Below are 115,343 nucleotides of genomic sequence, written 5' to 3'. Positions count from 1 at the left end.
TTTCCCTCTTTCTCCTTTTTCCCTTCCTCCTATGCCCCCCTTTCCTCCCTTTTCTCCTTCACTGTAACCAGATCCTTCAAATCAACCTGCATGGGCAGGAGGCCGATTTTTACAACGGCTCGTTTACCGCGTATCTCGATCACTTCGCCAACCTGGTGATTGCGTTTCATTTTCACTTTGCTGCCAACAACAATTTCGCCGGCCACTTCATCAAATTTGGATTCGATTTTTTTCTGCAGTTTATTCACCACTTTGTTCTCGTCTTTTTTAAATAAGAGGGAGAACATTTCCTTCATCACTTTTTCTTTGTCGTCTGTTTTTTTCCATTCGATCAGGATCTGTTTGATTTTCCGATCCATATCTTTAAGGTAGGTTATCCGGTCTTCCGTTACTTTATTCTGATGCTTTAAGATTTCCACCTGCTGGAGATGTTTCTCCTTATTCATAACCTGTTCCATCTCTTTTTTCAGGCGTTCATTTTCACGTAATAATTTGTTGAGTTCTTTCTCTTTCTGTTCCACTTCACGCAAATCCTGTTCGGTACGGTTCAACAGTTTATCCAAACGGAAATGATCCTCATCCACCATGCTTCTTGCACGATCAATCAATCGTTTATCCAGCCCAATTCTCTGTGCAATGGAAAATGTGTAGGAGGATCCGGGTTTGCCTATAATCAACTTATATAAGGGAAGGAGATTTTGTTCGTCGAATGCCATCGCCGCATTAATAATTCCCGGCGTTTTATTGGCCATCACTTTAAGGTTGAGGTAATGTGTGGTAACAATACCCATGGCATGTTTTCTCGCCAGTTCTTCCATGATCACTTCCGCAAAAGCTCCCCCTAAGTTTGGATCAGATCCACTACCCAGTTCATCAATAAAAAACAATGTTTTTCCATTAGCCACCTCCATGAAATGTTTCATGTTTTTGAGGTGCGAACTATAGGTACTCAATTCGAACTCCAGACTCTGGGTATCACCGATATGAATCAGAAGTTGTTTGAAAATCCCAAATATGGAGGAGGGATGTACAGGAACCAGCAATCCCGCCTGAACCATCATCTGGTTTAATCCAACGGTTTTCATGGTCACCGTTTTTCCACCGGCATTCGGTCCGCTTATAACCAGTACCCGGTTCTTTTCATCCAGAGTAAGACTTACGGGAATAGTAGGTTTCTGCGTTCGTTTGTTGTAAATGAACAGAAGAGGATGATAGGCTTTTACCAGATGGATATGCGCTTTGTCCACCACTACCGGATATTCACCATTGTAGTCCTCGGCAAACCGGGCTTTGGACCGAATAAAATCATATTCTCCGCAGATCTCCAGATAGGTTTTTAATAATTCAGCATGGGTGGATAAATGGGCGGTAAGGGTACGAAGTATTCGGTAAACTTCCCTGCTTTCTTCATTTTCGAGTGAATACACTTCATTATTCAGTTCGATGGTTTCTTCCGGTTCAATAAAGGCTGTTTTTCGGGTATCACTCTCTCCATGCAAAATCCCCTTTATCAGACGTTTCTGTTCTGCAAAAATGGCTACCACCCGCCGGCCATTGAGGAAAGATTCTTCAATATCTGCCAGATATCCCTGCTTATTGAGTTTTTGAATTACCCGTTCGAACACCCTGCGCAGATCAGCTCTTTTTTTATACAGACTGATCCGGATCCGCCGCAGATCTTCCGATGCATGATCCAGCACGTTTCCATTCTCATCCAAAACTTCCTGGATGGAAGCCTGAATCGCTTTTTCATAATAACTGCCTTCAATTACCTTCACCAGTCCGGGATAAATTTCCCTTCTCTCCTTATCAAACCACCGGAAGATTCGCTCCATATTCTCCGCCAGTTTGCGGATTTCAACAAATTGCTCGCCTGATAAAACAGCGCCGGGAATACCTAAAAGTTTAAGCTCCTTCGCCAGATTTAGGACAAAATCGTTGGGAAAATAAAGGCTGTTCTGCAGCAGAGTCCTGAACTCATGCGTTTGCCTGAGTTCGGTTTCAATAAAACTTAGCCGGGTATGAATCCTGAGTTCTTTCGCCTTCAAACGGGCATATTCTGTTTTGCAATGCGCTTCTAAAAGGGTCTTGATTTTTTCAAACTCCAGTTGAACTACCGCCGATTCTGGAAACAATTTCATAGTCTGATCTTCCGGAGGCCCTTTCCGGCCTCAGCCGGGCAAAGTTAGGGGATTCTACTTTCACCCGACCGGTGCCACCCGACCGGTGCCACCGGTCGGGTGAAAGTGTTTAGGAAGAGTGAAGCGAAATTCGCTGCCTTCGCCCAGTTGGGAATGGATGGATAACCAGCCGCCATTGCGATGGAGATACTCCCGGCACAACATCAAACCGATGCCTGTACCCGCTTCATTATTGGTTCCCTGCGTCGTAAAAAAGGAATTTTCTTCCAGTTTCTCCAGGGTTTCGGGCGACATCCCCTTCCCATTATCTTTTACATATATTTCAATATGACTGTCAAGCTCACGTGATCCGATTTCCACCAATCCATTCTCCGGAGTGAATTTCAACGCATTGGATATCAAATTTCGCAGAACCATTTGCGTCATATCCTTATCTGCCCAAACCAGTTCTTCCTTTTTCAGTTCATTCCGTACTTCGATGGATTTACTACTGGCCTGCAAACGTACCAGTCCAACTACTTCCTGTGTCAACAATGCCATATTTAATTCTTCCGGATGGGTTGCAGCAGATTGCAACTGACTTTTCGCCCATTGCAATAAATTTTCCATCAGATTGGTGGTGAATTGCATTTCCTGATTGATATCCGGAATCATCATTTTCACTTCCTCTGCCGGCAGATCATATTGTTCAATATTGCGGAAAAGATTCTTTAATGCATACATCGGCGTCCGAAGGTCATGTGCAATTACCGAGAATAATTTATTCTTGAGTGTATTCAGATCACTTAGCTGGGCCGACTGCTGCTCCACCAGTTTCTTCTGCGCCTGTAATCGTTCATTGAATTGGATCAATTCAGCCTGATATCCGGTATTCTCTTTTTTGATCAGGTACAGCGCATAAAAAATAAAGAACAGCGCCAATAAATGATTTCCGATAAAGAAGGGATAATTCAGATTGGATAATTCCGTAGTATAGTCCCGCTTTAGGACATATACCACGATATAACAAAGCGCTGCGATGGCACCGCAAAAAATCGCCTGCCATAACTTCGGCAGAAAAAACACGGAAAGTACCCCGTATAATATGAAAAACAGCTCGATCCCCAAATCAAGATCAGCTGCATATACCATCGTACTCAGTACCGGGTAACAGGTAAAGTAAATCATCAGGGCTGTAATTGATTTTTGGTAAAAATTAAAAATCAACACAGCACCGCTAATAAATGCAGGGGAACAGGCAACTATCCAGGCAATCAGTGGAAGTTCATCATTATTCAGCAGGCCGGTTATAGGTAAAAAAATGCCGGTTAATAATCCCAACCAGTTGAGCCGGTTAAAGATGCGCATCTTGCGCACTTCTAAAGAATCTACCGGACTTTCTTCTACAACAACCCTTTCCTTTTGAATCCAGCCCGTTTTCAAAAACAACAAATTGATCATCGCACGGCGGTTTATTCGGTCTTTCAAAAGATCCCGAACTAATACAACGAAAATCAACCTCTTGTATTGCCCCCAACCACCCGTCGGGTGGAATGTCCGATTCACCCGGCGGGTGGCACCGGTCGGGTGAATTGTGGCGGGCCGCGCCCGCCGAACCAAGCGTATCAGCGCTTGCGAATGCGGGATTTGTTGAAGATATTCTGGTCCTTCATCACACCCTTGCGGAGTGCTTTCTGCTCCTCTTCGGGAAGATGAATCACCTCCTGGCAGGCTGAACTGCAGCAGCCATCGTATTTCTCTGCACAGGATTTGCATTGTATAAATAGCAGATGGCAGCCCTCATTAACACAGTTCGTATGATCATCAGCCGGCTCGCCGCATTGATGGCAACGAGCAATAATTTCTTCCGAAATCCGCTCCCCCAACCTGTTATCAAACACAAAATTCTTCCCCCTGAATTTATTCGGCAAGCCCTGCTCTTTGGCTTTATTGGCATACTGAATAATGCCTCCTTCCAGGTGAAAAACGTTCTTGAAGCCTTTATGTAACAGGTAGGCACTCGCTTTTTCACAACGAATCCCGCCCGTACAATACATGATGATATTCTTTTCCTTATCCGATTCCAACATTTCTACGGCCATCGGCAATTGTTCCCGAAATGTATCACTTGGTACTTCAATAGCCCGCTCAAAATGACCCACTTCATATTCATAATGATTGCGCATATCCACCACAATCGTTGCCGGGTCATCGGTAAGCGCATTAAAAGTTGCAGCATCCACATAACGGCCCTTATTCTGCATATCGAATGCCGGATCCTCAATGCCGTCTGCCACAATCTTCTCGCGCACTTTTATCTTCAGCACCCAGAAGGATTTTCCATCATCATCCACGGCAATATTCAGTCGAACACCATTTAACTGCTCAATACTGTACAAATAAACTCGAAAAGCATCAAAATTACCAGCTGGCACACTGATCTGTGCATTTATCCCTTCATGGGCAACATAAATCCGTCCAAATACTTTCAACGCATTCAGGTGCACATACAATTGATCCCTGAAAACCTGGGGATCCTCCATAAAAAAATATTGATAAAAGGAAATGGTGGTCCGGGGTTCGGTTTCCTCCATTAAACGACGCTTCAGCTCCTCCTGGGAGACTCTGTTGTGTAATACGGGCATTAAAATGAAATTTTAAGGACACTTGCCTTGTGAACAAAATTTCTGTAACGCCGCAAAGGTAAGAATTTCCCGAATCCGTCTTAATCATTTGACCCTATGGAAAAGCCCCGGATCGATAAACGGCCATATGTTCCGGAAAACCGGCCCTGATCAAAACGCATCACCAAATCCACCCGTAAAATTTTCAGAATATTTTCCAGACCAATTAGTACCTCTCCATAATGGCGATTTCCATCCAGCCAGAGCGCATTCACCCCTCCCACCAAAAACCAGTTCAATTGCCGGAAACCCGGAATTTTATTGGTCAGTAATCCATTCAGATGGTGCTCCACATGTCCCTCCATCCACAAACGGGAATTCGTACTGAACTTGTAATAAGGTAAGGCCTGAAAACTACTCATATATGGATTGGCAAACATCAACTGATTGCCATTAAAATGTTTGAAATCCGGCACCTGAACAGCATCTCTTTGCAAAAATCCACCTACCAATACGGAATATTGAAACTGCCCTCCAATTTTCAGATTCAGGTCATCCCGGATACCCGATTCCCATTTCAGATAATCCACATCCGATCCAAAAATCCCCTTCCAACCCTTTGTTATCCCCAATGACATGGAGGGGTATTTTGAACCCAGATTCAATTTTCGATCCGGAAACTCAACATATCGTAAACCCGGCTTCCATGTTATGCTGATATCTGTACTAAATGCCTGGTGGGCTTCCATTGGAACCGTCAATAAGGACCCCGGTAAATTTGGAGAAAACACCCGATCCTTATGATCTCTCCATTTATAATCAGTAGTATTATTCACCGACCATCGATCCTGGTACTGCAATCCGCCAGAAACAACAAATCCATTATTCAATTCTTTTCGATATTGCAGCTTTCCATACCAAGCCTCATACAATTTCATATAATTCAACTCTCTTACCAGGGTGGCAAAACTATTAACCAGCGGTCCAACTGGTGCTTCGTTGTTAAATTGAAAAACATATTTACCGCCACTGAAGCTTAAACTGGATGCATTGCGGGTTCCAAAATTATAGGTACCCTGCAATCTTGCATTCAAATGCCCGTTCGAAAAACCATATCGTATAGTAGGCTTAAGGCTGATACTTTTTCCTGCATTAAGGGAGTCCAGCCGTTTATTCCAAACGCCCGATACCGCCAGTGCCAATCCCTCCACTGTATTATAACTTACCGATTGCAACAGGGAGTTCACACTGATCGTTACCCGTTTTTTCTGTACACTGAAACTTTCACCGGTCAATAATAATGCTGTTATGGAAACCTTGTTCCGGATCCGGTCAAGCGAATCAAGATAACGGGGATCCTTTCGCGCCTGTTCCAGACTGTCTTTTCTGCGATAATCAATAATTTCTTCCGGCTGTAATGGCAGGGGCCGGATTGAATCCCAATAATCAATCGATTTTCGATTGGATCCCTCATTGTATTTCATTACAATATTGTTGAAAAACTTAGGTTCAAATCCGGGTTCCAGATTGAAATCAGAATAAACCGTTACAGAACTTCCAACAACATCAAAACCAAATCTTTTGATAGTGGGATAAAGCACCTGTTTACGAATCACCCACTGTTTATTTTCAAACGGTGCATATAATTGTTCCACCTGCAGTGTATCAAGAATCTCCATCTGAGATTCTTTCAACAGCTGCAATTGCAAACTGTGAATCCGCCAGTCATTTTCCGTAATCAATATAGTTCCCGAAAATACCGGCTCATATTTTCGTTTAGGGATAACCTTTATACGATTGATTTCAACCCCTTCTTCCCAAAAGCTGCCTTCATATTTATAGCGATAATAATGTAGTGCATTATTGGCAATTGGACTGATAAAACCCCGTTGGTTCAATCCCTGTACCACAATACTGTTCTGGTAAAAATTAATGATCCTCGGCAGGCTCAGCCCAAAAGAATTACTATTTCCACTAACCCTTGTAGACAACACTTCCAGCTTATCCAGCCCTGGCCCTTTTACCGAATAATTGGAGACCGTTTCCGACAAATACAGAATCTTCTTTTTACTGGTATCTCCATCCTCAAAATCAACTTTTTGGCCCAGAAATCTGGTCGGAAAGTCACGCAGTTGCAATTGCTCCTTTGTATACACCTTACATTGAAATCCGCTCAACTCTTCCAGGTGTTCTTTTCTTTTTTTAATGGCATTCCGTATAATTTCATAAGCGGGATCCTCCGCCCCCGGTTTAACCACTACTTCCTTTAGTGAAGCCTGTTGCAACTGTAATATAAAATCTGCCTGAACCCGACCAGTCCCTACCTCAACTTTCAGTTCCTGTTTTGTATAGCCAACATGTTGGGCTACCAGCGTATACATTCCTTCCGGTAAATTCAATTGATAATATCCATTCACTCCTGAAGTGGTACCCTGTTGGCCGTTTTTATTATAGACAGAGGCATAGGGCAATGGTTTCCCATTTTCATCCTTCACATATCCACTTACCATACCTGCATGAAGCAGACCCTGCTGCAACAGCAATAGAAAAACCAATAAAATTTTCTGCATATTTATACCATCTTCCTGGCTAGACTACCTGTTAATGCTGCTAATCCGGCAACCAATGCACCTATGCACCCGGTAACCAAAATTAACAGTACCGGATTTTCGATGTTCAGGATAAGCATAGAAATTTTGTTCGCCAGAATTCCTTCATTTGCTGCATTGATCAACCAGGCATGAACACTCCACAACAAAAATAAGGCTATAAACCCTGAAAGAAACGCTTTCCATCCTGCCTGATGAATGGCAATGGCAACAATGAACGAACCAATTGCTATGCTCCACCAGGGTAAATATAACCCGAGTACAAAACTTAACAGTGCTGTGAGTATCGTAGAAATGATAAATTTCATGTTAAAGTTGTTTTCTTACTAACCCTTACGGAATTCCATCGTCCACCTGATTTTTGGATCACTGGTTTCTCCACGCTTCATAAATAGTAAACGGTGATGCTTACCCGCAGCCCAGTCATTCACAAAATTATCATAGTATTTACTACCCGGATTACCGCTTTGTCCGCCTGGATAGATTCCATAGGCCTCAATCTCATCCGTCATATGAATCACCATCCGCCAGCTTTGTCCATGATCTGCTGTAGTCGCATTAATAACTCCCTTACCGCCACCAATCGGAAGGTTCGACCGGTTAAAGGGCTGTATAACTTTCAACAGATGATTCACACCTGTTGCTTTTACTTTTTCCCAGGCCAACCCGTTTTTAGCAGCCAGCTTATCCAATGAATCAGATACTAAATTGAGGGAGGAGGCAAGGATATCTTCCAGTTGCTCCTTCGTTTCAGTATTGATATTATCTGTGAAAGAATAAACCGAATCCCGCAGGAGGCTTTCCAACAGTGTAAATTCTGATGGCCAGGGCATGGGCAGATCGCTTTCTGCAAATTCATCATCCCAGATGGAATGCTGCAATTGCTGCCACCAGAAATCAAATACCGTTGCCCCTTCTGATCCCGGCTCATACCGCAAATTCCATTTCCTGAAAATCTCGAGGTATTTTCTGCCAGATTCAGTAAGGCTGGCGGGATTTGTTCTCAATAATAAAGGTCTTGCAAACTCGGCTTTAACAACATAATCGTTCATCTGCATTTCCATCATTTGCTCCGGACGAATACCCTGCATGGAGTCTAGCAGGCGATTGATCATATAGCCTCTGTAAATAGGAAACTCCGTACCAGTATAATAGGGATAGCTTCCATCCACCGCCAATTGATTGGCGCTGCTTACATAATTCCGCTCCGGATTTATCATACGCGGATTTTCCTCCACAGGAATCATCCCTCTCCACATATAGGAACTATCTGTTCCCCGCATAATAAAATCACCCTGCCGGCGCCATTTGGCCGGAAACACTCCCTGCTGGGTAAGGGCAATATCACCTGTTTTAGAAGCAAAAATGCAATTTTGACCCGGACAGGTCAGGTATTTAATCGCTTCCTGGTAATCTGCCAGGTTTTTAGCATGATTGAGTTCATAAAAAGCACGGCCATCATTGCTCGGATCATGCGCCTTCCATCGTACTGCCAGGTACCGGATGGTCTGGTCATCAATTTTGTACTTTTCATCATACATGACCGGACCAAATAAAGTATAGGAAACCGTATCAAGTAAATCAGGTTCGCCTTTTATTTTGATAATTTCCACCCGCTTCTCCGCAGGTTTCCATTCTCCATTGAACCAATAGGCCGCCTTATTTTCATCCTGAAATTTAATTTCATAATAATCCTTTACATCTCTTCCTGCATTGGTAAATCCAAAAGAAATATCCTCATTAAACCCTATTATTACATTGGGTGATCCAGGAAACGTAACACCGTAGGCACTGAATTCCGGTGTCGTTAACTGCATTTCAAACCAGAGCGATGGAAGGTTCAATCCAAGGTGCGGATCATTGCTTAGAATAGGCCTGCCGGAAGCAGTTTTTGCACCGGAAACAGCCCAGTTATTACTTCCGTTTTCCGGATTCGGCTCATTCTCCGGAATAACAGAAGCTATAGCTGAATCACCCTGAAAAGAAAAATAAAGTGAATCCACATCTGCCGGAGGATCCAGATTTAAAGCAGGTGCCAGCGGATAGGGCTGCTGCAATGTATTTGGAATAACCGGCTTCAGCGAATCTGCCAGAAAATAATACAACTGCTCAAAATCCATCTGAGAAAAATTGCTTCTGGCATTGGTGAATTCCAAATCCGATTCTGACCCTGCCAGATCATAACTCATATACTTGAGAAATAGTGCCGTTTTAAGAGTTGACCATTTCTCCGGAAAATAGCCCAGTAATTTATATTCAATCGGCAATTCTGAAATGGTAAGCTGATCAATATAGGCATTTACTCCTTTGGCATAGGCTTCATACTGCCCAAGTGATTCGGGCGACTTCTCCACCTCTTTAACAGACTGTTCAGCAGCATAAACCATTCCCAGCCTTCGCATACTACGGTCATAATTCAGGATTCTGCCATCCGGACCGGCACCTAGAATTTCGCTTATTCGTCCGGCTGCTGCATGCGTCTGAAACTCCATCTGCCAGAGGCGAAATTTTGCATGCAGAAATCCCTGAACAAAATATAGATCGGCTTCATTCTGTGCCACCACATGGGGTACCAGCCGATCATCCATATATACTGAAACCGGAGCCAATAGCTCAGGAAAAGAATAAGTCAGGTTAAAGGATTGCTCCACCGGTTCTGCATTCTGCCAGATTCCATGCTGGGGACTCAATAATTTCCCTAATGGGGCAGGCAGTACCTGCCTGCTATCCAGCGTATAAACAAGTCCGATAGTAGCCAGCGCTGCGGCGGCAAAACTCAGGTATCTCCTCATAGAGCGCAAGGTTAATATGCGCTAAAAATAATATTAATTTCTATTTAACAGTGTTTAAGCTAACCAAGTCTCGAATTTGTTGTCAAATACGTATGAAAAGCAGGACAATCATATCATCTTTAAAGGCTAAACATCTCCTGGGTTTTTTATTCATGTTATTACTCATGCTGATGCTCATTAAATAACCGGATAGCTTAAGCCAGTGCCATTCCCTATTTTTGCGGACAGCATACCTGCTGTCATCAAATTTTGCCCGGGATATGGAAGAAGAAATTTCATCAGAAGTCAAAAATATACTTGGACTGCAATTACCCACTGACCCCAGATGGGTGGATCTGGCAGCCATCTCGATTGGAGATATACTAACCGATCATGCCTATTGCGAACAAAAAGCTGCCACTACCTGCATTTCATTGATTCAACGGTACTCAGATAAATCCCTGCTCGTAAAAGAACTCGCTCCTATTGTTACCGAAGAATGGGGCCATTTTCGGCTGGTTCTGCAGGAATTGGAAAAAAGAGGAGAATCGCTCGGTAAGCAGCGCAAAGATGAATACGTCAACCACCTTATCAATTTCCAGCATAAGGGCGGACATGAAGATCAACGTTTTCTTGATCGCCTGCTAACCATGGCAATGATTGAAGCCCGCAGTTGCGAACGATTTAAACGGTTGAGCGAGGGTTTACAGGATGATTACCTCCGCAAATTCTACCGCCGCTTTATGGAAAGTGAAGCCGGTCATTACAAATTATTCATTGAACTGGCTGAACATTATATTGATAAAAATATTGTTCGGAAACGCTGGGCTGAATGGCTGGAAGCAGAAACAATCATAATGCAGCAATTAACGGTAAGGGGCGACCGAATTCATTAACATCATCCAATTATGCAGGTACCTGAACCAAACTTTTCTCCAAATTTGATAATGGAAGAATTGGAAGCGGCTATTGTCCAGGCTCCCATCAAACGATTGTTAAAGGCAACGCATGTAATTGCCAGCTTGCGTGAAAGAAAAAAGTACCTGGAATTGTTTCGGCCATTCCTGAACCAGAACTCAATACCTGGAAAACACTTCGCCGATTTGGGCAATTCACTGCGAACTACTGCCTGCACTGAAAACGTTGAAAGCAGAGAATGGGAAAAAATAGACCTGAATAAATCCGTTTATAATTCAATTCTTCATGCCCATCTTGAAAATGCGGCTGAGCTCCTCTCAGAAAAAGAAATAAAACTCCTGCGCTGTTCCGGTTTACTGCTTACCTACCTGCAGACAATCCATTTCACAACCGATTATCTGAATAAGGATATTTACTACAAAACGAAGGATACCGATCACAACCTGCACCGGGCATTTAATCAGTTGATTTTGTTGGAGAAAATGGAAGCTGTTCAGCCCTTGCCGCATGATTGGAAATAAGCCAGTTCTTCTGAAAAATCAAGGTAGGGATATGCCTGCTGCAAGTCGCTTGTTTTTTGTGCAAAACTCTGAATAAAATTTTTATGTGCCTGCGTTTGCGGTTGAAAAGCAGTATGCTTACGGGCAATCACAATGGGTTGAATTTTATCCATCAGCGCCTGTGCCTCGGGTTGTATATAATGCAACTTAAACTGATCCAGCACATAACTGGTTGCCTGATAATTGGGGTGTGCCAGATCTATATCATAAAACCGATAATCGCGCAGTACGTCAATCACCAGTTCATAAGCAGGAAAATAATGCAGCTTATTGAATTTGCCAACCAGGTGATGAACAGATTCCAGCAGCCTGGCCTTGCTCCTGTTGTTTTCAACAACACCATCTCTCAGATGCCGAACAGGACTAACGGTAAAGATTACCTGCAGCGAAGGATTGAATCGAAATAAACGGTGCAGGGTATTATCCAGGGCTGCAACCGTTTCATCAATCGTACACAAATGTTTGCGAAACCTGGGTGCTGGTACCCGATGGCAATTGGCAACGGTTATATCGCCCTCTGTTAACCTATAACAATAAGATGAACCAAGTGTAATGATCAGCCAGTTGGATCTTTTCAGAAAATCCGTTCCTTCCTGCCTCGATGCATTCATTCCCTCTAACACCTGCACCTTGTCCATCCCGGAAAAGCGTGAATGGTGTGTCCAGCTTTGCCAGAGTTCATTGTAATAGAATAGATCCTCTTCTTTATAGATCCTGCTTTCCATATAGCTGATCAGACTATTGCAAACGCTGATCGGATCGAATAAAATTCCATGAGGATTCTGAATCACACGATATTTCAGTTCCTTCAGTTTATTTCCAATATGTTCGGTAAAACAGGACCCGATCAGAAAAACCGGATCTTTATAACCAATTCCCGGTACCGGGCCCTTCAGCTGAATATCTGTCATCCATTTCATAGTACAACCGGAGAAAATACTTCTTTCGCCAGAAGTATTGATTTTTGCAAAGCGCCTTTATGAATACCTGTTTCAATTCCCATTGATTCCAGGTATTCAATAATAAATGCGGTGTCCATATTGCCCACCAGTGTATCGCCCGCCATAGGGCAGCCGCCAATACCTCTCAGGGCCCCGTCAAAGCGACGGCATCCGGCCTGAAAAGCTGCTTCCAGCTTTGCCCTTCGATTCTCTTCTTTTGCATGGAGATGTACTCCAATCTGAACGGTTGGTAATTCTTTAATCAGCTGACCCGTTAAACTGCTGATTTGTTCTGCTGTTGCCAATCCTACCGTATCTGCCAGAGAAATGATGGGCACACCAAGTGAAGCAATTTTTATTGCCCAGCCAATGACCAGGTCCTCCGACCAGGGGTCATCAAAAGGATTGCCAAATCCCATGGAAAGATAAATGACCAGTTCTTTCCCTTTCTGATGGCAGATAGCCTGAATTTCTTCCACCGTTTGAAAGGAATGTTTGATGGTGCTATTGGTATTTCGACGCTGAAAGGTTTCTGAAACAGAAAAAGGAAATCCAATGGAACGTATACTATCATAAGAAGCAGCATCCGTTGCTCCTCTTGTGTTGGCAACAATACCCAGCAATCCCGATTTGGTGGCACTCAGGTCCAGAGCTTCCAGCACCTCTTTAGTATCGGCCATTTGTGGAATGGCCTTCGGTGAAACAAAGCTGCCAAAATCAATTGTATGAAATCCCACATGCAACAATGCATTGATATAAGCCACTTTCTGGAAAGCCGGAATCAGTTGCGGCCATCCCTGCATGGCATCTCTCGGGCACTCGATTAATTGCAAGGTTTGATTGTTGGACATAGACAAGTATAGTACGCTAAATTCGCTTTTTTTAATCAATTCGGGCGGGTTCGCTGCCGCTGGGCTTCATACAGGATCATTCCGGTAGCAACCGATACATTGAGTGATTCAAATCCAGCCAGCATGGGTATGCGGAAAACACCATCGGCAATTTTCATTAAGGCCGGATAAATTCCCTTATCCTCGCTTCCCATGATAACAGCTACGGGTTGTTTGAAATCACAGTCGTACACCAAACCGGTGGCCGTCATCTCACTGGCATACACACCAATTCCATTCAAATGAAGGGTATCAACGGCCTTCATCAAACTGTTAACCCGGCATACAGCAATTTTTTCCAGGGCGCCGGCCGAAGTTTGGATGGCATCTTCATTTAATGCTCCTACTCCTTTATCTGGTATAATGATGGCCTGGACGCCACAACAAAGGGCAGTTCTCGCAATCGCACCTATATTCCGTATATCGGTAATACCATCCAGTATAAGCAACAAGGGTGTTTCCCCTTTTTCAACAATAAAGCTGATGGTATCCTGCAAATCCTGGTATTGAATTTTAGCGATTAATCCAACGCAGCCTTCATGATCAGTTATATTAAAGCCATTCAGCTTTTCAACCGGTACTTTATTGATGGGTACCTGTTGGGCGGCTGCCAGTTTTTTGATTTCATCCACTTCCGGACCGTGCAGTGTTTGCATCAGATAAATCCGCTCCAGTTGCTTGCCCTCTTTAAGGGCAGTCAGCAGTTTGGATTTTCCGATTACAAGGCTTGATTTTTTCGGCCGGTTTTGTGGCTGAGAACGAAATGATTTCATCATGCAAAGTTAATTAAAAAGCCACCCGAAGGTGGCTTGCTTATTATTTCAGACCAAAGGCTTTTTTGACTTTGGAAACATAATCCAGCTTTTCCCAGGTAAAAAGCTCCACTTTCTTCCTGATTACCTTACCATCGGGCGATTTGAATTCTTTCTCCACGATTTCCGACTTACGCCCCATATGGCCATATGCAGCAGTTTCACTATAAATAGGAGAACGTAATTTCAATCGCTGCTCAATGAAATAAGGGCGCATATCAAATATGCCTTCTACTTTTTTGGCAATTTCACCATCGGTCAAATCCACTTTTGCCGTGCCATAGGTATTGATATAAATCCCCATTGGCTGGGCAACTCCAATAGCATAAGAAACCTGCACCAGTACTTCTTCACAAAGTCCGGCTGCTACCAGGTTCTTGGCAATATGACGGGTGGCATAGGCCGCAGACCGGTCAACTTTGGAAGGATCTTTCCCACTGAACGCACCACCACCATGTGCTCCTTTTCCACCATAGGTATCCACGATGATTTTACGGCCTGTTAAACCGGTATCACCATGCGGACCGCCAATCACAAACTTACCGGTTGGATTGATATGGTACTTGATTTTATCATTGAAAAGTTTGGCGTACTTTTTATATTTTGATTTGATGCGGGGTATCAGAATCTCAATCATGTCTTTTTTGATCTTGGCCAGCATTTTGGCTTCCGAATCAAAATCATCGTGTTGGGTGGAGATTACAATTGCATCAATGCGAACAGGTTTGTTGTTATCATCGTATTCCAGCGTCACCTGGCTTTTCGCATCCGGACGCAGGTACTTAATTTGTTTATTCTCCCGGCGAAGCGCAGCCAGTTCCTGCAGTAGTTTATGCGCCAGATCCAATGCCAGGGGCATGTAATCTTCTGTTTCATTGGTGGCATAGCCAAACATCATTCCCTGATCACCTGCACCCTGTTCTTCTTTTTTCTTGCGATCCACCCCCTGATTAATATCCGGAGATTGTTCATGAATGGCAGAAAACACCCCACAGGAATTGGCTTCAAACATGTATTCGCTTCTGGTATAGCCGATTTTCCGGATCACCCCACGTGCAATCTCCTGAACATCCAGATAGGCTTTTGATTTCACCTCACCGGCTAATACAACCTGTCCGGTTGTTACCAGGGTTTCACAAGCCACTTTTGATTGTGGATCAAAAGCCAGGAAATTATCAATCAGGGCATCAGAAATCTGATCGGCCACTTTATCAGGATGTCCTTCAGATACACTTTCAGAAGTGAATAAATACGGCATGGAATTACTTATTTAAAAAATTCGGAGCAAATATAACCGTCAAACCATTACAACTTGGAATAAACAAGGTAAAGCCTCAACTTTTTGGTGGGATGAGCACCTCCACCTACCACCACCCTGCCTGCGGCAATCCTATTGCTGATTTGCAATTCTGTCTGATTGGTACTGGACGGGGAAAGGACAGGTCTGGTAGAATAAGGAGCATATACACGCAGTGCAAAAGATTTTTCTTTCCGGGTAACTATCCCCTGAACGTAAGAGGAAAGGTCAAATTCAATTCGGTTATTATTCAGGAATCCGCCAAAAGTTGCCGGATCATAGAATAAGGGTCTGTTATTCTGAAGGAAAACCCATGAGTTTGGTATGGTCAGATATCGGAAGTTTGCACTATCCACTGCATCCAGGAAGAGTAAACCCGGAGCCGGGTAAGTAGCTTCCTCATTTCCCTCCAGTGTTTCCATAATCAGTGCTGCTTTATAAATCACTCTGTTATTCAATTCCTGTAATCCGGGAATCTTCAGCAAACTGTAGGATCCGGGCGTACTTTGTAAATAAAGTTCCTGCTGATTCACTGCACCATTCATCAGGGCGGTTTCATAGGGAGTGCCGGAAATAGCACGATGGATTATATTGGCATTCCCTCTGTTAGCATAGGCTGTATCGGAAGAATTAAATACAAATGTTGTAATGGTTGTGTCCGCAACTGCATTTCTGGTTCTACGATAGTGGAAAGAAATTTTTGTACCCTCTGCATCTGCAATATTGAAATAGGCCAGCCCTTTTTTGATAGCAGAACCTCCGTCCGGCACAATGGCGAGTCCCCTGAATTTGGTTTCGAAAATGGAATCACTTTGGTATTTGTATGCCGCCGTATCGATATTAATCAACTTCATTCCAAATTCATTTGTCAAGGGAATACGAAGCTCATTTACCGTTCTGATAGTGTCCTTAACTCTTATATAGGTTAAACTGTCGTTTAGCGCAGTATAAGGCACATTCAGCTTTTCTCCTATTTGCTGTGCCAGCTGAAAAGGCGGATGACTAATCAGGTAACCTGTAGAGGTATCAGTAAAGGGAGCCGTCTGATCAATTTCATACACTTTAAAGGACTGGACGGAGTTAGTATCACCATACACCGAGCTGTAACGAAGGGAAAGGATAACAGAATCAAGCCCGATTATACTGTCCGGCGATGATCCGAATGGATAACCTTTAAAATTGGAAGGTTCAAGTTGCAGGTAGATTTCCGCTGTGGTTTTACCGAAAATGGGATCTTCCATCAGTCCGAATGCATGCAAAGATCCTGAAGCGATGCGGGTACTATCCGGCATTTCAAATGCAGTGGTAATCACTTCCAATGTAGTATCAAAAACATTGACATTATCTACCGCTGGTATCAATCCGCCACCCAATTGCGTTGTTCGGATTTTGGTACAGGACTCAATAAGAAGTACAGTAGCGATTACAAAGGAAAGGCTATACAGAAGTTTCTTCACAAACAAACCGGTTAATTAGTCTTTAATAGTTGGGAGGCCAACGCTTACTTGGCAAGGTCGGTATACAGTTGTAAATAGTCTGTTAAATCAGACTCCGCATTGTATGCCAGTATTTTTTTACCCTTGGCTTTCGCAAACTCTTCGGCCAGTTTCTTCTCCACTTTTTCAGCGCCAAAAGTTACCGCATCCGCATAAGTTGCTCCTCCTTTGAACAGCGCAGAATTGTTACCGTCCTTAAACGGCTCCATATCCTTCTCCTTGATATTGGCATGAATGGCAGCTTGTTTCAGGAACTCATCACCCATATTTTCTTTAAATGTATTCTGGCCGATGGTATAAACTACCTTACTGTGACTGAAAACCGGCTCTTTTTTGTAGGCCGTTTTCAGATAGAGCGGAATCAATCCACTCATCCAGCCGCTACAATGAATGATATCCGGAGGCCAACCAAATTTCTTAACGGTTTCTAAAGCCCCCTTACAAAAGAAAATGGTGCGAAGGCTATTGTCTTCAAACCATTCTTCCTTTTCATCATGAAAAACAAATTTCCGTTTGAACAGATCTTCATTATCGAGAAAATAAACCTGTAAGCGGGCATTTGGTAAAGAAGCAACTTTGATCTGAAGAGGAAAATCATCGTTATCAACTGATACATTGATCCCCGACAGCCGAACCACTTCGTGTAACCGATGACGACGTTCATTGATCGTGCCAAACCTCGGCATTATACAACGTACTTCGAAACCATTGTCGTTCGATTTGATCGCCAGTCTGTTCACAATCTCTGAAAATTCTGTCAGCTCCAGGTACGGCGACATTTCGTTAGCAATGAATAAAATTCTTTTCTTTGTTGACATTTGATCGGTTACTATTGGTGAAAACCTTCTGTTTTTTCGTTCAAATAGTGTGCAAAGGTAGTATTTTTCCGCCTAAAACCCGCAATACATGATCCTTTTTAAGCAGGCAGCCAGCCTTCAGCAATATCTTCAGTCCATCCGGCAGGAAGGCGGCAGCATTGGTTTTGTTCCTACAATGGGAGCTTTGCACAAGGGGCATCTATCTCTTTTGGAAACTGCCGGCAAAGAGAACTCCCATGTTATTTGCAGCATATTTGTGAATCCCACCCAATTCAATGATCCGGCTGATTTCGAAAAATATCCAATTACACTGGAAAAAGATATTGAATTGTTGGAACAGGAAGGAGTAGATCTCTTATTTTTACCGTCAGTTCTTGAAATTTACCCAAATGGTACCCGCAATTTACCAACCTATGATATCGGTTTTCTGGAAACCATTCTGGAGGGACAGTACCGGCCGGGGCATTTTCAGGGCGTTTGTCAGGTAATGCATCGTTTACTGGACATAGTTCAGGCGGAGAATCTTTATATGGGACAAAAAGACTATCAACAGTGTATGGTTGTAGGCCGCCTGCTCCAGCTAACCGGCATTAATACCCGTCTGCATACCTGTGCCACCCTTCGTGAACCGGATGGCCTGGCGATGAGCAGTCGAAATGCCCGTCTCTCTCTATCGCAGCGGCAAACCGCGTTTACCATTTCTGATGTATTGAAAAATATTCAGGCAACCATTCAACCCGGTCCACTTTCCAGTTTGCTGGAATCCTCCAAACAAAAACTGGAACTGGCTGGTTTTAAAGTGGATTATATAGCCCTGGCCAATGCCCGGACGCTGGAACTCAAAGAGAACTGGGATGGGATGGAACAGCTGGTAACACTGGCTGCAGCTTATCTGGGTGAAGTCCGGCTTATTGATAATATGTTAATCCAATCCGAGAAGTAAACAAAATTCCTACCTTGCGAGCCGTTTTCATTGTTTCAAACACACAAACATGGACATCGAGATACTCAAATCCAAAGTACACCGCCTTACCATCACAGAAGCCAATCTTCATTATGTAGGTAGCCTTACCCTCGATGAAGATCTGATGGATGCCGCCAATATGCTGGAGCATGAAAAAATTCAGGTGGTGAATGTAAACACTGGTTCCCGAATTGAAACCTATCTGATCAAAGGTAAACGCGGATCCGGTGTCTGCTGCCTGAATGGTCCGGCTGCCCGCCAGGGTGCCGTAGGGGATGTGGTTATCATCATATCTTATGCCCGCATGAATTTTGAAGAAGCCAAAAAATTCCAACCCTGGGTGATATTCCCGAAAGAAGGTAATTTGTTATAAAAATCGCCGTATGAAAAAGAAGATCAACAGCCTGTTGCAATACGCATTTTTCCTTGGGCTGGCGATCTTTTTGGTTTGGTGGAGCCTGAGTAAAATTTCCGACCAGCATTGGGAGGAAATGAAAACCGCCATGCGTGAAACCAATTACTGGTTGCTTATTCCGGTAGCAATTGCTTTACTCGTTAGTCACCTTAGCAGGGCTATCCGCTGGAAAATTTTGATGGAACCCCTGGGCTATAAACCCTCTCTTATCAATACCTATCTGGCTGTATTAATCGGCTATTTTGCAAACCAGGGGGTACCCCGGCTGGGTGAAGTACTCAAATGCACCATCCTTAGTCGGTATGAAAAAGTACCAGCCGATAAATTAATCGGTACCATCGTTGCCGAACGGGCCTTTGATCTGGTTTGCCTGTTGCTCGTGTTTGCCATTACCTTTTTCTCCCAACTTTCCACTATTGGTCAGTTTGCCGGGGAATTATTCAATAAACTGATCTATGGTGATGCAGAAGCTGGCGGAAATAATGGCTTATATATCGGACTCGGTATTGCCCTCTTTCTACTTCTGCTGCTGTGGTGGCTTACCCGTCGATTTGCAGAAAGTACAATCATAAAAAAAACCAAAGCTGTTTTGGGGGGAATCTGGCAGGGTATCAACAGCATCCGTCACCTGAAAAACAAAGGCTGGTTTTTATTTCATTCCTTCCTGATCTGGTTTCTTTACCTCGCCAGTATCCGGATCGGATTTTATGCCATGGAACCTACCAGTATGTATGGATGGCTCCCCTCTTTTTCTGTCTTATCTTTAGGTAGTGTGGGAATGATTGTTACGCCGGGAGGTATGGGTGCCTATCCGATTCTGGTCCAACAAACCATGTCGCTTTACGGCTTAAGTGAAGGAATCGGCAATGCCTTTGGTTATATTCTCTGGCTTGCCCAGTTTGTGCTTGTACTTGTAGCCGGTGCAGTTTCCCTGGTACTGCTGCCGGTGCTGAACCGAAAAAAACAAAATAAACCCTAAGTATATGCGAAACGCCAACATCATTCACCAGAAAATCTTTACCAGAGAAAATCTGGTGCGTCAGGTGCTTGTCTGGAAATTCCTGGGCAAACGTATTGTATTCACGAATGGTGTATTTGATCTTCTCCATAACGGGCATATTTATTCGCTTTCCCAGGCTGCGCAGGAAGGCGATATATTGATCGTTGGAATCAATGCAGACAGTTCTGTAAAGCGCCTGAATAAAGGGCCCGAGCGCCCTATCAACGACCAGCAGTCCAGAGCCATCCTCATGGCTTCCCTGATTATGGTGGATGCCGTGGTAATTTTCGAGGAAGATACCCCCTATGAACTCATCCTTTCCCTGATGCCGGATGTACTCGTCAAAGGCGGCGATTACCGCGTGGAACAGGTAGTAGGTCACCGCGAAATAATCGAAAACGGCGGACAGGTAATTATCAACCCGATAGTGGAAGGGTTTAGTACGACATCAATGGTGAAGAAGGTGAAAGGTGAATAGTCAATGGTGAATGGAGTGAATATGGTGAATGGAGTGAATAAGGTGAAGAGGGAGAAGAGGGTGAATTGTGAGAAGCCGGTCTTTTAATTTTTCGGTCTGACATAGTTTATTTTACACGCCCCACAGTTCAAAATACAGTCTGATAGTAACAAAAAAGACCGGCGAATCGCCGGTCTGAGACCCTTTAGTTTTTTGTGTAAACGCATTTTTTTCGATCGCTGTAAAAAGAAGTTAGTTTTTAGTGTGATCACAGGGAAACGGATTAAAAATACTGGCATCTCTCTGCAAAGAGCGCAACGAACTGATGGAGCACAAGACCCCAGTTATGGGGTGGCTGGCTCCATTTTCGTTGTGAGTTCATTATTGCCAGGTATACTGCTTTCTCAGCTGCCTGATCATCAGGGAATTGAAGTTTTGTTTTGGTATATTTCCTGATATTTCTATTTAGGTTTTCAATCGTATTGGTCGTATAAATCATCCTGCGGATCTCCATCGGGTAATCGAAGAAGTGCGTCAGACAGGCCCAGTTATTTCTCCAGGATTGTATAGCCAGCCGATATTTGCTGCCCCATTTCTGGTCTATCGTTTCTAATACATGCTCTGCCAGTGCTTTATTGGGTGCTGTGTACATTTCCTTAAGATCCTTACAAAAAGGCTTTCTGTCTTTATAAACCACATACTTGCAGCTATTACGGATCTGGTGGACGACACATAGTTGTGTTACTGTCTGAGGGAAGATACCGATAATGGCATCTGTAAACCCTTTAAGATTATCCGTGCAGGCAATAAGGATATCCTGAACACCCCTTGATTTGATATCTGTGAGTACATTGACCCAGAAAGATGCTGATTCATTCTCCGCTATCCACATACCCAGCACTTCCTTTAAACCATCCGGCTTTATTCCAACGATCAGGTACACACAGCGGTTGACATATCTTCCATTGGTCTTGATTTTCAGCACAATACCATCCATCCAAACTACCAGGTACAATGGTTCCAGGGCTCTGTTTTGCCATTCACGAACATGTTCCATCACTCTTGCTGTAACATGTGACACAGTTCCTTCAGAAATCTCTACCTTATAAGCAAGCTTTACCTGTTCGGAGATGTCTGCCGTACTCATCCCTCTACCGTACATGCTAATAATAGCTTCTTCCAGCTGATCGCTCATCCGTTGACCCTTAGGGATTAGCTTTGGTGAAAAAGCTGAGTTTCTGTCCCTGGGGATCTTCAATACCATATCGCCAAGGCTCTCCGTGTGAACTTTTTTAGAGGATGTTCCGTTGCGGCTATTACCGCTGTTGTTGCCTTCTTTGGAATATTTCTCATACCCAAGGTGTTCATCCAGTTCACCTTGCAACATTTGTTCAATACCTTCTTTGTACAAACTATTGAAGAAGGTCTGGAAAGCTTCCTTATTCTTGAACTGCTTAAAAAAGTTCTTTGGAAGGTCCAACGATTGGTTGTGGTTGTTTTCCATAAAAAAGCTGTATTTAAAAGTTACGAAATAAAAGCCCACTGACCCTATTCTAACTTCTAATTACAGCTCTTAAAATCTATTTACACAAAGTTCTAAACGCTACCGCCGGTCTTTTAATATCCTACTTCCGTTACCCAACTTTCACCTCTCACCTCTCTCCTCTCTCCTTTCACTTTTCACCTCTCATCATTCACCTATATTTCGTACCTCGTCCACTTCTCCCCGCTCTCATTACTTTTCACCACGTTCTCAATAAAAGCCATACCACGAATTCCTTCTTTCACAGAAGGAAATTCAACTACATCACTGTTGACTGTTGTGCCATCATTTAAAGCAGCAAGCGTAAGCGTGAAATTGCGGTAAATATTGGCGAATGCTTCCAGATAGCCTTCAGGGTGCCCACCAGGCGTGCGGCAATTATGACGGGCAATATCACTCAGATAACCTGATCCGGCCCTTAAGGTTTCCATTGGCTTATCATACCATTTCAATAAGAGGGAATTGGGCTCCTGCTGGTGCCATTCAATTCCACCAAGCTCTCCATAAATGCGGATAGAAAGATTATTCTCCTCTCCTGCCGCCACCTGGGTTGCCATCAATACGCCGGTAGCTCCGTTATTGAATTTCAGGAGAACCGCTCCATCATCATCCAGTGCCCGGTTTTCAACCACCACATTGAGGTTGGCACAGAGTTCCGACACTTCGAGTCCGCTAATATATTCTGCCAGGTTGAATGCATGGGTTCCGATATCGCCCATAACCCCGCTTTTTCCTGATTTTTTAGCATCTGTTCTCCAGGCCGCACCGGCATTGCCTTCTCTCTCTGATAATTTACTCAGCCAGCCCTGCCGGTATTCCACATATACTTTGCGAATGGCTCCAATTTTGCCGCTCTGAATCAGTTTGCGTGCTTCTTTTACCAATGGATACCCCGTATAAGTATGGGTAAGGCATAATACCAATCCGGTTTCTTTTACTTTTTTATCCAATGCAACCGCTTCTTCCAGAGAAAGTGTAATCGGCTTCTCAATTACCACATGGAATCCTTTATCCAGCGCCATCATTGCAGGAGCAAAATGAGCAAAGTTGGGGGTTACGATGGTTACAAAATCCATGCGTACATCTGCTGGCAATGCTGCTTCTTTTTCCAGCATCTCATCATAAGTGGTATAGGTGCGCTCCGGCGACAAAAACAGTGATTTTCCACTCTCAATGGCAATCTCTTTGTTAATACTGAGTGCTCCACATACCAATTCAATTTTTCCATCCATATTGGCAGCCAGGCGGTGTATGGCGCCGATAAAAGCATCGTTACCACCACCAATCATACCCATTCGTAATTTTCGGTTCATTGTTGCTTGTTTTAAGAAATTTGGATTCTAAAAATAGGGATTCTGCAATGAATTTTCCACAGCCTGTGGAAAATAGCCATGTATTAACCGGGTTACTATTCTTCTGGCACAGTATTAACGGTTGGATAAATAACTAAAAAATAAAACATGTCAACCAAAGTAACCTTTACCCTGAGCCCTGAAATTGTTGGAAATGCAACGGAAGCAGTGTTAGTTGGTGATTTTAATAATTGGAATCCCAATGAAGCGATCGGTCTTAAAGTACAAAAAGACGGAAGCCTGAAAGCGACTGTTGCCCTTGAACCCGGTCAAACTTACCAATACCGCTACCTGCTTAATGATGGACGCTGGGTGAATGATGGCAATGCAGACTATTATTCCTTTGATCCGGTTTTTCATGTAGACAATTGTGTAATCACGGTTCCTGTTAAAAAAACAGCAACTAAAAAAACAACTGATAAAGCAGCTGATGAAGCAGCTTCTTCTGAAACCACCACCACCGACGCACCTGCTTCCTCCAAGCCGGAAGATCTTACCAAAATTGAAGGCATCGGTAAAAAAATAGCTGAATTACTGCAAACTGCAGGAATTGCAGGCTTCCAGGATCTTTCTAAAGCCACACCCAAAAAACTGAAAACCATTCTGGATGCAGCTGGTTCAAAGTTCAAGGTACATGACCCGGCAACCTGGCCAAAACAGGCAAAATTGGCCGCTGCCGGAAAATGGGAAGAGCTTAAAAAATTGCAGAAAGAATTAAAAGGCGGAAAATAAATCGGGATGGATGTACTTACCGGTACATCCGCTCCACTTCCTGGACAATCAGTTCAATTTCCTTGTCCTCATCAGCCGGATCATAGGGTTGTTTCAAACTGGATCCAAAAAAAAAGGCTACGGTTTGCCAGAAGCGCGCAGATACTCCCCCGCGGTATTCTTTTACCAGATTATAACAGTTATTGCCTGTTTGGCGGTTGATCAGCTTCATCAAAATCCTGCCCTGATAAACAGATAATTTGGTCAAAGGTCCGGAGAACTCTTTTTTGAGTTCCTCCTCCCTTGATTCCAGATACCTGCGCCGTTCCTTTTTCGACATACCCTCCATTTTGGCATTGATATCGTTGATAATGATACCTGCTTTTCTAGCATAGGGATAGGTTACATACACTGCATTTCTAAGGCGGGTCCACTTGGCATATCGCTTGCGCATGGCTGGTGGCATGGGCGCTGTTACATATACGTATTGCAGCCAGCCCGAAGGCAGGGTGTCTCCTTCAATAACAAAAATCGGAACGATGATGGTGTCATTCGGTCCCCATTTCGGATTAAATGGAAGGGGGCCCGGTACAGGTGCAGGCGGACGGGGTTGCAGGGGACTTGGCTCGGTTGTCTGCCCATTGGCCATCAATCCCAATAACACCACTCCTGCTAAAAGGAGTACCTTAACCACCATATGGGGAGCTTTCATCATGCGCAACTAATATATCATTAATCCCACTAAGACACAAGTGTGACCCGTTAAGCTGTTACTGCTATCCTAAATTTTGTTTACTGCTTTTAAGCGGCCCTGTTTGCTGCGATAGACCATTGATACGCCAAAACCAACGGTCATAATGATAATACCCAACCATAAAAGGTTGATATGGGGAAATTCATACACTTTTAAGGCTACAAAGGGAACCATTCGGTTACTTTCCTTCACTTGCAATTCAATCTTCTGATTTTCCAGAACGCGACTGAAGGCGATGGCGATATTCTGAGCAAACACCGTATCCACCATAAAACGGGCTTCATTTCCTTTTACATAAAAGACCGGCTGTGCAGTGTAACGGGTTCCCTCTTTTGAAAAAACAGTGATATCTGCCATCAAAGCCGTATCAGTTGGTAAAAACTGATACTTTTTATTATTCGGATTGGGCACTACGGAGTTGAGCGTAAAAAAACCATTGGAATAATAAACGGTATCCTTCACATTTACCGTATATTTTTTGAATTGTGCGGTATCATCACGGTTATCCATATCTGCAGCATAGGTGATATAACTGAAGATATCCCGGTTCCAGTAATGCCTGGAATCCGGATTATTGGAAAACCCTTCCATGCCCTTGGTATTGCGGATCAGGTTGGGATACAGTGAGAAATTCTCCAGACTATCCTTCCGCATCATATCAATCCTGTAATAACTGATATTGCCATTCTTGTTGGTGCTGTCTGCATTAACAAAAGTGGCCATATATTTTCCCATATCGGTGGGAACTCCTTTAATAAGAGTCAGATTTTCCAATGGCTTCTCTTTGGAGCGCTCATCCCACTTCAGATTGATTCCGGTGGTATTGAAACTTAATACGGAGCGGTTGGAAGCAGAAATAAGAATCCCCACCAGACTAAGTGCAAATCCAACATGTGTTATAGAACCGCCCGCTGCCTTCAGTTTCCCATTTAGTCCAATCCATATAAAAGAAGCATTAGCTACCAGAGAATACACACTGGCAACAAAAGCCAGATAAAGTGCTATTTGAAATCCTATCCCTTTTTTGTCATAATCCAATCCGCTTACCAGAAAATAAACCACACAGATAAGCGCGGCAATCAAAGTAGGAATGGCAATTTTTTTAACCCATCCGCCTGCTGTTTTTTTATACTTCAGGTATTGCGCAATGGAGGTTAAAATAGCAATTACGATGGCAACAAAAATTTGAATCTTGTTATAGGAAAATTCAATATCCTCCGGTGCGGCCGTATTTTGTCCGGTTATTTTATTATAAATCGGATTGAACGAATTTTGCCAGGTGATTACAGCAGCACTTAAAAACAATACCAATGAACCGATAAACATCCAGAATTCACGGGAAGATGTTTCTTCTTCTTTCGCAATATGCGGAATCGATTTAAACCGGAGACCAAATAAGGCTAAGGATGGAATGGTAAAGATCAACAGGAATAATAATAACTGTGTATTCATTCCTAGATCCGTAAAAGAATGCACGGAACTATCTCCCAATACACCACTGCGGGTCAGAAATGTTGAAAATACAATCATGATGAACCCCAACAGATAAAACAGGTAAGTTGCTCTTAAGGAATGTCCGGTGGCATTAAATATCACCTGTGTATGCAAACCAGCAACCAGTATCAGCCAGGGAACCAGGGAGGCATTTTCTACCGGATCCCATGCCCAGTAACCACCAAAAGTTAGCGATTCATAGGCCCATGCAGCTCCCATCATGATGCCCAGTCCAAGGATACCTGCAGAAAATAGCGAATAAGGTAGCGATTCTCTTGTCCAGCCGGCAAAATCCTTCTTCCATAATCCTGCAATCGCATAGGCAAAGGGTATAAGAGTGGCTGCAAATCCCAAAAACAACACCGGGGGGTGAATCACCATCCAATAATTCTGGAGTAGTTGATTTAATCCCTGCCCATCCTGCATCTGCGGTAAACTCAGGTAATCTGGTCTTGAAAAGACCGGTGCATCGGCAAATTTCTCCCGCACCAGCAGAAAGGGATTACTACCAATCATGGTATCACCAAAATAGATGCCGAGAACCATGGTAGCCAGACAGATCTGCGCCAACGCAAGCACGGTCATTACCGGGGCCTCCCATTTAGTACGTTTGAAAATAAAATAAAGGCCGATTACCACATACCAGAAGGACCAAAGCAAAAAGCTCCCCTCCTGGCCCTCCCACAAAGCCGCCAGCAGGTATTCGGGGTTCATATCGCGGCTGCTATGGTTCCAGGCATAATAATATTCAAATTTGTGACTGGCAAGAATGTAGACCAATAGTCCAAACACGGTGAGTATGGAAATTGCATTCAATCCAAAAGAAATACGACCCAGCTTTTTCCAGCTTCTTTCATCTGCAGGGTCTGCTGCATTGGTGGCCTTAAAAAAGGCAATCATTGCTACCAGAGAAGATACCAGGGCCAGTAAAATAAAAAAATGGCCCAGTTGCCCAGGCAATAGATGTTCACCAATATACTTCATGAGAGAACCGCATTAATTAGAACTCAGGTTATTCTTATTTGCTTCCACATCGTCCTTGTATTTGGACGGACACTTCATTAACATTTCATCGCATTCAAAAGTTCCGGCTTTCATGCTTCCTTTTAATACAAGCCGCTCACTTTTCTCAAAATCGGTGGGCTTGGCATTATGATAAATTACCGGAGTTGAATGGCCCAGTGTATCAATTGCCACAAAGCGCATGTAATTGGGATTCTTAATCGGATCGTACTCCACCGGCTGATTTTTGTCCAGTTTGGCTATCAGGTGTACAAATTTCCCCTCCTTTTGACGGGCAGATGCTACCGTATCATAAGTGGTGAGGTCGCCCATAAAACTAATAAGGACAGCAATTGCTACTGCAATGAAAATCAGGATGATAATATGTGTCTTTTTCATACTCGCAAGTCTAACGCCGCAAAGTTAGTCCAATTTGGCATTGCCCAACCATTTCTTTACGGGATACAACTTATGGTTTTAATTTTGCATCTATGCTTGACTGCACTAACTTGCGGCCGTTTTAAACATTCATTATGGACCTTTCGCAACACGATGCCAATAGCCTTGGCAACCCCAATAATAATCTGTTCGGTTTACCGACAGATGAGCTGAATGCCCGACTGGTCATAGTGCCTGTTCCCTGGGAAGTGACTGTCAGCTATAGTGCCGGTACTGCCCGCGCTGCCGATAATATTTCAAAAGCCAGCCTGCAGGTAGACCTCTTTGATGCCGACTACCACGACTGCTGGAGACAGGGTTTTTTCATGCGCGATGTAGATAAAAAAATTTTGTTAAAAAGTGATTATCTCCGGAAAGAGGCTGAATTATACATCGATTATATCTCCAATGGTGATGAAGTGGAGAAAAATAACTTCATGTGTCGCTCCCTGCGCGAAATCAATGAAGGCAGCAATTTTTTGAATAACTGGGTTTTTGCTCAAACCAAAGAATTGCTGGAAAAAGGGAAACTGGTGGGAGTTTTAGGAGGCGATCACAGTACCCCATTTGGGTATATCAAAGCACTCAGCGAACGGTATCCAAAATTCGGCATCCTTCAGATAGATGCCCATTGTGATCTCCGCAAAGGATACGAAGGCTTCAATTATTCCCATGCCAGCATCATGTATAATGTGCTGGAAGAAATTCCTCAAATGAATCGGCTGGTGCAGGTGGGCGTGCGCGACTATTGTGATGAGGAAGTGGATTATATCCGCGAAAGCAAAGGAAAAATCAGTACGTTTTTTGACAAGGATATCAAACATCGTTTATACGAAGGCGATAGCTGGCGGAATATTGCAGATGATATTGTTGCCAGTTTACCGGATCATGTTTATATCAGTTTTGATATAGACGGACTGGATCCAAAAAACTGTCCGAATACAGGCACTCCGGTATTCGGAGGTTTCGAAGCAGAACAGATTTTCTATCTATTCAAAAAACTGGTGGAAAGTGGCCGAAAAATAATCGGTTTTGATCTGAATGAAGTGGGCGTTGGTGATAATAACTGGGATGCCAATGTAGGCGCCCGTGTCCTCTACAAACTTTGCAATATTCTTACTGCCGCAAACCTCTAAGTACTATATTCGCCGCAATGATTTACCAGTATGTTGTTACATTAAAAAATCAGCACCGGGCTACCATTGATCGATTCAGTATCCTGGTATGCAGTGTATCTTCCCTGCTGTTTTTGTACGGTTATCTAATGATCCCTGAACGACCCCTGATATTACTATTGGGTGGCCTTGTGGTAATCGGACTCACCGCCTGGAATCTCTACCAACTGATGAATAAAAAATGGCGGATCCGTTTTAATTATATTTTGATGATTACCGGGTTGGTTTGGGCCGCAATGCCCTTTTATCCCTGGCTGAGTATTATACTTCTGATTATGGGGCTTTTTGAACACCAGGCCAAAAAGGACCTGGAAATCGGATTTGCTGACACCGAAATTGTGTTCAATTCACTTCCCCGTAAAAGATACGACTGGTCGGAGTTCAGCAATATCATCCTGAAGGATAATCTGCTAACTATGGATTATACCAATAATCGCTTATTCCAACGCGAAACCATCGACGACGACGAGGATGATTGCGAAGAAGATGAATTCAACGAGTATTGCCGGAAGCAGCTCAAAGCAGAATAAATCCCCTGCATCTTTCTATCTTTGCCGGATGGCTACTACCCCTTTTCTCCTTTATTCAGATGGTAAAGGAACTATTTTTGAAGACGAAACTCTTTATGCCACCGGCCGAAGCGGCTGGGATGTTTACCCGATTCCCGACGAAGACTGGATCACGCTTCCTGACGGCGGTAATCTCTATGAATTACCCGGCAGAAGAGGTATTGGTATAGATGTTGAAACCGGTGAAATGCGGCTTTGTGAAAAAGGCTGGGCTGTGGCAGCTTTCATCCCACCGGCCCATACCGGTTTATTCCTGGCTGCCTATGAAACCTCTCCGGATGCTCCGACTCTTCCGCTTTTTTGTTATACAGCGGCCGGCTGGATAAACGATGAATTTGTTGTTCCGGCTGTCCGGATCGAAGCGGATATCAGGCAGGAATGCAAGGGCTATGACGATGTAATCATTCAATCCGGACTTTCCCAATTGGTGCAGGCTTATCCTCATAACCGGTTGGTTAAACACCTGGCCGATAATTGTTGCAATACCTATCATTGTCCGGCTGCCCGCAACTATTTCATGGGGCGATGGGAATGTCCGGTTCCAGCTTCTCCTGCCTGTAATGCCAATTGTGTTGGTTGCATTTCACTACAGCCCGATGAGGAAGCCATTGTTTCAACTCAGGATCGCCTTACTTTTCGGCCAAGTCCGGAAGAAATTGTGGAATACACGGTGCCGCACCTGGAATCCGCCCCCTACCCTATCATCAGTTTTGGACAGGGATGCGAAGGAGAACCCTTGTTGGTTTGGGATACGCTTCGTGACGCGATTCGCGAAATCCGCAAACACACGCCAAAAGGCAGCATCAATATAAATACCAACGGATCCAAACCGGATGCAGTGAAAGCCTTGTGCGAAGCAGGTTTGAACAGTATGCGGGTGTCCACCAACAGTGCCCGCAGTGAAATTTATATGCCTTATTACCGGCCGAATAATTATGTGTTTGAGGATATTTTGGAAAGCCTGAAAGTAATGCGCAGTTATGGCGGCTGGACCTCTATCAATTATTTTGTTTTCCCTGGTATGACGGATAGCATCGCTGAATATGAGGCCCTGCGAAAACTGATCCGCGAAACGGATCTCTGTATGATCCAGTGGAGAAATTTCAATATTGATCCCGATTGGTACCTCGGTAAAATTGGCGTAACGGATACCGGGGAATGCATGGGGGTGAAACAATTGATGGAATTGATCCGCGAAGAATTTCCGGCGCTGAAATTCGGTTATTATAATCCTCCGATCGAGCGAATGAAAGGAAAATACGAACTTGATTTCGCACACTAATGGAAGCAGAGTTACCCGGTAAACAGAAGGCATCCTCCAATTTGTGGAAAGGCATTTTATTGGCTGTAACAGCTACCCTCATCTGGAGTGGTAATTTTATAGTGGCCAGATCTGTTCATGCCAGTATTCCACCGGTGAGTCTGGCTTTTTACCGTTGGTTAACCGCCAGCCTGATTCTTCTTCCTTTTGTTTGGTCCATGCGCAAAGCATTGGTACAGGCATTGCGTGCCCGCCCTGGTTATTATCTGGCAATTGGCATTACCGGTGTCAGTCTTTTTAATACGCTGGTTTACGTGGCTGGAAAATATTCTCCGGCTATCAATCTGGCGCTGGTGGGAACTACCAGTTCTCCCATTATGGTTATAATTCTCGGAAGTATTTTTCTGAAAGAAAAAATTTCATTTTTACGTTTAGCCGGACTAATTACCTGCCTGATCGGAATTTTTTATTTATTATCAAAAGGCAGTTGGGAAAATCTGCTGGCACTGCGTTTTGGAAGAGGCGATGCATGGATCCTGGCCGGTGCCCTTGCTTTTGCCATTTACACCCTGCTGGTTCGAAAAAAAACGGATTCTTTGCCACCCGTTGTATTTTTATTTCTCGCCTTTTCGATTGGTACCAGCTGTCTGATTCCTTTCTGGTTTTGGGAAATAAGTGCACAGCCACCTGTACAATGGACAGTTTCACTTGCTGCCATCATTCTCTATCTTGGACTTGGAGCTTCTGTTATTGCCTTTCTATGCTGGAATGGGTCAATTAAGCGAATTGGGGCTGTCAGAACCTCGCTTTTTGGCAATCTGATTCCCCTATTCAGCAGCCTGGAAGCAGTTTGGTTACTCGGTGAAAAAATTACTTATATCCATCTGATCAGTGGTGGTTTGATCCTGATTGGATTAATACTGGCGAACCTTCGCCCAAAACTTTAACAGGCTGAGAGAATCTGCCTCAATAAAATCGCGTAAAATTGTATCGTACCTTTAGGGCACGAACCAAGATAGTATGGCAACAGAATTTGAAGTACAGAAAAATATTAAGGCAGGTGGATATACTGCACTCGTAGTCGTATTGATACTGGTGGTATTGTTTTTTATCCGCTGGACACTGCCTGTGCCTCCACCTCCACCATTGGATGAAGGTATTGAAGTGAATCTGGGAAATAGTGATGAAGGCCTGGGTGAAGACCAGCCCATGTCGCCGGAAAGTCCCGCTCCTTCTCAACCTGTAACTTATACACCACCGCGTGCTACAGCAGCAGCTGCAGACAATGCCCGTGATATAGAAACCGATGATACGGATGAAGAAGCTCCGGTAGTTAAAACGCCGGCCAAACCCAAGCCGAATGCTACCAAAATTCCTGAAAAAGACGAAGCCCCCAAAGCAGTAAAAACGCCGGCCAAACCAGTTGAAAATCCAGCTCCTACCCCTCCCAAACCCAAGGCAGTTTTTAAAGGAGTAACCGGAACCGGAAAAGGCGGCAATGAAGCCGATTCTTACCAAAAAGGCGGCAATCAGGGTATTGCCGGTGGTTCGGGTGATCAGGGCAAGCCGGGTGGCAATCCCAATTCTACCAATTATGAAGGCAACGGAGGAACAGGAAAATCCGGGGTCTCCATTTCCAGAGGATTATCCGGCAGGAAGATCATACAGCAACCCTCGTTTGAAGATGATTTTAATGAAAATGCCAAGGTAGCGGTGGACATCCGCATTGACCCCGCAGGAAAAGTGATTTCGGCTGTGTACCAGCCTAAGGGATCAACTACTTCCAACAGTAACCTGAAAGCCATCGCTGCCCGTAAAGCCATGCAATTAAAATTCAATAGTGGCAGCGAAGAACAGATGGGAACAATCGTCTTCAATTTCCGTCTTAAAAATTAAGATCCATGTTTCTTCTACGGCTTTGGAAGCACTAGCTTTGCATGGATGAATTACACGGAAACCATTGATTTTCTATATAGCAGATTGCCTGTTTTCAGTAAACAGGGTGCAGGTGCATTAAAAAAAGACCTGCATAATATCATAGCCCTCGAAAATGCAAACGGTAATCCACATACTAAATTTAAATCCATTCATATTGCCGGCACCAATGGAAAAGGCTCTACCAGCCATATGCTGGCCGCCATATTGCAAAAAGCCGGTTATAAAACAGGTTTATATACATCACCGCATCTGAAAGACTTTCGTGAACGGATCCGGATCAACGGGCAAATGATTCCGGAACAGCGGGTAATTGATCTCACCCACGATTATATTCCCCTTATGGATGCCATCGAGCCCTCCTTTTTTGAAATTACGGTAGCTATGGCTTTTCAATGGTTTGCGGAAGAACAGGTAGACATCGCAGTTATTGAAACCGGTTTGGGTGGCCGGCTGGATAGTACCAATATCATTCATCCTGAATTATCAGTCATTACCAATATCGGCTGGGATCATATGCAGATTCTTGGAAATGAGCTGCCAACTATTGCTACAGAAAAAGCAGGGATCATAAAACAGGGAGTGCCGGTTGTAATTGGTGAAACCCTGCCTGAAACCCGTCCGGTTTTTGAAGTTGCGGCAGCATCCTGCCAGGCGCCTGTTTTCTTTGCGGAAGAAGAACAGGAAATTGTTGACTGGGTACAGCAGGATAATCGGTTGATCGTTACTGTCAAACATAAACCCGCACAGGATGCCCATCAGTATGAACTTGATTTACCGGGTTACTACCAGCTTCATAATATACGCACCGTTCTACAGGCTGTGTCAGTGCTTCAGCAAGCTGGCTGGAAAATCTCAACAACACAAGTAAACAATGCATTATCACAGGTTAAACAGCTGACCGGTTTACATGGCCGCTGGGAGTTGATACATCAATCACCCGATATTGTGCTGGATGTTGCACATAATGAGGATGGCATCCGGGCAATCCTGAAACAGCTGGAGCTGGGCTCCTATCATCACCTGCATCTGATTATCGGAATGGTAAAAGACAAAGATATTTCATCGGTATTGTCACTGCTTCCGGTTCAGGCATCCTATTATTTTACACAGGCACAAATACCAAGAGCATTACCGGTTGAGGAATTAAAAAGTAAAGCTGCCGCAATTGGTTTAACTGGTGCGGCTTATCCTGAAGTAAATAGTGCTATTGCTGCTGCCAGAACTACTGCTGCAAAAAACGACCTCATCCTGGTATGCGGAAGTGTATTTGTGATTGCTGAAGTTAACCGTTAAAGGTCAGTTTGCCTGTCTTCAACAATGCAAAGAATAGGCAACTGATGTGCAATGCCTGCACGATTTCCTGTTTGGCAACTTTATTCAGAAATTCCTCCATAGTAAATTCCAGCACTTCAATTTCCTCGTTTTTATCGAGTTGCTGTTCCTGCACTTTTCGTCCGCCGGTTGCAAGAAAGAGTTCAGTATAATTATTCAACACACCCGGATTGGCAGCAACTCTGCCCACCCATTCCACCTGACTGAACTGGTAGCCGGTTTCCTCCAGTAATTCCCTGCGCATACCGGTTGCAAAATCTTCACCCGGATCAACAAAGCCGCCGGGAAATTCAAATATAACATCCCCCAGCGGATGCCGGTATTGCTTAACCAGTAGGATTCGATTATCCTCTGTTATTGACAATGCCGTAGCGGAGGTTGGCATTTCAACAACAAAATAAGGATCGATTATGGTGCCGTCTTCCCGCTCACAACGATCTCTTCTTGCAGTAAAATAGATATGATCACTTATATAGGTTGATTCCAGTGTTTTCCATTTCATGGAACAAAGAAACAGCAATTAAGGCAGCTTCCCAATTTGCAACCAATGCGTTGGACTTACCATCCCATCCGATCCCTTAACCGGGTGATATGTGCAACATGGTGCCTGCCATGCCAGCTATACATACCCAGCAAATGCCAGCAACTCATCACGGTTCCATGTTGTGGATGGATGACAGAGCAATTCATCAGGGTTGCTTGATCCAATCCTTGAATTACCTGAAACCAACGGCTGTGCAATGCATGTAATAAGGTTAGTGAAATATTAACCGGTAGGTTTTCTACATCAGGTAATTTTGCCCAGGCTTCTTCATCATAGGGTTTGATGGTTGGCTGATCTTCTGTTAAGGCAAGCTTGAATCGAATCACCGCATTCATATGACTGTCTGCAACATGGTGAACAACCTGGTGAGATGTCCATCCACCATCCCGGTAAGGTACCTGCAGCTGATCGTCATTCAGATTTAAAATGGCATTTTCCAATAGCTGCGGTAAATAGCGGATATCTGTTATCCATTCCTGAAATTGTTTTTCGGAATAAGGCAGCGGCTGGAATTGTCCTATTGGGTAGCGAAGATCCACCATGGAAGTATGAAGTTTGAAGTGGGAAGTTAGAAGTTGAAGGACTTATTTTCGGATAAAGAGCTGGGTATAATAAAAGCGGCCAGTGGCATCTTTTGAAACGCCAATGCCGGTTAAATTATAGGGGCCTTCGATATTTTTTCTGTGAGTCGGACTATTGATCCAGCGTTTAACCACCTCGGCTGCAGACATGGTTCCTACCGCAACATTTTCCGCTGAACCTACCAAACCTTCCAGGCGGGAGCTGATTCTTTTAACTCTTCCGCCATAGCCTCCATGCCCAAAAGCTACCTGTTTCCGGGCCATTGCCTGGCTGTGCAAACTGGCTTCAGTAGCTACTACTGCATTTACCCTTAGTGGTGCCAATCCCTTTTTTTTCCTGTAGTTATTTATTTCCAATAAGATGGATTGTTCCAGAGAGCCTGCACTAAGGTTGGTTGCTGAACTAACAGAACCGGTACGGGATTTACCAGATGGTCCGGTTTTACAGGAAATCTGAATCAACACAATAATAATCAATAACCAAAACCCTGATTTCATCATAGTTCACTGATTTAGCGTCAACACCATTACCATGACTAAAGTTATTGAAAATTTCATGCCATACTGGCTTCCAGCTCATCCATCATACCACTGCTTCCGGTGAAAAAGGGAGATCGTTCATGCAGTGTTTTGGGCTGAATATCCAGAATCCGCTGCTTTCCATCCGTTGCCCGTCCCCCTGCTACTTCCAGAATAAAGGCGAATGGGTTGCATTCATACATCAGGCGCAGTTTTCCTTCCGGCATACCGTTTGTTCCGGGATACATGAAAATTCCGCCTTTGATCAGATTGCGATGTACATCACTTACCATACTTCCAATGTATCGTTGCGTATAGGGCCCACCATTGGTTGCATTTTTCTGCTGGCAAAGGGTAATATATTTTCTTACACCTTCATCATATTGAAAATAGTTACCGTGATTAACCGAATAAATCTGACCATGAACCGGACATTTCATATCCGGGTGACTTAAGCAGAATTCACCAATGGAGGGATCCAGTGTAAAACCATTTACACCCCGTCGGGTAGCATATACCAGCATGGTACTGCTTCCATAAATGATATAACCCGCAGCTACCTGGTGAATTCCTTTTTGGATGAAATCTTCTTTAGTACAGGGTTTGCCCACTTCACTCACTCGTCTGAAAACGGAGAAAATAGTCCCTATGGAAACATTCACATCGATATTGCTGCTTCCATCCAGCGGATCGTATAATACTACGTATTTGGATTGATTGCTTACTTCATCATCAAATACCACAACATCATCCATTTCCTCGCTTCCTATTCCGGCACAACTGATACCATGCCGCAAAACACCCATCATCTGGTTATTGGCGAATACATCCAGTTTTTTCACTTCCTCACCCTGAACATTCACACTGCCGTAGTTCCCCAGAATATCTACCAGTCCGGCTTTGTTTACTTCCACATTGATACGTTTGGCAGCCAGTCCGATATCCCTTAAAAGGTTACTTAGCTGTCCGGTAGCTTTAGGAAAATTGCGTAATTGCTGAATCGTGAATTCATCCAGGGTCAGCACCTGGCGGTTTACAGTAATCATGTAGCAGTCGTTTTGAGTTCGACAAAAATAACCGGAAATGCCTGTCTTTTATAATTGTCGTGTCAGGAAAACACAACCGCCTATCTTTGGTGAAATTTCGATTTTTCATGCAGGTATTTAAATTTGGTGGTGCCAGTGTTAATAGTTTGGATCGTATCAAATCACTGGTTCCGATATTTAAGGAATATGCCGGTCAACCCTTACTGGTAGTGATTTCTGCCATGGGAAAAACAACCAATGCTCTGGAAAAAGTAGCAGAATGTTTTTATAGAAAAGAAAAAGACCAGGCGCTGCTCCTATTTGATCAGATCAAACAAAATCATCTTCAAACGGCTAAAACGCTGCTCGAAAAAGACTATTTAAGCTGCGAGGAACGACTGGCCAATTTTTTTACAGAAGTTGAATGGCTCTTACATGATCAACCGGTGCAATCCTATGATTATTATTATGACCAGATTGTTTGCATTGGTGAATTATTGTCCACTTCAATTGTAAGTGCATTTCTTAATGAATCGGGCATAAAAAATGAATGGCTGGATGTTCGTGATATAATCCGGACCGATGATAATTTCAGGGATGCAAATATTGATTGGGAATTCACTGCCAACCGCGTAACTCATCTGGTTAAACCTTTACTGGCAACTAATGGTATCGTAATTACGCAAGGTTTTATCGGATCAACCGATGAAAATGAAAGTACAACACTTGGCCGGGAAGGAAGCGATTATAGTGCTGCTGTTTTCGCCAACCTGCTGGATGCGGAAAAACAAACGATATGGAAAGATGTAGCAGGAGTAATGAATGCAGATCCAAAATTTTTTCCAAATGCTCAACTTATTTCAACCCTTAATTATACGGAAGTGATCGAGATGGCCTACTATGGTGCTCAGGTAATCCATCCCAAAACCATTAAGCCACTTCAAAACAAAAGTATCCCGCTACATGTAAAATGCTTTCTTGATATAAGTTTACCTGGAACCCTGATTCATAATCAGTCGGTGAAGGATTTACCACCCATTATTGTTTGGAAACAAAATCAGGTATTGCTGCAATTAAAGTCAAAAGACTTTTCTTTTGTTGGAGAAAAACCGATAGCCGATCTGTACCAGATTTTTGCACTGCATTCCATCCGCCCCAATATGACCCAGAATGGTGCCATCAGTTTCACTTGCGTACTTGATGAAAACCCCGAAAAGATGGACCAGCTTGCTTTTGAAGCTTCCCAGATATTTGAAGTTATAATTGAAAAAGGGCTATCCTTATTAACTATCCGGCATTACGTTCCGGAACTCCTGGATCAGCTCATCTCCGGTAATGAATGGATTCTAAAACAGGAAACAAGAGAGACAGTGCAAGCACTAATAAGAAGGTGAAAGGTGAGAGGTGAAAGGGGAGAGGAGAGAGGGGAAAGATGAGAGGTGAAGAAAGAGAATGCAATTATAACTAGCCCGAACCCAGAGCGAAGAAACACTTACCAAACACTTAAGAAATAACGAAGAAAAGACCGGCAAAAAAAACATTAGGACTAAAATACCAATAGGACTAGCAAGACTAAAATACCAACAGGAATAAAATACAAACAAGAATCAAAATAAAATACCGACCGCAGGAATAATATGATCCAACCGAATGGTGTTGCCATTCAGTTTCAATATTAAAGGTACTTCCTTTTACTATTTTCATCTCTCTCCTTTCACCTCTCCCTTCTCTCCTTTCACCTCTCCCTTCTCTCCTTTCACCTTTCACCTCTCACCTTTCACCTTCTTATCTTCCCACTTCCAACTTCTCAGCTCCCACTTTCTCTACCACGATTGTTTGTTTGAGCTTCATTGGTACAGATTTGCCTTCACGTACGGCAGGAAGCCAGTCAGGCATCAATTCAAGCGCATCCAGAAGATGCTCGTTCAGCAAATCATTTCCACCACGGATAATACGTGGATTCAATACTTTCCCTTTGGTTGTAACAATAAATTCAACCAAAATATACGCCGTGTGCTGATCATCATTCAGAAAAGCTCCCATTTTTTTATTCAGATCCCGCAAATAATGTTTGAACGCATCTGCACCTCCGGGAAACTCGGGTAATTTATGAACGGTTGTTGGAATTTCAGATTCATCGAAATCTGTCATCTTCCGTTTCTTTTTCACAACAGGAGCAGGTAAGGTTTTCTTTTCCGCATTTGGCAAGGCATTACGAACTTCCTGATCCAAAACATAACTGCCGCGATTATTGACCATAATCACCGGCAGTTTGCGATATTTTTCGAAATAATAAAACACTTCTTTCATGCTGTTTGCCAGATGGGCATAGTCAGCGAAATCACGCACATATTTCCCCAGGTAATCCGCACTTTTTTTGACATTAAACCGAACCGGATAAATATGCACCGGAATGAAATCCTGTCCGGATGACTTGGCATAAGTTGCCAATACATATAATTCTTCTATTTGTGAATCTGTAATGGGAATACAGCCTGTTGTTACACAACTGCCGTGAATATAGATATCTCCACCGGGTTGAATAGCATCACTCAAATACCGATCCGATGCATTGGGATAATTCAAACCCAGTGAAAGATGGTAGACACTACGCGGATTAAATTCATTGATATAATAAAATCCTTCCGGAACCTGGTAATCTCCTTCCATGCGTTTGGGCCCCAATGTTCCTGCCATTGCACAAACCTTGTAAGTTTTGAAAAGTTGAAAGGCTTCGTTCTTTTCGTTTTTGACCCAAACTTCCAACTGACTATCGTACTTGAAGGAACGGAGGTAGATATACTTAGCCGGCCAGCTCAACCCTCTTTCGTTGAATTGTCGACGGAGACTGTCTTCTTTTTTTCGAAGGATATCATTTAGCCGGGGAAAATTCCGCTGGTACTCTGCAAAACTGGTTGGGTAGGCCGTTTGCGAATAACCAACAAAAACCCAACTAAGTATAAATAGGGTGATGCTGATTTTTTTCATAGTCTGACAGAACTGCACTAAAATAGTACAAAGTATTGATAAGAAAGCCCTAAAATACCCGGAAACGCAGTTCCCGGGCTGTTTATTATAAATTACCACGTTTTTCCTGCTCTCTTTCAATGGCTTCGAACAATGCCTTGAAATTTCCCTTTCCGAAGCTTTTAGCGCCTTTTCGCTGAATTATTTCAAAAAAAAGGGTCGGACGGTCCTCTACCGGTTTGGTAAATATCTGTAGCAGGTAGCCTTCTTCGTCCCGATCCACCAATATTCCAAGGTCCCTGAGCGGTTCCAGATCTTCATCAATTACTCCAACCCGATCCAATAAATCTTCATAATAAGAACCGGGAACTTTCAGAAATTCCACACCCCGATTCTGCAATGCGGTAACCGTTTCGATGATATTATTGGTAGCAAGGGCCACATGCTGACATCCTTCTCCGTCATAATAATCGAGGTATTCTTCTACCTGACTTTTTTTCTTTCCTTCAGCAGGTTCATTAATAGGAAACTTAACATAACCATTTCCGTTAGACATCACCTTACTCATCAATGCAGAATACTCGGTAGAAATATCTTTATCATCAAAGCTGAGGATATTTTTAAACCCCATTACCTCTTCATAAAACTGCACCCATTTTCCCATCTGATTCCAGCCAACATTTCCAACACAATGATCAACGTACAGTAATCCGGTTGAAACTGGATTATAAGTTGATTCCCATATTTTAAATCCTGGTAAAAATGCCCCTTTATAATTTTTACGTTCTATAAAAAGATGGACTGTTTCACCATACGTATGGATTCCACTTTGTACAACTTCACCGAAATCATCTTTTTGGCGTTGTGGCTCCATACAGGAGCTTGCACCCCGTTGGGTGGTTTCATTCCAGGCCTTTTCCGCATCATCTACCAGTAATGCCAATACTTTCACCCCATCGCCGTGTTTGTAAATATGATCCGCAATGGGATTATTGGCCCGTAGTGCTGTTGTAAATACAAAAGTCAGTTTATTCTGACGTACTGCATAACTGGCCCGGTCCTTCACACCGGTTTCGGGACCGGCATAAGCAAGGCTCTGAAAACCAAATGCTGTCTTATAGAAATGTGCGGCCTGTTTGGCATTTCCGACATAAAATTCAACATAATCGGTTCCAAGCAGGGGCAGAAAATCTGTAGCCGCATGCTGCTGGAGTTTGGATAGTACCTGACTCATCAGAAGAAAAATTTAAACCATTAAAAATTGGGCCGTAATTGGCCAATACCAGTATTTTAGGTCAGCGTACAGGAACCCATTGCCAAAAACTCCATCAACAGGCAGTACTGCTTCCTGAAATCCGGAAATAATTTATGGGGATAATCGGGGGTCATGCCACAAAGATAATCCAACAGGCAGTGGAATCATTATTTTTGCACCATGAAAAAAATTGGAATACTCGGAGGAGGGCAATTAGGAAGGATGTTATTGCAGGAAGCGGCCAATTACCCGGTGGAAACCTGGGTGATGGAAAATGATCCCGCCTGTCCGGCTGCCCATCTCTGCCATCATTTTATCATTGGCAATATCCGTTCCTATGAGGATGTATATCAATTTGGAAAACAACTGGACGCAATTACCATTGAAATTGAGGCGGTTAATGTGGATGCCCTGGAACAACTCGAAAAAGAAGGGGTGAAAGTGGTACCAAGTCCGGCAGCGCTTCGAATCATAAAAAACAAAATCGTACAAAAAGAATTCTATCAGGCAAATGGCATTCCAACTGCCGAATTTGTAACTGTAACAGATAAAGAAGGACTGAAAGAACATTTCGCATTTTTACCTGCCGCGCAAAAACTGGGTGAAGGCGGTTATGATGGAAAAGGCGTGCAACTGCTCCATGGTGAAGATGAATGGCACCTGGGCTTTGATGCGCCAAGTGTATTGGAGAAAAAAGTGGCCATTGACAAAGAAATCGCCGTATTGATCGGGATCGATTCTAAAGGAAATATGGCCATCTATCCACCTGTTGAAATGGTATTTGATCCGCAACTGAATCTCCTGGATTATCAGATTGCCCCGGCAGATCTGCAGGATAAAACCCTTTGGAAAATAGAAGCTATTGCGCTCAAATTGGTAAAAGCATTGGGGTCTGCCGGACTATTCGCCGTTGAGCTATTCATCGATAAAGAGGGGGAAGTACTGGTAAATGAAGCGGCACCAAGGGTACATAACAGTGGCCACCATACCATTGAAGCACATTCCTCTTCGCAATACGATATGCTCTGGAGGATTTTGCTGGATTACCCATTGGGATCAACTGCTGCAATTCTGCCTTCCTCACTTGTAAACCTGATCGGAGAACCGGAATTTTCCGGAGATGTCCGCTATGAAGGACTCGAAGAAGTTTTGGCTATGGAAGATGTCTATGTTCACCTTTATGGTAAAAACCAAACCAAACCCGGTAGAAAAATGGGGCATGTTACAATCCTGGGGAAAGATCGCCACGACCTGGTAAGAAAAGCACATCAGGTAAAAAGAACGCTTAAAGTAAAGAGTTGAGTGCTAATTAGAATGTGTTTTTTCCGATCATAACTTTTATTTACCGCTCATCCAAAGAAAACAGGAAAGTCTTTCAATTCAGCGACTTCTACCCTGACTCGAAACATTAGGCAGGTTTTATCTGTTAATTTTACCGTTGAGCAATACTTAAACAAGCAAACACATTCATGCGAGCCAATACATATTGTCTTACTGTTCTATCCATTGTCTGCCTGATTGGCGGATGTAAATCAGATGATAAGAAAAAAATTGCCCCTCCCCAATCCGGTACTTCAGCAAGGCCGGCACAGGTAATTAAAGTAGAGGCATTTGAACTTAAAACCAGCAGCGTCAGTGAAAAACTGGAAGTACCCGGCAGTATTGTCCCATTCGAAGCAACCGAATTAAGACCGGAGGTTTCTGGAAGAATTACACAATTGAATATCCGCGAAGGTCAACAGGTAGGAAAAGGAACCCTGTTGGTTAAACTCTACGATGAAGATCTTCAGGCTCAATTAAAAAAATTACAGGTACAACTGAATATTTATGAGCAAACAGCCAGTCGGCAGGCGGAGCTTTTAAAAATTGACGGTATCAGCAAACAGGAATATGACCTGAGTGTATTACAGGTGAATAATATTAAAGCTGATATTGAATTGATCCGTACCTCAATTGATAAAACAGAAATCAGGGCTCCTTTCTCGGGGCGACTCGGACTAAGAAATATTAGCATGGGTGCTTATGTAACACCTGCCACCCTGATTACCAATATCCGTCAGGAAAATGAACTAAAACTGGAATTTACCGTTCCGGAAAAATACAGCAGCCGGATTAAAACCGGAACGCAGGTAAAGTTTACCGTAGAAGGGATGAATAAAACAATTCCGGCAAGGGTTATTGCAACTGAAGAAGCTGTAATGGAAGATACCCGAAGCTTACGGATCCGTGCGGTTGTACAAGGAAAAGCACCACAACTCATACCCGGTGCTTTTGCAAAAGTACAACTGGATTTCGGTACCGATAATCAGGCACTGATGATTCCGACACAGGCTGTAATTCCGCAGGCCAGGTATAAAAAAGTAATAGTTTATCGCAACGGAACAGCTGTTTTCGAAACCGTTACTACCGGTGTCAGGGATAGCAGTAATGTTCAGATTACATCGGGATTAAATGTTGGTGATACAATCGTTACGACGGGATTATTATCCATAAAACCCGAGGCAAAAATTGCCATTTCCAAACTTAATTAATACACCATGAATATATCCGAACTGAGTTTACGGCGGCCGGTATTGGCGATCGTATTAAACGTGGTGATTATCGTATTCGGACTGATCGGTTATAAATTTCTGGGCGTTCGCGATTATCCTGCCATCGATCCGCCAATTGTAAGCGTTCGAACCTCCTATGCCGGTGCCAACGCAGATATCATTGAATCACAGATTACCGAACCTCTGGAAAAGGCAGTGAACGGAATTGCCGGAGTTAAAAACATTACCTCCAGCAGCAGCCAGGGTTCTTCCAATATCACGGTAGAATTTGATCTTTCCATTGATCTGGAAGCAGCTGCGAACGATGTGCGGGATAAGGTATCGCAGGCTGTAAGATCTCTTCCCGATGACCTGGATTCTCCCCCGGTTGTTTCCAAAGCTGATGCCAGTTCGGATGTTATCATCTCCATGACGGTACAGAGTAATACCCGAAACCAGTTACAGGTAACGGAATATGCTACTAATAATTTGCTGGAACGCCTGCAAACCATACCCGGAGTAAGTGGTATTCAGATTTGGGGAGAAAAACGCTATGCCATGCGGATCTGGTTTGATCCGTCCAAACTCTCCGCATATGGCCTCACTCCTGCCGATGTTCAGGCTGCCCTCAGAACACAGAATATCGAACTTCCATCCGGAAAGATCTCCGGCAATGCAACTGAATTATCCGTTCGTACTTTTGGATTACTAAATACAGAAGAAGAATTCAATAATATCATTATTAAAAATGTAAATGGTGCCGATGTCAAACTCAAGGATATTGGTGAAGCTGTTTTGGGTCCGGAAAATGAAGAAACCATCCTGAAGGAAAGCACCATCCCCATGATTGCACTGGCGCTTGTGCCGCAACCCGGCTCCAATTATGTTGCCATCAGTGAAGAGTTTTACAAACGATTTGAACAGATCAAACAAGACGTTCCGCAGGACATAACTCTGGATATCGCATTGGATCAGACAAGGTTTATTACCCGATCCATTCTGGAAGTAGAGGAAACCCTCCTGATTGCATTTGTGCTCGTAGTATTAATTATCTATTTCTTTTTCCGCGATTGGATCATCGCCATTCGTCCCTTAATTGATATACCGGTATCACTGATTGGTGCATTCTTTATTATGTACCTATTCGGATTCACCATCAATGTATTGACCCTTTTAGCTATTGTATTGGCAACAGGACTTGTGGTTGATGATGGTATAGTTGTAACGGAAAACATCTTTAAAAAGATGGAGAAGGGCATGGATAAATGGCAGGCAGCCAAAGAGGGATCCAAAGAAATCTATTTTGCCGTTATCGCCACGTCCATAACACTTGCAGTCGTATTTCTTCCCATTTTATTTTTGGAAGGATTCGTAGGCAGACTCTTCCGTGAATTCGGAATTGTTGTAGCAGGAGCGGTATTGATATCTGCATTTGTATCCCTTACGCTGACACCGGTACTAAACGTGAAGCTTACCCGAAAGTCACAAAAACCATCCTGGTTTTACCGGAAAACGGAACCCTTTTTCGAAGGGATGGAAAATTTATATAAACGCACACTCTCTGCATTTATGCGGGTTCGCTGGATCGCGTTTCTCATAATTGCTGCATGTTTTGTCCTGATTTATATTATCGGCACCAATATGCAATCTGAACTGGCTCCAATGGAAGACCGCAGCCAGTTCCGTTTATCCATTACGGCTCCGGAAGGTACTTCCTTCGACTATATGGACAAATACATTGACCGGATTGGAAATTTCGTATTGGATTCTGTTCCTGAAAAACGGGTAATGATTACCGTTACATCACCCGGATTTTCCGGTAATGGTTCTGCCAACTCCGGTTTCTTACGAATGACAATGGTTGATCCTTCAGAACGGGTAAGGAGTCAGCAGGAAATTGTGGATATGGTTAACCGAAATCTTCCCCGCTTCAATGAAGGCCGTGCATTCGCCATTCAGGAACAAACCATTCAGCAAAACAGAAGAGGCGGACAACCCATTCAGTTTGTAATCCAAAATGTAAATTTTGAAAAGATCCGCGAAGTTTTGCCTAAATTCCTGGATGAAGCCAATCGAAGTCAGGTGCTTCAAAGTGTGGATGCGGATCTCAAATTCAACAAACCTGAACTACGCCTTAATGTTGACCGCCTGAAAGCCAGTCAGCTTGGGGTTTCAGTAGAAGATGTTTCCTCCACCCTTCAATTGGCGCTGAGTAACCGACGTCTGGGTTATTTCACCAAAGATGGAAAACAATACCAGGTGATTGGCCAACTCGCCCGAAATGACCGCGATGAACCTACCGATTTGAAAACAGTATACGTTCGAAGTGCAAGCGGACAAAGCATTTCATTGGATAATATTGTAAGTTTTGAGGAAGAAACCACCCCTCCTACTATTTATCATTTTAACCGGTATAAATCTGCCACCATTTCAGCCGGACTGGCTCCAGGCAAAACAATTGGTGATGGTGTTGCAGAAATGGAACGCATTGCAGATGGCATGCTGGATGAAAGTTTCTCTACGGCATTATCAGGTTCTTCAAGAGATTTTCAGGAAAGTTCCAGTAATACCAGCTTTGCATTTTTACTGGCACTTGGACTGATTTTCCTGATCCTTGCAGCTCAGTTTGAAAGTTTTATCGATCCTTTCATAATTATGGTAACCGTACCATTGGCAATAGCAGGTGCCTTGATTTCACTGTGGATTTTTGATCAGACGCTTAATATCTTTTCCCAAATCGGAATGATTATGTTAATCGGTCTGGTTACCAAAAATGGAATCCTTATTGTTGAATTTGCCAACCATAAACGCATAGAGGGTTTAGCGAAAACTCCTGCCGTTATTGATGCAGCAGTAAGTCGTTTACGCCCCATCCTGATGACCAGTCTGGCTATGGCTTTGGGTGCTTTACCCCTGGCACTTTCATTGGGTGCTGCATCTACCAGCCGGATTCCATTGGGTATTGTAATTGTGGGTGGTATTCTATTTTCTCTGGCACTAACTCTTTATGTAATTCCGGCCATGTATTCGTTCATGTCATCCAGAAAGAAAACGCACAGCGAACTGGATGAAGTGGTAACAGTACCTGTTTCGGCCTAAATAATGTATGTTTTTATGATACGCTACATAGTTTGTTGTTTTTTGATCTGCTTATCCGGCCTCAGTAGTTCTGCCCAGCAGGTATTGAGTGTGGAAGCTGCTGTGGACCTGGCATTGCGAAATAACTATGATATCCGTCTCGCCAAAAACGATTCCAGCTCCTTTGCATTGGATAATGAGTATGCCTGGGCTGCATTTCTACCCCGCCTGAATGGAACAGCCACCAAGGTTTGGAATACCAATGCACAAAAGCAGGAACTGGCAAATGGATCCAAACGCGATACATCGGGACTACGTTCCAGCACCCTTCAGGCTTCACTCAATTTGAACCTGACCCTGTTTGATGGTTTCAAAATGTTTGCCACCCGCGATCGGGTTGCAGAATTGGAAAAACTGGGCATCCTTAATTTGAGAAATCAGGTTGTTAATACAACGGCGGCGGTGATTAGCAATTATTACAATATCGTTCGGCAAAAACAACAGTTGAAAGCTATTTTGGAGCAAAAAAGCATCAGCGAGGAAAGAGTAAAACTGGCCGATAAAAAGTTGAGTGTGGGCCTGGGTGCCAAACCGGAATTATTACAGGCAAAAGTTGACCTGAATGCATTTACAGCCTCCCAATACCAACAGAACACACTGATTGAACAGCTAAAGGAACAACTCAACCAGCTAATTGGCTTTGATAAAAATGCAACTTATGAAGTATTGGACTCGATTCCCATCCGGAATGATATGACCCTTGATGAAATTCGTACTGATCTGGATAATCAGAGTCCACAATTACTGATTGCCAGAAAAAACATTGACATTGCAAAGCTGGTTTTGAAAGAACGGATTGGCGACCGATTCCCTGTTCTTAGCTTTAACTCTGCATATAATTTGAACCGCCTGACCAACCAGGCTGTTATCAATAATTTCACTCCGCTCTTTAACCGAAACCTGGGATTCAATTATGGCTTCAGTTTAACCCTGCCCATATTAAACGGACTGAATGCGAAACGTCTCCAGCAACAGGCCAGAATTAGTGTTTTACAACAAGAATTGCTCCTTGATAATACCCGCACCCTGCTGGATGTGCAGATTAATAATGCCTTTAGGGACTATGAACTGCAAAAGAAAAACCTGACACTGGAAGAGGACAATATACTGTTGGCAAAAGAAAATGTGTTCATTGCGCTGGAACGTTTCAAGCAGGGTGTGAGTACCTATCTTGAATTAAGGGAAGCTCAGATAAGTCTGGCAGATGGCTATGACCGGCTCATCGCTGCCCGCTACAATGCAAAACTGGCAGAAATTGAATTAATGCGCTTAAAAGGCATGTCCGATTACTAGAAATTCCGGTTCTTTGCGGTCTAATCAACTTTCCCAAGCATCATGAATATTACAAGTGCTCCACAGGTAGGTATAATAATGGGGTCTGATTCTGATCTCCCCATCATGCAGGCCGCTGCCGATCTATTAACCGAATTCGGAATAAGCTTTGAATTGACAGTGGTTTCTGCCCATCGGACCCCGCTTAGAATGGTTCAATATGCTCAACATGCGAAAGAAAGAGGCCTCAAAATAATTATTGCAGGTGCCGGCGGGGCTGCTCATTTACCTGGCATGGTGGCATCCATTACTTCATTACCTGTAATTGGAGTTCCAATAAAATCATCCAATTCCATAGATGGATGGGATTCTGTTTTATCCATCCTGCAAATGCCCAATGGAATACCTGTTGCAACAGTTGCACTGAATGCGGCCAAAAACGCAGGCATACTTGCCGCAACAATTATTGGAGCATTTGAGTCGACAATTGGTGAAAAAGTTGCAGCCTATAAAGTTCGTTTAGAAGATGAAGTGCTTACAAAGGTTGAAAAACTGAAAGCAGGCGGACAACCAAACCGGTTTGATATGTAAGATTTGGTTAGAGGATGCTGATGATGAATTGCTGATCGATAGCGGTTGATTCACGGTGCATTTTTTCAATAAATGCCGGTCCATATTGGGCATAGTATGGAAGAAAGTTTTCCACTCTTTCCTGTAAGGAATTGTTCGGAAATAAGCTGCTGCGGATCAATTTCAATTGCCTCGACTGATCGCTGAACTTCCGCTTTTCCGCACGCAACATTTTTTTCTCTAATTCTCCCAATTGTTTCAACATCCGCTTTTCCAATGCAGCAACATGGGGATGAAGAGTTGTATCAATACTACCGGCCAATTTTTGCAAATGCTGGTAGAACGAGGCAGTATCCCTTATTTCATTGGTTAAATGTACCTGCACTGAACTATCGCGTTTAACCAGTTCATTCAGCAGTTGCTCAGCCGATTGAAAAAAATCAACCGGCTCCAATTCCAGCCTTTCAATTTTTCCAAGCGTTTTATGCGTAACAAGTAAAAATGAATTCCGAACCACCTGTACCGGATACGGAACCTTATAGTGATAAAACAGATCTTTCAATTCCAGCCAATAAGCCAGTTCTCCTCCTCCCCCAATAAAGGCAATATTTGGCAGAATAGTTTCCTGATACAACCCCCGTAAAATCACATTCGGACTAAATCTCTCAGGATGCGCATTTAGTTCCGTCCTTAATTCTGCTGATGAAAACTTAAGCGAGGTATCTACCACAGAAAATCCATCGCCCTGTTTTTCAATCCTGTTACGAATTCCATCTTCCAGATAAAAAAGATTTATCTCACGTGGATTGGCCTGTACTTTATAACCGGCTGACAGGCGTTTATTCGTTTCCGTTACAATTGCCGAGGGAGTATGCGAAAAAAGGTCCTCTTCAAATACCGGCAACATCAACCTCTTGAGTTCCGGTTGATCTGCAATTAAAACGACCAGTCCGTATGCTTTGAATAGTTCATGTACCAGTTTGAAGGTTGCTGTCTGAATATCCGGACTTTCCAGGTAGGCTTTCTTCAATAGCTGAATTAGCTCTTCCCCAAAAGGCAATACCGAGAGTTCTCCCTGTATTCTGTTTAAAATAGGTTCAAGCCCCTTTGTTTTCATCCTGCCTACTGCTCCTGTTTGTTTGGTATTCCAGATCAGTTTATCGCCACTTAGGAAAATCTTGCCCAGTTCGTCGAGGTCTGCATCTTCACTTCCCATATAAAAAACCGGAACAAAATCTGCCGAAGGTTGCTTTACTTTCAATTCTTCAGCAAGTCGGATGGCATGTAAAATTTTATAAACAAAGTACAGGTAACCCGTAAAAATATTTGGTTGATGTGCTGTACAGACGGTATAAGTGGTTGTCTTCTTTAATAGCTCTATGGATGCAGTCACCTTTTCATCCGCATCCAGTCCGGCAGCCCTATATTGATTTTCCAGCGCCTGAACCAGAACTGTTCGATTCACAGGTGCTTTATCCCTTTTCCGCATGGCAGCTTCCAATCCTTCCCAGGAAACAGGATGCTCGTAAAATGGCTGCAGTGTTTCCTTTCCGCTGATATAATCCAGCACGATTTCATTGAAAAAACCCGTTGAAGCATAGGGAACTACACTGGCGGAACGAAGCGGACTGATTGAATTGCTCATTGTTTTCAAATCACTTGTAATAGAGTGGCGAAGTTCTAACCTGTAAGAACAATCTCCATCGAATAAAGTTATAAATCCTTGTTAGGATTCTGCAGCCGGCATTTATCCAAACCGTTCAGGATGAAAGGGACTTAAATCCATGGATACGGGTTGTTCATTTGCCAGTTCACTGATTAATTGTCCGGTTCCAGCACCCAAACTCATCCCAACCATCGCATGTCCGGTTGCTATCAAAAGGTTATTCCATTTGGAACTGCGACCAATATAAGGAAGCCCGTCTGCAGAACAGGGACGGAATCCCGACCATACATTGGCATCTTTCACGGCAGGCAATTTAAAATCAGGAAAATATCGCTGTACCGCGTTCAGAATTCCCTCTACTCTTTTCAGACGAGGTGGCTGGTTCAGGGAGGTGATTTCCATGGTTCCCCCAAAACGAATTTTATTGCCATCCATTGGCGTCAGGGCTACCCGACCTTCCATCAAAACCGCAGGATGATTCAGTTTATTGGGCGAATCTTCCAGCGTAATCGAATATCCGCGTCCACCTACCAGTGGCAAACGGAGTCCTAGCTGCGCTGCCAGTTCCCTGCTCCAGCTACCGGATGACAGAACCACAGTATCTGCCTCATATGCCCCCTTATTGGTAAGAACCTTCGAAATTTGACCGGCTTTCTTTTCAAACCCAGTTACCGTTTCCTTTGTCCTGAATTCAACACCTATTGTTCTAAGGTGCTGTTGCAGGCTTGTCATGACCTTATTGGGATACACATGGGCATCACATTTAAACCAGAGCGCACCTTTAATAGCAAGGCGGGTTTGGGGTTCCAACGCCTGCACCTCATCATAGGATAATATTTTTGCATCTAATCCAAGCTCAAGCGCATCCGCACAAAAATGATGGGCATGGTCCTCTTTCTCCGGTGTTTGAAAATATTCCATCAGGCCTTTGTGTTCATAGGAAAGCTCGATACCCGGAATCGATAACCAGGAGAGGTAAGACTGCTGGCTCAACAAACCGATATCGCGCAAAGGAATAGCCGCCTTTTTCACTTTTTCAGGAGTAGCCGATTGCATAAAACGAAGTCCCCAGTCAATAAGCGAACGACTCAGCCTTGGTTGCACGTAAAACGGGCTGCGGCTGTTCCACATCCATTTCAAGCCCTGTTTTATAATGCCGGGGGTTGCAAGTGGTACAAAATGCGAGGGACAAACATAGCCTGCATTTCCATAACTGCAGTTATCTGTAAGATCATTCCGATCGATAACAATAACCTCCCACCCTGAATTTTTCAGGTACAAAGCCGAACTTAAACCAACTATTCCACCGCCTATAATGATCGCTTTCATAGAAAATTACTAGAAACGAAAGTACATAAATGCGGTTTGAATAAATCAGCCCGGAAAGCAGTAAATTTATAGAAACGCTGTTTGTCATGGAAACCTATGGAAGGATTCTTCTCATTGCCATGCCCATTTTCCTGCTACTGGTACTTTTTGAAAAATGGTATGGCTGGAGGAAAGGAAAGGATACCGTACGCAACATGGATATGATTGCCAGTCTTAGTTCTGGAATAACAAATGTTACAAAAGATGTATTGGGACTAAGTATCGCTATCATCAGTTATGGCTGGCTGGTGCAGCATCTTGCGATTTTTAAAGTTCCGGATGGATGGCTCACCTATCTGATTGCTTTTATTGCCCTTGACCTTGCCGGATACTGGGTACACCGTATTGCACATGAGTATAATTTTTTCTGGAATAACCATATCATTCATCACAGCAGTGAGGAATTTAATCTGGCTTGTGCTCTTCGCCAAAGTATCTCTTCGATTGTAAAACTTTTTACGATTTTTTTATTGCCCGCTGCTGTTTTTGGCGTACCTGAAAAAGTGATCACCATTGTTGCCCCCTTACATTTATTTGCACAATTCTGGTACCATACCCAACACATCAATAAAATGGGATGGCTGGAAAAAATTATTGTCACACCTTCTCATCACCGGGTTCATCATGCCCTGAATCCTCAATACCTTGATAAAAATTACGGACAGATTTTTATCTTCTGGGATAAGTTATTCGGCACCTATCAGGAAGAACTGGAATCGGTTCCTCCTGTATATGGCATTACCCGTCCTGTACATACCTGGAATCCGATTAAAATAAACTTCATGCATCTCTGGTTACTGATACAGGATGCCTGGCGGACGCAGGACTTGAAAGATAAATTCCGGATCTGGCTTATGCCCACCGGATGGCGCCCAAAAGATGTCGAGGAAAAATATCCGGTTTATAAAATTGAAGATCCCTATCACTTTGAAAAATACAATCCGGTTGTATCAAAAGAATTGCAATGGTGGAGCTGGTTTCAGATTTTACTTTGCCTGCTCTTTATCAGTTATCTTTTCGGTTATATAGCACAGATAGGTTCACCCGGTATTTTTATATACGGACTTTTCATATTCCTGATGGTCTATGCATTCACTGAATTGATGGACAATAACCGGGATGCCATTTATTGGGAAATAATAAAAAATCTAATGGGCCTGGTTTTACTTTATAAACAGGGTGACTGGTTTGGAGCAGGTGCACTCTCTCCCCTGATTCCAATATTAATTGCCCTTTATTTCATAGGTTCAACCTTTGTTGTATTTTATTTTGTTCGTCAGCCAAAAACTTCACTTACTCCGTAGGAGGACGGTATTGTGAATCCGGATTATCAAGTACAATAATCCAGTCCTGCCCAATTCCAAGCGTAGGTGGCTTGATTTCAATCACATCTTTACGATAGGTTGAAATTCCACGAACCACATGACCTATTCTTGGATCCACGAACCAGATCTTTACATCCGAACTTTTCATAAACCGGGTATCCACTTTGATGGTTTTGCCAACCGGCATATAAATCATGGCGAAATCATTATCCTTACCCCGAAAGGCGGTGATAAATTCCGATGGCTTTGCACTCTGGCCTTCCACCACCATTTTCGGATCATATACTCTTCCCAGGTATGGGCGGGATTCAATTAGTTTACGCAGAAATCCAACCTGAAATGAACCGGGACGATCGAGTCCGGCAGTCCAGCTCCAGTCGGCATAGGTGATCGGTTCATACCGTTCGCTGTAAAACTGCCAAACACCGTGATGACCATAGGTTATACCGCATCCGCCTGCAAAAACGGAGCGGTAACTTTGTTTACGAACATCATAGTCGGTGAAATAACCTTTTTTTTCATCCCATTTGGGCCAGGGATCCACCGGGTGGTCTTCGTAATTGGGCTCTGCATCCAGCACAGGTTTTGGCGAGGGCAGGTTAAAATCGCGCTCAATCCATTTCCAAACCGGAACATCATGGCCGCTGCCATGTCCGCTTTGTACGGTATTCATATTCAGCCAGCTTTCTTTGTGCAGGTATTTGGAAGTGGATTCACCACCGGAAATATGGTAAGTGATAAAGGCTTTATAATCGGTAGCTTCCTGGATTCCGCGAGCCATGGCCCGCCAGATAGGTTTGAAGTCGCTGGAGTCTTTTACCGGCTTGCGATCGCCGCCCAGCATCCAGATAATATTTTCATCATTGCGATAGCGGTTACCCAGCCACTTTCCATAGAGATAGGCGTTTCGCTCGTTGAAAATAACAGGCCCTTTACCCCACTCCTTTGATACTTTATCGCCCCAGGTCGGTAGAAGGGCAACAAACATATCAATTTCCGCTGCCATCCGGATAGTGGTATCAATCAGTTGGAAATACTTTGGATTGGGTTTTAAGGGGTCGTTCTGGTGGAGGGGCAGCGCATTATAGCGATTGGTTTTGGTCAATCCATCCTGCTCTGCAAGAATTACTGCCTGAATGACATTGAACCCTTTTTTATGACGATCGTTTAGATATTGAATAATTTCCTCAAAACTCAGCCGATGGAACAATTCCCAACCGGTATCCGCCAGCCAGAAAAAAGGACGGCCATTCGTTGTTTCGAGAAAATGGGCATCGGCACTCACTTTTAATCGACCATGCTTCCATTGATGCTGGGAAAAGCCGGGCAAAGCAAACAAAACTGCTATTAAAAGCAGCAAAGGGAATTGGATTTTTTTCATCAACCGGGTTTTATCGCTGGTAATATAACGCAACTTTGGGCTGCTTATTTCCATTTTGCCTTGAAATAAGCTAAAACACATAGATATTTATTTCATTTGATGAAATTAACCGGGTATGTCAACAAGAAATGGAATTAAGAATTGGGCCACCTTGTATAAAGAATTGACAGAAGCTATGGAATTTAACCGAGATCCTGCAAAAGCAGGACCGATGGCAGCCTATATGAAAAACCGCTTTGTTTATTTAGGTATTTCACAACCCCTACGAAAAGAATTATCAAAACCATTTCTTATAGAATCAAAACAGCTTACCATGGAGGCTGTTTTGGAAATGGCTAAACAGCTCTGGCTCCTCCCGGAACGCGAGTACCAGTATATAGCGATGGAATTGTTGTATGCAAACAGGAAAAAATGGAATACTTATTCCGGCACTTATTTTCTCCAATTGGTAACGGATAAAGCATGGTGGGATTCGGTAGATTTTATAGCCAGCAAACTAGTAGGAACCTGGCTAGCAGAGGAAACAAATCGAGCTGTTATGAAAGAATGGGTAAAGTCAGATAATATCTGGCAAAATCGAACAGCCCTGATTTTTCAGCTTAATTATAAAAATAAAACTGATGTCGATTTCCTGTTTTCAGCTGTCCGTGCCCTGCAGCATAAAAAAGAATTTTTTGTGCAAAAAGCCATTGGATGGTCCCTTCGGCAATACCACCGCACTTCCCCTGAACAAGTAGAAGAATTTGTGGAAACGATTGGATTATCCGGACTTGCCCGTCGGGAGGCATTGAAACATGCGGGATGAACGGTGAGGAATAGTTGAATAGAATCAGTACCTTTTCAGGACAATCTATCTATATAAAATTTCATTCTATGAGTGATCGATCCTCTTCTTTAAGCAGAAGGAATTTCATCCGGTTATCAGGTATGACCAGCGCGGCACTTACCATCGGCTATTTTATGCCTGCGCTGGGCAATGGGAAGCCGGTTATTTTAAGCGGTGAACAGGCTGCTGCTGCCGGGATTGATCTAACTGCCTGGGTTCGGATTGACAGCTCGGGATTGGTCACCATTTTTAGTCATCGGGCAGAAATGGGCCAGGGAGCCTATCAAAGTATTCCGCAGATTGTGGCCGAAGAACTGGAGGTTGATCTTGCAAAAGTAAAAGTAGAATTTGCACAGGGACATCCATCCAAATACGGAAGTCAGATAACCGGCGGGAGTTCAACCGTTCGGGGATCTTTTAAGTCCTTATTGAACGCCGGCGCTTCCGCAAGGGAAATGTTAATTGCAGCCGCAGCTTCCAACTGGAAAGTTGTAGCCAGCGAATGTTATGCTTCCGAAGGGGTGGTTTATCATCGCCCCAGCGGAAAAAAAGCAGGATATGGTGAATTGGTTGAGAAAGCAGCTACCCTGGTACCGCCGGCAATTGTTCCATTAAAAGCGCGAAAGGAATATAAATTTATTGGGAAAGCTTTGCCGCGATTGGACAACCCGGACAAGATCAATGGAAAGGCTGTTTTTGGCATTGACTTTACCTTACCGGGAATGAAATATGCGGTGGTAGAAAGAAATCCGCGTTTCCATGGTAAGGTGAAATCGTTCAATGATAAAAAGGCACGCGCTGTTAAAGGGGTGATTGATGTCATAAAAGTTGAAATGCCGGTTTTTTCAGGGATTCGGGAGGGGATTGCCGTGATTGCTGACAATACCTGGGCTGCGTTGAAAGCACGAAAATTACTGGAAATAGAATGGGATGATACTGGCTTTGAAAAAGTAAGTACGGAATCTCTGTTTAAACGGATGCGCGATGATCTGGCAAAACCCGGATTGACGCAAAAAGCATTGGGAGATCCGGTTCGTTTTTTTGATAAAGCGGAAAAGAAACTTGACCTGGTTTATGAAACCCCCTATGAGAGTCACAGTGCCATGGAACCACTGAATTGTACGGCACTTTATACAGATGATAAGATTCAGGTATGGGGGCCGATACAGGGGCCGGACTGGATCCAATCTGATATAGCAGGGCGATTTAAATTAGCACCCGAAAAAGTGGAAGTTACTATGACTTTTCTGGGTGGAGGATTTGGTCGTAAAGCCTTTACAGATTATCCAATGGAAGCTGTATTGATTTCAAAAGCGATAAAAGCACCGGTTCAGGTGATCTGGACAAGGGAAGATGATATGACACAGGGACCTTTTCGTCCGGGTGCGGTATATGGTTGCAAAGCAGTTTTGCAGGGAGATCGGGTTAATGCTTTGGAAATAAAGTTATCCGGACAGAATATGGATCACCAGTGGACCCCGAATCCGGATAAAATGGATTATAACCGGAGCACAACCGAAGGCTGGTTGGAACCTTTTTTTGAAAGCATTCCAAACTACCGGTTTGCTGATCTGCCAACAGAATCGCCGGTTCCTGTGATGTGGTGGAGATCGGTTTATTCATCCACCAATTCCTTTGCATTTGAAAGTTTCTGGGATGAGATGGCGGCGACAGCCGGCAAGGATCCACTGGCTTTCAGGAAATCCCATATTGGTGGTGATCACGATCGTTACCATAAACTTATTGATAAGGTAAAAGAGGTAACGGCCTGGGATAAGCGCAGCAAAGGATACGGCGTGGCGTTTGCAGAATGTTTTGGATCAATCATTGGAGAAGTGGTACAGGTTTCGCGCAAGGGTGATAATGGAATATCAATCGATAAAGTGACCGTGGTAATTGATTGCGGCTGGTACGTGAATCCGACTATTATCCGTCAGCAGGTAGAAGGAAGTATTATTATGGCCTTGGGTGCGGCTACTGTTCATGCCACCAATTTTAAAGATGGAAAGGCAGTTGAAACTAACTTCCATCAGTATAAATTACCACGACTACCCGAAACGCCGGAAATCGAAGTGATTATAATGGAGAATGAGGAGAAAGCAGGTGGTGTTGGTGAGCCTACGCTGCCACCATTGGCGCCTGCTTTATGCAATGCGATCTTTGATCTGACGGGAAAGCGTATCCGAAAACTGCCTTTCTCGCTTTCGAATTTGCCGGAGGCTTGAATTTAAAAAGCCGGATCAGTTGATCCGGCTTTTTATTTATTCATTTTGACAGTACCTGCTAATTTATTTACGGGCTGCTTTTACCTGAGCGGGAGTAAATACTGCTTTTGATTTATTTCCCCAGGAGTTGAGGATATAATTGGTAACGTCCGCAATTTCTTCGTCTGAGAGATAGGATTGTTCCGGCATCATCATACTATACACTTTACCATTCACTTTAATTTCTTCGTTGAGTCCTTTTAGAATAACGGTGATGGCTTTTTTGGGATCCTTCAACAGGTAATCCGATTTTGCCAGTGGAGGAAAACTGCCATCAATACCTTCTCCGTTTTCCTGATGACAACTTTGACAATTATTTTCATATACCTCCTTGCCCCGCTTGATGCTGGCTTCCTTTGGATTCTGAACAAAAGCGGTTAAAGAAACACTAACTGCAATTAGTGCAGTTACAATGGCGATTTTTTTCATGCTCGTTTGGTTATGTTTTCCTGGTTTGATTATATGACTCAATTTGGCTCCATTCGGTTATCAGATCTCCTTCCAGGTCGTAATCATAGGCCTTCGTGATTTTTACCTGAACGAATTGCCCTGGTTCCAGTTTTCTGTCTGTATTGATTACAACTTCATTGTCCACTTCCACGCTGTCAAATTCGGTTCTTCCAAGATAACGACCTGCTTCCTTTTTATCAACTATTACCTTAAAAATATGTCCTATTTTTTCCTGGTTTTTTTCCAGGCTGATTTCCTGCTGAACTTCCATTATTTCCTGTGCCCTTGCTTCTTTTTCTTCAGCCGGGATAGTATCTTCCAGTTCATAGGCTGTGGTGTTTTCTTCGTGGGAATAGGTGAAAATTCCTACCCGGTCGAAGCGCATCCGGCGAAGAAAATCTTTTAGCTCCTCCACATCTTCGCGGGTTTCGCCAGGGAAGCCTGTGATAAGGGTGGTACGGATACAGATACCGGGAGATTTTTCCCTTATTGCACCAATAAGTGCTTCCATTTCCTCTCTAGTAATCTGCCGCTTCATAGCTTTTAACATATTATTGGAAGCATGTTGAAGTGGCATATCAATATAATTGCAAACATTGGGGTTGGCATTGATGGCATCCAGGATTTCGATTGGAAATTTGGAAGGATAGGCATAATGCAGGCGAATCCATTCAAGTCCGGATACTTTGGCAAGTTGATTCAGCAGTTCGGGTAATTGTCTTTTTTTGTAAAGATCCAGGCCATAATAGGTCAGTTCCTGTGCGATGAGCATAACTTCTTTTACGCCTTTCTTTACCAATCCCTCCGCTTCTTTTACCAGATCTTCTATTGGCCGGCTGACATGAGCGCCTCTCATTAAAGGGATGGCACAAAAAGAGCAGGTACGGTTACAGCCTTCTGAAATTTTCAGGTACGCATAATGTTTGGGGGTAGCAAGCATTCTTTCACCAAGCAATTCTGCTTTATAATCGGCTTCCAGTTCTTTGAGGATCAAGGGGAGTTCCATGGTACCAAACCAGGCATCTACTTCCGGGATTTCTTTTTCAAGATCTGTTCTGTACCGGTGACTGAGGCAGCCGGTTACATAAACTTTATCCAGTTTACCTTTTTGTTTCAGGGCAACCTGATCAAGGATGGTATTGATGGATTCTTCTTTTGCTTTATCGATAAATCCGCAAGTGTTAACAACAACAATATTATGGTCGAGTTTTGCATTTTCATGTACCACAGCAATATCATTGGCAAGAAGCTGACCACTCAGCACCTCACTATCCACCATATTTTTACTACAACCCAGTGTAATAATATTCACCTTATCCTTTTTCAGACTTCTGACTTTCATGTTGTTTGTTTTACCGTTTAGGTGTCAGACAGGTGTTGGAACACCTGTCTGACACCTCTCTAACACCGTTCTAACAGTGTTCTAACTCCTGTCTGACGTCTTTAGAAGACTATCAACAAATTCGTGTTTATCGAAGACCAGCAGGTCTTCCATTTTTTCACCTACACCAATAAATTTAACCGGGATCTTAAACTGATTGGCGATTGCCAAAACAACTCCGCCTTTGGCAGTTCCATCCAGTTTGGTGATGGCCAATGCGGTAACATCGGTGGTTGCCGTGAAATGCCGGGCCTGTTCAAGCGCATTTTGACCCGTGGAACCATCCAGCACCAGTAAGACTTCATGCGGCGCATCGGGAATAACCTTTTGAACCACCCGTCGAATCTTTCCAAGCTCATCCATCAAATGGGCTTTGTTGTGTAAGCGTCCGGCTGTATCTATTATGATAACATCCACCCCTCTGGCAACACCACTTTGAACTGTATCAAATGCAACTGCTGCCGGATCGGACCCCATATCCTGCTTTACAATCGGTACACCGGTTCGCTCACTCCAGATGGTCAGCTGATCTACTGCTGCCGCACGAAAAGTATCGGCTGCACCCAGTAAAACCGATTTACCCGCTTTTTTAAAATTATAAGCCAGTTTTCCTATTGTAGTAGTTTTTCCAACACCATTAACTCCAACCACTAACATGACATATGGTTTGGATGGCAACTCTGACTGGAAAGAATAGGTATTAGCCTCCGGCGCATCTACCAGGATTCCGCGAATTTCTTCCTGAAGGATCCGGTTCAGTTCCGAGGTATTCAGGTATTTATCCTTTGCAACCCGCTTTTCGATCCTGTCTATCAATTGAACCGTCGTATCCACTCCCACATCCGCACTTACCAGGGCTTCTTCCAGATTATCCAGTACTTCTTCGTCAACTGTACTCTTCCCGGCTACGGCCTTGGTAAGCTTGCTGAGAAAACTGTCCTTGGTTTTTTGCAAACCCTGGTCGAGCGACTCCTTTTCTTTCTTTCCAAATATCTTATCAAAAAATCCCATATTGAAACGATTCAATGGTTAAAACGGCCAGCAGAATAAGGATGCAAATTACGGTATCGCCTATATGCTACCAACTAGGTTTCTTTGCCGACTGGACATTCTGCCTTTTTTCGCAGATTCTTAAAACACAAAAAGCTGTTCCGGTCAACCAGAACAGCTCAGTAGGAATTTTTCCGATTCCAAAATTATTTTTCGCCCAAGAAATCTTTGATCTTCTCTTTGTGAACGATGGCCTCTTTAAAAGTATAGGCACCGGTCTTCGGACTGCGAACAGCCTTGATCACTTTAGTCCAGTTTTTAGCCTCAGCTGCTGCTTTCTGGTCTTTGGTCTTGATCGCGGTTTTTGCTGCTTTTGCCATGGTATGTTAAATTAGAAAATTTGTAAATCAGGTTAACGCGCCTTATTTAATTTCTTTATGTACAGTCACTTTCTTCAGAATCGGATTGTACTTTTTCAACTCCAGACGCTCAGGAGTATTTTTCTTGTTCTTGTTCGTGATATAACGGCTGGTACCCGGCTGACCGCTGGTCTTATGCTCGGTACATTCCATAATCACCTGAACTCTGTTACCTTTCTTTGCCATTTTAAATGCATTTTATAATGATCACCACCTGGATGGCGAACGTTCGCAAATTAGATTTTAGCTCCTTTCGCTCTTAAATCCTTCACTACAGCGTACAAACCATTTTTGTTGATGGTACGCAACCCTTCTGCAGACAACTTCAAAGTGATCCACTTATCTTCTTCTGCAATATAAAAGCGCTTTGTCAACAGATTCGGTAAAAATCTACGCTTTGTCTTAATATTCGAGTGAGAAACGCGGTGACCAGTGATCGGCGTCTTACCCGTAACCTGACATACTCTAGCCATGACTGTCAAAATTTAGGACGGCAAAGGTAGCTGGAATTAATTAGAAAATCAAAAGTAAAAAGGAAAAACTAAAAAAAAACACCCCACGCCGCTTAACCCACCAACCCAGCGGATACTCCTAGCCACCACCCGTCAGGTAAACCCGACGGGTGAATCCTAACAATTCCTTAATTTGAGCACTTCTGCCAGAGTCCCAACTTTGGGGTATAAATGGCTGATAATGACAGATATGGATGGTAAAAGAAAAACAATTGCCAGAGATATTACCTGGTTGTCCTTTAACGCTAGAGTATTACAGGAAGCGGCAGACCCCAGTGTGCCCTTAAGAGAACGCATCAAATTTCTCGGAATATTTTCCAATAATATGGATGAATTCTTCCGTGTACGGGTAGCAACCCTGAAAAGGATGATCGAATTCGGCGGCAAAAAAGTTAAGATTAATATGCACCTGGAAGCCTCCCCGGAAAAAATTCTGGAGGAAATCATGATCCGGGTTCTTCGCCAGCAACACGAATTCAACCGGATCTGGGAAATGTTGTTAGGTGATCTTAAAAAAGAAAAGATCTTCCTTATCAATGAAAAACAGCTCAGCCGGGAACAGAAACTCTTTGTAAAACAATTTTTTGAAGAGGAAGTACGGGTCAATACCATCCCGCTCATGATTGAACAGATTCCGCAACTCCCCTATTTGCGAGACAAATCCCTTTACCTGGCCGTTTTGATGAGTCGGAAATCTGCAGATTTCTCCCGTAAATATTCCCTGATTGAAATCCCTGCAAAAGCTGTTGGCCGTTTTATTCAGTTACCATCACCCGAAGGAGAAAAGCATATTATTCTGCTGGAAGATATAATCAGGTTTAACCTGCCCTCCATTTTTTCCTATTTCGGTTATGAAAAATTCGAGTCCTGGATTTTCAAACTAACCAAGGATGCAGAAATCGATATCGATAACGATGTTTCCACCACCATCATTCAGAAAATTGAAAAGGGAGTTAAAAACCGCCGTAAAGGAAAACCGGTTCGATTTGTGTACGAAAAGGAAATGGACGCTGCATTGCTCGAATTCCTGATGCGAAGATTGAATCTTACCAGCAAGGATAACCTTATTCCGGGTGGGCGAATCCATAATTTCAGGCATTTTATGGACTTCCCCGATGTATTCAGTAAAAAATCTTCCCGAAAAAAACCCTTTCAGCATCCCTTACTGGCAGGAACTTCCAGAGTTACCGATGTTATTCTGGATCAGGATATCATGTTGCATTTCCCTTATCATTCCTTCAATCCGGTTATTGATATTTTGCGGGAAGCGGCTATAGATAAGGATGTTGTATCTATCAAAATTACAGCCTATCGACTCGCCAGCAATTCCAAAATCATCAATGCTTTAATTAATGCTGTTCGAAATGGAAAAGAAGTAACCGTGATGATGGAACTTCGGGCAAGATTCGAAGAAGAAGCCAATCTGGAATGGAAAGAAAAACTGGAAGAAGAAGGTGTGCGTGTGCTGATTGGAATTCCTAACATGAAAGTACATGCGAAATGTTGTATCATCCGTAAAAGAGTCAATAACCGAACCATTCAATATGGCTTTGTCAGTACCGGAAACTTGAATGAAAGCACGGCAAAAATCTATGGCGATCATTGCCTGCTGACTGCTCATCGCGGTATCATGGCGGACATCAACAGAGTATTTCTGTACCTCGAAAAATATAAAACCTCCCCTGATATTTTAAAGGGATGTAAATCATTGATACCTTGTCCGGGTACCCTCCGACGTGAATTAATCAAACTCATTAACCAGGAAATAAGAGCAGCCAAAAAGAAAAAACCAAGTGGCATAACCCTTAAAATGAATTCACTTTCAGATGAAATGCTGATTGAAAAATTATACGAAGCTGCGCGATCAGGAGTGCCGGTTAAATTAATTGTACGGGGCATATTTTCCATGTATTCGGAAAGCAAAAAATTCAAGACCCCGATACAGGCCATCAGTATTGTTGATGAATACCTGGAACACGCCAGGGTCTTCCTTTTCCACAACGGAGGTAAAGAAAAAGTTTATATATCTTCGGCCGACTGGATGGTTCGGAACCTCGATCACCGGGTGGAAATCACTTGTCCGGTTTATGATGCCGATATTAGAAAAGTATTGAAAAATATGTTGAGTATTCAATTGAATGATAATGTAAAAGCCCGTATTCTGGACAACCACCTTCAAAATGAATATGTTCGAAGTACAGGAAAAAAAATCAGGTCACAGGTGGAACAATACATTTACCTTCAATCGAAGCGATCCAAACAACAGGTAGCAGATGAAGCTGCCCGGATTTCCACGCCAAATCCAATTGAACAGTAAAGGGACGAATAAAAAATTAACTATTGAAATTAGCCGCTATTGATATTGGAAGTAATGCCGCCCGTTTGCTTATTACAGAAGTAATTAGGGATGACCAGGGTAAAGAACGGTTTAATAAACTGAACCTGGTTCGGGTTCCGCTTCGTTTGGGATTTGATGTATTCGAAGATCAGACTATTTCACCTCAGAAGGAAGAACATATTATTAAAACAATCCGCGCCTACAGAGCATTGATTGACGTTTATGGTGTAAAACATTATAAAGCATGCGCTACTTCTGCCATGCGGGATGCAAGCAATGGAGCGGCTATTATTGAACATATAAAAAAAGATACCGGTATAGAAATCGAAATCATCTCCGGTGATCAGGAAGCTTCCTTCATTTACGAAAATCATATTGCAGAAAACCTGGATAAGGAGCAAGCTTATCTCTATATCGATGTAGGTGGTGGAAGTACGGAGCTAACCTATTTTAACGATGGTAAAATGGCCTTTAAACATTCCTTCAATATTGGCACAATCCGTCTCTTGAAAAACCAGGTAACGGATGCCCATTGGGATGAAATGAAAGAAAGCATCCGGCAATTCACGAAAGGCGCCAAAGGCATTACCAGCATAGGATCGGGAGGTAATATCAACAAGGTATTTTCCATGTCCAAAAAGAAAGACGGAAAACCCCTCCCACTTGAATTATTAAAAGATTATCACCGTGAGCTCAGCAGTTTCAGCGTTCCGGAACGCATGCGGTTATACAACCTCAGAGAAGACCGGGCCGATGTAATTGTACCTGCTCTTAGCATATACATTAACGTGATGAGGTGGTCGGATGCAAAAGAGATTTTCGTACCCAAAATAGGACTAGCGGACGGGTTGGTGCATATCCTCTATGAGGAAGTCAAAAGTCAAAAGTAGAAAGTTAAAAGTGGAGACTCAATAGGTTGAGAAACAAAACGAAATTCTTATACTCCAGTTTAAAATCCTGACATAGCTTCTTAAAATTCCAGCTCAAATCACGAAACCTCTAACATGAATTTTGAAAAATCCGGACAGGTAAGAAGCTTGTCACTATCCACTTTAAGCCTCCACAAATTAAAAGACTATTCGAAAACATCCATACTGTTGGTTCTATAGTTGGCAGTAAACGCATAAAGCCGCAACGACCATATAACATACCAGAGACGACAGAATGCATGCATCCACACCAGGGCAAATAGAAATTTCTAATAGTAAGTATTCAGACTACGCTAATTTGACTGGTCTTAGACTGTAAGCTTCCCCTAAAACTGGGCCACTATGGATTAGAGTTTTCTAGTTTTTCAAATTCTTTATCCACGAAGCGGTTCCCTTCAATTTGTGAAGGATTTTCGGTCACCGCTTGTGGATAAAGCATCGGATCATTATCCCGGCTTTGGTAATACTTTTCAGCATATCGGACCGGTGATAAATAGCCCAGTGATTTATGTGGTCTTTCCAGGTTGTAATCCATCGCAAATCTTCTGCCATGATCCTTACTTCAGCAAGACTTGAGAACACAAGTAGGCAGTTAGCAAACCTCGGCGTATGCTTCCATTCTGTCGCTCAACAAAGGCATTCTGTGTGGGCTTTCCCGGTTGAATATACAGCAACCGGATGCTTCTGGATTCGCACCATTCCTGCAGCAGGCAGCTGATAAATTCCGGACCGTTATCGCACCTGATGCACGTTGGAATCCCTCTTTCTGCAACCAGGCGTTCCAGTGCCCTTATAACACGTCGCGCCGGAAGAGAGGTGTCAATATCAATAGACAAGGATTCCCGGTTAAAGTCATCCATAACATTCAATAAACGGAAGCGCCTGCCATCAGTCAGTGCATCACTCATAAAATCAATGCTCCAGATTTCATTAGGCGCAGCCGGTATAGCAAGCGCTTCCATGATCCTGGCTGGTAATCTTCGCTTGGTCTTACGGCGGATATTAAGCTTCATATTGGTATAAATCCGGTACACTTTCTTGTGATTCGATTGATGTCCTTTATTTCTGATGCGATGATAGGCTTGCCAGAAGCCAATATCAACGTGTTTATCTGTCAACGCTGTTAATGCTTCCTGCACCGGAGCATCGTCTTTGGGTTTTGCCTTGTAGTTGTAGGTTGTACGAGGGATGCCTACAATTTTGCACGCCTTTCGGAGACTCAATTGCTCTTCTTCACGAAGAAAATCAACCGCTTCCCTTTTCTCCTGAGGCGTTACAATTTTTTTTCTATGAGATTTTTCATGGCCCGGTTCTCAATACAGAGTTCCGCAAACATCTTTTTTAGTTCCGCATGTTCAGCTTCCAGCTCTTTAAGACGCTTTACATCACTGGTTTCCATACCACCATACTTTGCTTTCCAGTTATAGAAGGTGGCATCGCTGATACCCATTTCACGGGCAATGTCCTCAACAATCATACCCGCTTCCTGTTTCTACAGAGCGGCAACAATTTGGCTTTCGGTAAAACTCACCTTTTTCATTTTCGAGATTTAAAGTTAACAATTCAAGTAATTAGTAACTCTAATTCATATAGTCTACAAAAACAGGCTTTGTTGCAGCTGAAGAAGATTCTTCACCTTAAAAAAATTTCAACATATATCCGTATAAACCTGAAGTATAAACTGCCAACAAACGCATAATTCCAACCTTCATTTTACTTTTCTTTGTAAGTTGAATGGAGTATCTTGAAACAGGCGTACTGCATTTTGGGCATTAACCTTAAATATGAAATTAGGTAAACCAAAAGAAAGATTCATTTCTTTGCTTTCAGTAAATAGTTACAATTGTTTTATATGTACGAATTTCTAATTCAACTTCCGAACTTTGAGTTGAATGCCCGAACTTCGGTCTCCCACTTTTAACTTTTGACTTTTAACTTTCCATCATGTCCGTTCATAAAGAAGTAAAAAAAGTAACCACCAATACCCTCCTGAAAATGAAATCAGCAGGTGAAAAAATTGCCATGCTGACTGCTTACGATTATTCCTTTGCACGAATTTTTGATGAAAGCGGCGTGGATGTATTGCTGGTAGGTGACTCTGCAAGTAATGTAATGGCGGGCCATGATACCACTGTGCCCATCACACTGGAACAGATGATATACCATGCGCAATGTGTGGTACGCGGGGTTAACCGCTCTCTTGTAGTGGTTGATCTTCCTTTTGGATCCTATCAATCCAATTCGGATATCGCCCTGGCAAGTGCTATCCGAATAATGAAGGAAACCGGGGGACATTCCATTAAACTCGAAGGTGGTGAAGAAGTAGCAGAAAGCATTCGCCGGATTGTAAATGCGGGTATTCCGGTTATGGGCCATTTGGGGTTAACTCCTCAATCGATCTATAAATTCGGTACCTATTCGGTAAGAGCGAAAGAGGAGGTTGAGGCGGAAAAACTCAAGCGGGATGCGTTAATTCTTCAGGAAGCAGGCTGCTTTGCGCTCGTACTGGAAAAAATTCCGGCTACTTTGGCAAAGGAGGTTTCAGCCTCACTCAGCATTCCTACCATTGGCATCGGTGCAGGAAATGACTGTGATGGCCAGGTTTTGGTGATGCATGATATGCTGGGCATCAATAATGATTTCAACCCGCGTTTTTTACGCAAATACCTGAATTTGCACCAGCAAATTGTGGATGCAGTAGGCCAATATGTGCTGGATGTCAGAAGCCGCGACTTTCCAAACGAGCAGGAGCAGTATTAATTATACCCGGGGCCAACCATCTTTCATCCCATTTTATCCTTGTGTCGTTCGATTGAGTGTCAATCGATTAGCACTGCATTTATAGGAAATAGACACAAGGATTAGACAAGGATAAAGCATGTTGCAGGTCACCAGGCCTGGCAGGCAGCTGTCAGTTACAAAGGTATCCCATGAAGATGGACGCCTGTTTATTGATACCATCCTGAAGCGGAAAACAGTAACTTTGCCGGCTAAAACAGCTTGCAATGGATTTTTTACACGCACTTGGCTTAAAAGATTTCAATCCCGGTACCTCAACCGGATCAAACTGGATGCAATCAACAGGCGAATCAATTCCCTCCTATTCTCCGGTAGACGGAAAACAGATCGGTTCCGTTCAGGCAACTGATAAAGCAGCCTATGAAACGATCATTCAACAGGCTTCGGCAGCATTCATGGAATGGCGGCAATGGCCGGCTCCCCGCCGTGGAGAAATTGTTCGCCAGGTAGGCGAAGCGTTGAGGGCACAGAAGGAAAATCTGGGAAAACTGGTTTCCTACGAAATGGGAAAAAGTTTACAGGAGGGTTATGGGGAAGTGCAGGAAATGATTGATATCTGCGATTTTGCGGTTGGATTATCCAGGCAATTATACGGACTTACCATGCACAGTGAACGCCCCGGCCACCGGATGTACGAACAATGGCATCCGCTGGGCATTGTGGGTGTTATCTCTGCATTCAATTTTCCGGTTGCTGTTTGGAGCTGGAATGCCATGCTTGCCTGGGTTTGCGGCGATGTTTGTATTTGGAAAGCGTCTGAAAAAACACCGCTCTGTTCCATAGCATGCCAAAACATTATTCAGGATGTTTTCACAAAAAATCAGGTTCCGGAAGGAGTTAGCTGCATCGTAAACGGAGGCCGCGAACTGGGGGAATGGATGAGCAAGGATACCCGCATCCCGCTGATTTCTGCTACCGGATCAACCCGGATGGGAAAAGCTGTAGGTGCAGCAGTTGGCGCCAGATTGGGAAAATCCATCCTGGAATTGGGAGGAAATAATTCGATTATTATATCCAAAGATGCCGACCTCGATATGACCCTGATCGGTGCTGTATTCGGAGCCGTTGGAACAGCCGGACAAAGATGTACCACAACCCGCAGGCTGATCATTCATGAATCGGTTTACGAGGCTTTCAAAAACAAACTCATTAAAGCTTACCAACAGTTGAAAATCGGTAATCCGCTGGATCAGCAGAACCATGTTGGTCCGCTTATTGATAAAGCTGCAGTTGAACAATACCTGAATTCTATTGAAGCATGTAAAAAAGAAGGTGGACAATTTATCGTTGAAGGAGGTGTGCTGGAAGGTGCCGGCTATGAAAGCGGCTGTTATGTGAAGCCCTGTATTGCAGAAGCAGAAAATCATTACAGCATTGTGCAACATGAAACCTTTGCCCCAATATTGTATATCATGAAGTACAGTACAATCGATGAGGCAATTGCCCTTCAAAACGGTGTACCACAGGGACTTTCCTCCTCGATAATGACCCTGAATCTTCGGGAAGCGGAACAATTCCTGAGTGCTGCCGGAAGTGATTGTGGTATCGCAAATGTTAATATTGGAACCAGCGGTGCTGAAATCGGTGGTGCTTTTGGTGGAGAAAAAGAAACAGGAGGTGGTCGGGAAAGCGGATCCGATGCCTGGAAAGCCTATATGCGCCGGCAAACGAATACCATCAATTATTCAACCAAACTACCTCTGGCTCAGGGTATTACATTTGATTTTTAATTATATCAACTTAACAGCTTGCAAAAATTACGCGAGCGGCGAACTAATTCCCGCCTTTTTGCGTCATTTTGTATTAGCAATTAAATAAGCACTGCATGAAATTTCTACGAATCTTGCCAGCCACTGCGGCACTGGCTTTGTTTAGCCTCGGAAACGCAATGGCACAGGGAACGAATGTTAATGTGAACAGGGAACTTCCCAAAGGATGGCACCTAACTGATCGTGCTAAAGATGGCTTTTATGGTATCAGCATGGATCAGGCCTATGAATTTGTGAAAGCACGTCCGGGTAAAACCGTTATCGTGGCTGTAATTGACAGTGGTATTGATACCCTGCACGAAGACCTGAAACCCGTTCTCTGGAAAAACCCCAAAGAGATCCCGGGTAACGGAATTGATGACGACAAAAACGGTTATATCGATGATGTGTATGGATGGAATTTCATCGGCGGGAAAGACGGCCGAAATGTAAAACAGGACAGTTATGAAGGCGCCCGGGTATATCATAAATACAAAGCAAAATTTGGAGCAGAAGGATTTGATTCTTCCACATTAACAGAAGAAGAAAAAATCCAGTATGATATGTGGGTAAAAGCTAAAGAGAAAGTAGAAGGTGATGCCGGTGGTGGTGGAGCAGATCTGGTTTTTCTGAAACGTGCATTGGAAAGCAGTCTGAAAAATGACAGTTTGCTGAAGATGGCGATGGATACATCTTCCTACACCGGTAAAGACCTCGAGAAATTTGCGCCATCCACGCCAGAGGGACAAAAAGCCAAAGCCGGGATGTTGTATATTCTCAAAGCCTTCAATATGATGGAAACCGGAAACGGTGAATTTCTGGATGGCTTTCAGGATTTTGTAAGTGGAGAAGAACGAAAAAAAGAAGCGGCTGAAAAAGCTCCGGAAGATTATCGCGGAGCTATTGTGGGGGATAATTACAACGATATCAATGACCGCTATTATGGCAATAATGATGTAATGGCAAATACACCATTTCACGGAACCCATGTTGCCGGCATTATTGCGGCAAAACGCAAAAACAATGTTGGCGTGGACGGGGTCGCTGATAATGTTCGTATCATGGCGATCCGTGCAGTTCCGGATGGTGATGAACACGATAAAGACATTGCATTAGCCATTCGATATGCCGTTGACAATGGCGCGAAAGTGATCAATATGAGTTTTGGCAAAAGCTTTTCGCCAGAAAAAAACTGGGTGGATGAAGCCGTGAAATATGCTGAAACAAAAGGTGTACTCCTGGTTCATGCTGCTGGAAACGATGCATCAAATGTTGACTCTGTTGATAATTTTCCCAACCCTGTGTTCATAAAAGACAAAAATCGGGCTTCCAACTGGATTACCGTTGGGGCAAGTTCCGATCCGCTTGCTGAACCTGGCTTTAAAAGTCTGACTGCCTCTTTTTCCAACTATGGAAAATCAGAGGTGGATGTATTTGCACCAGGCACCAAAATTTACTCTACTATTCCGGGTGGAAATACCTATGGTAATGCGCAGGGAACCAGTATGGCCTCGCCGGTAGTTGCCGGAGTAGCTGCATTTCTGATGAGCTATTACCCTACGCTGACCCCTCAACAAATAAAGGCAGCTATTGAGAAATCAGCGGTTAGTCCGGATACAACGGTTAAAATCCCCGGTACAGATGAAGAAGTGGAATTGGCTGAAATCAGTAAATCAGGTGGCATGCTGAATGCATTTGAAGCAGCAAAAGCAGCCGCCGCAATAGAAGCAGAACAAAAATCCAAACCCGCCCCCAAATCAACCCTTAAAAAAGGCCGCAAAGGATAAATTTTTTCACCGGTCGGGTGCCACCTGACCGGTGATACTTACAACATAAACCAACTACTGTGTACAACATTGTTAATGCCCCTTTTTACGACACCTATATCAAATTGGTAAAAACGGAGGATCTTAGAAAAACGCTTCGTAAGAATACGGAAGAACTGCTTGCATTTTTTGATGAAATCCCCGAGGCAAAAATCGGATATGCTTATGCCGAAGGCAAGTGGACTGTTAAGCAGGTATTGCAGCATATAATAGATGCAGAAAGAATCTTCGCTTACCGTGCTTTACGCATTGCCCGACTGGATCCTACTCCATTACCCGGTTTTGATGAAAACTCCTATGCTGCAAATGCGAATGTTGCAGTAAGGGGCTGGGAAGATATGCTGAAGGAACTCAGGCAACTCAGGAAAAGCAATCTGCGTATGATTAAAGCATTTACAGAAGAACAACTGAATGCGCAGGGCACCGCAAGTGACCATCCTGTTTCTGCTGTTGCAATTTGCTTTATTCTGGCCGGTCATGCGAAACACCACATGAATATAATCAAAGAACGATACCTGTAAAGAAGGTGAAAGGTGAAAGGTGAAAGGTGAAAGGTGAGAAGAGAAGGCAACTTACTTGTATAGGATAAAACTTCCGGCAGAATCCAGGGACAGTTTCTTGTATTGGAAAATTCTCCATATTTTGTTTTGCATGCAATTACAGACGTTACACCTAACAAACTAACAGGTCTTGTAAATCGAACAGCACGCCCTACTCACATAATAAAAAAAGACCGGAAAAATCCGGTCTTTTTTTATACGATTTGTTCTCCGTTACCTTTATCCCTTCTCCCTTCTCCCCTCTCCCATCTCCTTTCTACCATTTCCGCTCTCCCTTCCTCCTCAATTCTCCTGCTTCGATTTATCCAGTTTGCTATCAATTCCCTTCTTCATTGCCAGGTTCTGCTGGTAAATCATATCATTTACTGCGTTGATGGTTTCATCGAGGTAGATATCATTGCGAAGATTTTTCTTCCAGGATTTGTAGCGGGTTAATTTATCCGGATCGGTTGCAAATTTTTCTTCATCACCAGGAATGCTTTCCACTTCCAGTTCATTGTTTAACTTATAAAGTGATTCAATCTGTTTAACGGTAGCATTCACTTTTTTCTTCTCTTCCCGGAACTTCTGTAAATTGAGGGAATATACCCGGTCATTTTGCTCAGCAAGCCAATCGGTATTTGTTTTGATCAGATTAAAGGAATGATTCTGATCTACCCGCATCTGACTGTTACGAACCACCTGATTCAGGTCGTACGGCGATTTCCAGGTAGAATAATCTGCCTTGGCAATTTCATCCCATCCCAATGCTGTTGGATCGTCCTTTTCACGCAGTTTGCTTTTCTCCAAAACATCCGGAACAACAATATCAGAGCTAACTCCCTTTAATTGAGTTGAACCGCCATTAATCCGATAAAACTTCTGCAGGGTGAGTTTAATGGTACCAAGTTCGCTATTGGAACTGAACATACCGGTTTCTTTATCCAGACCGATATTGCGCTGTACCGTTCCTTTTCCATAGGTAGACGTACTTCCTATTACCACACCGCGTTTATAGTCCTGAATAGCAGCAGCAAAGATTTCTGATGCTGACGCACTAAATTCATTTACCATAACCGCAAGTGGACCATCATATAATACACTTTTGTCACGGTCGCGCAATACACTGGGTTTACCATCCCGGTCTTTAACCTGAACAATAGGACCATCTTCAATAAACAAGCCAGCCATCTGAACCACATCATATAAAGAGCCACCGCCATTATTACGGAGGTCAATAATAATTCCATCTACCTTCTGCTCTTTCAGTTTAATTACTTCTTTGGCAACATCCACTGCACTCCTGGCTCCTCTTGGATTATCGAAATCAGCATAAAACTCAGGCAACATTATATAGCCGATCTTGCTTTTACCATTTCCAACAACAGCACTACGGGCAAAACTTTCATCCTGTACGATTTCATCGCGGATGATTGGAACAATTTTAACTGAACCATCTGCTTTGCGGAGCGTGAGCCTGACTTCCGTTCCCTTATTTCCACGGATAATTTTAACTGCATCTTCCACGTCAAAGCCGGTCAGATCCACCGGTTCATTAGCTCCCTGAGCTACTTTCAACACCACATCTCCCACTGTAATTTCATTGGTTTTCCATGCTGGAGAACCAGTAATTACAGATGCTATTTTAATATTTCCTTCCTGCAGAGTAAGCGAAGCACCAATTCCAAAAAACCGACCACTCATCTGCTCATCGAAGTAGCGTTTATCGCGGGGAGGAAAAAAAGTGGTATGCGGATCCATTTTATTAGTGATCACATTCACAAACTGGTTAAAGCGTTCATCATCGTTGTATTTCAATTTCAGGCGATCAAACATACGGGCAACAACTTTAGCCACCCCATCTCTGGCCGAAGCTTCCATTTCAGCATTTGACTGCGGCTTAAACCCTTCCTTACCCTTATTCTTTTCCTGGTTCTCCACCATATCTGCATAGCGTTCCAGTGTCATATATTTCAAGCGCTTGCGCCAGCGATCTTTTTTCTCTTCTAAATTCTTCGGATACTCAAGTTTTTCGCTGTCCCGGATGATTGACTCATCCGTTTGAAATTCGAACGGTTTGGCAAGTATTTCTTTCGTCAGCAATTCTGCTTCCTGTACTCTTTTTTTATAGATTTCGGAAAGAGCCGGAACAAATTCCACTTTCCCGCCCAATAATTCTTCATCAATCTTAAGCTCATATTTTTTCAGGGTCTGCACATCCGACTGCAGAAACATGTTTTTCTCCGCATCAACCGTAGCTATATACTTCGAAAAAATTTCTTTCGAAAATTCATCATTTATCTGCTGGGGACTATAATGCACCTGCTGCAGGATATCTCCCACATTGTGTAAAATCTTTTCATATTTGCCGGGGGGATCAGCATGCTTGGTTCCCATTGAGCGGAATCCGATAAACAGGGCACAACTCAGCAGGACCACCAGCACAGGTAAGCTTCTTTTATTAAACATAATTTTCACCAGTTTTTGCATTGTATCAAAAATAACGATAAAACAACCAGCCTTGTTGCCGTGAAAACCAATTAACATTGGATTATGATGAGTGGTTTCTGACATTTTTTTCTTCACTTGCTGAAGGATTCAAATTTTTACCTATTTTTGTGCCCGCTTTGAAAAAAGCACCTGCGATAATACGCATGGAGGCTGTAGCTCAGTAGGTTAGAGCATCAGATTGTGGTTCTGAGGGTCGTGGGTTCGAAACCCATCAGCCTCCCTCTCATCCCCCACACAGTGGGGGATTTTTAATTTTATTACTATGTCACTCTGGCTTTTATTATTACCGCTCATTTCAGCCTTTATTGGATGGTTTACCAATTGGATCGCTATCAAAATGTTATTTCACCCACGTGAACCTAAAAAGTTTCTTGGTCTTACGATTCAGGGCATATTCCCAAAAAGGCAGGAACAATTTGCTGAAAAACTGGGTAAACTGGTAAGTCAGGAACTATTGTCCTTTGATGAAATTGCCGGTAAACTGACGCACCCCGACAACCTGAACCGGTTAACTCCGTATGTGGAAGAGCATATCGATCATTTTCTCCGGGTAAAGCTTAAAGAAGCGATGCCAATGATCAGTATGTTCATAGGGGATAAAACCATTGCGCAGCTAAAAGGCATTTTTATGGAGGAACTGCAACAGCTGTTTCCTGTAATCATGGAAAAATACATGGGTACACTTCAGGAGCAGCTCGATCTTGAAAAAATTGTGGTTGAGAAGGTTCGTTCCTTTTCCTCCGATAAACTGGAACAAATCCTGAACCAGATCATGGCTAAAGAATTCCGATTTGTTGAAATCGTGGGAGCTGTTTTGGGATTCCTGATTGGTTTGGTACAAATCGCCATAACCTGGCTCGCATCAAACTAAGCCGGCTGATTACCATTTAAACCGGAATTCTTCCATTTGTCCTGAATTCTTAAACCAGGCAAGTCTTCAGTTGTCTTATACCATTCATACCAATCGCAACGTTCAATCACCCAAAATGACAGAACTTTGCGCACACTCAGAGAAAAAAACAGTCGAATGAAACATGTATTGGCAGTATTGGTCCTTTTTATAGGATCTATTACTTATGCCCAAATGCCCGCAGGAATGGGCGCTCCCGGAGGCCGTCCGGGTGGTGGCGCAGGAAATATGAATATCGGGCGCTTTTATGGCCGGATCATTGATGCATCGAATAATAAAGGGGTTGATGCTGCTTCTGTCCAGCTCATCCAGAACAAATTTGATGCCGCTACCAAAAAAAGAAAAGACACCATTATTGCCGGAATGCTGACCGATCGCCGGGGTGAATTCAATTTCGAAAGCCTCCCGGTTGCGGCTACCTATAAGCTGGTAATTACTGCAATCGGCTTTAAAACAATAGAGCAGAAAGTTGGCTTTGAACTTAATATGACCGGTGGAGATATGCAAAAAGCGCTCGCCGGAGTTGACAAGGATTTGGGTAATATCAAACTGGAAGCCGACCCAAAAATGTTGGAAAACGTAACTGTTACCGCATCCAAACCTCTTATGTCGATGGGAATTGATCGTAAAGTATACAATGTCGACAAAAACCTGGTTTCTACTGGAAATACAGCGGAAGATATTATGCGGAATATTCCTTCTTTACAGGTTGATATTGACGGCAGTGTTACCATGCGGAATGCCGCTCCTCAAATTTTTGTGGATGGCCGTCCAACCACACTTACGCTTGACCAAATTCCCGCAGATGCAATTGAAAGCGTAGAGCTGATTACCAACCCTTCCGCAAAATTTGATGCCTCTGGTGGTACTGCAGGCATTTTGAATATTGTACTTAAGAAAAATCGCAAAGCAGGATACAATGGAAGCATCCGTGCAGGTATTGATAGCCGATGGCAGCCAAACGGTGGGGCAGATATCAATGTGAAGCAGGGAAAGGTAAATATGTTTGCCAGTGGTAATATCCGTACCCGTAAATCAATTTCAGAAGGTAATACATCGCGTACCACTTTCATAAAGGATCCGGTAACAGACCTGAATCAGGATGATTACAGTGTCAATAAAGGTCAGTTCATGTTTGGCCGTGCCGGGCTGGATTATTTTATGAATAACCGGAATACGGTAGGTTTCTCGGTTAATGCAGTTCGGGGGAGTTTTAATTTCGAAAATGAAAGTGCAATTCAAACCGACAGCCTGTTTCCTGGTGATACCAAAAGCAGTTTCAGCAGGCGTATTTCGGATGGAGAACGCTCCTTCCGGAATATCGGTTCTTCAGTATATTACAAACGACTCTTTACCAAACCCGGCCGTGAATTAACTGCCGACATCAACTACAATCGCAGCAAAAACGACAATAATACCACCATCAATAATGATGTGCTTGCGGCTCCTAACGGAAGTATTCAACGTCGTTTTGGCCAGTTGAATACCGGAAACGGAAACAGTTCCAACATTACCTTTCAAACCGATTTCTCCAACCCATTAACGGCTACATCGAAACTGGAAACCGGATTACGGGTAAATATCCGGAACCAGGAAAGTGTGAATAATATCAGTCTGGTTGATGGAAATGGAAATGCTGTTTTTATTCCATCCCTTTCCTCCCAGTTTGACTATACCGATCGGGTATATGCCGGTTATGTTACCTATACCAATAAATGGAAAAAACTGGGTTATCAACTGGGCTTAAGAGCAGAGAGCTCTGAATATGACGGCGAAGTACTGACTACAACCCCTCCGCCTGGCAGTAAGGATACGCTCATGGGTTATGGTAATAATTTCCCGTTAAGTCTGTTTCCAAGTGCATTCTTAACCTATCAGCTAACGGATGACGACGAACTTGCTTTTAATGTAACACGTCGCATCAACCGCCCGAATTTTTTCCAGTTATTCCCCTTCACCGATTATTCCGATACGCTGAACCTTACCAGAGGTAATGCCAACCTGCGCCCGGAGTTTACTGCCTCATTTGAATTGAGCTACCAGAAAAAATACGCTGCTGGAAATTCATTAATTGCCAGTATCTATTATAAACATACCACCAACCTGATTACCAGAAACCAGGTTGAAATGGAAAACCCTTTTAATGGAAATGAAGAACTGATTATCAGTTATATCAATGCGGATAACAGCCAAATTGGCGGACTTGAATTGATTGGCAGAAATAAAATAACCAAATGGTGGGAACTGGTTTCCAATTTTAACCTTTACCAATCAAAGATCAATGCCAACCAGCCGGGTATTCCCAACCAGGAAGCTATTACTTCTTATTTCTTTAAACTGAATAACAGCATCAAACTGGCCAAGCAATTAACCCTTCAATTAAGTGGAAGTTATACCTCAAAAACCATCCTCCCTCCGGGTGGTGGCGGTGGCGGCGGCTTCATGTTTGGTGGACCGCAAACTACAGCACAGGGGTTTATCCGTCCCCGGTATGAAGTGGAAGCTGCCCTTAGGTATGAATTCCTGAAAGAAAGAAGAGCCAACCTGACATTGGCAATCAATGATATCTTCCGAACCAATATTTATGACCAGTACAGTGCTTCTCCCGGGTTTGAACAAAATACCTGGAGACTGCGTGATCCACAAATTCTCCGATTGAATTTCAGCTGGAGATTTGGTAAATTTGATACTTCTTTGTTCAAGCGCAAGAATATTAAGGGCGATATGCAGAATATGCAAAACATGAACGAAGGGGTGCAATTCTAACACAATGAATCAATATAGTATTCGATTCGGAATGGCCCCTGATGCAGGGGCCATTTCTGTTATCTGCAGTTCCGGATTTTATCAGGTACATGAGTCCGGTTTTGTAAAAGAAGATCTCGAAAGCTTTTGCAAACAGGCTTATTCTCCGGAAGCCATTGCTGCAGACCTGGCCCGGCCAGACCGTTTTTATATAGTACTAGATTTTCAGGAACAAGTTGTAGGCTGCTTACGGATGGCACCTCCAAGTCTCGAACTTGCAAAACCCGATTCGAAAGGATTTGAACTGGCCAGGTTCTATCTGGAGACAGCCCACCAGTCAGGCGGCTGGGGAGGAAAAATGCTGGATGCAGCTGAAGCCGAATCATTAAGAAGAGGGTATGAAAATTCCTGGTTACATGTTTTTGTTCCCAATACCCGTGCACAGGCATTTTATACCAGGCATGGTTACACGAAAATTGGAGAAGAACAACTTATTTACCAGCAATCTCATCCAACCGGCTTTGTTTTGAAAAAGACGTTGATTTAAGCCTATCCTGCATTGGTTTATTTAAAACCCGCACCAACTGTATGGCAGATGACAGCAGAAAGACGATTGCTACTGCCAGATGAATTGCCCTTTGTGAGGCATTGATTCGTTTTACCAGCCATTTGCCTCCAAAAATAAACAGTAGCAATCCGCTGATGGTTCCCAACGCAATTCCAATGGTATAAATATTAAAATGAAGAGCATCCGACTGAAGGAGTTTAGTACTGAAAAGGTAACTGCTCCATAAAAACCAAAAGGGTATCTGAACCGGATTGATGGCACTCATCGAAACACCCAGCCAAAACCTGTTTACCTGATTATTCAGCAAAACAGGTTTCGCCTCGCTGTTTTTTTTTCTGGCTACCAACAGGCTGCTTATCCCCAGTACAGCAAACAACACCACTGTTGCCCATTCCATGTAATAAAATACAGTTTGGTTAGCGAGAATCCAATCAATTCCCTTTAATGATAAACGCACATAAATCAATTCAACCAATGCCACTCCTATTGAATAATAAAGTGATCGCCGAACGTTTTCCTGAACCGCAATCTGCATGGCCGTAATATTCAGTGTTCCAAGCGGAAGACTGCCCAGAAAACTTATTAAAAGTCCGGCAACAAAAAGGAAAAACAGATTTACCATGAAAACATCATCTAAACATATAATTGGGCAATTGTTTTTTCAAACTGAGCATTGTCGCGGAACATTTTCACCCCCTCCGCAAAACTCATATAAGGTATGCCTTTTTTATGGTTCAGCAGGCTGATCCGGTAACACCAGTCCCAGTGCCGGATAATCTCTTTCCAGGCAAAAAAAATTGAATGACGGGGATCATACATATGGGTTGGTTCGGAGCCTGCACCATTTAATTCTATAATGGAAAATGCACTTCCTTCTTCCAATTCCTCCCAGGTTCTGAACCGGATATCCATCCTGCCATAATAAAAGCGGTCTACCTGTTGAAGTATCAGGTCTATTTGCTGTTGAAGAGCTTCACTTGCACGAAAGGTATCATCAATAAACTTTGCACCACGGGCATGATTGCCATAAGGTACCAATTCCTTTCTTTCACCTTTGGCGATTACTTTATCAAGAGCATCTCCATGCATTTTTTGCAACGCATCCAATTGCAGGATAAATCGTTTCTCCTGTTGGCATAATTCTCGAATGGTATGAATACCATCACCAATTACCGTAAGAAACTCTTTACTAACGATACCGGTTATGCGACCTTTTTTTTCTCCGGGCAGGCGACAATAAAAAATCCCAGCTTCCAGTGGAAGATCAGCATATTCCTGCACCAGGAATTCAAGCGGAGATTCCTGGCAGTAAGCCCTAAGATCAGCCGCGTTTCGCAGCTTCCGCACCCCCATGCCTCTTGCACCAATATCCGGCTTGGCTATTAACGGATATTGAAGTCCGGATGCATGAATTCTCGCCATCACTTCATCAGGATCAGCGGGTAATGTTACCAATATTGTTTTGGGATAAAACGCTGCAGGTATCAGGTCATAGATCTTTTTTTTGGATTCCATCAAAAACCCACCGTTTTCAATGGTTGGATTGGAGGCAGAAAAAAAGAAAAAAGATCTTGCCCGAAGGCAATAATAAAACCAAACCGGAACAACAGGTATATAAACGGCAGCGAAAGACCAATATTCCCAGTTGAACAACCGGATAAAAAAGGGTCTGTTCAGCACCTTCTTCAATAGGCTCATGAACTTGTTTCAGATAGGGTGAAAGCGTCGAGTCTACACTCGAATTGCTCCTGGCTTTGTAAATCGCTATAATACATACAGGCATTTTCCTGGTGCCATTCCATGCAGGTTATGCTTACCGTTAGCATTTCATTCCGGCGGTTCATACGCAAATCAATGGAACTATCTCCTTCTCCTCCAAACTGATGAAACAACTGGATAGCGGAAGCTGTTGGCTCCGGATTATTTGTCAGCCAGTCGTTAAACCAGGCTTTCCTGCGTTGTATTACGGCATCCTCGTAAAGCGTTACGGAGGACCAGATATGGGGTTCTTTGGCAGATACATAGCGACTGAATTTAGACCTTCCATCCCACCTGTTTTCCTGAAGCACACCATCCTGAAAAACAATCAGGGTGAAGGGTTCAATCTGATCCAGGTTTACCTGTTCGAACCCATCGAGGAGTTGATCTGCTGAACAGATTTCAAGAAATACGAGTCCCCGGCTTTTCCTATATGGATAAACGGGAATATGTTTTTCCCATCCGCCATTTAACAGAACTGCCATCTGCCCATTAGGTTTCATGGTAATCCAGGTGCCCTGGGCTTCCGGATCTTTGGGAAAAAGCAGGCTGGTTCCATTTACCTGATACCATTTGGGAGGAAGAGCCCTTGCTCTTTGAATTTTTTCATCCCGATTAGAACAAATCAAAGCGCCTCCCGGAACAGGAATAAAACTCACTGTACACATGACCGCTGGTACTTTATAGTGGAGGAAGCGACACCATACCCATCCGGAATCCTGATTCCGGAAAGCTCCAGCAAACCAACCTTGATCAGTGCCATATGATGGATCGTATGTTCCAGGTTATAGGCAATCTCCCGGTAAAAATTGGTATCCAGCTGAACCTGCTCATGCGTATCGGTATCAAACCCGGCATACAATTTCAGGGTTCTGTTAGGCTGATTAATGGACGCCTCGATTTCAGCCAGCAAAGCTGCGGCAAAGTCTTTATCACATTCGATTCGGATATCACGTTGTCTGGACTCATAATTAACCATATCGTTCTGCAATCCTGTTAACAGGCATTGATACATCTCGATTATATGACGGGTATGCTGACCAATGGTAGCACCGGAAAGGTTCTCACAAGATTGGGTGTATTGGGCATTGGTCAATTGATCCATTACATCTGTCATTTGACCAAACGCATTCTGAACAGCTAACTGTAAATGCATGAATTATAAAATGTTGGTTTCGAATTTACTCTTTTTTACTACGTTTTCGGATTTCTTATATGATTTATTGTTTCGCAAGCACTTTTAACCGAACCCGGACTTCTTCCGAGAGACTGATACTACCTCCCCCCACATTAAAATCTCTCCGGTTAATGTTAAACCTACCTTCAAAAAGAACGCCATCTTTTTGTTGGCGGGCGGTAAAGGTCAGCAAAAAGCTCTTACTGATGCCCTTTATGGTAAGTTTTGCAGTCATATTATACGTATCCGGAGATCCGGTGGATTTAAAATCAGAACCGGCAATGGAAATTAGGGGGAATTTTTCGGCATCAAAATATTTATCACCCCGCAAATGGCGGTTTCGCATATTGATACCTGTTTCAATCGTAGCAGCGTCAACCGTAACCATTATGGAGGAAGAAGCTACCTTATCCGGATTAAATTCGATTTTCCCTTTCAACCCCCTGAAACTTCCATCAACCCCTGAGCCAAAATTATTAATTGTAAATGTAACGGCTCCGGCTGCATCCATTGGTTTTAATACCTGCGCCGACAGTAATATTGGCAAAAAGAGCAGGATCGATACCAGCATTCTTATCATACCCCCTAATTTAAGGAATAAGTTAATCCCAGTCCTAACAGATTTGCCTTATTACGGAAGCGATCATTCGGTTCCGGAACCTCCTGAATATCAACCCGTGTTTGGTATTCAGCAAAATAAAATTGATAAATTCCCCGCAAGCCCCATTTGTCGTTAAGCTGGTATGTAAGAAAAAACTCAGAATTAAGGGACCCTTTATCCAGATCACCCGTCAATAATAAATTTAATGAAAGTGGTTTGGCCTCAACCGATTGCTGCTGACCATCCGTGGTAAAAATAGCCGGGGAATTTCGTCCAACAGACAAACCAATCAGGTCAATATTAACACCCACCCTGAATTTTGGACTAATCCGATAGGCCAGTTGTATGGCTGCATTGAATGAAACTACCAATGGACGCTGTACGGTGAGGGTATCCCAGTGCTGGGTTTCCTGTGATGAAAAAACAACTAAAAATGGTGTGGTACTTCCTCTTGAAATGGAGGCAGGTGCCGTCCAAAAATCTTTTTTTGATCCGGAATAAGCGCTGATTCTTGGTCCCAGGCCGATTTCAAGACGTTGTTTTTTACCAAATTTCCAGTGATGCCAGGCACCCAGGCTCAGGATTCCCTGTGAAGAGCCGGCAGCTACCGTCAGATCAAATGATGGACGGAGTTTTTGTTGCGCTTTCATTTTTATGGTGCAGCACAATAGAAAAATAAGCAGAAATGGTTTCATATATACAATTTTGGAATCTGGGAGATCTGGTCCGGGATCTGTTGAATCTTCCGGAACAACCGGTTGCAAGTTGTTCTGCCTCTTCAGGTATCAGTTCAATTAACTCTGTAGCAGTGTTTCAGCAGATTTTCTGCAAGCCATTACAAACAGAATGCATCCCAACAAAAGCAGTTTGGTTTTCACTGTTTGTTTTTTAAGAGTAGTTGAAGAATTTTATCTTTTTCCCACCACACTAATACTATGCAGGAAATAAAAACAATACAGGCATATATAAATAGCAGCGCATCTCCATTAAAAACAATTCCCAAAACAGTAAGGTGAGAAAAAATTGCACCCGACATCAGGCCAACGCCGAGCAATGCACCGAATCTTGTAAATGCCGGCAACAAAAGCAAAACAGAGGCAAGCAATTCCAGTATACCGGTTAGTATTCTGCCCCATGGTTCAATGCCCAATTGGGTAAATAACAGGACCGATTCCAGGTGAGCAGTAAATTTAAAATAAAGCGTTTGAAACAGGAGAATAGCTGCAACCAGGCGGCATATCCATTGAACCCAGCTTTTTTTCATACTGATTTGATTTCTTTTATTTACGGATAATTTTCTCCCAATTTGCATCTCCCCTTGCCTTCAGATTTGTTTCGTTCTTATTCCAGCTGACCAGGGTGTTATTGAAGTATTTATTGTAAAAGAGGTAAAGTTTTCCGTCTATGAGCTTGAACGTTTCCGGGTCTACTTCCACTTTTTTTCCATAATCACCCATGGCAAATGCACACCATCCACCATAGGCCGGTTCATAGGCAGCCGGTTTTTTTTTAAAGGCTTCCCTATTGGCTGCTGACGAAAAGAGCCACTCCACTCCTCTATGGGTAATTGCAAAGTGGGTATCTCCTCTGACTGCCTTCTGCTGGGCATGATAGGCGACGGCATCATAGCCCTGCAAGGCCCGGCCTTTTTCTATGTTCCAGTGGCTGGTACCCGCTTGTGCGGTAGCCAGAATTGATATAATGATTGTGCTAACAAAACTGATGAAATATTTCATTACTGGTGTTTGATTCCATAAAACTAGACACCAGCAAGAAGGAATCTTGTCAGCTAGCCGACAGCTACCAGCTTTTGCAGGGCTTTAACATCCGGAATTAGAATAGCGCTACGTGTAAAGGACAATAAGCCGGTTGCCTCCAGTTCATTGATAGTAGACGTAACTGTTTGCCGGGAGGAACCAATCAAACTGGCAATATCTTCATGGCGTAAATAATTAGGAATATTGACAGATCTGCCTGTAACCGCTTCATTTTCCATCAACATCAGTAAAAATCCGGCTAAGCGGGTTTTTACATCTTTATGAAGCAATCCTACCAACCGATTTTCCAATCTCTTTAATTGATGTCCAACCAGCTTACTGTACCGTAATGCTATCCCTGGTTTCTGTTGTAATAAACGCTCAAATTCTTCAATATTAAATGCGCAAAGACTCACATCACCTTTATATGCCTGGGCAAACTCCCCGTGTAAGTTATTTCGTTCAAGTGTTATCTGACCAAAGACCTCTCCCTTCCTGATTATTTCCTTAACCACTTCCCTGCCCTGTTCATCTATATAACCAATTTTAATGTAACCTTCTTTTAGAAAGTAGAGTTTATTGTGAAGGTGAGATTCAAAATAGAGGTATTCGTTTCGTTTTGCTTCAATAAAATGATGGATAAGATTCAATTCTTCATATTCTTTGTCCGATACATCTGACCAGAGATTGTAATTTCGGATTAGCAGTAACTGTTCCTCCACCCCCATTTGCACCAATGTTTATAGCAAATTAGTCAATTTAGCCTTTACACTAAAAAGGAGATTTCAAATCAATTCGTATAGATTTACAAAAAATACCGATTCTATGCAGGTACCAACGATGGCTGAGCTGATGGCATCCGGAGAACAACCAGAGATCCTTTTTTGGGTGGGTTGCGCCGGAAGTTTTGACCAGCGGGCACAGAAAATTACCCGTGCATTTGCCCATATTCTAACAACGGTCGGAGTTAAGTTCGCAATTCTGGGTAAGGAAGAAATGTGTACGGGTGATCCGGTGAGAAGAGCCGGAAATGAGTTTATGTTTCAGATGATGGCCTACCAGAATATTCAACTATTAAACAATTACGGAATCAAAAAAATTGTTACGACCTGTCCACATTGTTTTAATACTTTGAAAAATGAATATCCAGAATTAGGTGGGCAATATGATGTTGTACATCATGCTACCTATTTACAGGAACTGATTGATACCGGAAAAATTAAAATAAAAGATGGCGGTGCTTTTAAAGGGAAAAAAATCACTTTTCATGATAGTTGCTATTTAGGAAGAGCCAACCAGATTTATGAAGCCCCCCGTAAAGTTCTTGAAGCACTTGATGCTGAACTGGTAGAAATGAAGCGTTGCCGGAGTAATGGCCTCTGTTGCGGTGCTGGCGGCGCACAGATGTTTAAGGAAGAAGAAAAAGGAGTCACCCGGGTAAATTGGGAAAGAACGGAAGAAGCCATTGAAACAGGTGCTTCCATTATTGCAGCAGCCTGTCCTTTTTGTAATACCATGATGACGGATGGTATTAAAACTAAAGAAAAAGAAGATAGTATGCAGGTATTGGATATTGCTGAATTGATTGCAAAGGAGCTATAACTAAAAGCCCCTTATCCTTTCAGATAAGGGGCAAAACCAACCGTCCTGCTAAAATCTTATATACTTAATTTTTTGAATCAGTATTTTCTTCAACTTTCGCAGTAACCCGATTCACAGCTTTTATACTTGCGAATTTTACTTTCTGCTTGGCTATTTCACGATTTTCAGGGCCTGGCAAATCTTTTTCTATTTCATTTTTTCTATTGTCCAGCGCTTCATACAATACTTTGATTTCATCCCAGTCCTCCCTGGTATATCTTTCTTTGTTTTTTTCAACCGTATTGACAAAATTCACATACACATCTTTTGCATTGGCAGCTGTTACCCAGGAAAATGACATATCATTTCCAACTTTACCTGTCCCAAAAAGTTCATCACGCATTGCCTGCTTTGACTCGCCGGCTTTAATATTTGATTCAAATTTTACTCTCAATGATTCAAATTTTTGCTCCGCATCAGCAAGTTCTTCTTTTACTTCTGCAGACAATTCTCTGCCTTCTGCTTTCAGTTCCGCTTTTTTAGCATTGTAGGAAGTACTGATTTCATCCCATGTTTCTTTGCTGTAATTAGAGACATTGGTAGAAACGGAATCAACATAATTTTCAATATCAGCTGCAATTTGCTCATCTTTTGCGCTGTTATTTTCACAAGCTACCATAGAAGTGGCAGCTACACTTAAAATCATTAAATAGTGACTTGTTTTCATGACTGTTTGTAATTAGGTTCACTCCTTTAATTCAACGATTGTGCCATATCTTATTCACAAAAAAAAATAGAATGAAACCAATAAAAACGGGGAAAGGAATACCCAGTTGGTCATCCTTTCCCCATTTAGGTATTAATTTATCAGTACCAGGTCCTTAATCGTACATCTATTGCCTGATTTCCTTCTTTTACAAGTCGGGCAAACTCTTTTATATCACTAAACCCTGCCGGTTGGCGAAAATGGAAAGGATAAACAACGGCAGGACGGAAAGCAAGCGTTGCGCTGGCAGCCTGTTCCACATCCATTGTATAAGGCTTGTTCATGCATAGAAAGGCAATATCAATAGAACGGAGGGATCTCATTTCCGGAATATCCTCCGTATCTCCGGAAATATATACCCGCTTCCCTCCCAAATTGAGAACATACCCATTTCCCCTTCCTTTGGGATGACGTACATTGGGTGAATCCGGTAAATTATACATAGGAATCGCGCTTATTTTTACCCCCTTCAATTCCATCGAATCTCCATTTGCCAGTACGCTGATTTTTTGTTCCGCAGACAGAAATTTTATTAAACGATCTCTTACCGCCCCTGGTGCAATAATGGTCGCCTTTGTCAAATTTAGTTTTACCAGTGTACTGCTATCCATATGATCACCATGAATATCTGTTATTAGGATGATATCTGCCGCTGACATGGTCTGATACCGTTCCGCACCTCCATAGGGATCTACTGCAATCCGGAGATTATTCCAGCTCATCCACAAGGAACCATGATATACCGGCTGAATTTCAAGAATTCCTTTATTGGTAGTGAATGCATCTACCTGAGCCATCGCCCAAAACGACTGCAAAAGCACTACTATCGCCAAACAGATTTTTTTCATATTTTTCGGTTAAACAGTGTATTTATAAGGAGACAATCGGCTCATCAGTTTTGTTCAGTTTTCCTGATATACCGGTCTAAAGCAGGCACGCAATCAAAAGCAGGTTTCTCCCATTCACTAGGTTCATTCAATGCCTCTCGTATTTCTTTTATTTCTTTATTGTAATTGACCACAGGGGTTCTGAAGCGTTCTGCCGTTTTAAGAACCTGCTCCATATCCCAATTGAACATTCCTTTATAAAAATGAGAAGGATGGGTACTGGATCGAATTCTCTTTCTTATTACTACTGACATTTGAAGAAATCCCAGCCGAACCGGTTCCGTAAACCGGGATAGGTCATCCACATCGTTTGAAGCAAGAAAGGTAAACACTTCAGGAGCCCATTCTGTATGTATTAGTCGAATCATTTCACCCTGCCAGTCTGGATGTGTTTTTATTTTCTCAAGAGCTCTGTTGCGAATTTCCGTCTGCTGGTTGGCATCCGTAAAAACGAGTATAAAAACCATATTTTTCAAAACATCACAGGAGTCAATGTCATTAAGCATACGCTGCTGGTTCGAAGAATACTGTTGTTTTTGGTAGATTTTGGAGATGCTCTGCTGACGGATTGCGTCAGCACCCCAGGCAACTATGCCGGATAAAAGTCCAATTGCACCATAAAAAGCCAGCAACAACAAAGGCCATTTTAGGAAGGAATGAGGAAACATGGATAGCAGTCCCGGATTTAATAAAACAAATCCGGAAAGTATTAACAATGGAGGCATAATAGCCGGACCTAAACTTGAAATAACTTTAAAGAAAACAGGCAGCGGGCCTGGTTCATATTTCATTAAGGCACAAAATGCAGTAGTTAGCAGACTACCTAACACCACCAGACTGGTCCAGCCAAATTTTGTCCAGACACTACCTTTAATCCAGTTAAGACCACCCTTGTATGCAATCAATAGAGAAACCAGCAGCATCGACAGGATCAGCCCTAAATTCAATAAGATCACTGCCCATCCATATCCCATTAATCCATCCCCATGCGGTTTGGATTCGACATATAAAACAATAAATAGCCCGAAGTAAAATAAACTGGCAAGAAGCAGTAAAATATTGCCAAGGAGAATCATGGTAAAGGTTTTGCTAATTTACTTGAACTTTGCTTTAAAAAATGAGCCTATATTCAGTTCTTTCAAGAATGTAGTATGAAACGATTTCTGTGCTTTCTAATAATGTCGCTATCATTTCATGGTTTTGGTCAGACAACCTGGTATATAGATATAAATGGAAAAGACACCAATTCAGGATCCAAAGTAGCTCCCTTTAAAACGGTTGAATATGCGTTATCAAAAATCCGAAACGCGCCTGCAGGAGATATCAGCCTGGTACTTGGTCCCGGAATTCATTACCTCCAATCAACACTCCTTATAAATCCGGCAATTCTTAACGGGCATCGTTTACATATTACCGGATCTTCAGAGAAAAAATCCATCCTTAGTGGTGCACAACGCATACGCCCTGATTGGAAACCCTGGAGAAATGGAATTTGGGAAGCATTCATTGGAAATGGAATAAAAGCGGATCAATTATATTTCAACGGTAATGCCTTACCGATGGCCCGTTATCCCAATATAGATTCAAATGCCCGATTTTTTATGGGTACTTCATCCGATGCTCTCAGCAAAAAAAGAATTCAACAATGGGCGAACCCTGAAGGAGCTTATGTACATGCTTTACATCAGGCGGAATGGGGCGATTTTCATTATAAAATTCTGGGAAAAGCTACCCCAGACAGCCTTGTGCTGGAAGGCGGATGGCAAAATAACCGTCCATCTCCCATGCATTCAGAACATCGGTTTGTTGAACATATTTGGGAGGAACTCGATGCTCCCGGGGAATGGTTTTATGACAGTAGGAAAGGCATACTTTATCTTTTGCCGCCGGATGGAAACTCTCTTTCGAAAGCGAGGCTCGAACTTTCACACCTGGATAAATTAATACACCTGGAAGGAACGGAGGCCACACCAATTCGTGCTGTACACTTGTCGAATCTTGTTTTTACTGGAACCAACCGTACATTTATGCATCCCCGTGAGCCGCTTTTAAGAAGTGATTGGACCATCAACCGTTCCGGGGCAATATTGGTGGAAGGCTCCGAAAATATTCAGATTGAAAACAACAGCTTTCATCAATTGGGCGGACATGCCGTTTTTGTAAGTCGTTATAACAGAAATTGCAAAATTGAAGGGAATCATATTTATGAAATTGGTGGAAATGCGATTGCATTTGTTGGAGATCCAGCTGCTGTTCGATCACCTTTGTTCCAATATGAAGAACAACAAAAAGTAGAGGAATTGGACCTGATTCCCGGTCCTAAAACAAATCAATTTCCTTCAAATTGCCTGGCCCATGATAACCTTATTCATACAATTGGGCAAATCGAAAAACAGGTTGCCGGCATACAAATCAGCATGGCAATGGACATCACAGTCAGGCATAATACCATCTATGATGTTCCAAGGGCCGGTATAAATATCGGTGACGGTTGTTGGGGTGGGCATCTCGTGGAATTCAATGATGTTTTTCGAACTGTATTGGAATCCGGCGATCATGGTGCCTTCAATTCATGGGGAAGAGATCGGTACTGGGTGCCCTCCATCGAACAGGTGGATGAGCGGGTAACAACTAATCCGGCCCTGCCCTTCCTCGATATAATTAAACCCATAACGCTGCGGAATAACCGCTTCCACTGCGAACATGGCTGGGATATTGACCTGGATGATGGTAGTAGTAACTATTTTATTTACAATAATCTTTGTCTAAACGGCGGACTTAAATTACGGGAAGGGTATAATAGAACAGTCAGAAATAATATTCTAATCAATAACAGTTTTCATCCACATGTCTGGTATGCAGACAGCAAAGATATTTTCACCCAAAATATTGTTACCAATCCTTATGCTCCAATCCGGATCCGCAACTGGGGGCTGCAGGTTGATTCAAATTTCTTTATACAACCCAAGGGATTAGAGGCTGCACAAAAATCGAACACCGATTTACATAGCCGAACTGGTGATCCGGCATTTAATCTTAGATTTCCAGGTGATTTCTCGGTGCAAAAAGAGTCAGCTGTTTTATTAACGGGTTTTGAAAATTTCTCAATGGATCAGTTTGGAGTGATTTCTCCCTCCCTTAAAAAAATTACAGCTCAACCACCCATCAAAGAAATAGCTCAGCTTAAAACCCAGGTACCCGGACAATTAAATGAATGGCTGGGTGCCACCATAAAAAATATTGAAACATTAGGAGAGCAATCCGCTTCAGGTTCACCTGATAAAAATGGAGTATTACTTATTGATGTGCCAGCCGGAAGTCTGGCTGAAAAAAACAAACTGAAAAGTGGGGATATCATCCGGGAGTTAAATGGTCAGCCGATCGGCAACCTGGCTGACTTATTTACTATTATTCAATCCATCAGCTGGCAGGGACAAACAGAAGGCCTGGTTTTACAAAACCAGCAGTTAAAAAAAATGACCATCCACATGAAATAATCGGCTAATCTTCCATTTCATTCCATTTAAAGAAAATTTTAGGTCTATCATCGAAAAACATTCACAGGGCTGGATAATAAGTGCAATTTTGTATCGTTACTACAGAGTTCCACTTAGTTAATCGTACCCATTGTGAAAAAAATTTTATCTATTTGCTGGCTGTTGCTACTGCAACAAATACTTTTAGCCCAGGCAAGGGTAACCAGGTTCTACTCTGATTTCAACGGATATTATACCTCCGCTTCCAATCAATTAAATTCTATATTACCGGATAATAGCCATAATTTATTAGGTTTTGTTTACAATGGAGTCACCTATTCAACCGGCGTTGATGATGCCAAACTAACTGCCAATGGAGTAAGTTTTCTTCCGCAAACTTTTCGTGCAATTCCTCTTAATAATGTACCTACAAGTGGCGGAGATTATTTTGTAGGTCTCGGTCAACTATATGACGGAATTAATGCGGGTGTTAATAATAGTTCTGCGGCTCCTTTTCAGGGAAGTCCCATTAGCGGTGCCGTACTTTCCTCCTTTTTAACGGATGGGATTAACGGGTTAGATATGGGAACAGGTCTTGCTAATATTCCTGCCGGATCAGTTTTGCAATTTAATTTAGGTGCAAGTGGAATTTCTGCAGCTGCAATTGGCGATGGCGTTCCGGATATTTTATTTGTTCAAATTGCCGACCCAAGTAATAATGGTGACAGAATGAAATTCATCAACAGCAGTGGTGGTACAGTGGGAACGGAATTCACATTTAATCTAAACAGTTTAGTTAATTTTCCAAGGTTAGCCAATTGGAGAGCTGATTTTTATAACCCGAATAGTACACAAACACTCAATTCTTATATCAACACCATTCGTCCGATCAGAATGCTGGCATTGGATCTGTCTCAGCTTGGTATTACATCTTCAAACTATACAGAGGTGGTTCAGTTGGTATATACTACGAGCGGACAGGCGGACCCTGCTTTTGTAGCCTTTAATGAACCATCGGTTAGTTTGCCATCAAGGCTCGGCGTGCATTCACAACCCACTATTTACCAGACGAATGTGGCAATGAATCCTGAATTTCAGGTAAGATTGTTAAACAGTTTTAATCAACCGGTATTCCAGGCAAATGTAGCCATCACTGCAAGCCTGGAAACAGGAAATGGAGTTCTTGCCGGTACGTTCACCAGATACACCGATGCAAATGGAATCGCCTATTTTAATGATTTATCATCCAGCGGAAATAATACCCATACCCTGCGCTTTAATTCAACCAGTTTAACACCTGCAGTTTCAGGTCCGATAACGTGGAGTACACTTCTTCCGGTTCGCTGGGCAGGGTTCAGTGGCAGTCTGAAAGGAAAAGAAGTTCACCTTACCTGGACGACCACTATGGAACAGCAAACGCTGGATTTTCTGGTAGAGCGAAGTAATAATGGCCACGATTGGAAAGCTATAGGCAATCTTCCTGCTGCAGGTACCTCATCCTTACCCAGAAAGTATGGATTTACAGACATGCAGCCAGTACCGGGAAATAATTTTTATCGGATAACCCAGAGAGATACGGATGGCCGTCAAAGCCGGACAGACGTTATCAAAATTCAAAACAGTCAAAACACTTCCGGCTTTAAGATTTTGTCCAATCCGGTTATTTCAAAACAATTACTGCTGGAAACAAGCCACCCGACAACGATTCAACTCTATTCAGGTTTGGGAATGCTGCTCCTAACCAGAGATTTGCCAGCAGGACGAAATGCCCTTCCGGTTGATCGGTTAGCATCGGGATTCTATTATCTTAAAACTCCGGAAAAAACCTACCCTGTCGTTATTCAATAGGTAAACATCCGAAATGGGATTTGTTTTTGTACATTTATAATGTCCAAATCCTAAACCTATTTACTGAAAGGATATGCCTAGTTTTTCCAGTGATCCAATTACTACGGAACAAACCCATCTGAACCACGTAGAATCATTAATGAAAGTCGGAACGTGGACACTTGATCTCAGAGATCAGTCTATTTACTGGTCTGATGGGGTATATCATTTGCTGGATTATCCTCCCCAGTCATTTATCGTAGATTTTGAAATTGGAAGCAATATAATCCATCCCGAAGACCGGGATGGCGCATTGAAACATATGCAGGATGTATTGGAAAAAGGCCTTGAATACAATATTACAAAGAGACTGATCACCCGTACGGGAAAATCAATCATAGTTCAATCCAAAGCTTCCGTAATAAGGGATGAGAATAATATACCTGTTAAACTGGCGGGAGTATTCCATGATATTACCGAGTTCACTGAAATAAGGCAGAATTTGGAGGATGCCCGGAAAACAAGTAAAATCTTACTTGAAAATGCAGACGGAATTTTTTGGGAAGCCGATGCCACCAGTTTTCAATTCACCTATGTATCACCGCAGGCTTTGGAAATTACAGGTTATTCTTCAGAAGAATGGATCAACGAACCAGATTTCTGGCAAAAACATATACACCCGGAGGATCGTGATTTTGCTATTAACTATTGTCATACACAAACCAACTTATCAAATAATCACGTATTTGATTACCGGTTAAAAACAAAGGCTGGAACCTATATCTGGTTACATGATCGTGTTAAAGTGATTAGCAATAATGGAAGACCTATAAAATTAACCGGACTCATGGTTGATGTAACTGCCGATTACTTTTATGATGAACTGGATAAGATAGAAAAAAAATTATTGCGTCAGGCAATCCAGCAGGATGTCCAACTTATTGAACTTATAAATTCTTATTTGCTAGATCTGGAACAACTTTTTCCAGACATGAAAGCATCTGTCATGAAAATACAGCAGGGTAAAATGTTTACGCTTGCTGCTCCATCATTTCCAGCTGAATATGCTGCTGAATTAAATGGTCTCACAATCGGACTGAATCAGGGTTCTTGTGGAACAGCAGCTTTTCTAAAAGAAAAAGTTATTGTAGGAAATGTATACGAAGATGAGCGATGGTCAAACCATCGGAACCTTCCATTCAAATATGGATTTGCCGCCTGCTGGTCTCAGCCAATACTGGATGATAAAGGGGATGTAGTTGCAACATTTGCGCTTTATTACAATACCCCAAAAATTCCAGGTACGTTTGAAGAATTTGCCATCGAACGATCTCAACACCTTTTATCACTTGTAATTACAAAATTTAACTACCTCGAAAATATAAAAGAAAGCAATGACAGATTTGAACTCATTAACAGAGCTACTAAAGATGCGATTTACGATTGGGATATAATACAAGACAAACTGTTGTTTGGCGATGGATACAATCGACTATTTGGTTATTCAGAAGAAATTAGCCAACCGGTTCCCCTTTCCGAATGGAGCAATAAAATTCATCCCGCAGACGCCGAAAGAGTAAATAAAAGCCTAAAATTCTTTGTAGAAAATCGAAGCCTGGATCGTTGGGAGAGTAATTACAGGTACAAACGCAAAGATGGAACCTATGCATTCATTGAAGAAATCGGGCATATAATCAGGAATGCAGAAGGTAGGCCGACACGAATGGTTGGTATTATGCGCGACAATTCAGAAACCAGGGAATTACAAATATTATTGGACAACGCATCCAATCTTGCAAATGTTGGCGGATGGGAACTTGACCTGATCAATCAACTACTCTACTGGTCGCCGGTTACCCGTTCCATTCATGAAGTGGAGGAAGGATATATACCAGACCTTGAAAAGTCTGTTGCCTTTTACCATCCAGAATATCGGGAAATGGTAAAACAACAGGTTGATGCTATTATTCAAACCGGAAAAAATTTCGACTTCGAAGTTCCAATAAAAACTGCCAAAGGAAATGACCGATGGGTCAGAGCCATTGGAAATGGAGAATTTCAGGAAGGTATTTGTGTCCGCATTTATGGTAGTTTACAGAATATTCATGAACGCAAAACCATTGAGCTGGAACTATCTAAAAAAAATAAATTATTAGATACGCTTTCTATAATAATCAGTGAATTTTTGCAGGTAGATGAATGGACCACCGTACTTCCCGGGGTATTTGAATTAACCGGACAAACAGTGGATGTGGATCGTGTTTATTATTTTGAATTATATAAGGATTTGATAACCGGTCAGCAACACGCCAGCCAGCGCTTTGAATGGGTATCTGAAGATCTTCAGCCAGCCAACAACAATCCAGATTTACAGGAAGTACCTATAGATGACTTTCCTGATTATTTCGGTCCATTGACAAAAGGATCACCCGTTCGGTTAATAACCTCTGGTATTCAGGATAAAAAATTAAAAGGAATACTTGAGATACAATCGATCAAATCCTGCCTTGCGCTTCCGGTTATGGCCGGCAATGAGTGTCTGGGACTTATCGGGTTTGATGATTGCCGGGAGGAACGTTATTGGACTGAATCAGAAATCAGTTTTTTAATCAATGTCACTGCTAATCTGGCTGCCGCAATTCAGCGTAAAAACAACCAGGTTCAACTGGAAACAGCTTTATTCGAAAGAAATACTATTCTGGAGAGCATTGGAGATGGTTTCTGTGCTATTAATCAGCTGGGGAAAATAACCTACTGGAACAAACAGGCGGAAAATATATTCAGTTTACCCAGGCAACAGGTAGAAAATAAAGATGCTTCCTCTGTATTGGCCGAAGCATTACAATTAACCGATTTTACTGCATTAAATGAGGCTTTAGGAAGCAGGAAAAAAAAATCAATTGAATACAATAATGTATTTACAAATAAATGGTTTGACCTTGTAGTATATCCTTCGGGAAATGGAACTTCCGTATTCATCCGTGATATCAGCAACCGTAAAAAAACAGAAGCTCAAATCAGGCAATCAAATGAGCGATTTGAAATTATCACAAGAGCTACCAATGATGCTATCTGGGACTATGATGTTGAAAAGGATAAGCTGTTCTGGGGGCATGGTTTCAGTACCTTGTTTGGATATAATCTGCTTGAAACAAATCCAAGCTTTCATTTTCTGATAAGCCTGATACATCCGGATGACCGTGGTATTGTTGTTGAAAAAATACAGGGGTATATGGATGGAAGTACTGCTACAAATAACTGGGAGGAGGAATATCGTTTTCTGAAAGCATCCGGAGAATATGCATATGTTGTTGACAAAGCTATATTTATAAGAAATGAACAGGGACATGTAATACGGGCACTCGGAGCCATGTCTGATATTTCTCACAGAAAACAGTATGAGGCATCACTTAAAGATCTGAACCAGGAATTAGAGAAAAACCTGAAAGAACTGGCGCTTTCCAATCAGGAACTGGAACAGTTCGCCTATGTTGCTTCCCATGATCTTCAGGAGCCACTTCGGATGGTAACCGGCTTTCTTACCCAGTTGGAAAAAAAATACCATGGACAGCTCGATGAAAAAGCACATCAATATATTTATTTTGCCACAGATGGAGCCAAAAGAATGCGGCAGATTATCCTGGACCTGCTTGACTTTTCAAGAATTGGTAAACATAATGAGAAATTAACGGCAGTTAATCTAAATCGGCTGGTTGAGGAAACCATAGCTCTTAACAGGAATCTTATGGAAGATAAGGCTGCAATTGTTGAATTCGACCCGCTTCCAACCATTCTTTGTTATTATTCACCACTTCTCCAGGTATTCCAGAATCTGGTAGCCAATGCAATCAAATATAGTAAGGCAGAAACTTCTCCACGAATCTATATTAGTGCCAAAGACCTGGATATTGAATGGGAAATATCTGTGAAAGACAATGGAATTGGCATTGCACCTGATTACCACGAACGGATTTTCATTATATTCCAGCGCTTACATAAACGAGAAGATTACAGTGGTACCGGCATTGGCCTTGCTATTGTAAAAAAAATCATTGATAATTTAGGAGGTACAATATGTGTAGAATCCGAACCGGGTGTGGGGAGTGTGTTTCACTTTAGAATACCCAAAACCATCCCTTCCCGATCTTAAACAATTCTTATGAAGTATAAATTAGAAAAACCGGTAAAAGCTTCCATCGGCCTGCAGAAATACACAATGGAAGTTCATTGGAGAAATGGGAAATTTACAGCAGATGAACCCATAACCAGCGGAGGAAAAGATCTGGGGCCTGACCCGTTCACTTTATTGTTGTCCTCGCTTGGCACCTGCACGCTTGCAACCCTAAGAATGTATATAGATAGAAAAGAATGGGTGATCCCTGAAATCAGCATTAAAACCAATTTGTTTCAATACAAGAAAGACGATAAAACCATTACAACATTTGATCGAGATTTACGGTTTAGTACCGGAATTACGGATGAACAAATGGAAAAACTGGTGGAAATTGCCAACAATTGTCCAATTAGCAAATTATTGAAAGGCGAGGTGGTTGAACGGACTTTTATTTTCAATGAAGATCAAACGGTAAAAAAAATGTTTTATCGCAACAATGCTATTACCGTTATCTGGAAACCGTCCATTTGCAAACATTCCGGCAGGTGTGTTACAGGTTTACCTGGTGTATTTAATCTTCAGGCAAAACCCTGGATCAATATGGAAGGGGCTGAATCAGATCAAATCAAAGCACAGGTAGACGCCTGTCCAACTGGTGCATTAACATGGGAATTGAATAGCACCAACCCGTCATGAAAGTAGTACTAGAATGAACAAAAGAACCGTTTTCAGCATAAAAAAAGGAAAAATTCAGCACCATGGAAAAGTATTATTTGATGATTTGGACTTCACCATCCAGGCTGGTGAAACATGGGCACTGGTCGGTTCCGGAGGTGCAGGTAAAACAAGTTTATTGAAGGCTTTAGCCGGACAATTACCTATAATCGGAGGAAGCTGGAATCCCGGATTTTATGCAAACTATCAGGAAACGCCCCCTACATTAGCCCCCTCCCTATTCTCCTGGAGAAGTCTTGTTTCATTTCTGGATGCAAGACATCATTTTACCAACCTTTCCAATACCAGTAATTTCTATTACCAGCAGCGATTTAATTCCTGCGATTCCGAAGATGCTCCAACTGTTGCAGCATATCTGGAACAGGAAAAAAGAGAACATTACAATAGCATTTGGACAATTGAAAAACTTATACAACGTTGTCGCCTGGAACAACTTTTAAACAAACAGGTAATTCTCCTTTCAAATGGTGAAACCCGGCGCTTATTGCTGGCAGCAGCACTGGTAAAACAACCAGCACTGCTCCTGCTCGATAATCCCCTGTCCGGAATGGATCAGGCAGCAAGAGCCGATTTCGAACTGTTCCTTGATGAAATTATAGAATCCGGTATCCATGTGGTGCTAAGCCTTTCACCAAAAGAAATTCCGAAAGCTGTTTCCCATGTAGCTGTGCTGGAAAAAGGTAAAATACTTTCGGCATCCCCTAAAAATGATTTTATTAATTCCTGGTCGGCTGAAACAGATAATAACTGCTCAATCAACAAAATGGATGGATGGCTTTCAAAATGGAAAAATCCAGACTTAAACGAAATATTGGAACTGATTAATGGTCATGTTCAATATGGAAATAAAATCATTCTGGACGGTGTAAACTGGAAAATAAGAAAGGGAGAACGCTGGTCACTGACTGGTCATAATGGAGCGGGAAAATCCACTTTACTGAGCCTGATCACAGGAGATAACCCGCAGGCTTATGCGAATCAAATTTACTTATTTGGAAAAAAGAGAGGATCTGGTGAATCAATTTGGGAGCTAAAACAAAAGATCGGCTATGTATCACCTGAATTGTTCCAATATTTTCCGCAGGATACGACCGTTGCACATGCTGTAGAATCAGGAATTTATGATACCGTTGGTTTATATCGACAACCATCAATAGAAAATGCCAAAATAGTATCCGAATTGCTGGAAGCTCTTGGTATTCATCAATTTGCTGATAGCTTGCTGCGGGATATGGCAACAAGTGTACAAAGAATTTGCCTGGTAGCAAGAGCCCTGGTCAAATTTCCTCCATTATTGATTCTGGACGAACCCTGCCAGGGCCTTGACAATAACCAGATTGAACAGTTTAGGGAATTAATTGACCGAATCTGCCAACAAACTTCGATTAGCCTGATTTATGTAAGTCATTATCCGGATGAAATACCGCAATCTGTCACCAGAAACATGATGTTGGATAATGGTAAACAGGTAACTGACAGATCCTGATAATAAAATTGAACCACATGTCAATAATTAAGAGCAATCGAATCGCTGCAATAGACCAGTTAAGAGGATTGGTCATGATAATTATGGCACTGGATCACACGAGGGATCTTTTTCATGAACCGGCATTAACGGAAGACCCTTTGAACCTGGCAACCACTACACCTGCCTTGTTTTTTACCCGATGGATTACGCATTTATGTGCCCCAACATTCGTTTTTCTGGCAGGAGTTTCCATCTACCTGCAACAAATAAAACAACCGGATACTACCTTATTGCGAAACCGGCTCCTGCTCAGAGGAACCTGGTTAGTTTTACTGGAATTGACGCTGGTAAATTTTGGAATCTGGTTCAACATTCACTTTAATATTCTGATTTTTCAGGTAATTGGTACTATTGGAATTGGATTTATTGCAATGGGATTACTTATCCGCATACCAGCAAAGAATTTATTAATTGCAGGAGTCAGTATCCTGTTATTGCAAGGTTTTTATCCTATTCCGGTATTAACAGCACAGGTATTTCTGCCACTGGGACCAGATCATAATTTACTCGTTGCTTATCCAATCCTTTCCTGGCTTGGAATCATTTTAATTGGGTTTGGATTTGGCCCCTATTTCAGCAAAGCAGATCGTACATCTTCCTGGTTTGGATGGATGGGTTTGAGTTTACTCGCTACAGGGGTTTTATTGCGTATTTTGAATGGATATGGTGATCCTGGTAAATGGAAAATTGAAGTACAGCCTTTTTATAGCTTTCTGTCCTTTATAAATCTTCAAAAATATCCCCCATCCCTGCTTTTTACGCTATTCTTCTTAGGAATTGCATTACTCCTATATGCATTTCTTAAAAGCAACCGGCTGCCGGCTTCTGTAAACAATGTTCTGGAAGTGTACGGATCTGTTCCTCTTTTTTATTATGTTTTACACTGGTACCTTATTCACGCTGCCATGGTCTTTATTTTTCTGGTCAAAGGGTATTCCTTTGCTCAGCTGAATTTTGGCGCATTTGGATTCGGCCGGCCTTCAACAACACCAAATGGATTTTCCCTGGGTGTAGTCTATCTTGTATGGATTTGCGCAGTAATTTTATTATATCCTGCCTGTGTCCGTTATCGAAGATATAAACTGGAAAACCCACAAAGTTTTCTGGCAAGATATTTATAATTTGACTACTCGGAAAAACTGTCGAACACCGGAGACTGACGTGGTTCTTATTACATAAATTCCATTTTTAAATCCTGATAAATCAAATGGAATATTGTTGGATCCTGAGAGTACAGAACGCCTGTTACTCAGCAAAACCATTCCGGATTCACTGATTAACTCAAACACAACCGATTCATTCTTTTCAGAAAAATATTGAACCATCATCTGTCCCTGTACCGGATTGGGATACGCCTGAATCATTCTTAATTCCGCATAGCTGATTCGTACTGAATCACAATATTGAATAGCACAATTATCATCTTTTTTAATGGTCAGGCAAACCAGATAGGAACCACTGGTATCAAAACGATGTAAAGGAACTACATTAGTGCTTTCATTTCCATCTCCAAAAGACCAATGAAAACTGTTTCCGGTTACCGTACTCGTGGTATCTATTTTAAATAATACACTATTTCCATCAATAATGGTTGAATAGGATGCTTTGAGCTGGCATACTTCAGCAGGCTCTACCAGAATTATTGTATCCTTCATTACAGAACATGTACCATCCGATAACTGAACCTTTAATTGAACGTGGAAGCTTCCTGCTGTTTTATAAGTATGGGACACGGTTCTTGCAGCAGATGAGTCTCCATCACCAAAATACCAGGCAAATTTCCATTGACCTGCCCCTGTATTGCCTGGACTGGAGAAAGTATAGGTAGATGGATTTGCCGGATTTTTAGATACCTCCAGGTCAGCTGTAACTGTGCAGGGCAATTCCAGTTTTACCTGAAAAGTTCCTGTTTTAATGCATCCGGAAGCGGTGGTATATTTCAGCTCAACTGTATAAACGCCAGGCTGATTGTATTTATGTTCCGGTCTGGCATTGAAGGAACTATCTCCATCTCCGAAATACCAGGTCATTTTGTTGGTTTGATATTGACTGAATCTGTCAGAACTATCGCGGAAAGAAATCAACAGAGGATCTGACAGATTGGATTGCTTATAAAAGATTTGTGGAACATAAGCCGGACATCCAACCGAGCTTATTGTATAATTAGTATAATATACTTCTCTCCGGCTATCTTCACAAGTGTTTTCAGCAACTGAAATACGATAGTTTCCTGCTGCATCAAAAGCATGATTCAGCGTTTGATTTCCTTCCGTATAATCACCGGTAAAATAATTATTTTCTCCAGATGTTATGTTCCAGACAGAATAATGCGGAACCCCCATACTATCACGGTTATCCAAAGCATGAATTCGTAAGCCTCCTGGCAACTGATCATCAGGGCGGGCTATAAAACTTATAATTTTTTTGGTCGGCACCCGAACTACCAGTGTAAAACTATCTCTGCAACCAGTAGCCGGATCGTAAACAAAATGCTGAACACTTCTATTCAGTGAATCCACATGTATAGCGGCTATCAAATCCGATGAACATTCGTCCCCTGTTATTCCTGAAAACCCTGCCAGCTGACTATCCTGAAAGAAATAAGCAGAGAAATCCCCTTCATTTCCTGTATTCAAAGTATCTCTTCCATCTATTCTCCATGTGTGCAATATTCGCTCCTTATTGAGCTGATCTACAGTTTGCAGATAAACCATTCGGTCGGATACCTGAACAGCCGGATCACTCCCTTTTGTGAAACTATTAAATTTGGCACTGCAACTATCCGAATTTGGTTCAATTACAAGATTGGTACAAAACTGAGAACTGCAATTCGTAGCACGATTCAAAAGAGTCAGACAAACCTCATAATTACCCGGTTTAACAAACTGATGGGTTGGCGAATCCAGATTACTTGTCTGACCGTCACCAAAGTTCCAAGTCAGCTGAGTGGTTGGATTCTTTTCTATAAGGGTGTCCAGATGAAATTGGAATTTTCGCTCATTGATTATTAATCCATTCTGCTTAACTTCTATTTCCCCTTGCAAACAACTTGCTAACCGCTGGATTTTAATTTCATGGAATATTGTATCAGCACAACCGGTTTCATCATTATACAGAATATGCTCTACTATATAAGTTCCAGTTGCTTGATAAGAATACCTGAAAGCGGCTAATCCGTTTCTCAACTGGCCATCTCCCATATTCCAGTAATGAAGTTCTCCAGGATTTTGACTAATTGCACTTACCTGTATTTCGGTTGAATCAATCTGGAAATTGAATTCAGCATCGCAGCTTTGGTCAACAACTCTGGATGGCAAAACGATTGTCATCGTATCACTATTCAGTCCGCTAGTAGCAATTAGTTGAATTGTATCAGCCTTGCTACGATCGGTAATAATACTTGCGTCATAGGTTTCAGCAATTAAGTTGCCCTGGTGCAACCAGTTAAATCGTCTTTTTTTATTGGAATAGTTTTTTAGCAATAACTGCTGGCTGTTTGCATAATCTGAACTGTCGACAAGAAAAACAGCTTTAGGTAATGGACTTGCATCATAAATCCTAAGCCTTTCGATATTTCCATGAGCTCCTCCAACGAACAAACTATTACTACTACGGACAATTGCCATAACCCGATGTTCTCTGGTTCCTGACTGAAATGGATCGAATCTATGTAAAGGTTCCCATGAATAGCCACCATCCGTTGTCATTAGGGTTGTAAAAGCAGAACCATTCATGAAGCCAACACTGTCTGATCGGAAATAAATAGAACCAAAAGGATCGTAGGACTGTTCAGGATTCATTTCTTCCCAGTTAAGACCACCATCAACAGTTCTGTACAAATAGGGTCCATTAATCGCCCAGCCCTTGGTTGATGTAATAAAATCGATTGAAATCAATGCTGCTCCGGGGATATAAACGTCCGACCACGTAGTTCCTCCATCTGTCGTTTTAAGGATTCGGCTGTTACTGTAAACCAGTATAGTAGTTTCGTTGATCCAATCAATTCCTCTCAAATCATTACTATAATCCGAAAAAACCGCTTGCCAGCTAGCTCCACGATCTGTACTCAATAATATTTCTCCTGCATTTACAGCAATACCCCGGTCTCCATTCCCGGGGAAAATCATATTGGTTATTCCTTCTCCGGGAGGCATTTCCATATTCAAATTATGATAGACCAGGGTATAGGTTTTGCCTTTATCCAGGGTCAGTAAAACAGATGAAATACCTGCGATTTGACCATAAACAAAGACCCTGTTTTCATTTATTGAATTAAAGCCATTTACGACAAATCCTTTGCTAAAATCTACCTGATATGTTCCGAAGTTTACGTTGGTACTTGTAATATCCAAACGTTGAATTGTCCTTCCGGAATCTATTGCATGACCAAACCATTTATCAAATACAACATAGCCCTCCCCTTCATCTATGAAATGCATCGATTTTACACTGGTTGTTGAATCCGCATCCCTGTAAATAGGGTGCATTTGTCCGAAAAAAGAGAGGGGAAGCAAAAGGAATAATACGGACCATACGGATAGGTTCAGTTTCATGGCTGAGTCAGGGTTAAAATAAAAAAAGGGGGATAATTGGAACGAGGGGAACGATTCTGTAAAATTAGATAAACTTTTCAATTAGTACAATCAAGGTGTTGCTATATATCAATTAAACCCATCAATTTTTTAATTTAACCATAAAATTATTAAAAAAAAATGGTACCCATTTCAACCGAATGGCTGATTACGGGTACCATGTGGCTGCCAGCTAAACACGCATTGCAAAAGAAAATCGTGTACAATTATTTAGCAGAGCCTCACGGAATTATATAATGGAAAGCGAACCATTCATCCTTGGTAGCGTCATAACTGGTTCCAAACCAGATTCCCTTTGTTCTGAAATCAGTAGTAAATGCTTTTACCACTTTTAGTTTATTGGTAGTTGGATTCATCCAGCTGGCGGCATTGGTTAGCAACGTATTACCAACAAGGGTAATTTCATTGGTTGCTTCATCAATAGTAAATGTTCCATTGGTTGTTATCCCATTTTGAAAACGGGTATAATGCTGTCCACCTATCTGATCAAACCGGATCCAGGAATTTTTCACCGCATCGTCCCAGCTTTCATTCCATCCCCAGTTATAAGATGAAGATTTATCAATGGTCCAGCCATTTCCTTTCGCAATCCAATCAATAGGATTTCCGTTCGCATCAAGGGTCCAGAACCGACCACTGTTTACTCCACCAGTTAGCATGCCCAGCAGTTCTCCTGGCTTGAAGCTTGGATTATATCCTTCATCCGGTTGAGCAGCCGGCGGTGGAGGTGGTGTCCAGTTATCACTATAGGTTTTTGATAAATAATTGAGCACCTGGAATTCATCCTTGGCTTTGTTTTTCACCGCCAGTTGCATAGTATTTTCAGTCAGTGAAAGGATTCTCCAGCTATACACAGAATTCACATCATTTGGTGTATAGGAAACAAAAAGCGGACTTGCATTACTTGTGCTGAGAGTTAGGGTATTGACATCCAGGAAATAGGTTCCTGATTCTGTTGCGATTCCCGCCACCCCTTTATGATCCGTTTTCAAAAATGGTCCGCCTTTCAAACTAAAGGTCATGAACCCGTAATCTCTTTTTTCTGCAGCCCAGGTATCAGAGGTATAATTAGGTCCGTATGTCCAGCAATTAGGTCCGCTGGGATCTGTACAAACCTGTGTCCATTCAACCGTTTTCCCATCAGTCGATTTACTGCCATAAGCATTATCTTGCCCGGCAAAATAAATCGGACTGGTAAAGAATTTTTTATCCCCGTTTTCATTCGCATCCAATACCCAGGTTTTTTCCTGTCCAACTCCTCCTGATAACAAAGTCCACAAGGGATCATTTACATAATTCAGATTGTCTTCAGTAACTGTTATGGTTACCGGATCAGCAGCTACCAGACCTCCTCCTGTAACAGCAGCATATTTAATAACATAATCACCCTTAAACGCAAATCGTATGGTATCTCGCTGTCGGTTGGAGACTCCCGTACCGTAATCCCAAACGGGCACTGTTTGGGGTGAATTATTAACCAGATAAACCGTATTTCCACCCGGATCAACCTGCAGATCCTGCAGCACCTCAAACTTAAGCGCATCCGACCCAGGAAGATTACCCAGACTATAATTGTCTTTTTTACAGGACAGCAGGAAGACAAGTCCCATTAAAAGTAGGATTCCTATTTTTTTATTTGATAACATAGGTTGTTGTTTTAGAATGAACAATTACCAGCCGGCGTTTTGTACCAGTACATTATTGGACAAGGTTATTTGGGTATTGGGTATCTGCTGCAACCCCATAGTTTGTTTTATTTTATCCGCAGCTATGGTTTTTGCAGTAGCCACTCCTCCATTTTCAACAATGGTACTTTCAGCAATCGCTGCTGCTGCAGCATCAATACCCTGCCGAAGCAGGTCCCAGTACCGAATGCCCTCTCCTGCAAACTCCAGCCGTCTTTCTTTCATAATATTTTCCTGACTCACTGCTAAAGAAGTGAAATTATTTCCATAAGCACGTTGGCGTACTTTATCAAAATAATCCTGGGCATTGGCTGCCCCCAACTCCGCTGCCATCAGTAATACATCCGCATACCGGATAGCCGTATAATCCTGAAATTGGCCTATCATAAAATTGACAGCACCGAGCTTTACGGCCAGACTGTTCCCCGCTTCATCGGACATGGGGGAATATTTTTTATTATAAAAGCCGGTGTATTCCCGTTGATTGGCTTTCATGGTAAAATCGATTTCTTCATCAGCAATTGAAATAATACTTGCACTCTTACGTGTATCAGTAGCGGAAAATGCATTCCATAATTTAGGATTGACAGTTGAACCGCCCCATCCATTTCCATAAGGGAAACTGCTTTGCTCCCGCATACCCATCATCACCATCCAGTGATTTCCATCTGTATTTCCATCATAATCACTAGTATAGGTATACCTTATAGAGAAAATAGTTTCAAGGTTGTCCTCTCCTGCAAAATCATCCAGGGATGCAGCAGGCCATAGATGGGAGAAATCAGAAAGCAATTCATGCCCGCTGCCTGAAATCACTTCTTCTAAATAGCCAAGTGCCTGTGTTTTGGTAACCAATCCCACCAAATCAGCCTTGCCATAATACCCGGTATAATACAAATAAACTCTGCCAATCATAGACGCTGCGGCCCACCTGGTAACTCTTCCGAAACTTGCTGCGGGTTGAGCAGGACGTGCAATAGCCGGTAGATTTTCTGCAGCATATACAAGATCTTCTGTAATAACCTGATATACCTCATCAGCAGAGGCAGGCGGCAGATTTTCAGTTGACGGGGTAGTTAACAGAGGTATATTCCCCCATAAACGAACCATATCAAAATAGAGATAGGCCCGAATAAAACGGGTTTCGGCAATGTATTGCATCCGAAGTTCTTCATCCCCTTTAAAATCGATTTCGTCGATTTTACCGAGCAGCATATTACATCGATAAATTGCTTTGTAATAGGCGATCCAGTTACCGCTATAGATATTCTGATCGGCAGGAGAACGCAATTTATCAAACTCATCCAATAACTGAAATCCGAATCCATCTGAATTTCCCGTGCCTCCATAGGCATTGTCTGATAAGATTTCTGCTGCCAGAGGTAATGCAACTCCATCTGCCCAAACACGCTGCAGTCCATCATAAGCACCTACGAGTGCTTTGTATGCATCATTGGGTGTTTTATAAAAATTTTGTTCTGTTGCATTGGTTACATCTTCCGTATCAAGAAATGATTTCGAACAGGCTGCAGTTGAAAACAGACATACCGCCAATATGTATTGATGTATTTTTTTCATGGTTCTTCTTTGCATTTATTAAAAACGAATATTTGCTCCTAGCATAAGAGTTCTGGGACGCGGATAATACCCCAGGTCAACACCTGAAGAAAATCCTTCACCATAACCAATTTCAGGATCCATTCCGTTGTAGCGGGTAAACGTGTAAAGGTTCAGCGCAGAAACATATACCCTCGCTTTGCTAAGGAATCGTTTGCGGAAAGCCTTTGACAAATCATACCCCAGAGTTATATTGCTTATCCGCAGAAAATCGCCATCATGAATATACAGATCGGAAAACTGCGTCCAGTTCCGGTTATCTTCCGTAACTCTGGGCATCCTGTCGGAAGACCCAGGCCCATGCCAGCGATCCAGAATAGCTGCTGTATAATTAGTTTTGGCACTGGAATGATTGCGCCAGGATTGTACGAGCTGATTTCCTATTACACCGCTGGCCAATAAAGAAAAATCAAAACCCTTATAATCTGCTGCAAGTGTAAAGCCAAAAGTGAAATCTGGATTGGGATCCCCAATCTGGGTACGATCCATATCATTGATCATACCATCCCCATTCAGATCAACATAACGGACATCTCCGGGCATGGCATTCGGTTGTACCAACTGACCGCCTTTATTATTGGCAAGTACTTCTTCTTCCGTCTGGAAAATCCCATCTGTTTTTAAACCCCAGAAATACCCAACAGGAAATCCATTTTCGGCCCGGTAAAACTCCAAAGAATTGGCATAAAGCGAATTCGTATTTCCATGAATGATATTGTCCTGGGTCGGAATATTTCCAATCCTGTTTTTATTGTATGCACCATTCACTCCAATATTGTAATTCAGTTCACCAATTTTATTCCGGTATTGGATGGCCAGCTCTACGCCGGCATTTCGAACATCCCCACCATTGATAAAAGGAGCATCGGCACCTGCTGTTGCCAATACCGGAGCAACCAGTAACCAGTCCTTGGTATCTTTTATATAATAATCCAGGGTGAAATTGAATTTTCCTTTGATTGTTGCATCCAATCCAATATTTATCTGCTCAGAAGTTTCCCAGGTGATCCCCGGATTTCCTAACCTGTTTGGATAAGCACCCGGACTAAGAACGCCTTCCACATTCCCAAATGTATAATTGGCATTAGTAAAACTAATCGGTGTCAAAAACTGATATCCGGCAATGTTTTGATTGCCGACCTGCCCCCAGCTGGCCCTTAGCTTCAGGAAATCAAACCAATTTGAGCTTAACATGAAATTCTCTTTCGACACAACCCATCCTGCAGAAAAAGAAGGGAAATAACCCCAACGGTTAGCCGCATCAAATTTGCTGGAACCATCTCCCCGGAAAGTTGCATTAAATAAATATTTCTCTCTGAAGTTATATTGCAATCGCCCGAAATAAGACATCAATGCATCCTCCCATGGAGATCCGGTTAATGTGATATTGGTTCCATCCGTATTACTTGCATTGGATAACCAGGCATATTTAAGCCCGGAAAAAACCAGGTCGCGATTTCTGCCATACAATCCCGAACCTTCTGATTTCAGGGCAGAACTTCCAGCCATTATATCAAATTGATGATCACCTTTCAGGTTGAAGGAATAACTCAGCAAATTGTCAAACTGTAAACTCTGGCTTCTGCCCATGGATTGGGCTGACCAGGTAAAATCGCTGAAAGAATAAATGGATAATTTATACTCAGGAGTGTACGATCGACTTTCATTGAAGCCCATATTAACCCCCAAACTGCTGCGAAATTTCAGTCCCTTTATTGGCTCAAATAAAAGATATACATCACCAAAAAGGCGCTGGTTATTATTTCTGTTCTGGTTATTAAACACCATTTCCGCATAAGGATTTGCTTCTCCATTATTCCAGGTTGAATTGCTATTGTCAAAGAAGTTTCCATCCTCATCATACATGGCTACAAATGGACTTGTATTGAATGCTGAACGCAGGGTATTATTATATTGATTACCCACCCCAATTCCATTGGATTTTTGGTAATTGAAGGTCAGATGCTGCCCAATTTTAAGCACATTTTTCAACAGCCCGTGTTCTGAATTTATCCGGAAAGTGGTGCGTTGAAAATTAGATTGATCCCTTCCCCCTACTATTCCTTCCTGACCGGTGTAAGCTAGTGAAGTTGAATAAATCGAGCTACCGCCACCTCCCTGAATTCCCAGAACATAGTTCTGTGTAATGGCATTTTTTACAAACATCTCATCCAGCCAATTGGTATTAACAGGTAAGATGTCAATCTGATCATTGGTGAAATAGGGACTTTTACCAGAATTGATGGCAGCCTCGTTCATGATTGTAGCATACTCTTTTGCATTCAGTAAGTCAGCTTTCTGAGGCGCATTTTGCACTCCATAAAAAAGATCCAGTGTTATCTGCGGAGCCTGATTGATGCGTCCTGTTTTTGTTGTTACCAGAATTACCCCATTAGCCGCCTGCGATCCATAAATGGCAGCGGAAGCGGCATCCTTCAGCACATCAATGGATTGAATATCCGCCGGGTTCAGGTAAGAAATATCATTGGAATAAACACCATCCACAATATAAAGCGGACTGGCATTACCAATAGTTCCCTTACCCCGGATGATTACATTCATACCTGACCCGGGCTGACCAGAGGTAGTTGTAATTTGCACACCCGGCGCCTGACCCTGTAAGGCCTGTAAGGCATCTGTGGTGCTTTGCTTTTGTATATCATCTCCCCTGACTGTCAAATTAGCTCCTGTTAGTAATTTTTTCTTTTGTATTCCATACCCGATTACTACTACTTCATCCATCCGGGTATCAGCTTCAACAAGCTGTATCCCGATTTCGGCAGAACTACCTACCACAACCTCCTGTTGCTGATGTCCAATAAAACTGATCACCAATACATCACCGGTTGTTGCATCAATGGAAAAGCGCCCAGATTCATCGGTGCTAACCGATTTTCCGGTACCCTTTACCGTTATAGTTGCACCTGCCAGTGTTGTACTTGATTTTTTACTCGTAATTTTTCCATTGACCCTGCTCACCTGAGCCTGGATCTGGATGTTAAGGAAGAGCAGAAACAGGCCCATCCATAACAGCCATGGCAATTGCTGCATCGTTTTGGTTGCTTTCATTTGCATGTATTTAATTATCAGAATTGAATCGTTAGTTTTTCTCCTTCGTATGTGCGTGTCCGGTAGACTTTGGCATTCGGATTGAATCCCGTTGGTTTATTCGGCTGAATGGATATTATCCGGAAAACCCGTTTCTTCAGCATTCCAGGGAATTCACCCGATCTTTTACCGATGGTAAGTTTCCCAGAAGCCTCTTCATATATTATTGGAATCTTACTAAATCTGCCCTTTTCATACCCGTAATTCAATTCCTCATCCTCATATAATTCAAAGCTGGCATCGCTACCGCGATAAACAAATAGCGTGATGGTATCCGCTACCTTCTGACCGGTATATTGAAGTGCTGGTCCTATTGGAATAATCGACCCTTCCTTCACAAAAATTGGCATGCGTTCATATGGGGCATCAGCAGTGATTGTTTGTCCGCCTGTATGATATTTCCCCGTATAAAATTCATACCATCCCTGGCCGGATGGCAGGTAAACCGGCCGCAATCGCTGTCCGTATTCAACAACCGGACTTATGAGAATAGATGGACCAAACATATACTGGTCTCCGATTGATTGAACAAGGGTATCTTTTGGGAAATCCATTACTAGACCACGCATCATCGTATAATCCTGGTGATAAGACTGGCCGGCAATGGTATAGATATAAGGCATCAGCCGATAGCGCAGGTTAATATAATCCACCATACTTTTATAAGCCAAATGTGTTTCAGGAGCGATATTATAAAGCTCTCGGAAAGGATATTGACCATGTGAACGAAACAAGGGTACAAATGCTCCGAACTGGAACCAACGTGTATTGAGTTCACGCCATTCTTCCAGATCTTCTGTTCCTGGTTGTTCAAATCGCTTTGGCACAACAAAGCCACCGATATCCATTGTCCAATAAGGCAATCCGGACATCGAAAAATTTATACCGGCTGCAATCTGCGTTTTCATATCAAACCAGGTAGATCCAATATCGCCACTCCAAATGGTTGCTGCATATCTTTGAGAGCCTGCAAATCCGGATCTGGTAAGCAGAAAAACCCGTTTATTGGAATCAATACTCCGCTGCCCTTCATAGATTCCTTTTGCATTTTGCAATGGATAGGCATTCAGCCATTCTGCAGCAGGTCCGAGGCTGGTTCCGCTCATCTGCAGCTTCCTTTTTTCAGGCGAAACATTGGAAAGAATATCTGGTTCACTCGCATCCATCCACCAGGCATCAATTCCTTTTGAATAAATATTTTTTTGAATCAGATCCCAAAATCCCTGGCGGGCTTCCGGGTTAAATGCATCATAAAACGTGGAGACGTATCCTTTGCCAATCCAGTCCCGCTGACGATCTGCCACATTCCTTGGATAAAGCCACCCTTTCTCCTCAAAAGATTTATACGCCTTTATACCTTCATAAAATTTTGGCCAAACCGAAATCATGAATCGGGTATTATAATCATTGTGAAGGGTATTTATCAGACTGTCCGGAGAGGGAAACCGGCTCTCATCAAACTCCTGACTACCCCATTGGTTTTCTTTCCAATAACTCCAGTCCAATACGATATTATCAAGCGGAATTTTACGTTTTCTGAATTCTTTCACCACCTCCAATAATTCTTCCTGGGTTTTATATCGCTCCCGGCTTTGCCAGAAGCCCAATGCCCATTTGGGAACAAGCGTGGCTTTTCCACTTAATTGCCGGTAACCTGCAATTATTTCATCCATGGTATTTCCGTGAATGAAATAATAATCTACCTGCTTACCTGCTTCCGACAAAAATGAAAACTGATCCTTATCCTTTTCTGGCAATGGCTCCAGCCATTTAAAGGAACAATAGGATTCGGAACCTTCGGGTATCCATTCCAGTTTGATTTGAGCCGGTTTATTCCTTTCAAGCGGAATATCCAATAATGCCGGCGCAGGATTCCAGGCTTTTCTCCAGCGATTCAACACCTCTTTTCCATCAATCCATAGGCGGATGGTACCTCCATAGGTAAGTTTAAACTGATGTAAGCCGGTAAAACCTGAAGAAATACTTCCCTCCCAGACAACTTTACCCTGCTCGGGCTTAAATGCTACAGGTAGTGCCTGTTTGGAATCTCCCAAAAACTCCATTGTTATTGCCGATTCGGCTCTTTGCAAGGCAGGCTTTTCCGCAGTTTGCGCGTTGTAATAAGAAGCAGTTAGCCAACCCTTCAGGCCCTTCTGATCTGTTAATTCGAAAGCGGAAAGTGGTCGAAATGGACGGATATCTCCAGCAGTTGTTAATGAATAATTATCCCATAAAATTCCATATCCATTAGTAGAAATCAGAAAGGGAATCGCTACCTCGGTATTATTCTGAAAAAAATAAACCTGCCTTCCGCGATAGTTGAAAACCCCATCCTGGTGTTGCCCCAGCCCATACCAGGCTTCCTCTGGCCGTCCCATAAATGATTGGGTCAATTGATGGGAAGGTTGCCCTTCATAAACAACCGGTTCAAATTGCCGGCCACCCGGTTTTTTTTCAGAAAGAAGTATTTTTCCCGTTGCATCATAAAAGCTAACAACACCTGATTTCAGGTGAACCACTGCTTTGAGGAAGGCCGTTTTAAGCACCAGCTCTTCGCCGCTTTCTTCGATGGTCCAGTTTTGGTAAGGCTTTTCAAAAGGCAGTACAACCAGGCTCTGCTCAGTTGAAAATTGTTTACCCGGAGCAGCAAGCACCCGGATTATTTTATCCGAAATAACTTCCAGTTGAACGGCTCCGGATTGGCCGGTAATCTGTGGATCGGTGAAAACTATTACACCCTTTTCCGTTTTTTTATAGGGTACCGGACCACTCCCCAGTGTCCGGATCAGGCCGCCCAGCAGCAGAAAAAAGAGGATGAGTGAAATACTCCTCATATGGCAAACATTTCTTTGGTGATAGAAAACAATTCGCCATAAAGCTAGACTGGGACTGTGTTTTACAGGGGTGTCCTTTGATAACGATTAGGTATCCGATTGTTTATATTTGGAAGGAATGACCCCAAATTCCTCTTTAAAATACCGGGCAAATAGTTTTGGATTATTAAATCCGACCTCATACGCAATTTCCGAAACCGTTTTTCCACTTTTTAATAACTGAGCAGCCCGTTTCATTCGGATCGACCGGATAAATTCCAATGGTGCCTTTCCGGTTAGCGATACCAATTTTTTGTAAAGGGCTACCCGGCTCATATTCATTTCACGACTGAATTCTTCCACCGAAAAATCAGGATTATCCATTTGTCGTTCAATTACCGACAATGCCTGTCGGATAAATTCTTCATCCAGCAGAGTCACCGTAATATCACTGGGGTTTACCTCCAGCTGTTTCTGGAAACGTTTTTGCAGTAACTTCTGCTGTGCCAGCAAGTTCTGAATCCGGGAAGCCAGGATTTCAAAGGTGAATGGCTTGGTTATATAATCATTAATTCCAATTTGATATCCTTCTAATTGCTTTTCCTCACTCCCCATGGCTGTCAGTAATATAACCGGGACATGGGCAGTTGCTGTTTCGCCTTTAATTAACCTGGCCAGCTCTATTCCATTCAATTCCGGCATCATGATATCGCTCACAACAAGATCAGGGTTACGACTTTTAACAAGATCCCAGCCCTGCCTGCCATTTACCGCTTCCACCACATTGTAAATGAATTGAAGGTTATCCTTCAGATAAAAGCGCAGGTCTTCATTGTCTTCTACGATCAGGATGGTTTTTCGGTCCTTTACCGTTTCGTCCGAATGAACAGGTTGATGAAGTTCCGGATTAGTCAGGCCGGTATTTATTTTTCGCACCGGAATACAGACAATAAAACTGGTTCCTTTATCCGGCTCGCTTTTAACATGGATGCTACCCTGATGCAATTTTACAAATTCACGGGTGATGGCTAATCCGATACCAGTTCCCTGATTCACCATATTCTCCGGCAATTCCGACTGAAAAAAACGTTCAAATATCCGATCCTGCTGATCAGCCGCAATGCCAATGCCCGAATCTGAAATAGTAATGACCAACTGCTCAGGCACATCCTCTTTTATCATTTTGATCCCAACAGAAACGGTTCCCTTGTCTGGTGTATACTTATATGCGTTAGAAAGAAGATTAAACAGAATTTTCTCCATCTTATCCTTATCAAAATACATTTCCAGATGATCCTGCCCGGACTCAAAAGAAAATTGAATGGATTTTTTTTCCGCAATATCTGTGAAAGAATAACTGATCTCCTTTACAAATCCAATAATATCACCAATCGAAGCATGTAAGCGGATTTCTTCTACTTCCATCTTTCGGAAATCCAGGAGCTGGTTAACCAGATTTAATAATCGTTTTGCATTTCTTTGGACAAGATGTAATTGTTTTTTCTGCTCCGGCTGAATAGTTTGATGAATGATTTTATCCAGAGGAGCAAGAATAAGACTAAGCGGAGTTCGGAATTCATGACTAACATTGGTAAAAAACTTTGTTTTCAGGCGGTCAATTGCCTGCATTCGCTCCGCTTCCCGTTTCTGCTGCTGCACCGCAAACCGCATGCGCGCTCTCTCAATGATAATCCTTCGTCCTAACCAAAGCAATCCCACTACAAATAAGAAATAGAGCATATAGGCCACCGGAGTTAGCCAGAAGGGCGGCTTCATACGGATTTTAAGTGATTTTATTTCAGACCACTCTCCCTGATTGTTCAGAGCTTTAACCCGAAATGTATAAGAACCCGGATCAAGATTGGTATAGGTAACCCGACGCTGCTTCTGATCAGTATACAACCAATCCTCATTAAACCCTTCCAGTTGATATGCAAACCGGTTAGGGGTACCCGAAAAATCAAGTAAAGCAAATTCTATGGAGAATATATTATCCCGATGTGTTAGAATCAATTCTTCCAATTCAGTAATTGAAAAAGGTAATACTACCCGTCCATTCTTTTTTGTGCCAACTTCCACTGGCTCGTTATAAACCTGTAACCCGGTAATTAGAACCGGAGCAATCCGGGCCTGCTGATTTAAAAGATTCGGTTGTATTATATTAAACCCATTAGGCCCTCCAAGTATTATTTCTCCCTTAGAACTTAATAGCGCCGCATTTTCATTAAACTCACGTCCTTGTAGATTATTGGATTCATCATATTTGATAACAGTCAGGGACACCCTGTCCTCTTCCAGGCCATTCGCCTTTATTTTACAGAGACCATTGGGTGTACTGATCCAGATCAAATGTTGCCGGTCTTCAGTTAGGGTTAGAATGGAATTATCAGGAAGTCCGTCTGTCTGGGTAAAATGCTGAAAACTGTTAGTGGCCGGCTGAAACAGATTTAATCCTTCTCTGGTTCCAATCCAGATTCGACCTTTTTTATCTTCTAATATGCTGATTACATTATTATTACTAAGACTTCCCGAACTATCCGCATTGTATCGATAATGTCTGACTGATTTAAGGTTGTTCGACAGAACAGTAATTCCTGATGCGGTTCCAATCCAAAAGTTTCCGATACGGTCTTCTAAGATGGAAGAGATATAATTATCAATCAGTGCCGGTTCCTTAACGGATTCCTTTGAAAAATGGGTAAAATGTTGTCGGTCCTCCTCCCAAAGATTCAGTCCTCCATTCAGGGTACCTACCCAAATTCGATTTTGCCGATCCTGATAGATTTCCCATACCCGATTATCGCTCAGACTACCAGCATTACCTTCAATGTGACGGTAGTGTGTAAACTGTTTTCCATCAAAGGTCGAAAGTCCGCCAAAATAGGTACCTACCCAAAGGCGGTTAGTATGATCTACGAGTAAACTGACCACTACATTGTTACTGAGACTGGCAGGATTTGAAGGATCATGCAGGTATCGTTTGAAGGACTGCTGCTGACGATCATAATAAATCAATCCGCCTCCATTGGTACCGATCCATAAATTTCCCTGATGATCTTCTACAAAACGATTCACATCGTCAAATGGCAGGCTACCGGGGATAGCTTCCTGATGATGGATATGTTGAAATTGCAGCAGGTTTGCATTGTAATAACTGGCGCCC

Annotated in this window: 88 protein-coding genes, 1 tRNA gene and 2 pseudogenes (1 of these 91 cut by a window edge); 39 read left to right on the top strand and 52 right to left on the bottom strand. The window is 42.7% G+C overall.

The annotated features are described in order from the left end of the window. Positions 1-29: 29 nt before the first annotated feature. The 6 genes from B2746_RS11420 to B2746_RS11395 all read right to left on the bottom strand — a co-directional run bounded on the left by B2746_RS11420 (position 30) and on the right by B2746_RS11395 (position 10,145). Entirely contained in the window at positions 30-2,141 is a 2,112-nt protein-coding gene (locus tag B2746_RS11420) for an endonuclease MutS2 (RefSeq protein WP_290793738.1), read from the bottom strand. Between the two features lie 60 nt (positions 2,142-2,201). Continuing rightward, the gene (locus B2746_RS11415) at positions 2,202-3,581 is read right to left on the bottom strand and encodes a sensor histidine kinase (protein WP_290793734.1); all 1,380 of its coding nucleotides are present in this window, start codon (positions 3,579-3,581) and stop codon (positions 2,202-2,204) included. A gap of 164 nt (positions 3,582-3,745) precedes the next feature. Continuing rightward, on the bottom strand, positions 3,746-4,765 hold the full coding sequence (locus B2746_RS11410; RefSeq protein ID WP_290793731.1) for a rhodanese-related sulfurtransferase: 1,020 nt from the start codon (positions 4,763-4,765) through the stop codon (positions 3,746-3,748). Between the two features lie 80 nt (positions 4,766-4,845). After that, positions 4,846-7,314, bottom strand: a complete 2,469-nt coding sequence (locus B2746_RS11405; protein WP_290793728.1) for a DUF5686 and carboxypeptidase regulatory-like domain-containing protein — start codon at positions 7,312-7,314, stop codon at positions 4,846-4,848. A gap of 2 nt (positions 7,315-7,316) precedes the next feature. After that, complete coding sequence (locus B2746_RS11400; RefSeq protein ID WP_290793725.1) at positions 7,317-7,661, bottom strand: hypothetical protein; 345 nt, start codon at positions 7,659-7,661, stop codon at positions 7,317-7,319. An 18-nt stretch (positions 7,662-7,679) separates the two neighbouring features. Further along, positions 7,680-10,145 carry a penicillin acylase family protein gene (locus tag B2746_RS11395; protein WP_290793722.1) on the bottom strand — a complete coding sequence of 822 codons (2,466 nt, stop codon included), beginning with the start codon at positions 10,143-10,145 and terminating at the stop codon, positions 7,680-7,682. A gap of 260 nt (positions 10,146-10,405) precedes the next feature. Here B2746_RS11395 and B2746_RS11390 point away from each other — a divergent pair, with 260 nt between their 5' ends. After that, on the top strand, positions 10,406-11,020 hold the full coding sequence (locus B2746_RS11390; RefSeq protein ID WP_290793719.1) for a tRNA-(ms[2]io[6]A)-hydroxylase: 615 nt from the start codon (positions 10,406-10,408) through the stop codon (positions 11,018-11,020). A 12-nt stretch (positions 11,021-11,032) separates the two neighbouring features. Beyond that, positions 11,033-11,563: a hypothetical protein gene (locus tag B2746_RS11385; RefSeq protein ID WP_290793717.1), complete on the top strand. Its 531-nt coding sequence runs from the start codon at positions 11,033-11,035 to the stop codon at positions 11,561-11,563. Here B2746_RS11385 and B2746_RS11380 read toward each other — a convergent pair. Genes B2746_RS11380 through B2746_RS11355 form a run of 6 tightly spaced genes read right to left on the bottom strand, consistent with a single transcriptional unit; the run spans position 11,536 to position 17,856 of the window. After that, a complete protein-coding gene (locus tag B2746_RS11380; protein ID WP_290793714.1) occupies positions 11,536-12,522 on the bottom strand; it encodes a GSCFA domain-containing protein in 987 nt (328 codons plus the stop codon). The genes B2746_RS11385 and B2746_RS11380 overlap by 28 nt on opposite strands. Continuing rightward, complete coding sequence (locus B2746_RS11375) at positions 12,519-13,394, bottom strand: hydroxymethylglutaryl-CoA lyase (protein WP_290793712.1); 876 nt, start codon at positions 13,392-13,394, stop codon at positions 12,519-12,521. The genes B2746_RS11380 and B2746_RS11375 overlap by 4 nt, the downstream gene beginning before the upstream one ends. 35 nt (positions 13,395-13,429) lie before the next feature. Then, on the bottom strand, positions 13,430-14,209 hold the full coding sequence (gene rlmB, locus B2746_RS11370) for a 23S rRNA (guanosine(2251)-2'-O)-methyltransferase RlmB (RefSeq protein ID WP_290793709.1): 780 nt from the start codon (positions 14,207-14,209) through the stop codon (positions 13,430-13,432). Between the two features lie 40 nt (positions 14,210-14,249). Next, positions 14,250-15,503 carry a methionine adenosyltransferase gene (metK, locus tag B2746_RS11365; RefSeq protein ID WP_290793705.1) on the bottom strand — a complete coding sequence of 418 codons (1,254 nt, stop codon included), beginning with the start codon at positions 15,501-15,503 and terminating at the stop codon, positions 14,250-14,252. Positions 15,504-15,550: 47 nt separating this feature from the next. Then, entirely contained in the window at positions 15,551-16,999 is a 1,449-nt protein-coding gene (locus tag B2746_RS11360; RefSeq protein WP_290793702.1) for a DUF4270 family protein, read from the bottom strand. A 44-nt stretch (positions 17,000-17,043) separates the two neighbouring features. Beyond that, the gene (locus tag B2746_RS11355; RefSeq protein WP_290793699.1) at positions 17,044-17,856 is read right to left on the bottom strand and encodes a glycogen/starch synthase; all 813 of its coding nucleotides are present in this window, start codon (positions 17,854-17,856) and stop codon (positions 17,044-17,046) included. An 88-nt stretch (positions 17,857-17,944) separates the two neighbouring features. On the opposite strand from B2746_RS11355, the gene panC reads away from it, so the two are divergent. The 4 genes from panC to rfaE2 are packed head-to-tail and all read left to right on the top strand — an operon-like array spanning position 17,945 to position 20,713. After that, positions 17,945-18,799 (top strand): pantoate--beta-alanine ligase, encoded by an 855-nt coding sequence (panC, locus tag B2746_RS11350; RefSeq protein WP_290793696.1) that lies wholly within the window; start codon positions 17,945-17,947, stop codon positions 18,797-18,799. Positions 18,800-18,848: 49 nt separating this feature from the next. Next, positions 18,849-19,193, top strand: coding sequence for an aspartate 1-decarboxylase (gene panD / locus B2746_RS11345; protein WP_290793694.1), 345 nt, complete (start codon positions 18,849-18,851; stop codon positions 19,191-19,193). A gap of 10 nt (positions 19,194-19,203) precedes the next feature. Further along, positions 19,204-20,214, top strand: a complete 1,011-nt coding sequence (locus B2746_RS11340) for a lysylphosphatidylglycerol synthase transmembrane domain-containing protein (protein WP_290793692.1) — start codon at positions 19,204-19,206, stop codon at positions 20,212-20,214. A 4-nt stretch (positions 20,215-20,218) separates the two neighbouring features. Continuing rightward, positions 20,219-20,713, top strand: coding sequence for a D-glycero-beta-D-manno-heptose 1-phosphate adenylyltransferase (gene rfaE2, locus B2746_RS11335; protein ID WP_290793689.1), 495 nt, complete (start codon positions 20,219-20,221; stop codon positions 20,711-20,713). 262 nt (positions 20,714-20,975) lie between these two features. Here the strand turns inward: rfaE2 and B2746_RS11330 are convergent, their stop codons facing one another. Together B2746_RS11330 and B2746_RS11325 are read right to left on the bottom strand one after the other, a co-directional pair. Then, positions 20,976-22,196: an IS256 family transposase gene (locus B2746_RS11330; RefSeq protein WP_290793686.1), complete on the bottom strand. Its 1,221-nt coding sequence runs from the start codon at positions 22,194-22,196 to the stop codon at positions 20,976-20,978. Positions 22,197-22,390: 194 nt separating this feature from the next. Further along, positions 22,391-23,548: a Gfo/Idh/MocA family protein gene (locus tag B2746_RS11325; RefSeq protein WP_290793684.1), complete on the bottom strand. Its 1,158-nt coding sequence runs from the start codon at positions 23,546-23,548 to the stop codon at positions 22,391-22,393. Between the two features lie 147 nt (positions 23,549-23,695). Here B2746_RS11325 and B2746_RS11320 point away from each other — a divergent pair, with 147 nt between their 5' ends. Next, entirely contained in the window at positions 23,696-24,319 is a 624-nt protein-coding gene (locus B2746_RS11320; protein ID WP_290793681.1) for a glycoside hydrolase family 13, read from the top strand. A gap of 16 nt (positions 24,320-24,335) precedes the next feature. Here B2746_RS11320 and B2746_RS11315 read toward each other — a convergent pair whose 3' ends face one another. From B2746_RS11315 to B2746_RS11305, 3 genes are all read right to left on the bottom strand, one after another. Beyond that, complete coding sequence (locus tag B2746_RS11315; protein ID WP_290793679.1) at positions 24,336-25,013, bottom strand: DUF4294 domain-containing protein; 678 nt, start codon at positions 25,011-25,013, stop codon at positions 24,336-24,338. A 66-nt stretch (positions 25,014-25,079) separates the two neighbouring features. Then, on the bottom strand, positions 25,080-27,530 hold the full coding sequence (gene ccsA / locus B2746_RS11310) for a cytochrome c biogenesis protein CcsA (RefSeq protein ID WP_290793676.1): 2,451 nt from the start codon (positions 27,528-27,530) through the stop codon (positions 25,080-25,082). 12 nt (positions 27,531-27,542) lie between these two features. Continuing rightward, complete coding sequence (locus B2746_RS11305) at positions 27,543-27,947, bottom strand: cytochrome c maturation protein CcmE (protein WP_290793673.1); 405 nt, start codon at positions 27,945-27,947, stop codon at positions 27,543-27,545. Between the two features lie 134 nt (positions 27,948-28,081). On the opposite strand from B2746_RS11305, the gene B2746_RS11300 reads away from it, so the two are divergent. The 6 genes from B2746_RS11300 (at position 28,082) to B2746_RS11275 (ending at position 34,222) form a co-directional block, all read left to right on the top strand. After that, a complete protein-coding gene (locus B2746_RS11300; protein ID WP_290793670.1) occupies positions 28,082-29,122 on the top strand; it encodes an agmatinase family protein in 1,041 nt (346 codons plus the stop codon). 17 nt (positions 29,123-29,139) lie between these two features. Further along, positions 29,140-29,691, top strand: a complete 552-nt coding sequence (locus B2746_RS11295; protein WP_290793667.1) for a hypothetical protein — start codon at positions 29,140-29,142, stop codon at positions 29,689-29,691. Continuing rightward, entirely contained in the window at positions 29,648-31,012 is a 1,365-nt protein-coding gene (locus B2746_RS11290; protein ID WP_290793664.1) for a radical SAM protein, read from the top strand. Before B2746_RS11295 ends, B2746_RS11290 begins: the two co-directional genes overlap by 44 nt. Further along, a complete protein-coding gene (locus tag B2746_RS11285; protein WP_290793661.1) occupies positions 31,012-31,938 on the top strand; it encodes a DMT family transporter in 927 nt (308 codons plus the stop codon). Before B2746_RS11290 ends, B2746_RS11285 begins: the two co-directional genes overlap by 1 nt. A gap of 73 nt (positions 31,939-32,011) precedes the next feature. Next, positions 32,012-32,887, top strand: a complete 876-nt coding sequence (locus tag B2746_RS11280; protein ID WP_290793658.1) for a hypothetical protein — start codon at positions 32,012-32,014, stop codon at positions 32,885-32,887. Between the two features lie 45 nt (positions 32,888-32,932). Beyond that, entirely contained in the window at positions 32,933-34,222 is a 1,290-nt protein-coding gene (locus B2746_RS11275; protein ID WP_290793655.1) for a bifunctional folylpolyglutamate synthase/dihydrofolate synthase, read from the top strand. On the opposite strand, the gene B2746_RS11270 is transcribed toward B2746_RS11275, so the two are convergent. Genes B2746_RS11270 through fbp form a run of 4 tightly spaced genes read right to left on the bottom strand, consistent with a single transcriptional unit; the run spans position 34,212 to position 36,951 of the window. Further along, positions 34,212-34,763 carry an NUDIX hydrolase gene (locus B2746_RS11270; protein ID WP_290793652.1) on the bottom strand — a complete coding sequence of 184 codons (552 nt, stop codon included), beginning with the start codon at positions 34,761-34,763 and terminating at the stop codon, positions 34,212-34,214. The genes B2746_RS11275 and B2746_RS11270 overlap by 11 nt on opposite strands. Before the next feature lie 56 nt (positions 34,764-34,819). Beyond that, positions 34,820-35,347, bottom strand: coding sequence for a YfiT family bacillithiol transferase (locus B2746_RS11265; protein ID WP_290793649.1), 528 nt, complete (start codon positions 35,345-35,347; stop codon positions 34,820-34,822). A gap of 42 nt (positions 35,348-35,389) precedes the next feature. Beyond that, entirely contained in the window at positions 35,390-35,887 is a 498-nt protein-coding gene (locus tag B2746_RS11260; RefSeq protein WP_290793646.1) for a CAP domain-containing protein, read from the bottom strand. A 53-nt stretch (positions 35,888-35,940) separates the two neighbouring features. Next, positions 35,941-36,951 carry a class 1 fructose-bisphosphatase gene (gene fbp, locus B2746_RS11255; protein ID WP_290793643.1) on the bottom strand — a complete coding sequence of 337 codons (1,011 nt, stop codon included), beginning with the start codon at positions 36,949-36,951 and terminating at the stop codon, positions 35,941-35,943. A 107-nt stretch (positions 36,952-37,058) separates the two neighbouring features. Here fbp and B2746_RS11250 point away from each other — a divergent pair, with 107 nt between their 5' ends. After that, complete coding sequence (locus tag B2746_RS11250) at positions 37,059-38,324, top strand: aspartate kinase (RefSeq protein WP_290793641.1); 1,266 nt, start codon at positions 37,059-37,061, stop codon at positions 38,322-38,324. A 391-nt stretch (positions 38,325-38,715) separates the two neighbouring features. Here B2746_RS11250 and B2746_RS11245 read toward each other — a convergent pair whose 3' ends face one another. Both B2746_RS11245 and hppD read right to left on the bottom strand, forming a co-directional pair. After that, positions 38,716-39,918, bottom strand: coding sequence for a L,D-transpeptidase family protein (locus B2746_RS11245; protein ID WP_290793638.1), 1,203 nt, complete (start codon positions 39,916-39,918; stop codon positions 38,716-38,718). 85 nt (positions 39,919-40,003) lie between these two features. Next, positions 40,004-41,131, bottom strand: a complete 1,128-nt coding sequence (gene hppD, locus B2746_RS11240) for a 4-hydroxyphenylpyruvate dioxygenase (RefSeq protein WP_290793636.1) — start codon at positions 41,129-41,131, stop codon at positions 40,004-40,006. 201 nt (positions 41,132-41,332) lie between these two features. Here hppD and B2746_RS11235 point away from each other — a divergent pair, with 201 nt between their 5' ends. From B2746_RS11235 to purE, 5 genes are all read left to right on the top strand, one after another. Further along, entirely contained in the window at positions 41,333-42,454 is a 1,122-nt protein-coding gene (locus tag B2746_RS11235; protein WP_290793633.1) for a 5-(carboxyamino)imidazole ribonucleotide synthase, read from the top strand. A 167-nt stretch (positions 42,455-42,621) separates the two neighbouring features. Next, positions 42,622-43,683, top strand: a complete 1,062-nt coding sequence (locus tag B2746_RS11230; RefSeq protein ID WP_290793630.1) for an efflux RND transporter periplasmic adaptor subunit — start codon at positions 42,622-42,624, stop codon at positions 43,681-43,683. A gap of 6 nt (positions 43,684-43,689) precedes the next feature. After that, the gene (locus tag B2746_RS11225; RefSeq protein WP_290793627.1) at positions 43,690-46,782 is read left to right on the top strand and encodes an efflux RND transporter permease subunit; all 3,093 of its coding nucleotides are present in this window, start codon (positions 43,690-43,692) and stop codon (positions 46,780-46,782) included. A 15-nt stretch (positions 46,783-46,797) separates the two neighbouring features. Continuing rightward, positions 46,798-48,114 (top strand): TolC family protein, encoded by a 1,317-nt coding sequence (locus tag B2746_RS11220; protein ID WP_290793625.1) that lies wholly within the window; start codon positions 46,798-46,800, stop codon positions 48,112-48,114. A gap of 42 nt (positions 48,115-48,156) precedes the next feature. Beyond that, positions 48,157-48,684 (top strand): 5-(carboxyamino)imidazole ribonucleotide mutase, encoded by a 528-nt coding sequence (gene purE / locus B2746_RS11215; protein WP_290793622.1) that lies wholly within the window; start codon positions 48,157-48,159, stop codon positions 48,682-48,684. A 7-nt stretch (positions 48,685-48,691) separates the two neighbouring features. Here the strand turns inward: purE and bshC are convergent, their stop codons facing one another. After that, the gene (bshC, locus tag B2746_RS11210) at positions 48,692-50,308 is read right to left on the bottom strand and encodes a bacillithiol biosynthesis cysteine-adding enzyme BshC (protein WP_290793619.1); all 1,617 of its coding nucleotides are present in this window, start codon (positions 50,306-50,308) and stop codon (positions 48,692-48,694) included. A 102-nt stretch (positions 50,309-50,410) separates the two neighbouring features. Further along, a complete protein-coding gene (locus B2746_RS11205) occupies positions 50,411-51,658 on the bottom strand; it encodes an NAD(P)/FAD-dependent oxidoreductase (RefSeq protein WP_290793616.1) in 1,248 nt (415 codons plus the stop codon). 86 nt (positions 51,659-51,744) lie between these two features. Here B2746_RS11205 and B2746_RS22840 point away from each other — a divergent pair. Then, positions 51,745-52,383: pseudogene (locus B2746_RS22840) on the top strand (sterol desaturase family protein); the annotation flags it as partial. A 607-nt stretch (positions 52,384-52,990) separates the two neighbouring features. Here B2746_RS22840 and B2746_RS11195 read toward each other — a convergent pair. Next, positions 52,991-54,403: a DUF4038 domain-containing protein gene (locus B2746_RS11195; protein WP_290793611.1), complete on the bottom strand. Its 1,413-nt coding sequence runs from the start codon at positions 54,401-54,403 to the stop codon at positions 52,991-52,993. Between the two features lie 115 nt (positions 54,404-54,518). Between B2746_RS11195 and B2746_RS11190 the strand changes: the two genes are divergently transcribed. Both B2746_RS11190 and B2746_RS11185 read left to right on the top strand, forming a co-directional pair. Further along, positions 54,519-55,208, top strand: coding sequence for a DNA alkylation repair protein (locus B2746_RS11190; protein WP_290793609.1), 690 nt, complete (start codon positions 54,519-54,521; stop codon positions 55,206-55,208). Between the two features lie 68 nt (positions 55,209-55,276). Then, a complete protein-coding gene (locus B2746_RS11185) occupies positions 55,277-57,454 on the top strand; it encodes a xanthine dehydrogenase family protein molybdopterin-binding subunit (RefSeq protein WP_290793607.1) in 2,178 nt (725 codons plus the stop codon). Positions 57,455-57,517: 63 nt separating this feature from the next. Here B2746_RS11185 and B2746_RS11180 read toward each other — a convergent pair whose 3' ends face one another. From B2746_RS11180 to rpmB, 6 genes are all read right to left on the bottom strand, one after another. Then, entirely contained in the window at positions 57,518-57,922 is a 405-nt protein-coding gene (locus B2746_RS11180) for a c-type cytochrome (RefSeq protein ID WP_290793604.1), read from the bottom strand. A 10-nt stretch (positions 57,923-57,932) separates the two neighbouring features. After that, positions 57,933-59,285 carry a 30S ribosomal protein S12 methylthiotransferase RimO gene (rimO, locus tag B2746_RS11175; RefSeq protein ID WP_290793602.1) on the bottom strand — a complete coding sequence of 451 codons (1,353 nt, stop codon included), beginning with the start codon at positions 59,283-59,285 and terminating at the stop codon, positions 57,933-57,935. A gap of 81 nt (positions 59,286-59,366) precedes the next feature. Then, the gene (ftsY, locus tag B2746_RS11170) at positions 59,367-60,335 is read right to left on the bottom strand and encodes a signal recognition particle-docking protein FtsY (RefSeq protein ID WP_290793599.1); all 969 of its coding nucleotides are present in this window, start codon (positions 60,333-60,335) and stop codon (positions 59,367-59,369) included. A 185-nt stretch (positions 60,336-60,520) separates the two neighbouring features. Further along, positions 60,521-60,694, bottom strand: coding sequence for a DUF4295 family protein (locus B2746_RS11165; RefSeq protein ID WP_290793596.1), 174 nt, complete (start codon positions 60,692-60,694; stop codon positions 60,521-60,523). A gap of 42 nt (positions 60,695-60,736) precedes the next feature. Next, positions 60,737-60,919: a 50S ribosomal protein L33 gene (gene rpmG, locus B2746_RS11160; RefSeq protein ID WP_290711592.1), complete on the bottom strand. Its 183-nt coding sequence runs from the start codon at positions 60,917-60,919 to the stop codon at positions 60,737-60,739. A 50-nt stretch (positions 60,920-60,969) separates the two neighbouring features. Continuing rightward, positions 60,970-61,206 (bottom strand): 50S ribosomal protein L28, encoded by a 237-nt coding sequence (rpmB, locus tag B2746_RS11155; RefSeq protein WP_150846893.1) that lies wholly within the window; start codon positions 61,204-61,206, stop codon positions 60,970-60,972. A gap of 220 nt (positions 61,207-61,426) precedes the next feature. On the opposite strand from rpmB, the gene ppk1 reads away from it, so the two are divergent. Continuing rightward, entirely contained in the window at positions 61,427-63,562 is a 2,136-nt protein-coding gene (ppk1, locus tag B2746_RS11150) for a polyphosphate kinase 1 (RefSeq protein ID WP_290793593.1), read from the top strand. Between the two features lie 23 nt (positions 63,563-63,585). Next, on the top strand, positions 63,586-64,473 hold the full coding sequence (locus B2746_RS11145; RefSeq protein ID WP_290793590.1) for an exopolyphosphatase: 888 nt from the start codon (positions 63,586-63,588) through the stop codon (positions 64,471-64,473). Between the two features lie 505 nt (positions 64,474-64,978). On the opposite strand, the pseudogene B2746_RS11140 reads toward B2746_RS11145, so the two are convergent. Next, positions 64,979-66,052 (bottom strand): annotated as a pseudogene (locus B2746_RS11140) (IS3 family transposase); the annotation flags it as partial. Positions 66,053-66,456: 404 nt separating this feature from the next. Between B2746_RS11140 and panB the strand changes: the two are divergent. The 4 genes from panB (at position 66,457) to B2746_RS11120 (ending at position 71,406) form a co-directional block, all read left to right on the top strand. Further along, positions 66,457-67,272, top strand: coding sequence for a 3-methyl-2-oxobutanoate hydroxymethyltransferase (gene panB / locus B2746_RS11135; protein WP_290793587.1), 816 nt, complete (start codon positions 66,457-66,459; stop codon positions 67,270-67,272). 245 nt (positions 67,273-67,517) lie between these two features. Then, the gene (locus B2746_RS11130) at positions 67,518-69,041 is read left to right on the top strand and encodes an aldehyde dehydrogenase family protein (RefSeq protein ID WP_290793584.1); all 1,524 of its coding nucleotides are present in this window, start codon (positions 67,518-67,520) and stop codon (positions 69,039-69,041) included. 95 nt (positions 69,042-69,136) lie between these two features. Next, on the top strand, positions 69,137-70,846 hold the full coding sequence (locus B2746_RS11125; protein WP_290793581.1) for a S8 family peptidase: 1,710 nt from the start codon (positions 69,137-69,139) through the stop codon (positions 70,844-70,846). A 59-nt stretch (positions 70,847-70,905) separates the two neighbouring features. Further along, positions 70,906-71,406, top strand: a complete 501-nt coding sequence (locus B2746_RS11120; protein ID WP_290793579.1) for a DinB family protein — start codon at positions 70,906-70,908, stop codon at positions 71,404-71,406. A gap of 321 nt (positions 71,407-71,727) precedes the next feature. Here the strand turns inward: B2746_RS11120 and B2746_RS11115 are convergent, their stop codons facing one another. Next, a complete protein-coding gene (locus B2746_RS11115; RefSeq protein WP_290793577.1) occupies positions 71,728-73,914 on the bottom strand; it encodes a carboxy terminal-processing peptidase in 2,187 nt (728 codons plus the stop codon). Positions 73,915-74,081: 167 nt separating this feature from the next. Here B2746_RS11115 and B2746_RS11110 point away from each other — a divergent pair. The 4 genes from B2746_RS11110 to B2746_RS11095 all read left to right on the top strand — a co-directional run bounded on the left by B2746_RS11110 (position 74,082) and on the right by B2746_RS11095 (position 78,137). Next, a tRNA-His gene (locus B2746_RS11110) sits at positions 74,082-74,155 on the top strand. Between the two features lie 42 nt (positions 74,156-74,197). After that, on the top strand, positions 74,198-74,806 hold the full coding sequence (locus B2746_RS11105) for a DUF445 domain-containing protein (protein WP_290793574.1): 609 nt from the start codon (positions 74,198-74,200) through the stop codon (positions 74,804-74,806). Between the two features lie 156 nt (positions 74,807-74,962). Beyond that, positions 74,963-77,611, top strand: coding sequence for an outer membrane beta-barrel protein (locus B2746_RS11100; protein ID WP_290793572.1), 2,649 nt, complete (start codon positions 74,963-74,965; stop codon positions 77,609-77,611). A gap of 4 nt (positions 77,612-77,615) precedes the next feature. Then, positions 77,616-78,137, top strand: coding sequence for a GNAT family N-acetyltransferase (locus B2746_RS11095; protein ID WP_290793569.1), 522 nt, complete (start codon positions 77,616-77,618; stop codon positions 78,135-78,137). On the opposite strand, the gene B2746_RS11090 is transcribed toward B2746_RS11095, so the two are convergent. The 9 genes from B2746_RS11090 to B2746_RS11050 form a co-directional block, all read right to left on the bottom strand. Then, a complete protein-coding gene (locus tag B2746_RS11090; RefSeq protein ID WP_290793566.1) occupies positions 78,082-78,780 on the bottom strand; it encodes a LysE family translocator in 699 nt (232 codons plus the stop codon). The genes B2746_RS11095 and B2746_RS11090 overlap by 56 nt on opposite strands. Before the next feature lie 11 nt (positions 78,781-78,791). Next, complete coding sequence (locus B2746_RS11085; RefSeq protein WP_290793563.1) at positions 78,792-79,856, bottom strand: hypothetical protein; 1,065 nt, start codon at positions 79,854-79,856, stop codon at positions 78,792-78,794. Beyond that, positions 79,853-80,584, bottom strand: a complete 732-nt coding sequence (locus B2746_RS11080) for an NRDE family protein (RefSeq protein WP_290793560.1) — start codon at positions 80,582-80,584, stop codon at positions 79,853-79,855. The genes B2746_RS11085 and B2746_RS11080 overlap by 4 nt, the downstream gene beginning before the upstream one ends. Next, positions 80,572-81,072 (bottom strand): DinB family protein, encoded by a 501-nt coding sequence (locus tag B2746_RS11075; RefSeq protein ID WP_290793557.1) that lies wholly within the window; start codon positions 81,070-81,072, stop codon positions 80,572-80,574. The genes B2746_RS11080 and B2746_RS11075 overlap by 13 nt, the downstream gene beginning before the upstream one ends. Before the next feature lie 64 nt (positions 81,073-81,136). Next, complete coding sequence (locus B2746_RS11070; RefSeq protein ID WP_290793554.1) at positions 81,137-81,673, bottom strand: YceI family protein; 537 nt, start codon at positions 81,671-81,673, stop codon at positions 81,137-81,139. A gap of 5 nt (positions 81,674-81,678) precedes the next feature. Beyond that, positions 81,679-82,389, bottom strand: a complete 711-nt coding sequence (locus B2746_RS11065; protein WP_290793550.1) for a hypothetical protein — start codon at positions 82,387-82,389, stop codon at positions 81,679-81,681. A gap of 179 nt (positions 82,390-82,568) precedes the next feature. Continuing rightward, positions 82,569-82,958: a DoxX family membrane protein gene (locus B2746_RS11060; RefSeq protein WP_290793547.1), complete on the bottom strand. Its 390-nt coding sequence runs from the start codon at positions 82,956-82,958 to the stop codon at positions 82,569-82,571. 16 nt (positions 82,959-82,974) lie between these two features. Next, complete coding sequence (locus B2746_RS11055) at positions 82,975-83,430, bottom strand: YHS domain-containing (seleno)protein (RefSeq protein ID WP_290793544.1); 456 nt, start codon at positions 83,428-83,430, stop codon at positions 82,975-82,977. Between the two features lie 53 nt (positions 83,431-83,483). Next, positions 83,484-84,179, bottom strand: a complete 696-nt coding sequence (locus B2746_RS11050) for a Crp/Fnr family transcriptional regulator (protein ID WP_290793541.1) — start codon at positions 84,177-84,179, stop codon at positions 83,484-83,486. Between the two features lie 97 nt (positions 84,180-84,276). On the opposite strand from B2746_RS11050, the gene B2746_RS11045 reads away from it, so the two are divergent. Continuing rightward, positions 84,277-85,053: a (Fe-S)-binding protein gene (locus B2746_RS11045; protein ID WP_290793537.1), complete on the top strand. Its 777-nt coding sequence runs from the start codon at positions 84,277-84,279 to the stop codon at positions 85,051-85,053. A gap of 64 nt (positions 85,054-85,117) precedes the next feature. Here B2746_RS11045 and B2746_RS11040 read toward each other — a convergent pair whose 3' ends face one another. The 3 genes from B2746_RS11040 to B2746_RS11030 all read right to left on the bottom strand — a co-directional run bounded on the left by B2746_RS11040 (position 85,118) and on the right by B2746_RS11030 (position 87,761). Then, the gene (locus B2746_RS11040; RefSeq protein WP_290793536.1) at positions 85,118-85,759 is read right to left on the bottom strand and encodes a DUF6565 domain-containing protein; all 642 of its coding nucleotides are present in this window, start codon (positions 85,757-85,759) and stop codon (positions 85,118-85,120) included. Between the two features lie 140 nt (positions 85,760-85,899). After that, positions 85,900-86,646, bottom strand: coding sequence for an MBL fold metallo-hydrolase (locus tag B2746_RS11035; protein WP_290793533.1), 747 nt, complete (start codon positions 86,644-86,646; stop codon positions 85,900-85,902). Between the two features lie 44 nt (positions 86,647-86,690). Next, positions 86,691-87,761 carry a hypothetical protein gene (locus B2746_RS11030; RefSeq protein WP_290793530.1) on the bottom strand — a complete coding sequence of 357 codons (1,071 nt, stop codon included), beginning with the start codon at positions 87,759-87,761 and terminating at the stop codon, positions 86,691-86,693. 102 nt (positions 87,762-87,863) lie between these two features. Between B2746_RS11030 and B2746_RS11025 the strand changes: the two genes are divergently transcribed. From B2746_RS11025 to B2746_RS11000, 6 genes are all read left to right on the top strand, one after another. Next, complete coding sequence (locus B2746_RS11025; protein ID WP_290793527.1) at positions 87,864-90,182, top strand: PDZ domain-containing protein; 2,319 nt, start codon at positions 87,864-87,866, stop codon at positions 90,180-90,182. Between the two features lie 132 nt (positions 90,183-90,314). Continuing rightward, entirely contained in the window at positions 90,315-92,009 is a 1,695-nt protein-coding gene (locus B2746_RS11020; protein ID WP_290793524.1) for a hypothetical protein, read from the top strand. Positions 92,010-92,082: 73 nt separating this feature from the next. Further along, entirely contained in the window at positions 92,083-96,138 is a 4,056-nt protein-coding gene (locus tag B2746_RS11015) for a PAS domain-containing protein (protein WP_290793521.1), read from the top strand. A gap of 9 nt (positions 96,139-96,147) precedes the next feature. Next, the gene (locus B2746_RS11010) at positions 96,148-96,798 is read left to right on the top strand and encodes a (4Fe-4S)-binding protein (RefSeq protein ID WP_290793518.1); all 651 of its coding nucleotides are present in this window, start codon (positions 96,148-96,150) and stop codon (positions 96,796-96,798) included. A 13-nt stretch (positions 96,799-96,811) separates the two neighbouring features. Continuing rightward, positions 96,812-98,323, top strand: a complete 1,512-nt coding sequence (locus tag B2746_RS11005) for an ATP-binding cassette domain-containing protein (protein ID WP_290793515.1) — start codon at positions 96,812-96,814, stop codon at positions 98,321-98,323. A 17-nt stretch (positions 98,324-98,340) separates the two neighbouring features. After that, entirely contained in the window at positions 98,341-99,486 is a 1,146-nt protein-coding gene (locus tag B2746_RS11000; RefSeq protein WP_290793513.1) for a DUF1624 domain-containing protein, read from the top strand. Here B2746_RS11000 and B2746_RS10995 read toward each other — a convergent pair. From B2746_RS10995 to B2746_RS10970, 6 genes are all read right to left on the bottom strand, one after another. Further along, positions 99,481-102,918 carry a PKD domain-containing protein gene (locus B2746_RS10995; protein WP_290793510.1) on the bottom strand — a complete coding sequence of 1,146 codons (3,438 nt, stop codon included), beginning with the start codon at positions 102,916-102,918 and terminating at the stop codon, positions 99,481-99,483. The two genes, B2746_RS11000 and B2746_RS10995, sit on opposite strands and share 6 nt — an antisense overlap. A gap of 260 nt (positions 102,919-103,178) precedes the next feature. After that, positions 103,179-104,603, bottom strand: coding sequence for a hypothetical protein (locus B2746_RS10990; RefSeq protein WP_290793507.1), 1,425 nt, complete (start codon positions 104,601-104,603; stop codon positions 103,179-103,181). 24 nt (positions 104,604-104,627) lie between these two features. Beyond that, positions 104,628-106,220 (bottom strand): RagB/SusD family nutrient uptake outer membrane protein, encoded by a 1,593-nt coding sequence (locus tag B2746_RS10985; protein ID WP_290793504.1) that lies wholly within the window; start codon positions 106,218-106,220, stop codon positions 104,628-104,630. Between the two features lie 18 nt (positions 106,221-106,238). Next, positions 106,239-109,328, bottom strand: coding sequence for a SusC/RagA family TonB-linked outer membrane protein (locus B2746_RS10980; RefSeq protein WP_290793502.1), 3,090 nt, complete (start codon positions 109,326-109,328; stop codon positions 106,239-106,241). Positions 109,329-109,345: 17 nt separating this feature from the next. Continuing rightward, positions 109,346-112,201: a TIM-barrel domain-containing protein gene (locus B2746_RS10975; RefSeq protein ID WP_290793500.1), complete on the bottom strand. Its 2,856-nt coding sequence runs from the start codon at positions 112,199-112,201 to the stop codon at positions 109,346-109,348. Between the two features lie 87 nt (positions 112,202-112,288). Beyond that, on the bottom strand, positions 112,289-115,343 hold the 3' portion of the coding sequence (locus tag B2746_RS10970; RefSeq protein WP_290793497.1) for a hybrid sensor histidine kinase/response regulator transcription factor. The gene runs 1,013 nt beyond the window's last position; 3,055 of the gene's 4,068 nt are visible here — the last part of the coding sequence; the start codon falls outside the window, past its right edge; the stop codon is at positions 112,289-112,291.

The organism is Flavihumibacter sp. UBA7668, from assembly GCF_002483205.1.
In the GTDB taxonomy this organism is placed as follows: domain Bacteria; phylum Bacteroidota; class Bacteroidia; order Chitinophagales; family Chitinophagaceae; genus Flavihumibacter.
Note: the sequence above shows the minus strand (reverse complement) of the source record. Positions and strands in the feature narration are given on the sequence as shown.

Coding starts and splice junctions, on each gene's coding strand:
- B2746_RS11420 (WP_290793738.1), bottom strand. CDS start 2,141: ATGAAATTGTTTCCAGAATCGGCGGTAGTTCAACTGGAGTTTGAAAAA.
- B2746_RS11415 (WP_290793734.1), bottom strand. CDS start 3,581: ATGATCAATTTGTTGTTTTTGAAAACGGGCTGGATTCAAAAGGAAAGG.
- B2746_RS11410 (WP_290793731.1), bottom strand. CDS start 4,765: ATGCCCGTATTACACAACAGAGTCTCCCAGGAGGAGCTGAAGCGTCGT.
- B2746_RS11405 (WP_290793728.1), bottom strand. CDS start 7,314: ATGCAGAAAATTTTATTGGTTTTTCTATTGCTGTTGCAGCAGGGTCTG.
- B2746_RS11400 (WP_290793725.1), bottom strand. CDS start 7,661: ATGAAATTTATCATTTCTACGATACTCACAGCACTGTTAAGTTTTGTA.
- B2746_RS11395 (WP_290793722.1), bottom strand. CDS start 10,145: ATGAGGAGATACCTGAGTTTTGCCGCCGCAGCGCTGGCTACTATCGGA.
- B2746_RS11390 (WP_290793719.1), top strand. CDS start 10,406: ATGGAAGAAGAAATTTCATCAGAAGTCAAAAATATACTTGGACTGCAA.
- B2746_RS11385 (WP_290793717.1), top strand. CDS start 11,033: ATGCAGGTACCTGAACCAAACTTTTCTCCAAATTTGATAATGGAAGAA.
- B2746_RS11380 (WP_290793714.1), bottom strand. CDS start 12,522: ATGAAATGGATGACAGATATTCAGCTGAAGGGCCCGGTACCGGGAATT.
- B2746_RS11375 (WP_290793712.1), bottom strand. CDS start 13,394: ATGTCCAACAATCAAACCTTGCAATTAATCGAGTGCCCGAGAGATGCC.
- rlmB (WP_290793709.1), bottom strand. CDS start 14,209: ATGATGAAATCATTTCGTTCTCAGCCACAAAACCGGCCGAAAAAATCA.
- metK (WP_290793705.1), bottom strand. CDS start 15,503: ATGCCGTATTTATTCACTTCTGAAAGTGTATCTGAAGGACATCCTGAT.
- B2746_RS11355 (WP_290793699.1), bottom strand. CDS start 17,856: ATGTCAACAAAGAAAAGAATTTTATTCATTGCTAACGAAATGTCGCCG.
- panC (WP_290793696.1), top strand. CDS start 17,945: ATGATCCTTTTTAAGCAGGCAGCCAGCCTTCAGCAATATCTTCAGTCC.
- panD (WP_290793694.1), top strand. CDS start 18,849: ATGGACATCGAGATACTCAAATCCAAAGTACACCGCCTTACCATCACA.
- B2746_RS11340 (WP_290793692.1), top strand. CDS start 19,204: ATGAAAAAGAAGATCAACAGCCTGTTGCAATACGCATTTTTCCTTGGG.
- rfaE2 (WP_290793689.1), top strand. CDS start 20,219: ATGCGAAACGCCAACATCATTCACCAGAAAATCTTTACCAGAGAAAAT.
- B2746_RS11330 (WP_290793686.1), bottom strand. CDS start 22,196: ATGGAAAACAACCACAACCAATCGTTGGACCTTCCAAAGAACTTTTTT.
- B2746_RS11325 (WP_290793684.1), bottom strand. CDS start 23,548: ATGAACCGAAAATTACGAATGGGTATGATTGGTGGTGGTAACGATGCT.
- B2746_RS11320 (WP_290793681.1), top strand. CDS start 23,696: ATGTCAACCAAAGTAACCTTTACCCTGAGCCCTGAAATTGTTGGAAAT.
- B2746_RS11315 (WP_290793679.1), bottom strand. CDS start 25,013: ATGATGAAAGCTCCCCATATGGTGGTTAAGGTACTCCTTTTAGCAGGA.
- ccsA (WP_290793676.1), bottom strand. CDS start 27,530: ATGAAGTATATTGGTGAACATCTATTGCCTGGGCAACTGGGCCATTTT.
- B2746_RS11305 (WP_290793673.1), bottom strand. CDS start 27,947: ATGAAAAAGACACATATTATCATCCTGATTTTCATTGCAGTAGCAATT.
- B2746_RS11300 (WP_290793670.1), top strand. CDS start 28,082: ATGGACCTTTCGCAACACGATGCCAATAGCCTTGGCAACCCCAATAAT.
- B2746_RS11295 (WP_290793667.1), top strand. CDS start 29,140: ATGATTTACCAGTATGTTGTTACATTAAAAAATCAGCACCGGGCTACC.
- B2746_RS11290 (WP_290793664.1), top strand. CDS start 29,648: ATGAATTCAACGAGTATTGCCGGAAGCAGCTCAAAGCAGAATAAATCC.
- B2746_RS11285 (WP_290793661.1), top strand. CDS start 31,012: ATGGAAGCAGAGTTACCCGGTAAACAGAAGGCATCCTCCAATTTGTGG.
- B2746_RS11280 (WP_290793658.1), top strand. CDS start 32,012: ATGGCAACAGAATTTGAAGTACAGAAAAATATTAAGGCAGGTGGATAT.
- B2746_RS11275 (WP_290793655.1), top strand. CDS start 32,933: ATGAATTACACGGAAACCATTGATTTTCTATATAGCAGATTGCCTGTT.
- B2746_RS11270 (WP_290793652.1), bottom strand. CDS start 34,763: ATGAAATGGAAAACACTGGAATCAACCTATATAAGTGATCATATCTAT.
- B2746_RS11265 (WP_290793649.1), bottom strand. CDS start 35,347: ATGGTGGATCTTCGCTACCCAATAGGACAATTCCAGCCGCTGCCTTAT.
- B2746_RS11260 (WP_290793646.1), bottom strand. CDS start 35,887: ATGATGAAATCAGGGTTTTGGTTATTGATTATTATTGTGTTGATTCAG.
- fbp (WP_290793643.1), bottom strand. CDS start 36,951: ATGATTACTGTAAACCGCCAGGTGCTGACCCTGGATGAATTCACGATT.
- B2746_RS11250 (WP_290793641.1), top strand. CDS start 37,059: ATGCAGGTATTTAAATTTGGTGGTGCCAGTGTTAATAGTTTGGATCGT.
- B2746_RS11245 (WP_290793638.1), bottom strand. CDS start 39,918: ATGAAAAAAATCAGCATCACCCTATTTATACTTAGTTGGGTTTTTGTT.
- hppD (WP_290793636.1), bottom strand. CDS start 41,131: ATGAGTCAGGTACTATCCAAACTCCAGCAGCATGCGGCTACAGATTTT.
- B2746_RS11235 (WP_290793633.1), top strand. CDS start 41,333: ATGAAAAAAATTGGAATACTCGGAGGAGGGCAATTAGGAAGGATGTTA.
- B2746_RS11230 (WP_290793630.1), top strand. CDS start 42,622: ATGCGAGCCAATACATATTGTCTTACTGTTCTATCCATTGTCTGCCTG.
- B2746_RS11225 (WP_290793627.1), top strand. CDS start 43,690: ATGAATATATCCGAACTGAGTTTACGGCGGCCGGTATTGGCGATCGTA.
- B2746_RS11220 (WP_290793625.1), top strand. CDS start 46,798: ATGATACGCTACATAGTTTGTTGTTTTTTGATCTGCTTATCCGGCCTC.
- purE (WP_290793622.1), top strand. CDS start 48,157: ATGAATATTACAAGTGCTCCACAGGTAGGTATAATAATGGGGTCTGAT.
- bshC (WP_290793619.1), bottom strand. CDS start 50,308: ATGAGCAATTCAATCAGTCCGCTTCGTTCCGCCAGTGTAGTTCCCTAT.
- B2746_RS11205 (WP_290793616.1), bottom strand. CDS start 51,658: ATGAAAGCGATCATTATAGGCGGTGGAATAGTTGGTTTAAGTTCGGCT.
- B2746_RS11195 (WP_290793611.1), bottom strand. CDS start 54,403: ATGAAAAAAATCCAATTCCCTTTGCTGCTTTTAATAGCAGTTTTGTTT.
- B2746_RS11190 (WP_290793609.1), top strand. CDS start 54,519: ATGTCAACAAGAAATGGAATTAAGAATTGGGCCACCTTGTATAAAGAA.
- B2746_RS11185 (WP_290793607.1), top strand. CDS start 55,277: ATGAGTGATCGATCCTCTTCTTTAAGCAGAAGGAATTTCATCCGGTTA.
- B2746_RS11180 (WP_290793604.1), bottom strand. CDS start 57,922: ATGAAAAAAATCGCCATTGTAACTGCACTAATTGCAGTTAGTGTTTCT.
- rimO (WP_290793602.1), bottom strand. CDS start 59,285: ATGAAAGTCAGAAGTCTGAAAAAGGATAAGGTGAATATTATTACACTG.
- ftsY (WP_290793599.1), bottom strand. CDS start 60,335: ATGGGATTTTTTGATAAGATATTTGGAAAGAAAGAAAAGGAGTCGCTC.
- B2746_RS11165 (WP_290793596.1), bottom strand. CDS start 60,694: ATGGCAAAAGCAGCAAAAACCGCGATCAAGACCAAAGACCAGAAAGCA.
- rpmG (WP_290711592.1), bottom strand. CDS start 60,919: ATGGCAAAGAAAGGTAACAGAGTTCAGGTGATTATGGAATGTACCGAG.
- rpmB (WP_150846893.1), bottom strand. CDS start 61,206: ATGGCTAGAGTATGTCAGGTTACGGGTAAGACGCCGATCACTGGTCAC.
- ppk1 (WP_290793593.1), top strand. CDS start 61,427: ATGACAGATATGGATGGTAAAAGAAAAACAATTGCCAGAGATATTACC.
- panB (WP_290793587.1), top strand. CDS start 66,457: ATGTCCGTTCATAAAGAAGTAAAAAAAGTAACCACCAATACCCTCCTG.
- B2746_RS11130 (WP_290793584.1), top strand. CDS start 67,518: ATGGATTTTTTACACGCACTTGGCTTAAAAGATTTCAATCCCGGTACC.
- B2746_RS11125 (WP_290793581.1), top strand. CDS start 69,137: ATGAAATTTCTACGAATCTTGCCAGCCACTGCGGCACTGGCTTTGTTT.
- B2746_RS11115 (WP_290793577.1), bottom strand. CDS start 73,914: ATGCAAAAACTGGTGAAAATTATGTTTAATAAAAGAAGCTTACCTGTG.
- B2746_RS11105 (WP_290793574.1), top strand. CDS start 74,198: ATGTCACTCTGGCTTTTATTATTACCGCTCATTTCAGCCTTTATTGGA.
- B2746_RS11100 (WP_290793572.1), top strand. CDS start 74,963: ATGAAACATGTATTGGCAGTATTGGTCCTTTTTATAGGATCTATTACT.
- B2746_RS11095 (WP_290793569.1), top strand. CDS start 77,616: ATGAATCAATATAGTATTCGATTCGGAATGGCCCCTGATGCAGGGGCC.
- B2746_RS11090 (WP_290793566.1), bottom strand. CDS start 78,780: ATGGTAAATCTGTTTTTCCTTTTTGTTGCCGGACTTTTAATAAGTTTT.
- B2746_RS11085 (WP_290793563.1), bottom strand. CDS start 79,856: ATGAGCCTATTGAAGAAGGTGCTGAACAGACCCTTTTTTATCCGGTTG.
- B2746_RS11080 (WP_290793560.1), bottom strand. CDS start 80,584: ATGTGTACAGTGAGTTTTATTCCTGTTCCGGGAGGCGCTTTGATTTGT.
- B2746_RS11075 (WP_290793557.1), bottom strand. CDS start 81,072: ATGCATTTACAGTTAGCTGTTCAGAATGCGTTTGGTCAAATGACAGAT.
- B2746_RS11070 (WP_290793554.1), bottom strand. CDS start 81,673: ATGATAAGAATGCTGGTATCGATCCTGCTCTTTTTGCCAATATTACTG.
- B2746_RS11065 (WP_290793550.1), bottom strand. CDS start 82,389: ATGAAACCATTTCTGCTTATTTTTCTATTGTGCTGCACCATAAAAATG.
- B2746_RS11060 (WP_290793547.1), bottom strand. CDS start 82,958: ATGAAAAAAAGCTGGGTTCAATGGATATGCCGCCTGGTTGCAGCTATT.
- B2746_RS11055 (WP_290793544.1), bottom strand. CDS start 83,430: ATGAAATATTTCATCAGTTTTGTTAGCACAATCATTATATCAATTCTG.
- B2746_RS11050 (WP_290793541.1), bottom strand. CDS start 84,179: ATGGGGGTGGAGGAACAGTTACTGCTAATCCGAAATTACAATCTCTGG.
- B2746_RS11045 (WP_290793537.1), top strand. CDS start 84,277: ATGCAGGTACCAACGATGGCTGAGCTGATGGCATCCGGAGAACAACCA.
- B2746_RS11040 (WP_290793536.1), bottom strand. CDS start 85,759: ATGAAAACAAGTCACTATTTAATGATTTTAAGTGTAGCTGCCACTTCT.
- B2746_RS11035 (WP_290793533.1), bottom strand. CDS start 86,646: ATGAAAAAAATCTGTTTGGCGATAGTAGTGCTTTTGCAGTCGTTTTGG.
- B2746_RS11030 (WP_290793530.1), bottom strand. CDS start 87,761: ATGATTCTCCTTGGCAATATTTTACTGCTTCTTGCCAGTTTATTTTAC.
- B2746_RS11025 (WP_290793527.1), top strand. CDS start 87,864: ATGTCGCTATCATTTCATGGTTTTGGTCAGACAACCTGGTATATAGAT.
- B2746_RS11015 (WP_290793521.1), top strand. CDS start 92,083: ATGCCTAGTTTTTCCAGTGATCCAATTACTACGGAACAAACCCATCTG.
- B2746_RS11010 (WP_290793518.1), top strand. CDS start 96,148: ATGAAGTATAAATTAGAAAAACCGGTAAAAGCTTCCATCGGCCTGCAG.
- B2746_RS11005 (WP_290793515.1), top strand. CDS start 96,812: ATGAACAAAAGAACCGTTTTCAGCATAAAAAAAGGAAAAATTCAGCAC.
- B2746_RS11000 (WP_290793513.1), top strand. CDS start 98,341: ATGTCAATAATTAAGAGCAATCGAATCGCTGCAATAGACCAGTTAAGA.
- B2746_RS10995 (WP_290793510.1), bottom strand. CDS start 102,918: ATGAAACTGAACCTATCCGTATGGTCCGTATTATTCCTTTTGCTTCCC.
- B2746_RS10990 (WP_290793507.1), bottom strand. CDS start 104,603: ATGTTATCAAATAAAAAAATAGGAATCCTACTTTTAATGGGACTTGTC.
- B2746_RS10985 (WP_290793504.1), bottom strand. CDS start 106,220: ATGAAAAAAATACATCAATACATATTGGCGGTATGTCTGTTTTCAACT.
- B2746_RS10980 (WP_290793502.1), bottom strand. CDS start 109,328: ATGAAAGCAACCAAAACGATGCAGCAATTGCCATGGCTGTTATGGATG.
- B2746_RS10975 (WP_290793500.1), bottom strand. CDS start 112,201: ATGAGGAGTATTTCACTCATCCTCTTTTTTCTGCTGCTGGGCGGCCTG.